This is a genomic window from Mycobacterium zoologicum, from assembly GCF_020181635.2.
Classification (GTDB): Bacteria; Actinomycetota; Actinomycetes; order Mycobacteriales; family Mycobacteriaceae; genus Mycobacterium; species Mycobacterium zoologicum.
The window spans coordinates 225,070-317,829 of sequence record NZ_JAYJJS010000001.1; the positions used below are offsets into that span (position 1 = coordinate 225,070).

The 92,760-nt window shown below is 68.0% G+C and carries 91 protein-coding genes, 2 tRNA genes and 1 pseudogene (1 of these 94 only partly in view); 43 read left to right on the forward strand and 51 right to left on the reverse strand.

The genetic code is table 11. The features are described 5' to 3' along the window. Nucleotides 1-58: the beginning of a 4-hydroxy-3-methylbut-2-enyl diphosphate reductase gene (locus K6T84_RS01105; RefSeq protein ID WP_224864827.1), read on the reverse strand. 965 nt of this gene lie to the left of the window's left edge; the window shows 58 of its 1,023 coding nt (coding positions 1-58); it begins with the start codon at nucleotides 56-58; the stop codon falls past the left edge of the window. A 97-nt stretch (nucleotides 59-155) separates the two neighbouring features. Here K6T84_RS01105 and K6T84_RS01110 point away from each other — a divergent pair, with 97 nt between their 5' ends. Genes K6T84_RS01110 through K6T84_RS01125 form a run of 4 tightly spaced genes read left to right on the forward strand, consistent with a single transcriptional unit; the run spans nucleotide 156 to nucleotide 3,372 of the window. Further along, a complete protein-coding gene (locus K6T84_RS01110; protein ID WP_224864826.1) occupies nucleotides 156-752 on the forward strand; it encodes a lipid droplet-associated protein in 597 nt (198 codons plus the stop codon). Beyond that, nucleotides 749-1,987 carry an exodeoxyribonuclease VII large subunit gene (gene xseA / locus K6T84_RS01115; RefSeq protein ID WP_224864825.1) on the forward strand — a complete coding sequence of 413 codons (1,239 nt, stop codon included), beginning with the start codon at nucleotides 749-751 and terminating at the stop codon, nucleotides 1,985-1,987. The genes K6T84_RS01110 and xseA overlap by 4 nt, the downstream gene beginning before the upstream one ends. Next, a complete protein-coding gene (locus K6T84_RS01120) occupies nucleotides 1,977-2,213 on the forward strand; it encodes an exodeoxyribonuclease VII small subunit (RefSeq protein WP_225401618.1) in 237 nt (78 codons plus the stop codon). Before xseA ends, K6T84_RS01120 begins: the two co-directional genes overlap by 11 nt. 49 nt (nucleotides 2,214-2,262) lie before the next feature. Continuing rightward, complete coding sequence (locus K6T84_RS01125; RefSeq protein ID WP_224864823.1) at nucleotides 2,263-3,372, forward strand: 3-beta-hydroxysteroid dehydrogenase; 1,110 nt, start codon at nucleotides 2,263-2,265, stop codon at nucleotides 3,370-3,372. 4 nt (nucleotides 3,373-3,376) lie between these two features. Here the strand turns inward: K6T84_RS01125 and K6T84_RS01130 are convergent, their stop codons facing one another. The 5 genes from K6T84_RS01130 to K6T84_RS01150 all read right to left on the reverse strand — a co-directional run bounded on the left by K6T84_RS01130 (nucleotide 3,377) and on the right by K6T84_RS01150 (nucleotide 10,727). Beyond that, on the reverse strand, nucleotides 3,377-3,541 hold the full coding sequence (locus K6T84_RS01130; protein WP_224864822.1) for a hypothetical protein: 165 nt from the start codon (nucleotides 3,539-3,541) through the stop codon (nucleotides 3,377-3,379). A 388-nt stretch (nucleotides 3,542-3,929) separates the two neighbouring features. Beyond that, on the reverse strand, nucleotides 3,930-4,439 hold the full coding sequence (locus K6T84_RS01135) for a hypothetical protein (protein WP_224864821.1): 510 nt from the start codon (nucleotides 4,437-4,439) through the stop codon (nucleotides 3,930-3,932). 134 nt (nucleotides 4,440-4,573) lie between these two features. Further along, a complete protein-coding gene (locus K6T84_RS01140) occupies nucleotides 4,574-7,186 on the reverse strand; it encodes a helix-turn-helix transcriptional regulator (protein ID WP_225401616.1) in 2,613 nt (870 codons plus the stop codon). 5 nt (nucleotides 7,187-7,191) lie between these two features. Then, nucleotides 7,192-10,305 carry an ATP-binding protein gene (locus K6T84_RS01145; protein ID WP_225401615.1) on the reverse strand — a complete coding sequence of 1,038 codons (3,114 nt, stop codon included), beginning with the start codon at nucleotides 10,303-10,305 and terminating at the stop codon, nucleotides 7,192-7,194. A gap of 143 nt (nucleotides 10,306-10,448) precedes the next feature. Then, nucleotides 10,449-10,727 (reverse strand): DUF1876 domain-containing protein, encoded by a 279-nt coding sequence (locus K6T84_RS01150; RefSeq protein ID WP_224864818.1) that lies wholly within the window; start codon nucleotides 10,725-10,727, stop codon nucleotides 10,449-10,451. A gap of 63 nt (nucleotides 10,728-10,790) precedes the next feature. On the opposite strand from K6T84_RS01150, the gene K6T84_RS01155 reads away from it, so the two are divergent. Beyond that, on the forward strand, nucleotides 10,791-11,840 hold the full coding sequence (locus K6T84_RS01155) for an NAD-dependent epimerase/dehydratase family protein (protein ID WP_224864817.1): 1,050 nt from the start codon (nucleotides 10,791-10,793) through the stop codon (nucleotides 11,838-11,840). Further along, nucleotides 11,837-12,982 carry an AI-2E family transporter gene (locus K6T84_RS01160; RefSeq protein ID WP_224864816.1) on the forward strand — a complete coding sequence of 382 codons (1,146 nt, stop codon included), beginning with the start codon at nucleotides 11,837-11,839 and terminating at the stop codon, nucleotides 12,980-12,982. Before K6T84_RS01155 ends, K6T84_RS01160 begins: the two co-directional genes overlap by 4 nt. Nucleotides 12,983-12,991: 9 nt before the next feature. Here K6T84_RS01160 and K6T84_RS01165 read toward each other — a convergent pair whose 3' ends face one another. Beyond that, a complete protein-coding gene (locus K6T84_RS01165) occupies nucleotides 12,992-13,633 on the reverse strand; it encodes a DUF4245 domain-containing protein (protein ID WP_224864815.1) in 642 nt (213 codons plus the stop codon). Between the two features lie 64 nt (nucleotides 13,634-13,697). Here K6T84_RS01165 and glpX point away from each other — a divergent pair, with 64 nt between their 5' ends. From glpX to K6T84_RS01180, 3 genes are read left to right on the forward strand one after another with little or no spacing between them, the layout of a single operon-like run. Beyond that, complete coding sequence (gene glpX / locus K6T84_RS01170; RefSeq protein WP_224864814.1) at nucleotides 13,698-14,729, forward strand: class II fructose-bisphosphatase; 1,032 nt, start codon at nucleotides 13,698-13,700, stop codon at nucleotides 14,727-14,729. A gap of 25 nt (nucleotides 14,730-14,754) precedes the next feature. After that, nucleotides 14,755-16,149: a class II fumarate hydratase gene (locus K6T84_RS01175; RefSeq protein ID WP_224864813.1), complete on the forward strand. Its 1,395-nt coding sequence runs from the start codon at nucleotides 14,755-14,757 to the stop codon at nucleotides 16,147-16,149. 10 nt (nucleotides 16,150-16,159) lie between these two features. After that, the gene (locus K6T84_RS01180) at nucleotides 16,160-17,512 is read left to right on the forward strand and encodes an MFS transporter (protein WP_224864812.1); all 1,353 of its coding nucleotides are present in this window, start codon (nucleotides 16,160-16,162) and stop codon (nucleotides 17,510-17,512) included. 186 nt (nucleotides 17,513-17,698) lie between these two features. Here K6T84_RS01180 and K6T84_RS01185 read toward each other — a convergent pair whose 3' ends face one another. After that, nucleotides 17,699-19,723, reverse strand: coding sequence for an alkyl/aryl-sulfatase (locus K6T84_RS01185; protein ID WP_224864810.1), 2,025 nt, complete (start codon nucleotides 19,721-19,723; stop codon nucleotides 17,699-17,701). On the opposite strand from K6T84_RS01185, the gene K6T84_RS01190 reads away from it, so the two are divergent. Next, on the forward strand, nucleotides 19,722-19,856 hold the full coding sequence (locus tag K6T84_RS01190) for a hypothetical protein (RefSeq protein WP_255612437.1): 135 nt from the start codon (nucleotides 19,722-19,724) through the stop codon (nucleotides 19,854-19,856). The genes K6T84_RS01185 and K6T84_RS01190 overlap by 2 nt on opposite strands. Before the next feature lie 3 nt (nucleotides 19,857-19,859). On the opposite strand, the gene K6T84_RS01195 is transcribed toward K6T84_RS01190, so the two are convergent. The 5 genes from K6T84_RS01195 to K6T84_RS01215 all read right to left on the reverse strand — a co-directional run bounded on the left by K6T84_RS01195 (nucleotide 19,860) and on the right by K6T84_RS01215 (nucleotide 25,639). Next, the gene (locus K6T84_RS01195; protein WP_224864809.1) at nucleotides 19,860-20,708 is read right to left on the reverse strand and encodes a polysaccharide deacetylase family protein; all 849 of its coding nucleotides are present in this window, start codon (nucleotides 20,706-20,708) and stop codon (nucleotides 19,860-19,862) included. Between the two features lie 20 nt (nucleotides 20,709-20,728). Further along, nucleotides 20,729-22,036: an RNA 5'-3' helicase PhoH2 gene (gene phoH2, locus K6T84_RS01200; protein WP_225401614.1), complete on the reverse strand. Its 1,308-nt coding sequence runs from the start codon at nucleotides 22,034-22,036 to the stop codon at nucleotides 20,729-20,731. Between the two features lie 196 nt (nucleotides 22,037-22,232). Further along, nucleotides 22,233-23,060 (reverse strand): acyl-ACP desaturase, encoded by an 828-nt coding sequence (locus K6T84_RS01205; protein ID WP_225401613.1) that lies wholly within the window; start codon nucleotides 23,058-23,060, stop codon nucleotides 22,233-22,235. A gap of 69 nt (nucleotides 23,061-23,129) precedes the next feature. Further along, nucleotides 23,130-24,404 carry a serine hydroxymethyltransferase gene (gene glyA / locus K6T84_RS01210; protein ID WP_225401978.1) on the reverse strand — a complete coding sequence of 425 codons (1,275 nt, stop codon included), beginning with the start codon at nucleotides 24,402-24,404 and terminating at the stop codon, nucleotides 23,130-23,132. Nucleotides 24,405-24,436: 32 nt separating this feature from the next. After that, on the reverse strand, nucleotides 24,437-25,639 hold the full coding sequence (locus K6T84_RS01215; RefSeq protein WP_225401612.1) for a DUF885 domain-containing protein: 1,203 nt from the start codon (nucleotides 25,637-25,639) through the stop codon (nucleotides 24,437-24,439). Nucleotides 25,640-25,684: 45 nt separating this feature from the next. On the opposite strand from K6T84_RS01215, the gene coaA reads away from it, so the two are divergent. Beyond that, nucleotides 25,685-26,623, forward strand: a complete 939-nt coding sequence (coaA, locus tag K6T84_RS01220; protein WP_225401611.1) for a type I pantothenate kinase — start codon at nucleotides 25,685-25,687, stop codon at nucleotides 26,621-26,623. Between the two features lies 1 nt (nucleotide 26,624). Here the strand turns inward: coaA and K6T84_RS01225 are convergent, their stop codons facing one another. From K6T84_RS01225 to K6T84_RS01240, 4 genes are all read right to left on the reverse strand, one after another. Further along, a complete protein-coding gene (locus K6T84_RS01225; RefSeq protein ID WP_224864804.1) occupies nucleotides 26,625-27,185 on the reverse strand; it encodes a DUF732 domain-containing protein in 561 nt (186 codons plus the stop codon). Nucleotides 27,186-27,237: 52 nt separating this feature from the next. Then, nucleotides 27,238-27,645: a hypothetical protein gene (locus tag K6T84_RS01230; protein ID WP_225401610.1), complete on the reverse strand. Its 408-nt coding sequence runs from the start codon at nucleotides 27,643-27,645 to the stop codon at nucleotides 27,238-27,240. A gap of 102 nt (nucleotides 27,646-27,747) precedes the next feature. Continuing rightward, nucleotides 27,748-29,115: a hypothetical protein gene (locus tag K6T84_RS01235; RefSeq protein WP_224864802.1), complete on the reverse strand. Its 1,368-nt coding sequence runs from the start codon at nucleotides 29,113-29,115 to the stop codon at nucleotides 27,748-27,750. A 2-nt stretch (nucleotides 29,116-29,117) separates the two neighbouring features. Further along, nucleotides 29,118-29,906: a (2Z,6E)-farnesyl diphosphate synthase gene (locus K6T84_RS01240; protein WP_224864801.1), complete on the reverse strand. Its 789-nt coding sequence runs from the start codon at nucleotides 29,904-29,906 to the stop codon at nucleotides 29,118-29,120. Between the two features lie 71 nt (nucleotides 29,907-29,977). Between K6T84_RS01240 and trhA the strand changes: the two genes are divergently transcribed. Continuing rightward, nucleotides 29,978-30,685 (forward strand): PAQR family membrane homeostasis protein TrhA, encoded by a 708-nt coding sequence (gene trhA, locus K6T84_RS01245; protein WP_224864800.1) that lies wholly within the window; start codon nucleotides 29,978-29,980, stop codon nucleotides 30,683-30,685. On the opposite strand, the gene K6T84_RS01250 is transcribed toward trhA, so the two are convergent. Further along, nucleotides 30,682-31,908, reverse strand: a complete 1,227-nt coding sequence (locus tag K6T84_RS01250; RefSeq protein WP_224864799.1) for a PucR family transcriptional regulator — start codon at nucleotides 31,906-31,908, stop codon at nucleotides 30,682-30,684. The genes trhA and K6T84_RS01250 overlap by 4 nt on opposite strands. A gap of 146 nt (nucleotides 31,909-32,054) precedes the next feature. Here K6T84_RS01250 and K6T84_RS01255 point away from each other — a divergent pair, with 146 nt between their 5' ends. Together K6T84_RS01255 and K6T84_RS01260 are read left to right on the forward strand one after the other, a co-directional pair. Then, nucleotides 32,055-33,968, forward strand: coding sequence for a DUF1214 domain-containing protein (locus tag K6T84_RS01255; RefSeq protein ID WP_224864798.1), 1,914 nt, complete (start codon nucleotides 32,055-32,057; stop codon nucleotides 33,966-33,968). Between the two features lie 5 nt (nucleotides 33,969-33,973). Continuing rightward, on the forward strand, nucleotides 33,974-34,915 hold the full coding sequence (locus tag K6T84_RS01260) for a R2-like ligand-binding oxidase (RefSeq protein ID WP_224864796.1): 942 nt from the start codon (nucleotides 33,974-33,976) through the stop codon (nucleotides 34,913-34,915). Here K6T84_RS01260 and K6T84_RS01265 read toward each other — a convergent pair. Genes K6T84_RS01265 through mca form a run of 4 tightly spaced genes read right to left on the reverse strand, consistent with a single transcriptional unit; the run spans nucleotide 34,902 to nucleotide 38,457 of the window. Continuing rightward, nucleotides 34,902-35,285: a nuclear transport factor 2 family protein gene (locus K6T84_RS01265; RefSeq protein WP_225401609.1), complete on the reverse strand. Its 384-nt coding sequence runs from the start codon at nucleotides 35,283-35,285 to the stop codon at nucleotides 34,902-34,904. The two genes, K6T84_RS01260 and K6T84_RS01265, sit on opposite strands and share 14 nt — an antisense overlap. 10 nt (nucleotides 35,286-35,295) lie before the next feature. Then, nucleotides 35,296-37,299, reverse strand: a complete 2,004-nt coding sequence (locus K6T84_RS01270) for a thioredoxin domain-containing protein (protein WP_225401608.1) — start codon at nucleotides 37,297-37,299, stop codon at nucleotides 35,296-35,298. 34 nt (nucleotides 37,300-37,333) lie between these two features. Continuing rightward, on the reverse strand, nucleotides 37,334-37,588 hold the full coding sequence (locus K6T84_RS01275) for a hypothetical protein (RefSeq protein WP_225401607.1): 255 nt from the start codon (nucleotides 37,586-37,588) through the stop codon (nucleotides 37,334-37,336). Beyond that, the gene (gene mca, locus K6T84_RS01280; protein ID WP_225401606.1) at nucleotides 37,588-38,457 is read right to left on the reverse strand and encodes a mycothiol conjugate amidase Mca; all 870 of its coding nucleotides are present in this window, start codon (nucleotides 38,455-38,457) and stop codon (nucleotides 37,588-37,590) included. Before mca ends, K6T84_RS01275 begins: the two co-directional genes overlap by 1 nt. Before the next feature lie 112 nt (nucleotides 38,458-38,569). On the opposite strand from mca, the gene K6T84_RS01285 reads away from it, so the two are divergent. Beyond that, a complete protein-coding gene (locus tag K6T84_RS01285; RefSeq protein ID WP_224864791.1) occupies nucleotides 38,570-39,004 on the forward strand; it encodes a DUF4307 domain-containing protein in 435 nt (144 codons plus the stop codon). Between the two features lie 137 nt (nucleotides 39,005-39,141). Next, the gene (greA, locus tag K6T84_RS01290) at nucleotides 39,142-39,636 is read left to right on the forward strand and encodes a transcription elongation factor GreA (RefSeq protein WP_224864790.1); all 495 of its coding nucleotides are present in this window, start codon (nucleotides 39,142-39,144) and stop codon (nucleotides 39,634-39,636) included. On the opposite strand, the gene K6T84_RS01295 is transcribed toward greA, so the two are convergent. The 5 genes from K6T84_RS01295 to K6T84_RS01315 form a co-directional block, all read right to left on the reverse strand. After that, entirely contained in the window at nucleotides 39,627-40,793 is a 1,167-nt protein-coding gene (locus tag K6T84_RS01295) for a cystathionine gamma-synthase (RefSeq protein ID WP_224864789.1), read from the reverse strand. The genes greA and K6T84_RS01295 overlap by 10 nt on opposite strands. A 57-nt stretch (nucleotides 40,794-40,850) precedes the next feature. Next, the gene (locus K6T84_RS01300; RefSeq protein WP_224864787.1) at nucleotides 40,851-41,363 is read right to left on the reverse strand and encodes a peptidoglycan recognition protein family protein; all 513 of its coding nucleotides are present in this window, start codon (nucleotides 41,361-41,363) and stop codon (nucleotides 40,851-40,853) included. 296 nt (nucleotides 41,364-41,659) lie between these two features. Beyond that, complete coding sequence (locus K6T84_RS01305; RefSeq protein ID WP_408066035.1) at nucleotides 41,660-42,346, reverse strand: Rv1078 family RDD domain-containing protein; 687 nt, start codon at nucleotides 42,344-42,346, stop codon at nucleotides 41,660-41,662. An 80-nt stretch (nucleotides 42,347-42,426) separates the two neighbouring features. Then, nucleotides 42,427-43,821, reverse strand: a complete 1,395-nt coding sequence (locus K6T84_RS01310; protein ID WP_224864785.1) for a cystathionine beta-synthase — start codon at nucleotides 43,819-43,821, stop codon at nucleotides 42,427-42,429. Nucleotides 43,822-43,856: 35 nt separating this feature from the next. Next, a complete protein-coding gene (locus K6T84_RS01315; protein ID WP_224864784.1) occupies nucleotides 43,857-44,909 on the reverse strand; it encodes an alpha/beta hydrolase in 1,053 nt (350 codons plus the stop codon). A gap of 183 nt (nucleotides 44,910-45,092) precedes the next feature. On the opposite strand from K6T84_RS01315, the gene K6T84_RS01320 reads away from it, so the two are divergent. Continuing rightward, nucleotides 45,093-45,947: an SGNH/GDSL hydrolase family protein gene (locus K6T84_RS01320; protein WP_224864783.1), complete on the forward strand. Its 855-nt coding sequence runs from the start codon at nucleotides 45,093-45,095 to the stop codon at nucleotides 45,945-45,947. A 36-nt stretch (nucleotides 45,948-45,983) separates the two neighbouring features. Beyond that, the gene (locus K6T84_RS01325) at nucleotides 45,984-47,201 is read left to right on the forward strand and encodes an acetyl-CoA C-acetyltransferase (protein ID WP_225401605.1); all 1,218 of its coding nucleotides are present in this window, start codon (nucleotides 45,984-45,986) and stop codon (nucleotides 47,199-47,201) included. Nucleotides 47,202-47,283: 82 nt separating this feature from the next. Here K6T84_RS01325 and K6T84_RS01330 read toward each other — a convergent pair whose 3' ends face one another. Then, a complete protein-coding gene (locus K6T84_RS01330; RefSeq protein WP_224864780.1) occupies nucleotides 47,284-48,141 on the reverse strand; it encodes a Bax inhibitor-1/YccA family protein in 858 nt (285 codons plus the stop codon). 158 nt (nucleotides 48,142-48,299) lie between these two features. On the opposite strand from K6T84_RS01330, the gene K6T84_RS01335 reads away from it, so the two are divergent. The 3 genes from K6T84_RS01335 to K6T84_RS01345 are packed head-to-tail and all read left to right on the forward strand — an operon-like array spanning nucleotide 48,300 to nucleotide 51,779. Then, the gene (locus tag K6T84_RS01335; protein WP_224864779.1) at nucleotides 48,300-49,337 is read left to right on the forward strand and encodes an enoyl-CoA hydratase/isomerase family protein; all 1,038 of its coding nucleotides are present in this window, start codon (nucleotides 48,300-48,302) and stop codon (nucleotides 49,335-49,337) included. Nucleotides 49,338-49,346: 9 nt separating this feature from the next. Then, complete coding sequence (locus K6T84_RS01340) at nucleotides 49,347-50,120, forward strand: enoyl-CoA hydratase (RefSeq protein WP_224864778.1); 774 nt, start codon at nucleotides 49,347-49,349, stop codon at nucleotides 50,118-50,120. Nucleotides 50,121-50,126: 6 nt separating this feature from the next. After that, nucleotides 50,127-51,779 carry an alpha/beta hydrolase gene (locus K6T84_RS01345; protein ID WP_225401604.1) on the forward strand — a complete coding sequence of 551 codons (1,653 nt, stop codon included), beginning with the start codon at nucleotides 50,127-50,129 and terminating at the stop codon, nucleotides 51,777-51,779. Here the strand turns inward: K6T84_RS01345 and K6T84_RS01350 are convergent. Both K6T84_RS01350 and K6T84_RS01355 read right to left on the reverse strand, forming a co-directional pair. Continuing rightward, complete coding sequence (locus K6T84_RS01350) at nucleotides 51,711-52,184, reverse strand: rhodanese-like domain-containing protein (RefSeq protein WP_224864776.1); 474 nt, start codon at nucleotides 52,182-52,184, stop codon at nucleotides 51,711-51,713. The genes K6T84_RS01345 and K6T84_RS01350 overlap by 69 nt on opposite strands. Continuing rightward, entirely contained in the window at nucleotides 52,181-52,723 is a 543-nt protein-coding gene (locus K6T84_RS01355; RefSeq protein WP_224864775.1) for a cysteine dioxygenase, read from the reverse strand. Before K6T84_RS01355 ends, K6T84_RS01350 begins: the two co-directional genes overlap by 4 nt. A gap of 263 nt (nucleotides 52,724-52,986) precedes the next feature. On the opposite strand from K6T84_RS01355, the gene K6T84_RS01360 reads away from it, so the two are divergent. After that, nucleotides 52,987-53,994: a patatin-like phospholipase family protein gene (locus K6T84_RS01360; RefSeq protein WP_225401603.1), complete on the forward strand. Its 1,008-nt coding sequence runs from the start codon at nucleotides 52,987-52,989 to the stop codon at nucleotides 53,992-53,994. On the opposite strand, the gene K6T84_RS01365 is transcribed toward K6T84_RS01360, so the two are convergent. From K6T84_RS01365 to K6T84_RS01400, 8 genes are all read right to left on the reverse strand, one after another. Further along, complete coding sequence (locus tag K6T84_RS01365) at nucleotides 53,991-54,854, reverse strand: patatin-like phospholipase family protein (RefSeq protein ID WP_224864771.1); 864 nt, start codon at nucleotides 54,852-54,854, stop codon at nucleotides 53,991-53,993. The genes K6T84_RS01360 and K6T84_RS01365 overlap by 4 nt on opposite strands. Further along, complete coding sequence (locus tag K6T84_RS01370) at nucleotides 54,845-55,711, reverse strand: class II glutamine amidotransferase (protein WP_225401602.1); 867 nt, start codon at nucleotides 55,709-55,711, stop codon at nucleotides 54,845-54,847. The genes K6T84_RS01365 and K6T84_RS01370 overlap by 10 nt, the downstream gene beginning before the upstream one ends. Nucleotides 55,712-55,718: 7 nt before the next feature. Next, the gene (locus tag K6T84_RS23855) at nucleotides 55,719-55,910 is read right to left on the reverse strand and encodes a hypothetical protein (RefSeq protein WP_408066036.1); all 192 of its coding nucleotides are present in this window, start codon (nucleotides 55,908-55,910) and stop codon (nucleotides 55,719-55,721) included. Nucleotides 55,911-55,926: 16 nt separating this feature from the next. Continuing rightward, nucleotides 55,927-56,985, reverse strand: a complete 1,059-nt coding sequence (locus K6T84_RS01380; RefSeq protein WP_225401601.1) for an NAD(P)H-dependent amine dehydrogenase family protein — start codon at nucleotides 56,983-56,985, stop codon at nucleotides 55,927-55,929. Then, on the reverse strand, nucleotides 56,985-58,616 hold the full coding sequence (locus tag K6T84_RS01385; RefSeq protein WP_225401600.1) for a long-chain fatty acid--CoA ligase: 1,632 nt from the start codon (nucleotides 58,614-58,616) through the stop codon (nucleotides 56,985-56,987). The genes K6T84_RS01380 and K6T84_RS01385 overlap by 1 nt, the downstream gene beginning before the upstream one ends. 52 nt (nucleotides 58,617-58,668) lie before the next feature. Then, nucleotides 58,669-59,724: a YncE family protein gene (locus tag K6T84_RS01390; RefSeq protein ID WP_224864766.1), complete on the reverse strand. Its 1,056-nt coding sequence runs from the start codon at nucleotides 59,722-59,724 to the stop codon at nucleotides 58,669-58,671. A gap of 457 nt (nucleotides 59,725-60,181) precedes the next feature. Further along, nucleotides 60,182-60,255 (reverse strand) — tRNA-Leu (locus K6T84_RS01395). A 64-nt stretch (nucleotides 60,256-60,319) separates the two neighbouring features. Beyond that, on the reverse strand, nucleotides 60,320-60,625 hold the full coding sequence (locus tag K6T84_RS01400) for a DUF732 domain-containing protein (RefSeq protein WP_224864764.1): 306 nt from the start codon (nucleotides 60,623-60,625) through the stop codon (nucleotides 60,320-60,322). Between the two features lie 482 nt (nucleotides 60,626-61,107). On the opposite strand from K6T84_RS01400, the gene K6T84_RS01405 reads away from it, so the two are divergent. From K6T84_RS01405 to K6T84_RS01450, 10 genes are all read left to right on the forward strand, one after another. After that, nucleotides 61,108-61,407 carry a PE family protein gene (locus tag K6T84_RS01405; protein WP_224864762.1) on the forward strand — a complete coding sequence of 100 codons (300 nt, stop codon included), beginning with the start codon at nucleotides 61,108-61,110 and terminating at the stop codon, nucleotides 61,405-61,407. A 9-nt stretch (nucleotides 61,408-61,416) separates the two neighbouring features. Next, a complete protein-coding gene (locus K6T84_RS01410; RefSeq protein WP_225401599.1) occupies nucleotides 61,417-62,655 on the forward strand; it encodes a PPE family protein in 1,239 nt (412 codons plus the stop codon). Nucleotides 62,656-62,663: 8 nt separating this feature from the next. Beyond that, complete coding sequence (locus tag K6T84_RS01415; protein ID WP_225401598.1) at nucleotides 62,664-63,905, forward strand: PPE family protein; 1,242 nt, start codon at nucleotides 62,664-62,666, stop codon at nucleotides 63,903-63,905. A 42-nt stretch (nucleotides 63,906-63,947) separates the two neighbouring features. Further along, nucleotides 63,948-64,244, forward strand: a complete 297-nt coding sequence (locus tag K6T84_RS01420) for a WXG100 family type VII secretion target (protein ID WP_224864759.1) — start codon at nucleotides 63,948-63,950, stop codon at nucleotides 64,242-64,244. Nucleotides 64,245-64,258: 14 nt separating this feature from the next. Then, nucleotides 64,259-64,543, forward strand: a complete 285-nt coding sequence (locus K6T84_RS01425; RefSeq protein WP_224860776.1) for a WXG100 family type VII secretion target — start codon at nucleotides 64,259-64,261, stop codon at nucleotides 64,541-64,543. A 227-nt stretch (nucleotides 64,544-64,770) separates the two neighbouring features. Continuing rightward, nucleotides 64,771-65,613 carry a PE family protein gene (locus tag K6T84_RS01430; protein ID WP_304621327.1) on the forward strand — a complete coding sequence of 281 codons (843 nt, stop codon included), beginning with the start codon at nucleotides 64,771-64,773 and terminating at the stop codon, nucleotides 65,611-65,613. A 40-nt stretch (nucleotides 65,614-65,653) separates the two neighbouring features. Further along, complete coding sequence (locus K6T84_RS01435) at nucleotides 65,654-66,841, forward strand: PPE family protein (protein WP_225401596.1); 1,188 nt, start codon at nucleotides 65,654-65,656, stop codon at nucleotides 66,839-66,841. Nucleotides 66,842-66,869: 28 nt separating this feature from the next. Next, nucleotides 66,870-69,392 (forward strand): ATP-binding protein, encoded by a 2,523-nt coding sequence (locus tag K6T84_RS01440; RefSeq protein WP_225401595.1) that lies wholly within the window; start codon nucleotides 66,870-66,872, stop codon nucleotides 69,390-69,392. Continuing rightward, entirely contained in the window at nucleotides 69,392-70,075 is a 684-nt protein-coding gene (locus K6T84_RS01445) for a response regulator (RefSeq protein ID WP_224864757.1), read from the forward strand. Before K6T84_RS01440 ends, K6T84_RS01445 begins: the two co-directional genes overlap by 1 nt. A gap of 66 nt (nucleotides 70,076-70,141) precedes the next feature. Further along, nucleotides 70,142-70,609 carry a DUF1942 domain-containing protein gene (locus K6T84_RS01450; protein ID WP_224864755.1) on the forward strand — a complete coding sequence of 156 codons (468 nt, stop codon included), beginning with the start codon at nucleotides 70,142-70,144 and terminating at the stop codon, nucleotides 70,607-70,609. A 170-nt stretch (nucleotides 70,610-70,779) separates the two neighbouring features. Here K6T84_RS01450 and K6T84_RS01455 read toward each other — a convergent pair whose 3' ends face one another. The 7 genes and pseudogenes from K6T84_RS01455 to K6T84_RS01485 form a co-directional block, all read right to left on the reverse strand. After that, nucleotides 70,780-71,721, reverse strand: a complete 942-nt coding sequence (locus K6T84_RS01455; RefSeq protein ID WP_225401594.1) for a Ppx/GppA phosphatase family protein — start codon at nucleotides 71,719-71,721, stop codon at nucleotides 70,780-70,782. After that, entirely contained in the window at nucleotides 71,718-72,209 is a 492-nt protein-coding gene (locus K6T84_RS01460; RefSeq protein WP_224864753.1) for a DUF501 domain-containing protein, read from the reverse strand. Before K6T84_RS01460 ends, K6T84_RS01455 begins: the two co-directional genes overlap by 4 nt. After that, nucleotides 72,202-72,840: an FtsB family cell division protein gene (locus tag K6T84_RS01465; protein ID WP_224864752.1), complete on the reverse strand. Its 639-nt coding sequence runs from the start codon at nucleotides 72,838-72,840 to the stop codon at nucleotides 72,202-72,204. The genes K6T84_RS01460 and K6T84_RS01465 overlap by 8 nt, the downstream gene beginning before the upstream one ends. A gap of 18 nt (nucleotides 72,841-72,858) precedes the next feature. Next, the gene (eno, locus tag K6T84_RS01470) at nucleotides 72,859-74,148 is read right to left on the reverse strand and encodes a phosphopyruvate hydratase (RefSeq protein ID WP_224864751.1); all 1,290 of its coding nucleotides are present in this window, start codon (nucleotides 74,146-74,148) and stop codon (nucleotides 72,859-72,861) included. An 84-nt stretch (nucleotides 74,149-74,232) separates the two neighbouring features. Continuing rightward, complete coding sequence (locus tag K6T84_RS01475; protein WP_225401593.1) at nucleotides 74,233-74,967, reverse strand: lytic transglycosylase domain-containing protein; 735 nt, start codon at nucleotides 74,965-74,967, stop codon at nucleotides 74,233-74,235. Between the two features lie 57 nt (nucleotides 74,968-75,024). Continuing rightward, nucleotides 75,025-75,594, reverse strand: a complete 570-nt coding sequence (gene sigC / locus K6T84_RS01480; RefSeq protein WP_224865689.1) for an RNA polymerase sigma factor SigC — start codon at nucleotides 75,592-75,594, stop codon at nucleotides 75,025-75,027. Nucleotides 75,595-75,771: 177 nt separating this feature from the next. Beyond that, nucleotides 75,772-76,416 (reverse strand): annotated as a pseudogene (locus K6T84_RS01485) (DUF2275 domain-containing protein); the annotation flags it as partial. A 102-nt stretch (nucleotides 76,417-76,518) separates the two neighbouring features. Here K6T84_RS01485 and K6T84_RS01490 point away from each other — a divergent pair. The 3 genes from K6T84_RS01490 to K6T84_RS01500 are packed head-to-tail and all read left to right on the forward strand — an operon-like array spanning nucleotide 76,519 to nucleotide 78,741. Continuing rightward, complete coding sequence (locus tag K6T84_RS01490) at nucleotides 76,519-78,045, forward strand: PPE family protein (protein ID WP_225401592.1); 1,527 nt, start codon at nucleotides 76,519-76,521, stop codon at nucleotides 78,043-78,045. Nucleotides 78,046-78,091: 46 nt separating this feature from the next. Further along, a complete protein-coding gene (locus K6T84_RS01495; RefSeq protein WP_224864746.1) occupies nucleotides 78,092-78,361 on the forward strand; it encodes a hypothetical protein in 270 nt (89 codons plus the stop codon). Further along, complete coding sequence (locus K6T84_RS01500; protein ID WP_224864744.1) at nucleotides 78,358-78,741, forward strand: type II toxin-antitoxin system VapC family toxin; 384 nt, start codon at nucleotides 78,358-78,360, stop codon at nucleotides 78,739-78,741. Before K6T84_RS01495 ends, K6T84_RS01500 begins: the two co-directional genes overlap by 4 nt. 18 nt (nucleotides 78,742-78,759) lie before the next feature. Here the strand turns inward: K6T84_RS01500 and K6T84_RS01505 are convergent, their stop codons facing one another. From K6T84_RS01505 to K6T84_RS01515, 3 genes are read right to left on the reverse strand one after another with little or no spacing between them, the layout of a single operon-like run. Continuing rightward, entirely contained in the window at nucleotides 78,760-79,644 is an 885-nt protein-coding gene (locus K6T84_RS01505; protein ID WP_224864743.1) for a nucleoside triphosphate pyrophosphohydrolase, read from the reverse strand. Next, complete coding sequence (mfd, locus tag K6T84_RS01510) at nucleotides 79,641-83,273, reverse strand: transcription-repair coupling factor (RefSeq protein WP_225401591.1); 3,633 nt, start codon at nucleotides 83,271-83,273, stop codon at nucleotides 79,641-79,643. Before mfd ends, K6T84_RS01505 begins: the two co-directional genes overlap by 4 nt. Then, nucleotides 83,270-83,872: a TetR/AcrR family transcriptional regulator gene (locus tag K6T84_RS01515; RefSeq protein WP_225401976.1), complete on the reverse strand. Its 603-nt coding sequence runs from the start codon at nucleotides 83,870-83,872 to the stop codon at nucleotides 83,270-83,272. The genes mfd and K6T84_RS01515 overlap by 4 nt, the downstream gene beginning before the upstream one ends. Before the next feature lie 89 nt (nucleotides 83,873-83,961). On the opposite strand from K6T84_RS01515, the gene K6T84_RS01520 reads away from it, so the two are divergent. The 7 genes from K6T84_RS01520 to K6T84_RS01550 all read left to right on the forward strand — a co-directional run bounded on the left by K6T84_RS01520 (nucleotide 83,962) and on the right by K6T84_RS01550 (nucleotide 88,248). Then, nucleotides 83,962-84,033, forward strand: a tRNA-Gln gene (locus K6T84_RS01520). Nucleotides 84,034-84,052: 19 nt separating this feature from the next. After that, nucleotides 84,053-85,513 (forward strand): bifunctional UDP-N-acetylglucosamine diphosphorylase/glucosamine-1-phosphate N-acetyltransferase GlmU, encoded by a 1,461-nt coding sequence (glmU, locus tag K6T84_RS01525; RefSeq protein ID WP_225401590.1) that lies wholly within the window; start codon nucleotides 84,053-84,055, stop codon nucleotides 85,511-85,513. Between the two features lie 52 nt (nucleotides 85,514-85,565). Further along, nucleotides 85,566-86,552, forward strand: a complete 987-nt coding sequence (locus tag K6T84_RS01530) for a ribose-phosphate diphosphokinase (RefSeq protein ID WP_225401589.1) — start codon at nucleotides 85,566-85,568, stop codon at nucleotides 86,550-86,552. A 1-nt stretch (nucleotide 86,553) separates the two neighbouring features. After that, nucleotides 86,554-86,898 (forward strand): arsenate reductase (glutaredoxin), encoded by a 345-nt coding sequence (gene arsC / locus K6T84_RS01535; RefSeq protein WP_225401588.1) that lies wholly within the window; start codon nucleotides 86,554-86,556, stop codon nucleotides 86,896-86,898. Further along, nucleotides 86,895-87,548 carry an LpqN/LpqT family lipoprotein gene (locus tag K6T84_RS01540; RefSeq protein WP_225401587.1) on the forward strand — a complete coding sequence of 218 codons (654 nt, stop codon included), beginning with the start codon at nucleotides 86,895-86,897 and terminating at the stop codon, nucleotides 87,546-87,548. The genes arsC and K6T84_RS01540 overlap by 4 nt, the downstream gene beginning before the upstream one ends. Nucleotides 87,549-87,607: 59 nt before the next feature. Beyond that, the gene (locus K6T84_RS01545) at nucleotides 87,608-87,970 is read left to right on the forward strand and encodes a heme-binding protein (RefSeq protein ID WP_225401586.1); all 363 of its coding nucleotides are present in this window, start codon (nucleotides 87,608-87,610) and stop codon (nucleotides 87,968-87,970) included. Further along, nucleotides 87,970-88,248 carry a hypothetical protein gene (locus tag K6T84_RS01550; RefSeq protein WP_225401585.1) on the forward strand — a complete coding sequence of 93 codons (279 nt, stop codon included), beginning with the start codon at nucleotides 87,970-87,972 and terminating at the stop codon, nucleotides 88,246-88,248. The genes K6T84_RS01545 and K6T84_RS01550 overlap by 1 nt, the downstream gene beginning before the upstream one ends. Here the strand turns inward: K6T84_RS01550 and K6T84_RS01555 are convergent. After that, the gene (locus K6T84_RS01555) at nucleotides 88,245-89,669 is read right to left on the reverse strand and encodes a DUF1254 domain-containing protein (RefSeq protein WP_225401584.1); all 1,425 of its coding nucleotides are present in this window, start codon (nucleotides 89,667-89,669) and stop codon (nucleotides 88,245-88,247) included. The genes K6T84_RS01550 and K6T84_RS01555 overlap by 4 nt on opposite strands. Before the next feature lie 16 nt (nucleotides 89,670-89,685). Between K6T84_RS01555 and K6T84_RS01560 the strand changes: the two genes are divergently transcribed. Beyond that, complete coding sequence (locus tag K6T84_RS01560; protein WP_225398754.1) at nucleotides 89,686-90,558, forward strand: oxidoreductase; 873 nt, start codon at nucleotides 89,686-89,688, stop codon at nucleotides 90,556-90,558. 28 nt (nucleotides 90,559-90,586) lie between these two features. Here K6T84_RS01560 and K6T84_RS01565 read toward each other — a convergent pair whose 3' ends face one another. Together K6T84_RS01565 and K6T84_RS01570 are read right to left on the reverse strand one after the other, a co-directional pair. Continuing rightward, nucleotides 90,587-91,291 carry a sensor domain-containing protein gene (locus tag K6T84_RS01565; protein WP_225398753.1) on the reverse strand — a complete coding sequence of 235 codons (705 nt, stop codon included), beginning with the start codon at nucleotides 91,289-91,291 and terminating at the stop codon, nucleotides 90,587-90,589. A gap of 189 nt (nucleotides 91,292-91,480) precedes the next feature. Beyond that, on the reverse strand, nucleotides 91,481-92,389 hold the full coding sequence (locus K6T84_RS01570) for a Vgb family protein (RefSeq protein ID WP_225401583.1): 909 nt from the start codon (nucleotides 92,387-92,389) through the stop codon (nucleotides 91,481-91,483). Nucleotides 92,390-92,760: the final 371 nt, after the last annotated feature.

The following is a 92,760-nucleotide window of genomic DNA, read 5'->3' on the forward strand; positions in this document are numbered from 1 at the left end:
CGGCCTGCGCACCAGAACTGGCTGAAGTGTTCGCGGTCTCCACATCGAGGGTCGGCATGGCACCCAGGGTACGGTCTGGCCGCCGAGAACCGCCAGCTCGCGCCGGTCACCGTCAATACTTGGAGATGACCCGCGGGTAAGGCAGGCTGGGGGCCATGTCTACTGCACCGTTCGGAGTCAGGCTTCTGGTAGGCGCGGCGACTGTCGCCGTCGAGGAGACCATCAAGCTGCCACAAACGATCCTGACCTACCCGATGACGCTGGCCAGCCAGGCCGCGCACGCGGTGATGCGCTGGCAGCAGGGCATCGCCGAACTGGTCAACAAGGGCGACAACACCCTGGAGTCGCTGTTCCCGCCCAAGGATGAGCAGCCCGAGTGGGCGACATTCGACGAAGACGAAGACGACGGGGTCGGTGGGGCCGATTCCGAGGCGTTCGACGACGACAATTCCGCACAACGCTCCGAGGGCCGCTTCGCCCTTTACTCGTTCAGTGAGGACGGCAACGACGGGTCTGCCCGGCCTCCGCAGACCGCCTCCCCGACCTCCAGCAAGACCTCGCAGGTCCCCACCCCCGACCTGGTGGACGAACTCGACTACGGCAACCTCACGCTGGCCCAGTTGCGGGCCCGGCTGGCCTCGCTGAGCACCGACGAGCTGGAGACGCTGCTCGACTACGAGGAGGCCACCAAGGCAAGGGCGCCGTTCCAGACGCTGCTGGCCAACAGGATCACCCGCGCCAACTCCAAGTGACCGCGCCGGCGCCGGGCAGCTCACCGGAGAGCCCTTTCCCGGTTCGCGCCGTCGCCACCCGGGTCAAGGGCTGGATCGACCGGCTCGGATCGGTGTGGGTCGAGGGCCAGCTGACCCAGATCAACCTGCGCCCCGGGGTGCGCACCGTGTTCATGGTGCTGCGTGATCCCGCCGCCGACATGTCGCTGACGGTCACCTGCACCCCCGAGATGGTGGCCGCCGCACCGGTCAAGCTCATCGAAGGCACCCAAGTGGTGGTCTGCGGGAAGCCCAACTTCTACACCGCCCGCGGAACGTTCTCGCTGCGGCTCAGCGAGATCCGGGCCGTCGGGATCGGCGAACTGCTGGCCCGCATCGAACGGCTGCGCAAGCTGCTGGACGCCGAGGGCCTGTTCGATCCGCGGCTGAAAAGGCCGCTCCCCTTCCTGCCCGCCACGATCGGCCTGATCACCGGCCGGGCCAGCGCCGCCGAGCATGACGTGACGTCGGTGGCCGGCGCGCGATGGCCGGCTGTGAACTTCGCGGTGCGCAACACCGCCGTGCAAGGGCCGACCGCGGTGGCCCAGATAGTCGAGGCGCTGCGCGAACTGGATGCCGACGCGGGCGTCGAGGTGATCGTGCTGGCCCGGGGCGGGGGCAGCGTGGAGGACCTGTTGCCGTTCTCCGACGAGACCCTGTGCCGGGCGATCGCGGCGTGCCGTACGCCGGTGGTGAGCGCCGTCGGTCACGAACCCGACAACCCGTTGTGCGATCTGGTGGCCGATCTGCGGGCCGCGACCCCCACCGATGCGGCCAAGCGCATCGTCCCGGACGCGGCCGCCGAGCAGGCGCTGGTGGACGACCTGCGCCGGCGCAGCGCCCAGGCGGTGCGCAACTGGGTGATCCGCGAGGACCGGGTGCTGACCCAGTTGCGCGGCCGCCCGGTGCTGGCCGACCCGCTGCGTGCCCTGACCGAGCGCGGGGACGAGGTGCGACGTGCCTTGTCCGCGGTGCGCCGCGACGTCATCCGGCTGATCGATGTGCAGACCGAACGAGTCGGGCACCTGTCGGCGCGGCTGGCTACCCTGGGCCCAGCCGCAACGCTGGCCCGCGGCTACGCCGTCGTGCAGACCGTCGGCGCCACGACGCAGGTGCTGCGGTCGGTCGAGGACGCACCGGCCGGAACCCAGCTGCGGATTCGGGTCACCGACGGCGCGATCACCGCTACCAGTGAAGGACCCAACGATGGCCATTGACGAGCCCACTTCGACGATGCCCATTAGCGAACTGGGCTACGAGCAGTGCCGCGACGAGCTCATCGACGTCGTGCAGCGGCTGGAACAGGGCGGCCTGGACCTCGACGCCTCGCTGGGCCTGTGGGAACGAGGCGAACAGCTGGCCAAGCGCTGCGAAGAGCATCTCGCCGGGGCTCGTCGCCGGGTGCAGGACGCGCTGTCCGCCGGTGACGACGACGCCGGCTGATCGTGACTTCAGCCCGAAGAACTGGAACACGTTCAGTTATGCTCGCCCGATGGGTGATCCAGCAGTGACTACTGAACTCGGTCGGGTATTGGTGACCGGTGGCTCCGGCTTCGTCGGAACCAATTTCGTCAAGACCCTGCTGGAACGCGGCTACCAGGTGCGCTCCTTCGACCGCGCGCCTTCGACGCTGCCCGCGCACCCGCAACTGGAGACCGTAGAGGGTGACATCTGCGACGCCGCCACGGTGGCCCAGGCCGTCGAGGGCATCGACACGGTGTTCCACACCGCGGCGATCATCGACCTGCAGGGCGGCGCGAAGGTCACCGATGAGATCCGCCGGCGCAGCTTCGCGGTCAACGTCGACGGCACGAAGAACCTGGTCCAGGCCGGACAGGCCGCCGGGGTGAAACGGTTCGTCTACACCGCCTCCAACAGCGTGGTGATGGGCGGCAAGGCCATCACGAACGGCGACGAGACCATGGCCTACACCACCAAGTACAACGACCTCTACACCGAGACCAAGGTCGTCGCCGAGAAGTTCGTGCTGGGCGAGAACGGTGTTGCGGGCATGCTGACCTGTGCGATCCGCCCGTCCGGGATCTGGGGCGACGGGGACCAGACCATGTTCCGCAAGCTGTTCGAAAGCGTGGTCGCCGGTCACGTCAAAGTCCTGATCGGCAGCAAGCGCGCCAAGCTCGACAACTCCTACGTGCACAACCTGATTCACGGTTTCATCCTGGCCGCCGAGCACCTGGCTCCCGGCGGCACGTCACCGGGTCAGGCCTACTTCATCAACGACGGTGAACCGATCAACATGTTCGAGTTCGCCCGGCCGGTCATGGAGGCCTGCGGCGAACACTGGCCGAAGATGCGGGTCTCCGGCCGCATGGTGCGCGACGTCATGGTGGCGTGGCAGTGGCTGCATTTCCGGTTCGGCTTGCCCGAGCCGCTGCTGGAACCCGGTGCGGTGGAACGGCTTTACCTGAACAACTACTTCTCGATCGCCAAGGCGCAGCGCGACCTGGGCTACCAGCCGCTGTTCACCACCGCGCAGGCGACGGCCGACTGCATTCCCTACTACGTCAGGCTGTTCGCACAGGTCAAGGCCGAAGCCCATCCGCACCTTGCGACCGTGATCGCCGAGCCGCACCCGGAGTAGCCGGTCACAACCGACCCATCTCCCGGGCCATGGCGGAGTCTCCGAGGATGTCGTTGAGCTGCGGTGGGTAGTGATGCGGCGGGTGCCACGAGTGCGCGGTCGACATCACCTCGTCGGCATGGTGCGAAAACATCGCGTGCACGGCGGCAGCCAGGTGCGCAGAGACCATATGCGGCAAGGGCATAACTGAGACGGACATCATCTGTCTCCTTCCGTGAAGGTGTTACCGACAAATCGTCACGCCTGGGCGGAACGTCGAACCCAGTGGCGAGCCACTGCAATTTGCCCTGCCCAGCCGGATGGTATTGCAGTAGTTCCCACCGATTGCAGTCCGCGTTGCGCTTCTCCGCGTGGCCTCATGGGTTCCCCTGGCCTTCCGCCCAGCGGGCCACCACTTGATGCACTTCCTCGTCCGACCCCCTGCCCATGCGTGGCCGGTCGCGTGCGGAGCGATCCTCATCAGCACGCCGCCAGGGCCGTCGAAGTCTGCGGTACTCATCGTCGCTCTTCTGTCTGCGTCTGGGCCGAGGCGATGATCGTGAAGTCGATCGTGACGGCTATATCCCGAAGTCAGGGACCAGGTTTGAAAGGTCGAGGTCCGGGATGCCGACATCCGGAACGGAGAGGTCGAAGTCCGGCACGGCGGTCGCCAGTGCGCTGGCGGCGTCGTCGGGGAAGATGTCGAAGCCGAAAAGATTTGCGACCCAATCAATAGCGTCTAGCAGCCAGCCAAACGGGTTGGTGAAAAGCGACGCGATGAGTTGAGCAAGCGCCGCGACTCCCGCTATCAGCCCACCGAGGGCCAAGTCCTGGTCCTCGGCAGGTACACCCAAACCGTTCAAGTAGTCGTAGTATTCGTCCGGCACGCCGGCAAGCGCCGTACCGGGGTCCGCGCCGGTCAGTGCATCGACGACAGCACCCACGTCGCTGACCATCAGGTCTCCAGCGGACGACAGCGCAACCGCGGGCGACAAGACGGTCGGTGGTACCGACGCAGGGATCGCGACGAGGCAGGCGCCGATCACCGCCACCGCCATCGGGACGGAGGAACAAGACGTTGTGTTCATGATCATCTCCTGTCATCACGAAAAACGCCGGTTGGCGTACCAGGGATCGTCACCGATATCCGGTGGGCGAGCCTCAGTAGTGGGCTACTGCAATCTCGCCCGGTTTCAACGACAGCACTACTGAGCGGGAGACTTCACGTCCGGCGCCGAGGCCGCAAGGCGGCGAGTTCGTCACGGCTGGAGGTCCCGGTCTTCAGCATGGCCCGGTAGATGTGGCTCTCGACGGTGCGGACCGAAAGCGCCAGGCGCTCGGCGACAGCGCGGTTCGACAGGCCCTCCCCGATCAGCATCATGATCTCGGACTCCCGATCGGTCAGCGGTAAGGGCTCCGCGGCTTGGCGAAGTGCCGGCGTGTCAGCACCTCCGCATTGTTCGGACAGCGCCGAGGCGCGCGCCGCGCATCCCAGCGCGGTTCCTCGCAAGTCCTGACGACGAAACGTCAGCGCAGCCTGGGCGCTGGAATCGATGGCGGCCACGAGGTCGCCGATGCGCTCGAAATCCTCTGAAACCGAGACCAACTCCGCGCCATCGCCCTCGCGGAGTGCGGCGGCGAACCGAGCGACGATACCAACGCGTGGCCCCTCGACGATCGCTTCGAGCTCACGCAACCGCGATCCACCCGAACGGTCCCCGAACTGCGTCGCGGTCTGCAGGCAGAATACTTCGGCAGCGAACTGCCCAGTGGCCCCGGCGCGTTCAGCTGCCGACAATACGACGCTGATCGCCTCGCTGACAGCGCCCTGTCCGGCGGCCACCCAGGCCTGCGCCAGACTCCGCTCATAGTCGAGCGACCGGAATGGACGCTTCAGTCCGGTGAGCACGTCCAGCCCCTCAGCAGCCTCACCGACGGAACCACGCATCGCCAGCGCAGTAATGCGCGGAATCAGATAGCGGTATCCCCAGCCGGTGAGGTGGCCGCTGTCGGAGAAGCTCACCCCAGCCTGGTCCAGCAGGAAACAGGCGGCATCGATACGGCCGGCGCCCAGCGCGGCTCGTCCAGCAACCGCACCGCCGAGCGACTGTGCTACGCCCGGCAGTTCGGCCGCCTGACGACGCACCCGCTCGGCCACCTCAACGGCCTCGGTTATCTGTCCAGCCAGCAGCAGCGCGCTGACGTGCGCGTCCGCGATATTGAACATCATGTGCGGGGCATCCAACGAGCGCGCCGCCACGGTATACCCCGCATCCGCCACCGCCAAGGCTTCGGCCGTGCGTCCCGCATCGGCGGCGATAACCGTGCGCACCCAGGCGATCTCGGCGCCGACGACCGCAGGCAGGTCGTCCAGGGCAAGATTCTCAGCGGCTCGCCTGGCCGCATCCAACTGGTCCGTCGCAAACCAGTACACCGCCAGAAATGCGTCAACATAGTCGCGCGCCGGTGCCGATACCGAGCATGCGGCATCGTCGATGATCTGCCTGGCACGAGCGGGCTCGCCAAGACCCCAGAGCATGTTGCTGGCCCGCAGAAAAGCCAGCCTGGCGTGGTCGACATCGGTCAGGTCCGCTGTTCCGACCTCAGCCAGTACCGCATCGGCCTCCTCGCCACGGCCCAGCCACGACAGTGCATGTGCCCGAATGAAACTCGAATCCGGTCCGGCTCCGGCACGGATGGCCGCCCGACCGAGGCGGTCGGCCAGCACCAGATCCGCCAGCCAGACCGCACCGTGAGCAGCCCTGGCGAACAGGTCGGCGTCGGGCGCGAGATCCGACTCAAAACTCAACGCCGCACGACGCACCAGCGCGGCGATGTCGTCGCGGTCTTCGGATCCCGCGAGTTCTACGGCAACCAACCCACGCAACCGTCGTAGCCGGGTGGGCGCCGCCCGTCTACGCCGGACCTCCCCGTACAGCGGATGCGCAACCCGCACCTGCGTACCGCCGTCGGCGGGGTCGAGAGTTATCAGGCCGCGAGTGTCAGCCTGTTCCACCGCCACCGGATCGGTAATCCGCATCAGAGCCGCCAGTTCTATCGGCTCTCCGACGGCCAGCACATCGAGTACATCGCTGACCGGCCCCGGCAGAGAGCCGATACGGGATTCGATGAGCTCGGTGAGGCTGGGCGGGATGATCGGATCCCCGATCCAGCGCCAGGACCCGCCTCGTTGCACGATTCTGCCGTCGGCGATCTCGTGTTCGACGATGTTGCGTAGATACAGCACGTTGCCACGGGTCAACTTCCACAGTCGTCGAACCGCGTCGGTATCCACCGGGCCGGCCAGGGCCGCCGACATCAGCTCGGAGGTCTCATCAAGTGACAGCGTCTGCAAATCGAGTCGCTCAAACCGTCCCGCTCGCCAAATCTCATGTGCCGCAGCCGGTACATCCTGGTCATCACGGACAGTGAGAATCACCTTCGCCAAGCCGCGTTGGACGATCTGGTTCACCACGAACGCCGACAAGTCATCGATCAGATGCACGTCGTCCACACCGAGCATCGCGGTGCCCGACGGCGCGAACGTCAGAGATTCGATCACCCCTTGCAGCAGCGCAGTGGTGTCGGTGACCCCCGCCGGCGCCCAGGTTGCGAAAGCGCCGAGCGGAACGCTGCGCGCCGAGGAGGTGCAGACCGCCCATCGCGCGTCGTAGCCCTGCGATTCGGCGGCCGCCAGCACATCACGCACGATCCGGCTCTTTCCCACCCCCGCCGCACCCCAAACGACGGCCCCGGAGACATCCGCGGCAGAGAGGGCCGTTTGGAGCGTTCGCATCTCCTCGGAGCGTCCAATCAGGGGCCACGGCAAGCTCATTCCGCTCACATCATCGCCTCCGCCATCGCCAGATGTCGGGCGTATCCGCACACCTCTGCCTTGGCACGGTAACGATTCACGTACTCGCGGTAGGCAGCCGTGTCACTGCGAGCCCTTGCCAGCAGCGCCCTGCCGTAGAGCAACCATGCTTCATGCAGACCCAACTCGGCGACGTTCACCGTCACCGCGAATTCGTCCAATATGGCTTCGGCCTCTTGACGGTCACCGCCCGCGTCACGATCAAGCAGCAATTGCACAAGGCGGATCGCCGCCGGCACGTACCAGATGACAACGCCACTTTCGAACAGCGCCCGAACCACCTCACGCAACAGACCGATCGCACCGTCGAGATCACCCGTTTGCACCTTCTGCAAGGCGATCTGAGTGTCCGCCACCTGCGCGAGGCTGGCGATGAATCGCTGATTCAGCGAGGCTTCTCGAGCCAGCGCCAGCAGTTCCAATCCTTGGACCTGGTCCGGACCGTTGCCGTAGGCGAGAACCAGGCCGCGGGCCAGGCGAGCGGCAGCCAAGGCGAATTCGTCACCTGAGTGCTCCGCCACCTCCAGGATGTCCACACTGTCTTGCGTGACCTCATCGGGCCGGATCGCCCCCTGGGGGATCAGCAGGCATTGGAACATCACCGTGATGGCGCGAGTCGTCGGGTCGAATGCGCGGGCCATCACGACAGCCTCAGCTAGGTCGTCGCCCCACCCCGGACGTCCGAGCAACATGCCGAACACGCCCCGGACCGCGATCGCTGCTGTCAGCGGTGAGCCGAGCAGTAGGTTGCCCTTCTCCGGATCGCCGTCAGCCAAGTCGATGAGGCGCTGCGCCAGCCGGAAACCCGTTGCCGCGTCGCCGGGTTCGAGCTTGGCCCAGAGCGCGGCAAACAACAGTCCAACCGACAGATCGGGGTCACCGATGGATTCAAGCAATTCCACGAATTGCGCGGTAAGCAGCAGGACTTCCTGGTAGCGAGAATGAAATACCATCGTGGTCAGCAGGCCGGCCATCCCGACAGCCAGTGACACCTGGTCCCCGGAGGCTGTACAGAGCTCACGCAGTTCGCCGAAACCGGTATCTTCGACATTCCCGCCGACTCGCCAGACACTGCCGCACAACAGGGTTCGTGGGAAGATCCGCATCGAAGAGCGGTCGGGATGGTTGATCGGCAACCGGTCGGCGACGGTGCGGGCACGTTCCCAACTGACACGCGCAGCACGGATGTCGCGGTGTTGCGACCATGCCCCGGCACGCATGTGCCAGCCGAAAGCGTCGGGTAGGTCCTCAGCGGCCTCAAGATGCTCGGCGATCATCGCCGCGTTCTCATCGAGCGCATCGAATTGCTGCTCGATTGCGGTAGCAAGCCGCCTATGCAGCATGGCTCGCTGCGATTTCAGCTGTGATTCATAGGCCACGATCCGGACCAGCGGGTGATGGAACGCATATTCGGCTTGGGCGGTGAACCCCACCTGATCAATGAACTCCGCGTCGAGCAACGGCGCGATCTGTGCCTCGCCATCGAGCAATGCCAACTGCTCGGCGTCGAACCGCAGCCCGATCACCGCAGCGGCATGCAAAGTCCGTTTGACCGCCGGGTCAAGCCGATCGATGCGGGAGGCGATGGTGGCCTGCACCGTTGCCGGGACGACGAGCTCGGCATCGTCGACCGCACAGGCGTAGCGACCGCGAGACCCGGTCAGCACACCCCGCTCGGCCAGATCGCGCACCATCTCCTCGACGAAAAGCGGATTGCCGGCGGCCCGCTCCGCGACCTGCCCACACAGCGCCGCCACCGAGGGACGGGAGCCGATCAGTTCGCCAGCAAGCATGGCCGTCTGCGACGCGCTGAGCGGCCCGAGGTTGATCGTCTGCGAGCTCACTTTCCGAGTCAGCGCGCCACAATATTCGGGCCGGTAGGTGATCAACACCAGTGATGGGGTTTGCCGGGCCACGCCCAGCAGATCCGCCAGCAACACATCGCTGACCTCATCGATCCAATGCGCATCCTCTACGACATAGACCGCCGGTGTGGTGCGCGCCAGCCAGATCGCTTCGACCAACCGCGTCACCCGGCGCCGCCGGGCGTCGGCGTCAATGGCGGGCAACTCGACCCCGCTCTCGCGGATACCGAGCAGATCCTGCAGCAATAGCAGGTCCTCCGGATCCGCATCGCGCGCGCGCTCCTCGACTCGCTTGCGAGCCGGTTCGTCGTCGAGACCGTCTATCCCAAGTACGTTGCGCAGCAGCGAAGTCGCCGTGTAGAACGGGACCTCGCGCGCGTGGGACTCGCAGTAGGCGGCGAACACCTCGGCCCCGCGGCTCCGCGCCACAGCACTGACCTCGCGGACGATCCGACTTTTACCGATGCCGGGCGGCCCGACCACCCCCACTACGCAACCGGTCCCTGCGATCGATTCCTCCAGGATGCCCCGTAGCGCACCCATCTCCCAGGCCCGTCCCACCAGCGTCGAATCCTGCCTCGGCACATGCCGGCGCTCCGGCGACACCGCCAGAAGTCGACACACGGACACCTGCGCACCAGCACCCTTGAACTGGACTACCACCGGCTCGCCCAGTACGGCGACGTCTTCGACCAAGCGGACGGTCGATTGGCTGAGTACCACTCCGCCCGGCGGCGCCACCGACTCCATTCGTTGCGCCAACCCGACCTGGTCGCCGATCGCGGTGTAGCTAAACGGATCGGATCCGAGGTCACCGGCGACCACCTGGCCGGAGTTCAGCCCCACCCGAAGCTCCAGGCTGACGCCGTCGGCGCGAGCCACTTCCGCCGCCAGCTGTTGTGCCTGCTGCTGGATGTCCAGTGCCGCCAGGCATGCCCGTAACGCGTGGTCCTCCAAAGCCACCGGTACACCGAACACCGCCATAACGGCATCGCCGATGAACTTCTCCACCACCCCGTCGTAGCGCCGCACCACCGCAGCACAGCGGCCGAAGAGCGCGCCCATGATCTCGCGCAACCGCTCCGCACCGACCGCCGCAGCCAGGTCCATCGAATGCACCACATCGGCGAACAACACCGTCACCTGCTTGAACTCGGCCGGTGTTGTGGCAACCGCGATCGGCGAACCGCAGGAGTGGCAGAACTGCGCGTTCACCAGTAGATCCGTGCCGCACTTACGGCACGAAGTTGACGTGCTCATCCCGACGCCACCGATCAGCGAACCTGTCCGATCGGCAAAGAATAGGCTTCTCCGCCGCTACCAGCGAGTCTTATGCCGGATTCGGGCGTTCACCCTCCTCAGCGGTACAGATGCACCGGATGGTGGGTGGACTGCTCGATCTGCATAGAGGCGGTCTCCAGCAACGCGGTGCCCAGGGCGATCAACCCCCGGGCCGCGGCGATCTCCTCGCCGACCATCGGCTGACGGGCATCCTTGGGGTGCCGATAGGCGTCACCCCGCGTGATCATGGTTTCCCCGGTGCCGAAATCCGCGCACACTGTCGCCCGTGTGTGGGTCTCGTCCTCACCGAACTCAATGTCGACATGCCAGTTGGGGTCCAGCTTTGCGTCATACATCGCAATCACCTCCGTAGTGTCTAGGGTGCTCCGCGAAATGCTCGCTGTCACGAAGGAGGTGCCGTGGACACGGTGCTGGTCACCGGCGCGTTCGGGCTAGTGGGATCGGCGACGGTCAGGCGACTGGCGGCCGACGGGCGCTCCGTAGTCGCGACCGATCTCGACACCCCCGCCAACCGCAAAGCCGCGGCCGATCTGCCGGCAGCGGTACAGGTCCACTACGCCGACCTCACCGACGCGGCGGCCGTCGACGACCTGGTCAGCAGCATCAAACCGGCGGCGATCATTCACCTGGCCGCGGTGATCCCGCCGTTCATCTACATGCACCGCGAGCTGGCACGCAAGGTCAACGTCGAGGCTACCGGGCATCTACTGGCCGCGGCAGCTCACCAGCCGGAGCCGCCCCGGTTCGTGCAGGCCTCCAGCATCGCGGTGTACGGGTCGCGAAATCCCCACACCGTCTCGGGCGTGCTGACCGCCGACACCCCGACCAATCCCGCCGATATCTACGGCGACCACAAAGTGCAGGCGGAACAACTGGTGCGCGCCTCGCCGCTGGACTGGGTGATCCTGCGGCTGGGCGGGGTGATGACCCCCGAGCCGGGCTCCTACATGAAGCTCGACAATCTGTACTTCGAGCAACTGCTCCCCTCCGACGGCAGGCTGCAGACCGTCGATGTCCGCGACGTCGCATGCGCGTTCGTCGCGGCCACCACCGCGCCCGTCGTCGGGGAGACCCTGCTGATCGGCGGCGACGACACCCACCGCCAGATCCAGTGCGGCGTCGCGCCGGCCATGGCCGCCGCGATGGGCTTGGTCAACGGCCTGCCCGTCGGGCTACCCGGTAATCCCGACCGCGACGACGACTGGTTCAACACCGACTGGATGGATTCCCGCCGCGCCCAGGACGCGCTGGGCTTCCAGCACCACTCCTGGCCGGACCTCCTGGCGGAAACGGCTGCCAAAGCCGGTGCGAAACGGTACCTGCTGCAGGTGATCGCACCGCTGGCCAAAGTCGTCCTGCGGATGCGAACCCCCTACTACCGCAGCGGCAAGAAGTTCGCCGATCCGTGGCGAACCATCGCCGACAAGTGGGGCGATCCACGCCCGTGAACTCCGACTTCACCCCCACCCAACGCCGCGCCCTGGCGGTCTTCACCGTGATCGCGCTGGCGTTCGGCGCCTTCTTCCTGCGCGGCTATTTCGTGCTGATCGTGGTAGCCGCGGTGGGCGCCTACCTGTTCACTCCGTTGTTCCGCGCCCTGGAGCGGCGGATGCCCACCGGTCTGGCGGCCACCGGCACGCTGTTGGCCGCACTGGTCGCCGTGATCGTCCCGGTCGGCCTGTCGATCTTTCTGGCCGTCGCTCAGATCACCCGCACAGCCGGCGACGTGGCGCAGTGGGTGCAGGCCACCGACCCCACCACACTGGGCGACAAGGCGCTGAAATTCGCCAACGGCCTGCTGGCACGGATTCCGTTCGTGCATGTCGAGCTGACCATGGACTGGGTGCGCGAGGCGATGGTCAATGTGGCGCAGAAGGGCGGGGAGCTGCTGTTGCACGTGCTGCAGGGTGCCGTCGGCGGGGCGGTGGGCGCAATCACCTCGGCGATCATCTTCTTGTACGTGTTCCTCGCACTGCTGACCAACCGCGAGGAACTGCAGACCCTGATCCGCCGGCTCAACCCATTGGGCGCCGAGGTCACCGACCTGTACCTGGCCAAGATGGGTTCGATGGTGCGCGGAACCGTCGGCGGGCAGTTCGTCATCGCGTTCTGCCAAGGCGTCGCCGGGGCCGCCTCGATCTATATCGCCGGGTTCCACCAGGCGTTCTTCGTCTTCGCGATCCTGCTGACCGCGCTGTCGATCATCCCGCTCGGGGGCGGCATCGTGACCATCCCGTTCGGCATCGGCATGGCACTGTTCGGCAACGTCGCCGGCGGGGTGTTCGTGGTGGCGTTCCACCTGATCGTGGTGACCAACATCGACAATTTCCTGCGCCCGATCCTGGTGCCGCGCGACGCCCGGCTCAATTCCGCGCTGATGCTGCTGGCCGTCTTCGCCGGGATCGGCATGTTCGGGTTCTGGGGCGTCGTGATCGGCCCGGTGCTGATGATCATCATCGTGACCACCATCGACGTCTACCTGGCGGTGTATCACGGTGTGCCGCTGGACAGCCCCGACGAGGAGCCCGAAGGGTCCGGGGCGCCCAAGCCGCGCCGGTGGAGCGGACTGCGGCGGGTGTTCTCGCGCTGACGCGTAGCCCTATCGCTGCGCCGGTAGCGGCGCCTGCGACTGCACGGCCGCGGCCAGCACCCGGAAATCATCGGCACTGGCCGCGCCGGTGATCGCCAGCTGCGTCGCCCCGGCCTTCGAGGTCAGGCGGGTTGTCCACACCTGCTTGCCGTCCCCCTCGTAGGCCACCCAGCGGGTGCCGTCGACGTCCTGGGCCCCGGTCGGATGCAGTCCGGGCTGAATGGACGCCACCAACGGAACCTCGTCGGCGTTGCTCTGGGTCAGGCTCACATACATCCCGTTCGGGCTGATGTAGCCCACCCGCGAGGTGACCGCCCGCAGCCGCTGGCCGGTCTCGTCAGCGCGCCCGTCGGTGATGCTTCCGCGGCCCCCGGAGTTGGGCTGCCAGCCCTCGGGCAGGTCGGGCTTGCGCACCGGGAACCCGAACGTCTGCGCGTCGGCGTTCAGGGCGGCGACGGCGTCGTAGGACGGCACCGGCCCGGCCTCCATCCGTCCCGGGCGAAACGAGCAGGTCCCGGCGATACCGGCCAGCACGATGCAGGCCACGACCACCGGCGCGATCGACCAGAACATGTCCCGCCCGTCCTGCAGCAGGCGCGGTTTGGCGGGCCTCGGGGCGGGAGGGGGCGTCGGCGGGGGCTCTGCGGTCACGCTGCCAGTATCCCAGCTCAGTGGTGCTGATCCGGCTCTGGGAGAATCAGCAACCGTGACTGCCATGACGGGACCCCCTCGACGCGAAGCTCCAGACCGCAACCTGGCCTTGGAGCTGGTGCGGGTCACCGAGGCCGGTGCCATGGCATCCGGCCGCTGGGTGGGCCGCGGCGACAAGGAGGGCGGCGACGGCGCCGCCGTCGACGCGATGCGTGAACTGGTGAACTCCGTGTCGATGCGCGGCGTGGTGGTGATCGGCGAGGGCGAGAAGGACCATGCGCCGATGCTCTACAACGGTGAAGAAGTCGGCAACGGCGACGGCCCGGACTGCGACTTCGCCGTCGATCCGGTCGATGGCACCACCCTGATGAGCAAGGGCATGCCCAACGCCATCTCGGTGCTGGCGGTGGCCGAGCGCGGCGCGATGTTCGACCCGTCGGCGGTGTTCTACATGAACAAGATCGCCGTCGGCCCCGAAGCCGCGGACGTGCTGGACATCACCAAGCCGATCGCGGACAACATCGCCGCGGTCGCCAAGGTCAAGGGCCTGACCGCCCGTGACATGACGGTGTGCATCCTGGACCGGCCGCGGCACGCGCAGCTGATCGCCGACGCACGCGCCACCGGGGCGCGAATCCGGCTGATCACCGACGGCGACGTGGCCGGCGCCATCTCGGCCTGTCGGCCCGACTCGGGCACCGACATGCTCGCCGGGATCGGCGGAACCCCGGAGGGCATCATCGCCGCCGCTGCGATCCGCTGTATGGGCGGGGCGATCCAGGCCCAACTGGCGCCTACCGATGACGCCGAGCGGCAGAAAGCCATCGACGCCGGCTACGACCTGGACGCGGTGCTGACCACCGAGGATCTGGTCTCCGGTGAGAACGTCTTCTTCTGCGCCACCGGTGTCACCGACGGCGACCTGCTCAAGGGGGTGCGCTACTACCCCGGCGGCTGCACCACCCAGTCGATCGTGATGCGTTCCAAGTCCGGCACCGTCCGGATGATCGAGGCCTACCACCGGCTGTCGAAGCTCAACGAGTACTCGGCCGTCGACTTCACCGGCGACTCCCACGCCGCCTATCCCCTGCCCTGACCGTCTACCCGAGGACTGCATAGCAATGAGCGAGATCGAATACCGCATCGAACACGACACCATGGGCGAGGTCCGGGTGCCGGTGAATGCGTTGTGGCGCGCCCAGACCCAGCGCGCGGTGGAGAACTTCCCGATCTCCGGGCGTGGCCTGGAGCGCACCCAGATCCGGGCACTGGGCCTGCTCAAGAGCGCCTGCGCGCAGGTGAACGCCGACCTGGGCCTGCTCGCCCCGGAGAAGGCCGCCGCCATCAAGGCCGCCGCCGCCGAGATCGCCGACGGTAAGCACGACGACCAGTTCCCCATCGACGTGTTCCAGACCGGCTCGGGCACCAGCTCGAACATGAACACCAACGAGGTGATCGCCTCGATCGCCGCCGCCAACGGGGTGACGGTACACCCCAATGACGACGTGAACATGTCGCAGTCGTCCAACGACACCTTCCCGACCGCCACCCACATCGCGGCCACCGAAGCCGCTGTGCGCCACCTGATTCCGTCGCTGCAGGTGCTGCATGAGGCGCTGGCCGCCAAGGCTGTCGAATGGCGCACCGTGGTGAAGTCGGGCCGCACCCACCTGATGGACGCCGTGCCGGTGACGCTGGGCCAGGAATTCTCCGGCTACGCCCGCCAGATCGAGGCCGGCATAGAACGAGTGCGCGGGTGCCTTCCCCGCCTGGGTGAACTGGCGATCGGCGGCACCGCCGTCGGCACCGGCCTGAACGCCCCGGATGGCTTCGGCGCCAAGGTGGTTGAGGTGCTGGTCGCCGAGACCGGGATTACCGAGCTGCGGACCGCGGCGAACTCGTTCGAGGCCCAGGCCGCGCGTGACGGCCTGGTCGAGGCGTCCGGTGCGCTGCGCACCATCGCGGTGTCGCTGACCAAGATCGCCAACGACGTCCGTTGGATGGGCTCGGGTCCGCTGACCGGGCTGGCCGAGATTCAGCTGCCGGACCTGCAGCCGGGCAGTTCGATCATGCCGGGCAAGGTCAATCCCGTTCTGCCCGAGGCGGTCACCCAGGTGGCGGCACAGGTTATCGGCAACGACGCGGCGATCGCCTGGGGCGGCGGCAACGGTGCCTTCGAGCTCAACGTCTACATCCCGATGATGGCCCGCAACATGCTGGAGTCCTTCACGCTGCTGAGCAACGTCTCGCGACTGTTCGCCGAGCGCTGCATCGTCGGACTGGTCGCCAACACCGAGCACCTGCGGGAGCTGGCCGAGTCCAGCCCGTCGATCGTGACGCCGCTGAACTCCGCGATCGGCTACGAGGAGGCCGCCGCGGTGGCCAAGCAAGCCCTCAAGGAGCGTAAGACCATTCGCCAGACCGTGATCGACCGCGGCCTGATCGGCGACAAGCTGTCCGAGGCCGAGCTGGACAAGCGCCTCGACGTGCTGGCGATGGCCAAGGTGAAGGACTGAGCCGCAACCGATGAACGCCGAACCCGCTGCGTCTGCGGCGGGCACCTCGGCGATCGCGAAGGTGTCGCGGCGCCTGATCCCGTTCCTGGGGCTGCTCTACTTCGTCAACTACCTCGACCGTGTCAACATCGGCTTCGCCGGGCCCAACGGGATGAACGCCGAGCTCGGCATGACAGCGACGACGTTCGGGTTCGCCTCGGGGATCTTCTTCTTCGGTTACCTGCTGCTGGAGATACCGTCCAACATCGCACTGCACCGCTTCGGCGGCCGGCGCTGGCTGGCCCGCATCATGTTGACCTGGGGAATCGTCAGCACCGCAATCGCTTTCGTTCCGAACGCGCCGACGCTGGTGGCGCTGCGGTTCCTGTTGGGGGTGGCCGAGGCCGGATTCTTCCCGGGCATCATCTTGTACCTGACGTTCTGGTTCCCGCAGCGGCAGCGGTCGCAGGCCGTGTCGCTGTTCATGGTGGCGGTGCCGGTGTCGACGGCAGTCGGCTCCACCCTGTCGTCACTGGTGATCGACTGGGGCCAAGGCATATTCGGGCTGTCCGGCTGGCGGGTGATGTTTGTGGCCGAGGGGCTGCCGGCTGTTGCGCTGGCATTCGCCTGCTGGTTCTACCTGACCGACCGTCCGGCACAGGCGCATTGGCTCAATGACAGCGAACGCCAATGGCTCCAGAGCACCTTGGCCGACGAGCAGGCGGCAGCCGATGGGCATTGGCCGCTGAGCAAGGCGCTGTCTCACCCCAGAATGCTGGCGCTGGCGTTCGTCTACTTCGGAATCGTCTACGGGCTCTACGCCGTCGGGTTCTTCCTGCCGACCATCGTCGCCGGGTTCCAGCAGCAGTACGGCCTACACCTGAGCGTCATCGGGCGCGGCCTGGTGACCGCGATTCCCTGGGCCGTAGCGGCGGTGGTCATGGTGCCCTGGGCGCGCCACGCCGACCGGACCGGCGAACGCGTCTGGCATGTGGCGATCCCGGCGATCGTCGGCGGCGTGTCTATCCCAGCGGCGTTGTACCTGGCCAATCCGTACCTGGCGATGGTCGCGATCACGCTGTCCACGTGCGCGATCATGTGCGCCATGCCGGTCTTCTGGGCGCTGCCGTCGACGTTCCTCACCGGAACAGCGGCGGCCGGCGGCATCGCCCTGATCAACTCCCTGGGCAACATCAGCGGCTTCGGCGGGCCCTACGTCACGGGCTGGCTGGCCGATCTGACCGGCAGCAACAAGGCCGGACTCTGGGTGGTCGGGGCGCTGTCCCTGGCCGCCGCGGGCGTGGTGGTCCTACTCGACATTCAGAAGGGCGGCGGGTCGTCGGGATCGATCTCGTGTGGCACGGTGGGGCACCAGGGGTCGTGATGGGCGGCGCGGTGGACCCAACGCCAGATTCAGGCGTTAACGACCCAGCTGTTCACCCTGACCACCACCAAGGCCGGCCCCGCCGCTGAACCCCAAATCAACAAGCGCGCACGTCTACGTGAGGCAACGAACCGTGCTACGCGCGCATCTTGACATGAGGCAACTTGACGACAGACTCCCCCGGGATCAGGGCGTGACGATGTTGAACCAGAACGGGAAGGTGTCCAGCAGCCCCATGAACTCGTCGAAGGCGCCCCGATTGCCGTCGATGGTGATCTTCTTGGTCGCGATGGCCTCATCCAGGCTGACGTTCTTGAGCTCGATGTCGTCGAGGGTTGCCTTGGTCAAGGTGAGGTCGGCGTCGGCGCCGGCCACCGGCTCGGGCGCGTAGTTCAGCACACCGTTCTCGACCGTCAGTCCGTATTCGGATTTCAGATCGGTGAACTTCATGTTGAGGGTGATCTTCTTGCCCGCCGCCTTCGGCCCGTTGAGGCGCACCGCGAGATAGTCGAACAACTTCTCCGGCGGCATGGCCCGGATGGTGTCCGGGCTGACGGTATCGGTGGCGGCGACGTCCGGCACTCCGTTGCGCAGTTCGTACGCCCCCTGCAGGTACTCCGCACGCCACGGGCCGGACTCGGCCTGGTAGCCGAGTTGCTCATAGCAGTCGGCCAGCAGGTTCTTGCCGGCGACGCTGTCCGGGTTGGCGAAGACGACGTGCTTGAGCACCATTGCGGCCCAACGGTAATTGCCGGAGTCGATATCGCCCTTGACCCTCTTCAACACCGCGTTCTCGCCACCCATGTACTCGATGTATTTGGTGGCGGCGTCGGCCGGTGGCAGGTCGTCCAGGTCCGAGGGATTGCCGTCATACCAGCCCATGTAGCGCTGATACACCGCACGGGAATTGTGCCTGAGCGTGCCGTAGTAGCCGCGGCCCGGCCAGAAGTCGTTCAGTTCGGGGGGCAGTGAGATCTCTTCGGCGATCTCCGAGCCGATCAGGCCCTGGTTCATCAACCGCACCGACTGGTCGTGGGTGTATTTGTACAGATCGCGCTGACGCTTGAAGTAGTCGATGATCTTGGCGTTGCCCCACATCGGCCAGTGGTGGCTCTGGAACTTCACCTCGGTCTGCGCGCCGTAGAGCCGGATGGTCTCGTCGATGAATGCCGCCCAGATCAGCGGGTTGCGCACCTGCGCGCCGCGCAGCGTGAGCAGGTTGTGCATGGTGTTGGTGGTGTTCTCCGCCATCCACATCGCTTTGAACTGCGGGAAGAACGTGTTCATCTCGGTGGGCGCCTCGGTGCCGGGCGTCATCTGGAACACCATCTCGACACCGTCGACGGTCAGTTTCGTTCCGGTCGTGGAGACGATGTCGGTCGGAATGACCAAGGTCGGCTTTCCGGTCGAGATCGTCTGCCCCAGACCGGCGTTCACCCCGCCAGCGGGATCACGGGGCAGCAGGGCACCGTACATGTAGACCGCGCGTCGCGACATCGCGTTGCCGGCGATCACGTTCTCGTCGACGACGTCCTCGACGAAGTTCACCGGCGCGATGACCTTGACCTTGCCGGAGTCGACGTCCTGCTGGGCGATGATCCCGCGCACCCCGCCGTAGTGGTCGGTGTGGGAGTGGCTGTGTACGACGGCGACGATGGGCTTCTCCCCGAGATGCTGATTCACCAGATCCAGCGCGGCCTTGGCCGTCTCGGGCGAGATCAGCGTGTCGAACACGATCCAGCCGGTGTCACCCTGGATGAAGGTGATGTTCGACAGGTCGTAGCCGCGCACCTGGTAGATGCGGTCGACGACCTTGAACAGGCCGTAGTTCATGCACAGCTGCGCGTTGCGCCACAGGCTGGGGTTGACGGTATCGGGTGCCGGCTTGTCGTCGGCGATGAACTTCTTGTAGCTCTCCAGATCCCAGACGACCTTGCCGTCGGCGTCGGTGATGGTCAGGGTGTCGGGACGGGCGACGAGATTGCGCTGGGCATCCTCGAAGTCGCCGCGGTCGTTGAACGGCAGCGAATCGCGCACCTTGTTGTTGGCGGCCTTGGTCGCCTCCGTCGCCGGCTTGACCTTGTTGTCGGTAGTTATCGAGCCACCGACTTGGTTGCCCTCACACGCCGACGTCAGCGCGGAGGCGGCCGCGGCGGTAACGCCGACGGCAGCAAATCGACCGAGAATTGCACGCCTGGTGAAATCAGTCATGCATGCAGATTCTGTCACGCTTCGTCGTCTGGGCGGCCGATATCCGTCGCGCGCGATAGACGACGACTTCCACCTACTGCGGGCGGCGGCGGGTGCCGGCGAGATCGAGGTCGCCGACGATCCCGCTCGATGAGCGTCACGCCCCGTTGTTCGGTCCCCCCGAATTCGCCCCGGGAATGTCGGTGATCGGCAAGTTCGGCATCGGCGGCGGCGACGGTGTCGCCGGCAACGACGGGATGTCCGCGGCCGGGATGTCGTGCAACTCGTTGACCGGCGGGCCGTTGTCCCGGCTGCCGTAGACGCTGCCCGGTGCGCGCGGGCCGAGCAGCTCGCTGACCGTAACCATGTGGTAGCCATTGGCTTTGAGCACCGGCAGGAACTGGTACACCAGGTCGACGGTGGATGAGTAGGTGTCGTGGAACAGCACCACCGATCCGGGCTTGATCTGGGTCATCAGCATGTAGCGGCTGGCGGCGATATCGGCGTCGTTGATCCAGTCGAATGGGATGACATCCCAGAGGACCCCGGCCAGGCCGAATTCGGCCGCCCGGGCGTTCACCGCGTCGTCGGTGAGCCCGCCGGGTGGGCGCCACAGCGTCGGCTTAACCCCTGTGGCCGAGGCGATCGCGTCGTTGGCCTTCGAGAACTGCGCGGGCACATCCCCGGCCGGGATCGTGGTCATGTTCGGGTGTTCCCAGGTGTGGCTGCCGATCTGCATCCCGGCCTCGGCGATCCGCCTCGCGGTAGCCGGGTTGTCCGCCACCTTGTTGCCGATCAGGAAGAACGTCGCGCGGGCCCCGGCATCGTTCAAGATCCCCAGCAGCCGATCGGTATACGGCGACGGGCCGTCGTCGAACGTCAGCGCCACGCACTTGACGACGGCGCAGTCCACCGGTTCGGCCAACGCCTCGTGTACATGGCTGGTGCAGGCGCCGAGCACCGCAACAGCTATCGCCACGACACCTATGCGCGCACGTTCTGCCACCCCGGCAGCCTACCGGGGGCTCAGGGCAGCGACTCTGGGTTGATCTCCTCGAGCATCTCGGTGACCAGCGCGGCGATCGGCGAACGCTCGCTGCGCAGCAGCGTGATGTGGGCGAACAGCGGGTGGCCCTTGAGCTTCTCGATGACCGCGGCGATCCCGTCGTGCCGGCCGACCCGCAGGTTGTCACGCTGGGCGACGTCGTGGGTGAGCACCACCCGCGACCCCGTGCCCAGCCGGGACAGCACGGTCAGCAGCACGTTGCGTTCCAGCGACTGGGCCTCGTCGACGATCACGAACGAGTCGTGCAGGGAGCGGCCCCGAATGTGGGTCAGCGGCAACACTTCCAGCATCCCGCGGGAGAGCACCTCTTCGAGCACCGCCGGGCTGGCCAGACCTTCGAGGGTGTCGAACACCGCCTGGGCCCACGGCCCCATCTTCTCGTTCTCGCTGCCCGGCAGGTAGCCCAGCTCCTGGCCGCCGACGGCATACAGCGGGCGGAACACCACCACCTTGCGCTGGGCGCGCCGTTCCAGCACGGCTTCCAGGCCGGCGCACAGCGCCAGGGCGGACTTGCCGGTGCCGGCCTTACCGCCGAGCGAGACGATGCCCACCGATTCGTCGAGCAACAGGTCCAGTGCCACTCGCTGCTCCGCGGAGCGCCCGCGCAGCCCGAACACCTCCCGGTCGCCGCGGACCAGCTGCACCCGCTTGGCGGCATTGACCCGGCCCAGTGCGTGAGAGGCACCGGCGAGTAACCGGATTCCGGTGTGGCACGGCAGATCCCGTGCAGCGGTCAGGTCGATCTCACCCTCGCCGAACAGGGCGTCGATGTCGTCGACGGACGCCTCGACCTCATCCATCCCGGTCCAGCCGGAGACCACGACGTCCTGGGCGTGGTACTCGTCGGCGGCCAGGCCGAGCGCAGCGGCCTTGACCCGCAGCGGAATGTCCTTGCTCACCAACGTGACTCGTCGTCCCTCTGCGGCCAGGTTGGCGGCGCAGGTCAGGATCCGGGAGTCGTTGCTGTCGGAACGGAATCCGGTCGGCAATACGGCGGGGTCGCTGTGGTTGAGCTCGACGTGCAGCGTACCGCCCTGCGTCCCAACGGGAATGGGCTGATCGAGCCGTCCGTGCTCCAGTCGCATGTCGTCGAAGATGCGCAGCGCCTGGCGCGCGAACCAGCCCAGCTCATGGTGGTGGCGTTTGGCCTCCAACTCGCTGATCACCACCAGAGGAACCACGACTTCGTGTTCGGCGAACCGGGCACAGGCCCACGGGTCCGACAGCAACACGGAGGTGTCGAGCACGTACGTCCGGATTTCAGGCACTTCAGCGCTCCAGCGGGTGCAGGCCCGCGCGACCCCGCGCGAGCAATTCGACGGGGTGAGACAGCACCAAGACCAGGGCCGGTCTGTCGTGTTCACGACCGGTGGTGCCGCCTAGACAGCAGAGCATGTGGCTAGCCATCGAGTGCGACGGTACCCCCGCCGACGCATGCGCGCCCCGCAGGCGCGCCGGAGCAAATCAGCTGATGGCGAAGCCCTTGAGGTCGGGGTTCGCGGCCAGCCCCCACGCGCTGATCCGGTCGGAGACCACCCGTCGCAACTGGTCGGGTCCGAAGATGCCGGCCGCGGCGATCCCGGCCTGCCGGTCGGCATAGGCGTCGATCTCGGCGCCGACGACTTTGACGTCGGCGGCCCGGGCGGCGATGGCGGCCACCGTCTCCTCGGGCACGAAGTCCAGGCAGTGCGTGACCAGGTTCGCGAAGAACTCCTCGTGGCGCTCCTCGTCGGCGGCGATCCGGCCGATCAGCCCCTTGAGCACCGGCTCCTCGGTCTTGTCGGCCAGGTTGCGGCAGAACTCGGCGCAGGCGCGCTCGTAGAACGCCATGAACACCAACGTCTCGACCTGGCTGAAGTGGTCGGCGCGGTAGCCCTTCTGCACGTGCTCCATCCGGACCCGCTCGTTGGCGTTGGGGTCGATGTCGCGGGTCACCATCAGGTACTCCCGCAGCGCGATCGCGTGCAGGTGCTCCTCGGCGGTCCAGCGGCCGATCCAGCGCCCCCACTTGTCTTCGAGGATGAAGTGCTCGACAAGCTCGCGGTGGTAGCCGGCCAGGCTGTCCTTCTCGACGAGCAGGATCTCGCATGCTTCGGCGATCACCTTGGGCAGCGAGACCTGCGACGGGTCCCAATCCGTGCCGCCCAGGAAGGCGAAGTTGCGTCCCTGCTCGAACGGCACGTAGTCGTGCGCGAACCACGGGTCGACGGTGTCGATGTGCCGGACCAGGTTCGCGTCGACCACCGGCTCCAGCTCGCGGATCAGCGCATTCGCAACAGGACGTTCAGCCATGAAAGTTACTGTAACCCGAATTCACACTATCTTGTCAACTCGGGCGCGCCGGGCGTGTCAAACCCTGCCCTAAACGAGCTTCCAGTCCTCCAGGCCGTCATACAGCGGGAAGTCCTGTGCCAGCTTGGTGACCCGGGCCCGCAGCGCCGGTACGTCGGCGGCCGAACCCGCCGCCAGCGCGGTGGCGATGACGTCGGCGACCTCGGTGAACTCCGCGTCGCCGAAGCCACGGGAGGCCAGCGCCGGAGTGCCCACCCGCAGCCCCGAGGTGACCATCGGCGGCCGCGGGTCGTTCGGGACGGCGTTGCGGTTGACGGTGATGCCGACCTCGTGCAGCAGGTCCTCGGCCATCTGGCCGTCCAGCGGCGAGTCCCGCAGGTCGACCAGCACCAGGTGCACGTCGGTGCCACCGCTGACCACCGACACCCCGGCCTTGGCGACGTCGGCGGCAAGCAGCCGGTCGGCGAGGATCTTCGCGCCGGAGAGCACCCGCTGCTGACGCTCGGCGAACTCGGCCGTGCCGGCGATCTTGAGCGCGACGGCCTTGGCGGCGATCACGTGCATCAGCGGGCCGCCCTGCTGGCCCGGGAAGACCGCCGAGTTGATCTGCTTGGCGAACTCCTTCTTGCCGATGATCAGCCCGGAGCGCGGGCCGCCGAGGGTCTTGTGCACGGTGGACGAGACGACCTGGGCGTGCGGCACCGGCGAGGGGTGCAGTCCGGCGGCCACCAGCCCGGCGAAGTGCGCCATGTCCACCCACAACGTGGCGCCGACCTCGGCGGCGATCGAGGCGAACGCTTCGAAGTCCAGGATGCGCGGGTAGGCCGACCAGCCGGCGACGATCACCTTCGGCTTGAACTCCAGTGCCTGCGTGCGCACCACGTCCATGTCGATGCGGTGGCTGACCGCGTCCACGCCGTAGAAGGCGTTCTCGTAGAGCTTGCCGGAGAAGTTCAGCCGCATCCCGTGGGTCAGGTGTCCGCCGTTGGCCAGGTCCAGGCCGAGCAGCCGGTCGCCGGGCTCCATCAGCGCCTGCAGCACCGCGGCGTTGGCTTGGGCCCCGGAGTGCGGCTGCACGTTGGCGAAGTCGGCGCCGAACAGTTCCTTGGCACGGTCGCGGGCGATGTTCTCCACCACGTCGACGTGCTCGCACCCGCCGTAGTAGCGCCGGCCGGGCAGGCCCTCGGCGTATTTGTTGGTCAGCACACTGCCGTGCGCCTGCAGCACCGCCCGCGGCACGAAGTTCTCCGAGGCGATCATCTCCAGGGTGTCGCGCTGACGCCCCAGTTCCTTGCCGAGCAGCTCGGCGATGTCGGGATCGAGCTCGGCAAGCGGCGTCGACATCGTGGAAGTGGGACGGGTTTGGGGTGCGGCAGTCACGCGGGCAAGTCTATCGCCGACGGAATGAGCGGCTCGTCCAGCAGCCGACCGAACCGCTCGGTGAGGCTCACGCCCACCGGCCGGGCGTCCAGCCAGCCGCGCAGCAGCCGGTAGCCCTCCACATAGGTCGAGGTGTAGGCCCGCCACAGCGGCGAGGACAGGAACCGCATGCTCTGCCGGGCCCGGTCGTCGGTGACCAGCAGCCAGCGGCGAAGATACGCGGCCACCTCGTCGGTGTCGCGGTGCTCGTCGTGCAACATCAGTGCCGCGTCCTGGCGCACATCGGCCAGCTCGGCGGCCGCCGCGGACACCGCTTCGGCCCGTTCGCCGTCGAACCGCAGTCCCAGATCGGCGTAGATCTCCGCCGCCCACGCACCCCACCCCGGGCCGACCGCGGCATACAGCGCCAGGTCGGCCAGGCCCTCGGCCATCAGGCACTGCGGGGTGTTGACCAGGAAGATGGTCTGCTCGGCCTGACCGAGCCGCGCCACCAGCCCGGCCTCCTTGCGGCAGTGCTCGGTGTGATGCCCCGGGTAGGACTCGTGGCCGACCAGCCGCGGCAGGTTGGACATCAGCTGCTTGAGGTCGGCGTTGACGGCCACCGTGGATTGATAGTCGCCGCGGTAGTAGTTGAATCCCGACCACGGCTTGTCGGTGACCACCTCGTAGGTGATGGTCTCGGTGTCGGGCAGCGGGAAGTGCTCGCGGACCCGGTCGCGCAGCGCCGAGGAGAACGCGTGGATGCACGCCTCCAGCCGCTCCGGCGGAATCTCGTCCGCCTGACGGTGTGCGGCCATCCGGTCGGCCAGCGGACCCGTTCCGCCCAGGGCTTCGTCGAGCCGGGCGTGCGCGGCCCGGTAACGGTCGGGGTCGCCCTTGACGATGGTCGCCACGTCGAAGTAGTCGCTGACCTCCTCGACGAATCCGACCTGCTGCCCGGCGAACTTGCGCCCGGCGCATGCCAGGGCCCGCAGGTGCGCCCGCAGATAGTCCGCCCGCGCCTGGTCGAGACCGCCGGGCAGTGCCGCTCCCAGCCGCTCGGCCTGGCGGGCCAGTTCGGCCGGGTCGGGTACCGGTTCGTTCTCGACGAGGCGTTGCAGCGCCGGATCTCCGGTGAACGCGTCGACGTAACCCGGCTCGATCCGGTCGAAGCGCAGACCGAGCAGCAGGTATTCACGGATCAAGACGTCGGGCTCCATACCCGATCAGGCTAACGGTCGAGGCGGCTGCAAGACTGTACGGTCATGCGGCGGCTGAGTGAGCCGAGTCCCTACGTGGAGTTCGACCGACGGCAATGGCGGACGCTGCGTATGTCGACGCCGATGCCCCTGAGCGCCGACGAGGTCGTCGCGCTGCGCGGCCTCGGCGAGCAGGTCGACCTGCTCGAGGTCGAAGAGGTCTACCTGCCGCTGGCCCGTCTGTTGCACCTGCAGGTCGCCGCCCGCCAGCAGCTGTTCGCCGCCACCGCGGAGTTCCTCGGCGAGAACGATCTGAGCCCCGACCGGCCGGTGCCGTTCATCATCGGCGTGGCCGGCAGCGTGGCCGTCGGCAAGTCGACGACAGCTCGTGTGCTGCAGGCCCTGCTGGCCCGCTGGGGCCACCATCCGCGGGTGGATCTGGTCACCACCGACGGGTTCCTGTACCCCAACCACGAGTTGGAACGCCGTAACCTGATGCACCGCAAGGGTTTTCCCGACAGCTACAACCGTCGCGCCCTGATGCGCTTCGTGACGTCGGTGAAGTCCGGCGCCGACATGGTGTGTGCGCCGGTGTACTCGCACCTGAGCTACGACATCGTCCCCGGCGCCAAGCAGGTGGTCCGCCACCCCGACATCCTGATCCTCGAGGGCCTCAACGTGCTGCAGACCGGGCCGACGCTGATGATCTCGGACCTGTTCGACTTCTCGCTCTACGTCGACGCCCGGGTGGAGGACATCGAGCACTGGTACGTCTCGCGGTTCCTGGCGATGCGCTCCACCTCGTTCGCCAACCCCGACTCGCACTTCCACCACTATGCGGCGCTGAATGACCAGCAGGCGGTGGCAGCCGCGCGTGACATCTGGCGTTCCATCAACCGGCCGAACCTGATCGAGAACATCCTGCCGACCCGGCCGCGGGCCACCCTGGTGCTGCGCAAGGACGCCGATCACTCCATCAACCGGCTGCGGCTGCGCAAGCTCTGACTTACGGCAGAGTAGCGGTTCCCGGCTGTGGCTGTCCTGGCTGCTGCCCCGGCTGCTGCTCGGGCTGGCCCTGCGCGGGCGGCTCGTTCGGCGGCGGGGGCTCGTTCGGCGGCGGGGGCTCGTTCGGCGGCGGAGGCTCGGCCGGCGGCGGTTCCTGCCCCGGCGGCGGCTCCTGCCCCGGCGGCGGAGTCTGCGGCGGCAGTGGCGGGATCACCTCGTTGGTCGGCGTCGGCTCCACCGGCACGGGTGTGGGTGTCGGCGTCGCGGCCAACGTGTCCGGGCACATCTCCTTCTGCGCGGCGTCCACCACCACCTTGGTGATCCCGTCGGCGACCTTCGTGCCGAACCGATCCCGGGCGGGACGGCCGCGCCGCAGGTTCTGGCAGATGTACCCGCCGAACTGCACCGCGCCCGCCGGCGTCGACAGCCCCGGGCTGTTCTGGTACTTGAAGCCGTGGGACTCGAGGTAGCTCAGGTAGCTCTTGTCGTCGGCCTGCGCCGGCGCTTCGGCGAACATCAGGGTCACGGGAATCAGCGTCATCGCCGCCAGCCGCCACATCATGGCCCAAACTGTAATTGGTGGCGGCCGCGGCGACACGCTGAGCGACCCGCGATCAGCTCAGCCGACGCAGTCCGCGGAACTGCATCCACGCGAAGAACGCCGTGTAGACGGCACTGCCCAGCGTCGCCGCGATCCCGATTCCGGTGAGCGGAAACACACCCGCCTCCACCACCGCAACGGCGGCCACCGTGCACACCAGGTTCGCGGCGATCACACCGATCCCGGCCCGGCGCACCTCCGGAAGCGCGGACAGGAAGTACACCACCGCTCCGTAGAGGACGCAGAACGCGGCCAGGGCGTATTCGTGGGCCGGAGTCAGGCCCTCGATGGCCGCCATCGGGCGGGCGGCGATCACACCGGCCAAACCGATGATTCCGGTGATGACGGCGTCGGCGCGCAGGGCGAAGCGCAGCAGTGAGTCGGTCGCGTCGAACAGGATCGGCGTGGTTATTGCGGTCATGATCAAGCTCCTTGTCCAGGGTCTTCTACTGACACCCCCGACGTTGCTCACAACCCGCTGCCACATCGACGCACGGCACTGCCAAGCGCTGCCAATCGCAGGTCAGAGGCCTGGCGACACCTCGACCCGGCCGCGCAGATCGGCGGCGATCACCCGGGCCCCGGCGTTCTGCCAGTTGTGCAGGGAGCGCTGCGGCACCTCGGTGACCAGCCACTGCCAGGCCTGGCGGGCGGTGGGATCGAGTCCGGCGGCGGTGGCGTTCTGTGCGTAGGCCCGCACCCCCACCACGTACGGGAAGTACAGCGCGTTGTAGTGCCGCCACTGCTCGGTGGTACCGAACTCGCCGCAGTCACGCGGTTTGAGCGCCGAGATCCGGTCGGCCAGCAACGCCTTGAGTTCGTTGGCGCGCTCCAGCGGAGCATCGGGGGCGCCGCGGGCCGCCAGTCGTTCGTCGATCACCGGCAGCGCGGTCAGCGGGCTGGCGACCAGTTTCGACAGATCCCCGTAGTGGCCCAGCGCCCGCCGGGTGAGCCGGACGAAGGCGTCCTCGTCGAGGTCGTCGAGCGGGCCGCTCGAGCGCAGCGCCAGCGCCGCCTCGGTCTCGCGCAGCGCGGCACGGTCGGCGCGCAGCTCCGGGGACCGCCAGAACGCCAGCCGATCGAAGATCCCGGCCAGCCGGTCGATGAACACCTGCGCCTCGATGGCCACCGCGATCATGGTGAACATCAGCACCGTCAGCACGACCTGGGTGCCGGTGTCGCCGCGGGTCAGCACCAACGCGAGCAGGACCTGGCCGCCCAGCAGCGTCGTCATCGCGCCGGAGGCCAGAAACGAGCGCAGCATGTCCAGGCGCAGCGCCTGGCCCTCGTCGAAGGCATCCCACAGCGCCACCGCCAGCCCCAGCAGCAGCACGTCGAAACCGGTGGCGGCCAACGCGATCCCGCTGGGCACCACCCCGAGCGGGATGATCAGGATCGCGTTGGCCAACGCGAAGAACAACGTCGCGACGACCACCACCCCGAGCACCGAACCGGGCTGCGCCGGCCGGATCAGCGCCTTGACCATCGCCCCGACCGTGGACGCCGAGATCACCGCGAACAGCAGCCAGTGCCCGGCCCGCAGTGGTCCATCGACGCTGCCGGCCCAGGCCGCACCGGTCAGCGCCACCGCGGCCACCGCGCCGATCAGCAGCGTCTCACGCCCCCGGCCGCCCCAACGGTCGCAGGGCCGGCCCAACTCCAGCAGCACCGCGAACCAGGCCACCCCGGGCACCACGGCCAGGTAGATCTCCAGCTTGCCGAGTAGCTCCGGCTGCCACACCGCCCGCACCGCGTCGGCGGCGACCACGGCCGCGAAGCCGCACAGCCCGACGGCGGCCAGCACCAGCACCGGCTTGCGGGGGTCCCGGGCCAGCAGGTAGGTCCCGAGCCACCAGCTCAGGGTGAACACCAGGCCCGACAGCACGATCACCGCTACCGCCCGAATCGCCGATGTCGAACGCTGTAGTCGCGCAGCGCGCGCAGGAAGTCGACCCGGCGGAACGCCGGCCAGTGCGCCTCGGTGAACCACATCTCCGAATAGGCGCTCTGCCACAGCAGGAAGCCGGACAGCCGCTGCTCGCCGGAGGTGCGGATCACCAGATCGGGATCGGGCTGACCGGAGGTGTAGAGGTTCTCCGAAATGCCCTCGACGGTCACGGCTTCGACCAGTTCCTCGGCGGTGGCGCCGTTGGCCAGTTCCTTGCCGAGCAGGCCGCGCACGGCGTCGACGATCTCCTGCCGGCCGCCGTAGCCGACGGCGACGTTGACGTGAAACTCACCCGTGCGAGCTGTGCCCTCTACCGCGGCGCGCAACCGTTGGGCAGCCTCGGCGCCGATCAGTTCCAGGTCCCCGACGGTGCGCACGCTCCAGCGGTTGGCCGGTGCGCAGATCTCCTCCACCACATCGGTGATGATCTCGATGAGCGCGGCGAGCTCTTCGCGGTCGCGTTGCAGGTTCTCGGTGGACAGCAGATAGACGGTGGCCATCTCGATGCCGGCGTCGGCGCACCACCGCAGCATCTCGGCGATCTTGGCAGCGCCCATCCGGTAGCCGTAGCTGACGTCGTCGTAGCCGGCGTCGCGGGCCCAGCGCCGGTTGCCGTCGCACAGCACGGCGATATGGCGCGGCAGCGCCGATCGGGAGGCCGCCAGGCCCTGCCGTAGCCGCAATTCGTAGAGCCGGTACAGCGGCTCTTTCAGGCGCGCCGGGATGATCGCCACAAAAACCCAGACTACTGTGATCGGGAGAAGTTGCCGCCAATCGCATCCGGGAATCCGCTTGGGGAAGGTCCATGAGCACCCACGCCGACATCATCGCCGAGCCCAACCCTGAGCTGCCCGACTTCGCTGCGGGGCCGGTGAAACCGAGAGCCCGCGGGTGGATTCACCTGGTCTCGGCGATCGTGGCGGTCATCGCCGGGATCACCCTGATCGCGGTGACCTGGCCGCTGGCCGGCCTCGAAGCCGGATTGGCGACGCTGGCCTACACCATCTCGGTGGTCGGCATGTTCGCCGTCAGCGCAACGTATCACCGGGTGACCTGGAAATCGGTGGCCACCCGGATCCGGATGAAGCGCCTCGATCACGCGATGATCTTCATCTTCATCGCCGGCACCTACACCCCGTTCGCACTGCTGGCGATGGATCACGGCCGCCAGGAACGGCTGGTGATGATGATCGTGTGGGGCGGCGCACTGGCCGGGGTGGTGCTCAAGTTGTGCTGGCCGACCGCCCCGAAATGGGTGGGGGTGCCGCTCTACCTGCTGCTGGGCTGGGTGTCGGCGTTCTTCATCGCCACGATCATGCACAACGCCGGGGTGGCGGCCATGGTGCTGCTGACCGTCGGCGGCGCGCTCTACAGCATCGGGGCGATCATGTACGCGCTGAAGTGGCCGAACCCGTGGCCGGCCACGTTCGGCTACCACGAGTTCTTCCACGCCTGCACCGCGGTGGCGGCGGTCTGTCAGTACATCGCGATCTGGTTCGCGGCGCTGTATTAACGGCTCACGCCACGCCAGTGCAGGACTTCCAGCGCGACCGCGATGTGCACGCCGCCCTTCTCCAATGACTGCGGCAACAACTCGTTGGCGCGGGCGATCCTGCGCAGCACCGTGTTTCGATGGGTGTACAGCAGCTCGGCCGTTCGCGCGGCGTTGCACTGCTCGTAGATGAAGGTCAGGACGGTGCGCTGCAGTTCGGCGTCGGCAGACTCGAAGTCCCCGAGCGTCTGTGTGATGAAGCGGTCCGCTTCGTCCGTGTTCGCGGTGACCAGCGCGATGAGGTAGATGTCGGTGAACTTGGCGAGCCGCTGCGGTGAGCCCAGTCGCGCCATCATGCGCTGGGTGGTGATCGCGTCGAGATGGCTGCTGCGAAACCCCTCGATACCCGCCGCCGTCGGCCCGATGGCCATCCGCACACCTGACCGCTGACCCAGTTCGACGGCAATGTCGCCGAGGTCCGGGGCGTCGACTCCGGGCAGCCATACCCAACGGGTCCGGGCATCGGCCAGCACCGACAACGCCCGCCCTTCGGTGTTGCCCATCAACATTTCGGCGGCGCGATCCAGATCGGACAGATTGACGTTGGATTCGTCGCCCCAGATCACCACCGCGGTGTGGCTCCCCCCGAGTTGGTACCCGAGGCGATCCTCGATGTGCCGCTGGCTGATCGGTGCACCATCGATGACCAGCGCGACGGTCTGCCGTCGCTGGGCGTGTGTTCCGCGGGTCAGGTCATTGCGCTCGATTCGGATCTGGCGACAGACCGCACCGACCGTCTCGTCGATGAAGCCCGCCAGCGAGCGAGCCGACACATCGAGTAGCTCGCGCAGTTCGTCCGGGTCGGACGTCAATTCACATGCGAGTTGCAGCCAGGACTTCCATGTCACATTGTGCGCGACCCGGTAGCCGTCGACGATCGCCGCTTCATCCAACCCGTGACGAACCAGATCACGTGCGGCGGTGAGTGATTCGTCATCGAGGTTGGGCGCTACCGGCGTTGCGGGGTGAGCGACGTTCGCTGCCAGCCAGTGCAGCAGGTTCGAGCGAAGGCTTTGGCGGACCGCCTCGACGATCACCGGATCATCGGCGATGGTGCGCACATAGTCCGAAGCGAGTGTTGCCCGGTGAAGTTCACCCAGCCACGGTTCGAGACCGCTCACGCCCAGCTGGGCGCCTTGGCGCATCAGCTCGCAGACCCGGTCGGATGGCCGCTCCCAGTTCACCGGCGGAGCGTATCCGACAATGGTGCATAGTGCACTAGTGACGCCGGATTTTGGATGGGAAATCGGTGCATCTGCCACTTGTATCACCGGATTGCTTCAAGCCAGCATTAGCGGGAATCAGCCGATCTATCAGCACCTGGAGCAAGATGACACACCAGCAGTCCGCCTCGAAAGTCACCCGTCCGGCGTCGCCGGGACGCGCTCGTGCGGCGGCCACGGCGGCCGGCGCGCTGGTGGTCGCCTTGACGGCGTCCCCCGCGGCGTCAGCGACGCCGCCGGCGGTCAAGGCGCCGTCGATCCTGCTGACGACGGGATCAACGAGCCCGTTCCAGGCCCTGCTGGACCAGATCGTCGCGGGGCAGAACACCGTCATCGCCACGAACAGCCAGTACCCGTTCGTCACCGATTTCGACAAGACCCTGCTGCCCGGGTACGCGCAGATGTCGGCGATGAACCAGCTGGTCCTCGGACTCTCGCAGTACAACCTCGACCACAGCTACTCGCAGAACTCCACGTCGGTGATCCCCTATCAGTGGAACGCCCCGGGCGCCGAGCCCTACAACTTCTTGAACAGCCCGAACCCGGACGAGCAGTACCACCTGCTGCCCGTCGGGGACAAGACCGAGGTGGTCACCGTGCACCCCGGACCGGGCACCGAGGAAGTGACCTTCACGATGATGACCGGCAACGGCATGACCAAGGAGACCGACTGGCACTCGGTCACCGCCTTCAACCTGTCGGAGTTCCACGCCAACCCCGACGGCAGCTACACCATCTACGTGGGCCCCGACGCGCCCACCGGCGCCAACTGGATCGACACCGACGGCTACGGCTCGGTGCTGATCCGCGACACCCTCGGTGACTGGGGTCTGCCGCACACCGCGGTCTCGGTCGCGCTGGAGGACCAGCCCGCGTTCACGTTGCCGGTGCTCTCCGATGACGACATCTCCGCGCTGCTGGGCCAGGCCGGCGACAACCTGGTGGACAACAACTCCAGCTTCACCCTGCTGGGCCTGCAGTACGTCTTCGACACCATCCCGATGGATTCGGTGAAGCCCTGGGCCACGACCACCAACGCCATCCCGGGCGGGCCGCTGCTGCCCGGTCAGATCACCAGCTTCGTGCACTTCCAGGTCTCGGACGGCGAGGCGATGGTCGTCAAGGTGCCCAACATCGACGCCACCTACACCGGCGCCCAGATCGCCAACGCCTGGACGGGCACCTCGGCGTACGCGACCGTCACCGGCAGCCTCAACAACACCCAGGCGTTCCACGACTCCGACGGCTACACCTACTACGTGCTGAGCGACCAGAACCCGGGTGTCGCCAACTGGATCAACACCTCCGGCCTGCAGGACGGGCTGCTTGCGCTGCGCATCCAGGGCCTCAACGGTGACATCCCGGCCAATGCGCAGATCCTCGGAACCGTGCCGGTCGGCGAGGTCGGCACCCTGCTGCCGTCGGACTACCCGACCGTCAGCGCCGCCGAGTACGCCGCGGAGATCCAGCAGCGGATCTTCCAGTACGACTACGCCATGGACCAGACGCACAACCCCATCGGCTGGGTGACGACCAACCTGGAGTTCGATCAGATCAAGGCCGCGGTCGGCGACGAGCAGTTCGAGAAGATCTTCGGTGGCCAGCAGGACGTGCCCTCGGTGCTGGACCGGATGACGGACGCTACGTGGATGCCCAACCTGGGCAGCGTCATCAACGCCTTCATGGCCGACCCGAGCGGTGCCACGGCGGCGCTCGTCGAGAACCTGCCCTTGGCGCTCAAGGACATCGAGCTGCCCATGGTGCTGGCGGCCCTGCGGCTGGAGATGGGCCTCCCCGACGCCTTCACTCAGATGTGGACCGACCCGGCCACCAGCATCACCGCGGGCTTCCTCAACGCGCGCGACGACCTGGCGACCTCGATCCTGAATTCCGACGGCCACCCGGCGCTCACCGCCGGTGATTTCACCTCCGTCAGTGACCAGATGACCGAGCTCTACCAGGCCGCGCAGCAGATGCTGTCAGCCGGCATGAGCTACCTGTTCGACGGCGGCGTCGCATGACCGGGGTGAGCCGAACCGCTTACGGTTCGCTGGCCGGCGGTGGACTCAATTGGCACAGTTTGCCTTTGAAGCTGTTCGCCGGTGGCAACGCGAAATCCTGGAACCCCGCCGACATCGACTTCTCCCGCGATCGGCAGGATTGGGAGTCGCTGTCGGAGCGGGAGCGTGACCTCGCCACCCGACTCTGCGCGATCTTCATCGCCGGCGAGGAAGCCGTCACCAGCGATATCCAGCCGTTCATGGCGGCGATGCGCGCCGAAGGCAGGCTCGGTGACGAGATGTATCTGACCCAGTTCGCATTCGAGGAGGCCAAGCACGTTCAAGTGTTCCGGCTGTGGCTCGACGCGGTCGGGATCACCGAAGATCTGCAGAGCCTGCTGGACCCGATGCCGTCGTACTTGCGGATCTTCAACACCGAACTGCCGCAATCACTGAACGCGCTGCTGGCCGACCCGTCGCCGGCCGCGCAGATCCGGGCCTCGGTGACCTACAACCACGTGGTCGAAGGCACCTTGGCGCTCACCGGCTACCAGGCCTGGAAGCGGGTCTGCGCCCACCGCGGCATCCTGCCCGGAATGATGGAGCTGATCGGCCACATCGGCGACGACGAGCGCCGGCACATGGCGTGGGGCACCTTCACCTGCCGGCGCCACGTGGCCGCCGACGACGCCAACTGGGCGGTGTTCGAGGCGCGCCTGAACGAGCTGGTGCCGGTGGCGGTGCGCGTCGTCGACGAGGTCTTCGGGCTCTACGGCGACGACGTCCCGTTCGGGCTGACCACGGCAGAGTTCGCCGGCTACGCGATGGACAAGGGAATGCGCCGCCTGGGCACCATCGAAAGCGCCCGCGGGCGTCCGCTGGAAGAGATCGACGTGGACTACACGCCGCTGGCGCTGGAGGACCGCTTCGCCGACGAGGACGCCAAAGTGCTGGCTACAGCTGGGTGATGTTCTCCGCCGACCAGTAGGCCTTCATCCCCGCGATCTTGCCGTCGCCGTCGAACACCATCACGTCGATCGGTTCGATGCGCATCCGGTGGTCGCCATTGGTGATGGTCAGCGCGAAATGGAACGCCGCCTCGTTGCCGGCGACCCGCAGCGTCACCAACTCGGCCTTGCGGTCCAGCCCGGTGATGGCCGAGTAGAAGTTGCGGATGGCCTGGTGGCCGATGTGCACCTCACCGCCGACCGGGTCCTCCAGGGTGGCGTCGGTGGCATACAGCCCGACCAGCGCGTCGGCGTCGCCGCCGCCCACCAGCTCGATGTAGCGGTGGACGGTCTCGGTGATGGCCTGGGCTCGCTCGGGTGCGCTCGTCATGTGGCGCAGGTTACACGGAAGACCGCATCGCGGGCACTTCAAGGGCCGCTGCCAACTCGGCCGTGCCGGTCACCGGCAGGTCGCACACGGTGCCCCGGCAGACGTAGGCGGCGTCGGCGCCGCCCACGCGGTCGCGCCCGATCAGCAGCTCCGAGGAGCCGGCCGCGCCGCCGACGACGATCGCCCCGCCGGGCGCCAGTTGCCGGGCCTGCGTCAGCAGGGTCGAGTCGGGGCGCTCGCAGGCCACCGCCACCTGCAGCGGCCCCCGCACGTAGGTCTCGGCGACCGCCAGCCAGTGCCCAGCCGCCCGGGGCGAGCGGGCCAGCAGCCCTGAATGCGCCGCCAACGCCTGCTCCGCCGCCTGTCGGTAGCGTTCGCCCCGCGGCGCATCGGCCAGATGCGCGGCGGTCAGCAGCGCCTCGGTGATCAGCGCCGCCCCCGACGGGGTGGCACCATCGGCCGGTTCGGCGGGGCGCATCACCAGCGCCTCGGCGTCATCGGCGCTGTCGAACCAGCGGCCGGGATGCGCCGGGTCGGCGAAGTGCTCCAGGGCGGTGTCCAGCAGGCCGGTGGCGGCTTGCAGGGTCTGCGGGTCGCCGGTGAGCTGATGGACGCTGAGCAGGCCGGTGGCCAGCGCGCCGTAGTCCTCCAGGATGGCCGCGCTGTCGCCGACGCGGCCGCCCAGGCTGGCCCGGCGCAGCCGACCGTCCACCAGGTGCAGGTCGACCACCGCCGTTGCGCAGCCCTGCGCCGCACCGAGAAGGCTCCAATCCCCCAGCGCCACAGCGGCTTCGGTCAGGGCGGTGATCGCCATCCCGTTCCAGGCGGTGACGACTTTGTCGTCGCGGGCGGGCTGGGGCCGGCTGCGTCGGGCGACCAGCAACCGCTGCCTGATCCGCTCGAATCGCTGTTGATCGGACGGGTCGACCGGCAGTTGCAGGACAGAGGCACCCGCTTCAAAAGTGCCACCTGGGGTGACCCCGAAAACGTCTGCCGCCCAAGCGCCGTCGTCCTCGCCCAGCAGATCCTGCAACTGCTGGCGGGTCCAGACATAGGTCAAGCCCTCCCGGCCGTCGGCGTCGGCGTCCAGCGACGAGACGAACATGCCGCCGTCGCAGAGGTCATCGAGCAGAAACCGCGCGGTCTGGTCGGCGATGCGGATCGCCAGCGGATCACCGGTGCGGCGGGCCCAGTGCGCATAGCCCCGCAGCAGCAAGGCGTTGTCATACAGCATCTTCTCGAAATGCGGTACCACCCAGGCAGTGTCGACACTGTAGCGGGCGAATCCACCGGCCAGCTGATCGTAGATTCCGCCCCGGGCCATCGCCCGCCCGACGCGGGCCACCGCGTCCAGCGCGCCGCCGCCGGTGCGTTCGTGGTGTCGCAGCAGGGTTTCCAGCAGCGCCGACGGCGGGAACTTCGGCGCACCGCCGAAACCGCCGTGCTCGAGGTCCTGATCCGCCAGCACCGCCGCCACCGCGGCGTCGCACAGCGCAGTGTCCACCGGCACCCCGTCCCCGAGCACGCCGGTGGCCATCGAGCGCAACTCGTCGGCGATGTGCTGCGAGGTGTCCAGCACTTCGTCACGACGCTCCCGCCAGGTCTTGGTCACCGCCGAAAGCAGTTCCAGGAAAGCGGGTTTCGGGTAGTAAGTGCCACAGAAGAACGGCCGGCCGTCGGGAGTCAGGAAGCAGGTCATCGGCCAGCCGCCGCGGCCGGTGAGCGCGATGGTGGCGTTCATGTAGATCGCGTCGATGTCCGGGCGTTCCTCGCGGTCGACCTTGATACACACGAAATCGGCGTTCATCGCTTCGGCGACCTCGGGGTCCTCGAAAGATCCGTGGCCCATGACATGGCACCAGTGACAGGCTGCGTAACCGACCGAGAGCAGGATCGGCACGTCGCGCCGCGCGGCTTCGGCCAGCGCCTGCGGTGTCCACTCCTGCCAGTCCACCGGGTTGTCGGCATGCTGACGCAGATACGGACTGGTGGACTGTGCAAGGCGGTTGACCACACCACCTACGTTAATCCAGGTGCGGACGGCCTATTCAGCCTTGCGCTTTGTCGCCCTCACCGACGGTCCCGTCGTCGGCGGCCTGGTCGGCGGCCGGGTCCTCGCGGTCGAACGACTCCGGCAGCTTCTTGAGCTGTGTGTTCATCGACCGCACCAACCCGAAGGTGCCCAACAGCAGCAACACGATCACCAACAGTCCCAACGGACTGGCCTTGCCGAAGTCCGGCCCGGTGTTGCGGGGCACGTCGTCGGCCAACAGCAACAGCGTGGTCAGTGCAGCGTGAGTCATCAGTTGTCCTCGATCCCGGCGAACAGGTCGGTCTCGGGCAGGCTAACCGGCACCCGGGACCGGGCCAGCTCGAATTCCTCGGTGGGCCACAGTCGTTGCTGCCATTCGATCGGGGCGGCGAAGAAATCACCGTTCGGATCGATCTGAGTGGCGTGCGCGCGCAGCGCGTCGTCGCGCTGGGAGAAGTAGGCGGAGCACTCGATGCGGCTGGTCACCCGGTCGGCGAACACGTCATGGTCGGGCTGCCAATGCTTCAGCCACCTGGCGAACGGGCCGACCTCGCCGCGCTTGGCGAATTCGTCCTGCAGCATCTGCATTCGTTGCCGCAGGAATCCGTGGTTGTAGTACAGCTTGGCGACCGGCCACGCCTCACCGGCCTCCGGGAAGCGGCGGTAGTCACCGGCGGCCTCGAAGGCTGCCACCGAAACCTGGTGGCAGCGAATGTGATCGGGGTGCGGGTATCCGCCGTTCTCGTCGTAGGTGGTCATCACGTGCGGGCGGAACTCCCGGATCACGCGCACCAGGGCCTCGGTGGGCACCTCCAGTGGCTCCAGCGCGAAGCAGCCATCCGGCAACGGGGGCAGCGGGTCCCCCTGGGGCAGCCCGGAGTCGACGAACCCCAGCCAGTGATGTTCGACGCCGAGGATCTCGGCGGCCTTGGCCATCTCGCCGCGACGAACCTCGGCGATGCGCCCGTGCACGTCCGGCAGGTCCATCGCCGGGTTGAGGATGTCGCCGCGCTCCCCGCCGGTCAGCGTCACCACCATCACCCGGTGCCCGGCGTCGGCGTAGCGGGCCAGGGTCGCGGCCCCCTTGCTGGACTCGTCGTCGGGGTGGGCGTGCACCGCCATCAACCGCAGTCCGCTCATCTGCACGTTCCCCTATTGCCCCTATAGTTCTGGTTGGTTTCCGGCCCCCATCGTTCCACCACGCGCGGCGGGCGCGGCAACCGATCCCGACGACCATGGGGCGCACCGCACGATGACCGACTCCACGACCGACCCGACGCCGGCCCGTTACGGGGATTCCCGAGGCAGTGCCCTGCCCCGGCGGCTGCTGGCGATCACCCTCGGCGTGCTGGCGGTCGCGACCGCTGCCGCGCTGGCCGTGCTGGGCTACCAGCGGCTGACCGCCGCCGAGGTCAAGGGCGACATGTACGGCTACCGGGTGCTCGACGACCACACGGTGTCGGTGACGATCAACGTGACCAGGACCGATCCGTCACGCCCGGTGGACTGCATCGTGCGGGTCCGGGCGGCCGACGGCAGCGAGGCCGGCCGGCGTGAGCTGCTGATCGGGCCGTCGGAGTCGGCGACCGTCCAGGTGACGACGACCGTCGCGTCGTCCCAGCCCCCGGTCATGGGCGATGTCTACGGTTGCGGGACCGATGTACCAGGTTATTTACAGTCACCCTGACGGTGCGGTGGTACCGTGTACCGATACACGGTTCCGGATGGGACCGTGTATTGCTGCATTAACGACTGCATTATTTACAAGCGTCGACCCCCGCTGACTGAGATCGCCGGGTCCGACGACACGAGGAGCACAGTGAGATGACGGACACCCAGGTGACCTGGTTGACGCAGGAGTCACACGACCGGCTCAAGGCCGAACTCGACCAGCTGATCGCAAACCGTCCGGTGATCGCCGCGGAGATCAACGACCGCCGCGAAGAAGGCGACCTGCGGGAGAACGGCGGCTATCACGCCGCACGCGAGGAGCAGGGCCAGCAGGAGGCCCGCATCCGGCAACTACAGGAGCTGCTGAACAACGCCAAGGTCGGCGAGGCCCCGACGCAGTCCGGGGTGGCCCTGCCGGGTTCTGTGGTCAAGGTCTTCTACGACGGCGACAAATCGGACACCGAGACCTTCCTGATCGCCACCCGCCAGGAAGGCATCAGCGAAGACAAGCTCGAGGTGTACTCACCGAACTCGCCGCTGGGCCACGCCCTGCTCGGCGCCAAGGTGGACGAGGAGCGCAGCTACACGGTGCCCAGCGGCAAGACCGTCAAGGTGACCCTGGTCAGCGCGGAGCCCTATCACTCCTGAGCTTGACTCAGCGCCTGCTCCAGATCGGCGAGCAGGTCCCCGATGTCCTCGATACCGACCGACAGCCGCACCAGGTCGTCGGGGACTTCCAGTTGTGAGCCGGCCGTCGACGCGTGCGTCATGGCGCCTGGGTGTTCGATCAGCGACTCGACCCCGCCCAGCGACTCGGCCAGGATGAAGATCCGGGTCGCCGCGCAGAGTTGTTGTGCCGCGGCCCGACCGCCGCGCATGCGCACCGACACCATGCCACCGAAGCCGCTCATCTGTGCCGCGGCGACGTCGTGTCCGGCGTGCCCGGGCAGACCCGGGTAGAGCACGCTGGCCACCGCGGGGTGCCCGTTGAGGAAATCGGCGACCGCCGCGGCGTTTTCGCTGTGCCGCTGCATCCGCAGCACCAGCGTCTTGAGGCCCCGCATGGTCAGATAGGCGTCGAAGGGACCCGGGACGGCGCCGGCCCCGTTCTGCAGGAACGCGAAGGCGGCGTCGAGTTCCTCGTCGTCGGTGACCAATGCGCCACCCACCACATCGGAGTGCCCGCCGATGTATTTGGTGGTCGAGTGCAGCACCACGTCGGCACCCAGGGTCAGTGGCTGCTGCAGGGCGGGTGAGGCGAAAGTGTTGTCCACCAATATCTTTACGTCTTTTTCGTGCCCGATGGCTGCTATGCCTGCGATGTCGGCGATCGACAGCAGCGGGTTGGTGGGGGTCTCCACCCAGATCAGCCGGGTGGTGTCGGTGAGCGCGGCGCGCACCGCGGCCAGATCCGACAGCGGCACCGGCGTGTGCGTCACACCCCAGTGGGCGAACACCTTGTCGATCAGCCGGAAGGTGCCGCCGTAGGCGTCGTCCGGGATGATCAGGTGATCACCCGGACGCAGCATCGCCCGCAGCGCACAGTCGGTGGCGGCCATCCCGGAGGAGAACGCCCGCCCGTAACGGCCCCGTTCGACCGCGGCCAGGGCGGCTTCCAGGGCGGCGCGGGTCGGGTTGCCGGTGCGGGCGTACTCGAAGCCGCTGCGCAGTCCGCCGACGCCGTCCTGGGCGAAGGTGCTGCTGGCATAGATCGGCGCGTTGACCGCCCCGGTCGCGGGGTCGGGGCGGTATCCGGCGTGGATCGCGGTGGTGGCCAGGCCCATGGGTTTGCGGTGCTCAGTCATCGCTGACCAGCCTAGGCCACCAGCCACCAGGCCACGTCAGATGATTTGCTGCTGACGTCAGCGACGCCCCGCCTCGATGTCGGCCACGATCGCGGCCGCTTCCGGGCCACATGTCACGTGCAGATCCACCGGGCCGTCGGCGATGAATCCGTCGATGCGACGCTTGAGGTCGCCCGAGGTTACATGCGCGTACAGGCTCTCCCCGGGACAGGTGGTGCCATCGCTGACATCGCGATGCCCGGCCAGCGTGTCGGTCGCAATGGCGAACCGCTGAGCCGCCCAGGCGAACACCAGTGCCGCTGCGTTGAGCTGAGCATCCGACACGGGTTCCTTGTCGAAGTCGCCCTCGCACACGACCAGGAAATGACCGGTCGGGTCGTAGCCTGTTGCGGTGTCCCCCACGATCTCTGGGCTGCGCAGCTGGTAGATGTTCCCGTTTCGGTCGACGCCGATGTGGTAGGCGATGTCGATCCACCCGTGCGAATCCTGGTGGTAGCGCTGGTGTTGCCGCAGGCGGGCAGGTGCGTCGCTGTTGTCGCCGAGAACCACTTCAGTGTGGTGGACCGTCATGCGATTGGGAGTGTGCGGCACCCCCGGTCCCCGGGGCGGCCTGGCTCCCCAAGCGTCACGGCACAGCAGCGGAGCCGACGCACCGACGCGCGGGGGCGGCGCGATCGACTCGGGCGCGGGCGCCGAAATCGGCTGTGGTGCAGTAGGAATCGGCTCTGGTGCAGCCGGGCTCGCCGATGCCGGCGGGTCCGCCCGACGCGCACACCCGCTGAGCTCCGCGGCCGCGCCCACACCCGCAGCGCCCGCCAGCCAGATCAATCGCCGACGGGTCAACCCGGCGCCGCCGGCCCCGCAGCTCATTGAATGGGCAGGCAGACCGTCGTCATGATCTTGTCGGCCAGCGTCTGACGTTTGGCGTCCCACAACGGGAACAGGTACCCGATGAAGAACGTGATGCTGTCGACGATGTGGGCCAGCTGGCGCACCACGGACATGCCGAACCCGATCGGCAGCCCGGTCTGCTCGGAGACCACCTTGAACTTCAGCACCGACTTGCCGATGCTCGAGCCGGTGGTCCCCTGCCGGTAGCCGTAGTTCCAGATCACGTAGGCCATCGCCGCCACCCAACCCACGAACATCAGCAGCACGCCGACGCTCGACGGCGTGACCGTGCACGCCACACCCGAGGACGTAGTGATGCATTCCTTCTCGGCCATACCGCTGGCGATCATCGACGGGATTCCGTAAACGACCATCACCGGGAGGGTGTCGATCAGGTACGCCCCGAAACGGGTGAGCCACGACGTGTAGGCCTGCTGGGGAAGCTGGCCCACCGGGTTCCCGACCGGCGGCGAGTAGTAGCCCGGAGCGGGCGGCGGGAAGTTACCGGCCGGCGGCGGCGGGTAGTACCCACCGGGGGGCGGGGGGTAATTGCCCGGCGGCGGCGGGAAGTTGCCCGGCGGGGGCGGGTAGTTGCCCTGCTGCGGGTAGTCGCCGGGCATCGGCGGCGGGTATTCACCGGGGGGAGGCGGAAGGTTGGTCATGGACACCCTCTCTTGAATGAACCTGGCGTGCGATCACCGAATCGGCAAAACGCTAACGCAGCAGGCCTGCCGCCGCGAGGTTATCGGCGGCGTGGCCCGTCCGACAAGAAACCCAGCAGGTCGTGGCGGGTGATCACACCTACCGGCTTGCCGTCCTCGACGACCATCACCGCGTCGACCTCGGCCAGGGTATTCGCGGCGACGCCGACCACCTCGCCGGAGCCGATCAGCGGCAGCGGCGGGCCCATGTGCTGCGACACCGCGTCGGCGAGCTTGGCCCGGCCCTCGAACACCGCTGAGAGCAGGTCGCGTTCGGACACGCTGCCGGCCACCTCGCCGGCCATCACCGGCGGCTCGGCGCCGACGACGGGCATCTGCGACACCCCGTACTCGCGCAGGATGCCTATGGCGTCGCGCAGCGTCTCCGACGGGTGGGTGTGCACCAGGTCCGGCAGCACCCCGGACTTGGCGCGCAGCACGTCGGCGACGGTGGGCTGCACGGTCGAGCCGTCCAGCCGGGAACGCAGGAACCCGTAGGACGACATCCACGCGTCGTTGAACAGCTTCGACATGTAGCCGCGGCCGCCGTCGGGCAGCAGGACAACCACGAGCGCGTCGGGCCCGGCCTTGACGGCCGCCTCCACCGCGGCCACCACGGCCATCCCGCAGGAGCCGCCGACCAGCAGCGCCTCTTCGCGGGCCAGGCGCCGGGTCATCTCGAACGAGTCGGCGTCGGACACGGCGATGATCTCGTCGGGAATGCTCGGGTCGTAGGCAGCCGGCCAGAAGTCCTCACCGACGCCTTCCACCAGGTAGGGCCGGCCGGTGCCACCGGAGTAGACCGAGCCCTCCGGGTCCGCGCCGACGATCTGGACTCGGCCTTCCGACACCTCCTTGAGGTAGCGGCCGGTGCCGGTGATGGTGCCGCCGGTGCCGATGCCCGCCACGAAGTGTGTGACCTGGCCGTCGGTGTCGGCCCAGATCTCCGGACCGGTGGTCTCATAGTGACTGTCCGGCCCGGCGGGGTTGGAGTACTGGTCGGGCTTCCAGGCGCCGTCGATCTCGGTGACCAGCCGGTTGGAGACGCTGTAGTAGCTGGCCGGGTCGTCCGGCGACACGGCGGTCGGGCACACCACGACTTCGGCGCCGTAGGCCCGCAACACGTTCTGCTTGTCCTCGCTGACCTTGTCCGGGCAAACGAACACGCACTTGTAGCCGCGGCGCTGCGCGACCAGCGCCAGCCCGACACCGGTGTTGCCCGAGGTGGGTTCGACGATGGTGCCGCCGGGTTTGAGTGCGCCACTGGCCTCGGCCGCGTCGATCATCTTCACCGCGATGCGGTCCTTGGAACTCGCACCGGGGTTGAGGTATTCGACCTTGGCCACCACCCGGCCCGCCCCGGGCGGGACGATCGAACTCAGCTCGACCAGGGGGGTGTTGCCGATCAGATCAGAGATGTGGCGCGCTATCCGCATGCCTGCCATGGTGTCAGGTTGTTCGCCCTCCCGGGTCAACCGGTGGCGTCCCGGATGTATTCGCCGATCTGGCGCAGCGAGCGGGTGGCCTCGGGAACCAGCGGCGCGGTGAGCTGGAAGACGTGGATCTGGCCGGGCCACACTCGAACCTCCACCGGAACACCGGCCGCCGCAAGAACTTTGGCCCCGAGCCGGGCGTCGTGCAGCAACACCTCCGAACCGGAGACGTGGATCAGGGTGCGCGGCAAACCGGGCCGGACGTGCTGGAGCGGTTCGAGGACGTCGCTGCCGTGGACGCGGTCCCGCCCGGCGGCGGCATGGATGAGCTCGACGAACGCGTCGAACGCCTGGGGCGGGAACATCGCACCGGTGTGGATGTTCGGGTGTGCCTTCTTGGCCTCCTTGGCGATCTCCAGCAGCGGCGACAACGCCACGATCGCAGCCGGTGACTCCTCGTCGTCCTCGTCGAGCAGGCGCTCGGCCAGCGCGAGCGACAGGTAGCCGCCGGCGGAGTCGCCGGCCAGCACGATCTGGTCCGGCGCGTATCCCTGCCGGCGCAACCAGCGATACGCGTCGTAGCAGTCGTCGATCGCGTCTGCGATGGAGTACTTGGGGATCATCCGGTACTCCACCACCAGCACGGGTGAGTCGGCGTACTTCGACAGCTTGGTAACGAGCCGGCCGTGGGTGTTGGCCCCGCAGGTCACAAAGGCGCCGCCGTGCATGTAGAGCACCACTCGACGAGTGCCGTCGGCCGGGAGCACGCCAGCGGCCCGCACCATCTGAGCCGTGCAATGCGGCAGCCGGATGGTGACGCGTTCGGTGCCCGGCGCCGGTAGCACCACCTTGGCGGCGAAGTCGAGCAACCCGAACGGCCAAGGCATGCCCGGGAGGTAGCTGCCGACCGAGAGCACCGGCCGGATCGTGAGCCGTGCCGCCAGCCACGCGAGCCGTCCTTCGATGCTGGGCGAGTCCTCGACGATCTCGACGGGCCGACCGTCATGACGGGGGTAGCGGTGACGTCGCAACCCGGCCCGCAGACCGGTGTAGGCATGTGACGAGCTGGGTATCAAGCTGGGTGCGGTCATGATTCACACTCCCCTCAGCCGGCCCCGGGCCGGCACAGCCAACGCGGTTCAAACTATCGTCACACGCGATAATTTTTGAGGAAATCTTAGAATTCGTTCCGATGCATCTTCGGGTCCACATCGTGACCTCTTTTGTTTGCTGTGCACAGGTATCGCGGGGGTTCGCTCCCTAAGATCACCGACATGGCTATGCGGGTACCTCGACGGTCGGCGATCACGCTGGCCGCGGCCGGCGCATTCGCCTCCAGCGGCGGCCTCTACCTCGGTGTACGCAATCTGCTGGCCGGCCAGGCCGATCGAGCGCGCAAGACCATCCCCAAGGCCTGGGACTCACCGCCCCGCGCCGACGGTGTCTACAGCCCCGGCGAATCCGATGTTCGGCCCTTTGCACACGACGCGAACGTCGATCTGCACCTGATGGTCTTCGGTGACTCGACCGCGACCGGCTACGGCTGTCGTTCCGCGGCAGAGGTGCCCGGCGCGCTGATCGCCAAGGCCCTGGCCCTCCAGACGGGCAAGCGAGTTCGGTTGAGCACCAAGGCGATCGTGGGCGCCACATCCAAAGGACTGGCCGGCCAGGTCGACGCGATGTTCGTCGCCGGCCCGCCGCCGGACGTGGCCGTGATCATGATCGGCGCCAACGACGTCACCGCGCTCAACAGCATCGCCGGCTCGGTACACCGGCTGTGGTCCGCGGTGAAGAGGCTGCGCGCCGGCGGCGCCGTGGTGGTGGTCGGCACCTGCCCGAAATTCGGCGCGATCAGCGTCATCCCGCGACCGCTGCGCTGGGTGGCGCATCTACGGGCATGCCAGCTGGCCCGCGCCCAGACCCAGGCCGTCAAGGCCGCCGGCGGCCTCGCGGTCCCGTTCGCCGACTTCCACGCGCCGGAGTTCCATCACAGCCCCGAGCTGCTGTTCGCCGCGGATCAGTACCACCCGTCGGCGGCCGGGTACGCGCTGGCAGCGGGCCAGATGATCCCGGCGCTCTGCGCGGTGCTGGGCGAACCCGATTCACCGATGGTGGCGCAGTCGGGCTAGATTTCCTTGAAGTACCCGACCTCAAGGAGTCTTCAAGTGCCCGAAGCTGTCATCGTCTCAACTGCGCGTTCGCCGATCGGCCGGGCCGGCAAGGGTTCCCTGGTCACGATCCGGCCCGACGACCTGGCCGCCCAGATGGTGCGCGCCGCCCTGGACAAGGTGCCCGAGCTGAACCCGCACCAGATCGACGACCTGATGATGGGCTGCGGCCAGCCCGGTGGTGCGTCCGGCTACAACATCGGGCGCGTCGTGTCGGTCCTGCTCGGCTACGACTTCCTGCCGGGCACCACGGTTAACCGGTACTGCTCGTCGTCACTGCAGACCACCCGGATGGCGTTCCACGCGATCAAGGCCGGCGAAGGCGACGCGTTCATCTCCGCCGGTGTGGAGACCGTCTCGCAGTTCGGTATCGGTGCCGCCGACGGCGCCCCTAACAGCAAGAACTCGCTGTTCAACGACGCCATGGCCCGGTCCGAGGCCGCCGCGGCCGGTGCAGAAGAGTGGCATGACCCGCGCGCCGACAACCTGCTGCCCGACGTCTACATCGCCATGGGCCAGACCGCCGAGAACGTGGTGCTGCACACCGGGATCAGCCGCGAGGACCAGGACCACTGGGGTGTGCGCAGCCAGAACCGTGCCGAGGAGGCCATCAAGAGCGGCTTCTTCGCCCGCGAGATCTCCCCGGTGACGCTGCCCGACGGCACCGTGGTGAGCACCGACGACGGCCCGCGCGCCGGCACCACCTACGAGAAGATCAGCCAGCTCAAGCCGGTGTTCCGTCCCAACGGCACGATCACCGCCGGCAACGCCTGCCCGCTGAACGACGGTGCGGCCGCGGTGATCATCACCAGCGACACCAAGGCCAAGCAGCTGGGCCTCAAGCCGCTGGCGCGGATCGTGTCCACCGCGGTGTCGGGCCTGTCGCCGGAGATCATGGGCCTGGGGCCGATCGAGGCCGTCAAGAAGGCACTGGCGAACGCCAAGATGTCGGTCTCCGACATCGACCTGTTCGAGATCAACGAGGCCTTCGCCGTGCAGGTGCTGGGCTCCGCGCGCGAGCTCGGTATCGACGAGGACAAGCTGAACGTCTCCGGCGGGGCGATCGCGCTGGGCCACCCCTTCGGTATGACCGGCGCCCGGATCACCGCCACCCTGCTCAACAACCTGGCCACCCACGACAAGCAGTTCGGGGTGGAGACCATGTGTGTGGGCGGCGGCCAGGGCATGGCCATGGTCGTGGAGCGGCTCTCCTAAGTTTTTTCCCGTTGATGCGATGAAGGGGCGGGGCCTCCGCTCCTTCATCGCATCAACGGGGAAAACGGGGAAAGCTAGCGGGTCACTCGTTCTGGAAGTAGCTGAGCAGCCGCAGGATCTCCAGGTACAGCCAGACCAGGGTCACGGTCAGTCCCAGGGCGATACCCCAGGCGGCCTTCTCCGGCGCGCCGGCCCGGATCAGCTGGTCGGCGGCGTCGAAGTCGATCAGGAAGCTGAACGCGGCGATGCCGATGCAGACCAGCGAGAAAATGATCGACAGCGTGCCGCCGCTGCGCAGGCCCAGACCCTCACCTCCACCGACGCCGAACAGCGACAGCACCAGGTTGCCGATCATCAGGGCCAGCACACCGAACATTCCGGCCACCAGCATCCGGGTGAACTTCGGGGTGACGCGGATGGCGCCGGTCTTGTAGACCACGAGCATGCCGCCGAACACCCCGAGGGTGCCCATCACGGCCTGGCCGATCATCGAGCCGGCGTTGCCGGTTCCCACAGTGAAGGCGGTCAGCACCCAGGAGATGGCGCCGAGGAACATGCCCTCCAGCGCCGCGTAGCTGAGCACCAGCGCCTTGCTGTCCTGCCTACGGGTGAACATGGCCACCATCACCAGGGCCAAGCCGCCGAATGCGCCGATGAAGGTCAGCGGACCGGCCAGCGCCTGATTGGCCGACACCATGAAGAAGGAGATAACCGCAGCGACGCTGAGCACCCCCAGGGTGATGCCGGTCTTGGTGACGACGTCATCGATGGTCAGTGGACGGCTGTCAACCCGCTGGTAGGAAGTCTCCGGACTCTGCAGGCCGGGGTAGCCCTGGTGCATCTGCTGCTGGGCTGTGGCGGCTCCGAATCCGGTGCCGAACTGTGCGTAGCCGCCCTGCTTGGGCAGCGAACGAAATACCGGGTTGCTGGTTTCCCGCACCGTTCCGTTCCTCTCTTAGGTGCTGTGACGCGAAGGGTTGCGAACACTGGATCAACGCTCGGCGGCCCACCGTAGTTCCCAACGGTCGTCAGGCCGCTCTGCCGCCAAACCATACCCGCGCACAATGAACGGCGGCTAGGTATCTACATTGCGAAGGCGTGACTGACGAATCTGACGGGATCTTGACTGAGGTCCGTAACGGGGTCGGCCTGCTGACCCTGGATCGCCCCAAAGCCATCAACTCGCTGAACACCCCGATGGTGACCGCGATGACCGCGACGCTGACGGCCTGGGCCGAGGACCCGGCGGTGCGCGCGGTGGTGCTGGCCGGAGCCGGCGAGCGTGGACTGTGCGCGGGCGGAGACGTGGTCGCGATCTACCACAGCGCCAAAGCCGACGGCGCCGACGCCCGACGCTTCTGGTACGACGAATACCTCCTCAACGCGGCGATCGGCCGGTTCCCCAAGCCGTATGTCGCGTTGATGGACGGCATCGTGATGGGCGGCGGCGTGGGGGTGGGGGCGCACGCCAACACCCGGGTGGTCACCGACACCACGAAGATGGCGATGCCCGAGGTGGGTATCGGCTTCATTCCCGACGTCGGCGGTACCTATCTCCTGTCGCGGGCCCCGGGCCAACTCGGCCTGCACGCGGCGCTGACCGGGGCCCCGTTCTCCGGCGCAGATGCCATCGAATTGGGTTTCGCCGACCACTTCGTCGCCCACGACGCGCTGGCCGCCTTCACCGACGCGATCATCGCCGACGGGCTGCCCGAGGCGCTGGCCGCCCACGCAACCACCCCACCGCCGAGCCCGCTTGCCGCCCAACGCGACTGGATCGACGAGTGCTACGCCCACGACAGTGTCGCGCAGATCGTGGCCGCGCTCGCCGGACATGCCAGCCCCGAGGCCAACGCCGCCGCCGAACTGATCGGCACCCGCTCCCCGATCGCCTGCGCGGTGACCCTGGAATCGGTGCGCCGAGCGGCGAAGCTGGCCACCCTGGAAGACGTTCTGGTCCAAGAGTTCCGGGTGTCGGTGGCCTCGCTGCGCACCCACGACCTGGTGGAGGGCATTCGCGCCCAGCTGGTCGACAAGGACCGCAACCCGCAGTGGTCGCCGGCCACCCTGGCCGAGGTGACCGCCGCCGACATCGAGACCTACTTCGCGCCAGCCGACCCCGATCTCACCTTCTAAGGAGAACCCATGAGCTACGAAACCATCCTGGTCGAGCGCGACGGCCGCGTCGGCACCATCACCCTGAACCGGCCCCAGGCGCTCAATGCACTCAACAGCCAGGTGATGAACGAAGTCACCACCGCCGCAGCCGAACTCGATGCCGACCCCGGTATCGGCGCGATCATCATCACCGGCAACGCCAAGGCGTTCGCCGCCGGCGCCGACATCAAGGAGATGGCCGATCTGTCCTTCGCCGAGGTGTTCGCCGCCGACTTCTTCGCCGCCTGGTCGAAGCTGGCCGCGGTGCGCACCCCGACCATCGCCGCGGTGGCCGGGTTCGCCCTCGGCGGCGGCTGCGAGCTGGCGATGATGTGCGATCTGCTGATCGCCGCCGACAGCGCGAAGTTCGGCCAGCCGGAGATCAAGCTCGGCGTGCTGCCCGGCATGGGCGGTTCCCAGCGGCTGACCCGGGCCATCGGCAAGGCCAAGGCGATGGATCTGATCCTGACCGGGCGCACCATCGACGCCGCCGAAGCCGAACGCTCCGGCTTGGTTTCGCGGGTGGTGCCGGCCGATGACCTGCTCGCCGAGGCCGGCAAGGTCGCCGCCACCATCGCGGGAATGAGCCTGTCTGCGGCGCGGATGGCCAAGGAAGCCGTCAACCGGGCCTTCGAATCCACCCTGGCCGAGGGCCTGCTCTACGAGCGCCGGCTGTTCCACTCGGCGTTCGCCACCGACGACCAGACCGAGGGTATGGCAGCCTTCACCGAGAAGCGACCGCCCAACTTCACTCACCGCTAAGTCGCCATGCCGGCCGAGAAGCCCTGGTGGATTCGGCATTACACCTTCACCGGCACTGCCGTCGGACTGGTGTTCGTCTGGTTGTCGATGACACCATCGCTACTCCCCCGCGGGCCGCTGTTCCAGGGGCTGGTCAGCGGCGCGTCGGGGGCCGCCGGATACGGGGTCGGCGTCCTGGCGGTGTGGCTGGTGCGCTACATGCGCTCCAAGAAGACCAGTCCGCCGGCACCGCGCTGGGCCTGGCTGGTGCTGATTGCGGTCGCCGCCGTCATCCACCTGGTGATGATCGTCCGGTTCCACAACTGGCAGTGGGAAGTCCGCGCGTTGATGGGCGTCCCACAGCTGTCCTGGTACTGCTTCCCGCTGGCAGCCGGGCTGGCCGTGCTGGTCCTGTTCGTGTTGGTGGAACTGGGCCAACTGTTCCGCGCCGCGGTCCGGGCCTCAGTGCGGCAACTGAACCGTGTTGCCCCGCGACGGGTTTCGGTGGTAGTGACGGTGACACTGTTGGTGAGCCTGACCATCGCGCTGCTCAACGGGGTGGTGGTGAAGTTCACCATGCGCGCGCTGAACAACACCTTCGCCAACGTCAACAGCGAGATGGATCCCGACCGGGCGGCGCCGACCACCCGACTGCGTTCCGGCGGACCGGAATCGCTGGACTCCTGGGAGTCGCTGGGGCATCAGGGCCGGGTCTTCGTGGCCGGCGGGCCGACCGTCGCGCAACTCAGCGACTTCAACGGCACGCCTGCCACCGAGCCGATCCGCGCCTACGCCGGGCTGAATTCGGCCGACGGGATCAAGGCGACCGCGGAGTTGGCCGCGGCCGAGTTGGCGCGCACCGGCGGGCTGAACCGCGCCGTCGTCGCGGTGGCCACCACCACGGGTACCGGTTGGATCAACGAGGCCGAGGCATCGGCCCTGGAGTACATGTTCAACGGCGACACCGCGATCGTGAGCATGCAGTATTCGTTCCTACCCAGTTGGCTTTCGTTCCTGGTGGACAAGGAGAATGCGCGCCAAGCCGGGCAGGCTTTGTTCGAGGCCGTCGACAAACAGGTACGTGCATTGCCGGAGTCCAGGCGACCCAAGCTGGTGGTGTTCGGCGAGAGCCTGGGGTCCTTCGGCGGCGAGGCGCCGTTCATGAGCCTCAACAACGTGCTGGCCCGCACCGACGGCGCATTGTTCTCCGGACCGACGTTCCAGAACACCATCTGGAAGGACCTGACCGTCAACCGCGATCCCGGTTCTCCGCAGTGGCTTCCGATCTACGACGACGGCCGCAATGTCCGGTTCGCCTCCCGCGCCTCCGACCTGGCCCGCCCGGATACACAGTGGGGCACACCGGATTCTCCAAGGGTGGTGTACCTGCAGCACGCCTCCGATCCGATCGCCTGGTGGAATCCGGACCTGTTGTTCCACAGACCGGACTGGCTGGCCGAGCCGCGCGGGTATGACGTTCTGCCGCAGGTGCATTGGAAGCCGATCGTGACCTTCCTACAGGTCTCGGCCGACATGGCGGTGGCCGTCGACGTGCCCGACGGCCACGGTCACCACTACGTCGCCGATGTGGCCGACGCGTGGGCGGCGATATTACATCCAGCGGCGTGGACTGCGGAGAAGACCGAACGGCTGCGCCCGCTGCTGTACTCCAATGCCTAACTGGTCCAAACCGTTTGGCGCAACCAGGTCACCGGCTGCGGCCAACGCCTGGTAACCGCCGATCACGTCGGTGGCGCGGTGCAGCCCCAGGTCGACCAACGCGGCGGCGGCCAGGCTGGAGGTGTATCCCTGCGAGCACAGAATCACCCACTGCACGTCGTCGTCGACGGCCTGCGGCAACCGGGCCTCGCTGGTCGGGTCGCAGCGCCACTCCAGCACGTTGCGTTCGATGATCAGGGCGCCGGGCACCTGGCCCTCCTGGGCCCGCTGGGCGGCCGGGCGGATGTCGACCAGGTATGCGCCGTCGAGCAGTGCCGCGGGCACCTGGGCGGCATCGAGCCGGTGCAGCCGGGCCCGTGCCGCTTCGAGCAGCCCGTCGATTCGACTGGCGGTCAGTACAGTCATGATGCCTCCGGGTGTTCGGTGAGCTCGGTTCGGTTGCGACGCAGGGTGTTCTGCGAAGTGACGTCGTAGTAGGACATCTCGACCAGCGGCGGCGAGTAGGCGTGCACGCTCAGGGTGGGGGCCGCCACCCCAGAAGACGACGTCGGCGCCCAGACCACGTCGTGCACCCAGCCGCGGGAGAAGGCGGCCTGATCGCCCTCCTCGAGCCGACGCTGGTTCAACTGCCGCCCGTCCCAATGAAATTCGTCCAGCGATCCGGACAACACGGTCAGCGCGCCACGCGAATCACCGTGGTCGTGCAGTTCGGTGGCGTGCCCGGGCACCCAGCTGATCAGCCAGATGTCGAGCAGCGCGTCACCGTGCAGGCGGGTGAACCAGCGACCGTCGGCGGGTAGCCCCGAAGCCGGCAGCAGGCGGTCGTAACGGCCGTCGAGCACCGCCTCGGCGGCCAGGTCGGTGGTCTTCAGAAGGTCACGAAGGCTCAGCGAGCGCGACCGGTGGGCCGGGCGCCGCAAAGCAATGGGATCAGCGATGGTCATGGTGAGACTCCAGAACAGGTGGATCGGGAAAGGGGTCGGCGGCAGCGCTCAGCTGCGGCAACAACGCCCTTGGAATCCCACATGCTCGCTCACGTCGACGACGGTACGCGGGCGCGACGGCGGCGAGCCAGACCCGGGTCCGGAGAAATCAGTCACGTATCAGGCCGGATCGCGCACCATGACCTGGCTATTTAGGCACGACTCAGGTTTGCGATCACGGTGACCGAAAAACCGGAATCGGCGCGACCCGCAGAATGGATGCCATGACGTCTTCATCTGCGCCGCGGGTCTCGGTGGTGTTGGGTAGCGGCGGCGCGCGCGGATACGCCCACATCGGGGTGATCACCGAACTTCGGGCGCGCGGCTATGAGATCGCTGGAATATCCGGGTCGTCGATGGGCGCACTCGTCGGCGGTCTGCAGGCGGCCGGGCGGCTCGACGAGTTCGCCGACTGGGCCAAGTCGCTGACCCAGGGCGCGGTGCTGCGCCTGCTGGACCCGTCGTTCACCGCGTCCGGCGTGCTGCGGGCCGGGAAGATCCTCGACGTGGTCCGCGACATCCTGGGCGACATCGACATCGAGCGGCTGCCGATCCCCTACACCGCCGTCGCGACCGATCTGATCGCCGGCCGGTCGGTGTGGCTGCAGCGCGGGCCGGTCGACACCGCGATCCGCGCCTCGATCGCCATACCCGGGATGATCGCGCCGCACGTGGTCGACGGGCGACTGCTCGCCGACGGTGGAATCCTCGATCCGCTGCCCTTGGCGCCGTTGAGCGCGGTCAACGCCGATCTGACCGTGGCGGTGAGCCTCAACGGCGGCGACCCGACGGCCGGCGGCCCGGCGGCGGAGGATTCCGAACGCGGCGCGCCGGCCGGGCGCCTGAATCGTATGTTGCGCAGCACGTCGGCGCTGTTGGACACCAGTGGGGCGCGGTCCCTGCTGGACCGGCCGACGGCACGGGCGATCCTGGACCGCTTCAGCAGCGGTGAATCCGATACCGAACCCGACGACGACGACGCCGAGGAGGCCCGGCCCGAGGAGCCGGAGGCACCCAAGCTGGGCAGCTTCGAGGTGATGAACCGCACCATCGACATCGCCCAGTCGGCGCTGACCCGCCATCAGCTGGCGGCCTACCCGCCGGACCTGCTCATCGAGGTACCGCGCACCGCCTGCCGCAGCCTGGATTTCCATCGCGCCGCGGAATTGATCGACGTGGGCCGTGAGCTCACCGCAAGGGCTTTGGAGAAAGCGGGCGCGAAACCCGTTTAACCCGATAGGAATTCGGCGACATCGGCCGCATTTCGGCGGCCCTGCTCGCGTCCGGCCCGCGCCGACGGCACCCGGCACGCCGGATCCAGCGGGTTGGTGCCGAACGCCCGCACCGCGGCGGCGTCGGCGAACAACGTCATGGTGCGCCCACCGAACGCCGCGATCTCGGCGGCCGCGCCCGGACCGAACGGCGTCGGCGAACCCTCCCCCGACGGCACCAGCACCACGGCCGCATCACAGTCGTCGGCGACGTCGAGGTTGATCGCGCTGCGCATCCCACCGTCCATATAGCGCCGGCCGTCGATCACCACCGGCGGCCAGACGCCCGGGACGGCGCAGCTGGCCGCGACCGCGTCGACGAGTTCCACGCCCGAGTCCGGATCGAAGACCCGCAGCACACCGGTGTCGATGTCGATGGCGGTGATCCGCAGGCAGCGATCCGGCCACTGATGCGACGGTAGCCTGCGCTCGATCACCTTGCGTCGCACCGCGACCGGAACCGTCTCGGCGGCCAGCGCCACCGCGCCGATGCGCTGCATCTTCTGCACGGCAGTGGTATTCGGTCTGGTCATGGCGGCCAGGAACATTTCAGCGAGCTCCGGGCCGCCCACCCCGGGATCGAGCTCGGGTGAGCTGTCACCGACCTGGCGGGCATACAACTCGTCAACGCTTGTGCCACTGCCGATCTGTGCGCTCACCGCCGAGCCGGCCGAGGTACCGACCAGTACGTCTGAGGCCAGCAGTGCCGCCGCGGTAGCCGGCGACTCGTCGGCGATGCCGCGGAGCACGCCGGTCTCCCACGCGATGCCGGCCACTCCCCCGCCGGCCAGCACCAGGGCGCGCTTGGACGTCACAACCATGGATGTTGAGCCTCCTCGGCGACAGCGGTCAGTTCCTCCCGGCGCAATTGGCGGGCAGGTGGGTCGGGAAAGGCCAGTTCGGTGGCGATCGTCAACCCGGCGTCGACGTGGACCAGTTCGCCTGGCGCGATCAGCCGCCAGCACGGGTCGGCGTCCATGGGTTCGGTGGCGAACACCACCGCGGGGCGGCCGTGCAGCTGCTCGGCGTGCGCCCGGATCCGCCGGGTGGACAGATCCAAGCCGACGGGTGCCGCCCCGTCGCGGCGGTCCAGCACGTACAGCTCGTGGGTTTCGGGATAGCGCAGCGCCCACATGTCGGTGGCGGTGCTCAGCAGGATGTTGAGCGCGTAGATCGGTACGTTGGCCGCCAGCCAGCCGACGGCGTCGCGCAGCCCCGCTCCCACGTCACCGTCGCGCTCCCGGATCTCGGCGGTGATCAGTGCGAAGGCTCGCTCGGAATCCGTTTGTCCCGCAACCAGATCAGTGGATCCGAGCTCGGCGAGTCGGTCATCGATGACGTCGAGGCCGCGCAGCACCCCGTTGTGCGCGAAGATCCGGTTGTCCTCAAGGAACGGGTGGGTGTTGACGACGTCGAGGGCGCCGGTGGTGGCGTAACGCACGTGGGCGATGAACGTGGTGCCGGTCAATTCGTGTGCTTCGGTGGCGAATTCGGTGTCATGCCAGGCCGCGATCGGCTGTTTGTGCAGCTGCGGACTGCCGTCGCGGTCGAACACCCCCAGCCCGGTGCCATCGGGGTTGCGCCGGCTCTGTTTGGCGAGGTTGTCCGGCGCGTCGAGCAGCCAGAAGGTGGCGGTGACGACGTCGGTTCCGGCGTGCAGCCCGAAAAGTCGGCACATACCGGCGTCAGTTCTCCAGCAGGTCGGCCAATTGAGGCAACGCCCGGCGGGCGTAGCCCTTCCACAGCCTGCCGAACACCGGCATCACGGGTGTGGCCAGCGGCGACCTCGGGTGGATGGTCCACCGGGTCTGGCCGGCCGTCTGCCACGCCCCGGCCTGACCACGCACCTCTGGGGACTGCTCTACTACGAAGGCCATCAGTCGAGGGTAGCGGTCACCGCGCCAGGTGCGGGGCGGCCCGGCCGGTGATCAGCGGCAGGTCGAAGAAACTCGCGATGCCCGGCGGGGCGGCACACGTCGCCGGGACGGCGTTGACGCAGTGCGCCGCGGTCGCCACGATGCCCGGGTTGCTGAGCAGGCCGTCCTCGACGGTCTCGGGTTGCCAGCCTTTGACGGTGACGAAGGTGTCCGGGTTGCCGCGCACCTCCATCTCGTAGCGTTCCCGTGCGGGTCCGAAAGACCATGGCGGGTCGAGGTTCTCCTCGCCCATCAGCCAGTTCACCGTGATCCGCACAACCGGGGTGTCACCGACCATTGCCTCCCAGTGGAAGCGGCGTGCCGCGACCTGGCCGGGCTCGATGACGCCGATCGGGGAGTCGATCGGCGCGGTGGCCACCGCCACTTCCTGCGACGGTCGGATCTGCTCGTCGGCGGCAAAACCCATCCGGTCCACGCACAGTCGAGCCGCCTGGATGAACCCGCTGTTGAGCATCTTCTGCATGGGTCCGGTCAACGCCTGCTCCGGCGTGCCGCCGAAACCCATCACGTGACGCAGCACGTCGGGTGCGCCGTAGGTACGCAGGTCCGAGAACTCTTCGCAGCGAACGAATGTGACGCCGGTCGACATCACCGACAACAGCAGCGGGAACAACTCGCTGACGGCGCCGGGTGCGATGCCGGCACCGTGCAGTGTCGCATTGCCGGCCTTGGCCGCCTCTTCCAGCGGCGCGGCTGCCCGTTCGCTGGGATAGACCCAGCCGACCGGGGTGACGACGTTCTTGCCGGAGCGCAGCAGGGCGGCAACCTCATCCGCGTTGCCCATCAGCGGGGCGTAGATCACCGCGTCGGCGTCCAGCGCCAGGATCTCCTCGACGCTGTCGGTGGCCGTCACCCCTACCGGTGCGGTGCCGATGATCTCCCCGACGTCCTTGCCGCTCTTGGCTTTCGAGTGCACCCAGCAGCCGGCCAGTTCCAGGTCGGGATGCTCGAGAACCCCCTTGATCGCTGCAATGCCGACTCCGCCGGTCGCCCATTGGATGACGCGTAAACCCATCAGTTGTGCTCCTCACTCACCTGGTATCGGTTCTCGGCGTACCGAGCCCGGATGGTCTTCTTGTCGTACTTGCCGACGCTGGTGCGGGGAATGGTGTCGACGAAGGTCCAGCGCTCCGGTAGCCACCATCGGGCGACCTTGTCGGACAGGAACGTTCGCAGTTCAGCGGCGCTCACCGATCCGCCTTCGCGGGCCACGACGACGGCCAGGGGGCGTTCCTGCCAGCGCTCGTCGGGCACTCCGACGACGGCGGCCTCGACCACGTCGGGGTGGCCGATCAACTCGTTCTCCAACTCGACCGAGGAGATCCACTCACCGCCGGACTTGATCACGTCCTTGGCCCGGTCGGTCAGGGTGATGAATCCCCGGGTGTCGATGCTGCCCACGTCACCGGTGCGCAGCCAGCCCGAGGAGAACTTGGACTCGTCTTCGCCGCGGTAGTAGCCGCCGGTGATCCACGGACCGCGTACCTCCAACTCGCCGATCGCCGCACCGTCGTTGGGCAGCACTTGATCCGCGTCGTCGACGATGCGGGCCTGCACACCGCAGACCGGCTGACCCTGGGTACCGCGCAGCGTCCAGTGCTCTTCGGCCGGGGTGCCCGGCGGCGGCCAGGCCATGGTGGCCAGTGGGGAGGTCTCGGTCATGCCCCACAGTTGACACACCTGCACGCCGTAACGTTCCTCGAAGGCCTGCATCAGCGACACCGGGACGGCCGAGCCGCCGCACGCGACCTTCCGCAGCGACGAGATGTCATGGCCGGGTTCACGATCCAGGTAGTGCATGACGTCGTTCCAGATCGTCGGCACCGCGCCGGCCAGCGTCGGCCGCAGCTTCTCGATGAGGGCGACCAACGACGGTGCATTGAGGTGCCGGTCGGGCATGGCCAGATCCGCGCCGGCCATCAGCGCCGAGTACGGCAGCCCCCACGCGTTGGCGTGAAACATCGGCACGATCGGCAGCACGCAGTCAGCCGAGCCGACTCCGATGCCGTTGGTGGTGCAGCCGGCCATCGTGTGCAGGTAACTGGACCGGTGGCTGTACACCACGCCCTTGGGGTTTCCGGTGGTTCCGCTGGTGTAACACATTGCGGCGGCAGAGTTCTCGTCGATAAGGGGCCAGTCGAACTCTGGCGACTCGGCGGCCAGGACGTCGGCGTAGCGCAGCACGGTCTTGCCGGACTCCTCCAGCGGCGCGGCGTCGCCGTCGCCGACCACGATCACCGTGTGCACGGTGTCGAGTTGGCTCAACACCGGTGCCAGCAGGCCGATCAGTGATGCGTCGACCAGGATCACCCGGTCCTCGGCCTCGTTGGCGACGAACACGATCTGCTCGGCGAACAACCGGATGTTGAGGGTGTGCAGCACCGCGCCCATCGACGGGATCGCCAGGTAGGCGACCAGATGCTCGGTGTTGTTCCACATGAACGTGGCCACCCGCTGGTCGCCGGTGATGCCCAGCCGGCGCAGCGCGTTGGCCAACTGGGCCGCCTGCGCGCCGACCTCACGGTAGGTGGTGGCCCGAAAACCATCGTCGGTCATGGTTGTCACGGTGCGGGCACCGTGGACCCCGGTGGCGTGCGCAAGGATGGCGCCGATGGTCAACGGCCAGTTCTGCATGGTGCTTTGCATCGACATATTCGATCATGCCGACGCCGGCCGTGGGGCCGCGCCTTACCAGGAGCTACACCGCGGGTTCGAGCAACAGCATCCGGCTGACGGCGTCGTCGAGGGCGAGCTGCTCGTGCAGCGACGCCGACGGTGCCGGCAGGTCGGCCAGTGAGGCGACGGTCACCGCGCCGTCGAAGTCGGCGATGTAGAGCCGACTGCCGTCGGGGCTCTCCACCGCGCACGACGGTGCGGTGGCCGCGTTCAGGGTGCCCAGAGTCTCGCTGGTGCGGGCGCAGATGGCCACGATCCCGGCGGCGGTCACCAGGTAGACCCGGGCGCCGTCGCGGCTCACGATCAGCTGGATCAGCTGCGCGTCGACGACCAGGCCGGCGCCGGCGGCGTGGGTGCGGGCATCGACGACGTGCACCGTTCCGCGCCCGTCGGAACCACAGGTCGCTACGAACAGCAGCGACCCGTCCGGGCTGACGGCGACGTCGATGATGGTCACGCCGACCCTGATGACGTCGATGACGTTGAGGTTGCGGTCGAGCACGGTGACGGCGTCGCCGGAGGGATGACGCACGGCGGCATACAGTCGCTGGCCGTCCGGGCTGATCCGCAGGCACGCCGAGTCGGCGACCCGGCTGCCGGACACGGACACCGCACCCAGCGGGCGCATGGCCTCATCCAGCGCAAGCACCTCGACGCCGGCCGGGCCGGTACGGGTGACGTAGACGCGCTGGCCCATCGGGTCGGCGACCAGGTGGCCGATGCCCAGCTCGACCGGGTAGCACCCGATGACCTCGGCTGCATCGGTGTCAATAGCCAGCACAGCGTCCAGCGCCATGGTCGAGGCGGTGGCGTAGGCCCGGGCGGTACCCGCGGGGCCGGCGGCGATCGAGAAGGGTTCGTCGGTGCGGAACACGGTGCTCACAACGGTGCCGCTGGCGGTGTCGATGATGGAGATGGTGTCGTCGCCGTAGTTGGTGGTCATCAACCGGGCGCCGTCCGCGCTCACCGCCATGCCGCCGATCGGACCGCGTTTCACCGCTACGGTGTCGACGATGCGGGCGCCAGGGTTGGCCGGTCCAGTAGCCGCCACGTCGTCCACATCGCTCCCATCGATCACTGTTCGTATCGTCTTCGTATCGTCACTACATGCTTCGCGGGCGAGCTGGTGCGGTCAGGTGACGACGGGCTACCCAGGCGAGGCGTTCGGTCGATCTTAGCGGTGAATTCCAGGTAACCCGAAAATGTCGTAATTATTGTGAGCGAGGTCGCACGGTGAACTCGGGTACCGCGCCGCGCGCCGCGGACCAAGGCTCGTTCAGCAACCTTGGCCAGGGTTGTTGTGCTGCTCGGACGTCATATCCAGCTAATTTGTGATTTGAGTCGCAATTAATAATTCAATAAGACGTCAGAAATTCTCTTCATGCGAATTCGACGGACCTCGTCACAGACTCTTGCAAAAGTTCCGGCGGGCGAGTAGAAGGGTCGCGGCGCTGCCGCTCCGGGCCCCGCGAGGCTGTAGTTGGCGTGCTCACCACTCGCACTTCTTCGCGCTGACAACAGGCTCGCGAACGCCGTGCCCCCAGTCGGACTCGAACCGACACTGGGCGGATTTTAAGTCCGCTGCCTCTGCCAATTGGGCTATGGGGGCTCGCGGCGAATCTAACGCGACGGCCTCGCCAGCGCCCTACCGGCACTCCGAGAAGAGGTAGAAATCAGGCGTGCTCGGGGCAGTAGTTCTGCGCGGCGATCCGGGCGAATTCCGCGGCGCGCTGCAGCGAGAAACCCGGGTTGGTGGTCTGCACCGCCACCACGGTGTCCATCGGAGTGAGGCCGGCGTCCATCAGCTGACACACCGAGTGCCCGGCCGAGATGGCCACCTGGTCGGAGCCTCGGTGACTCAAGCCGGCCCCGGACAGCTGGGTGAGAAAGGCAGCGTCGCTGCCGACCGGCTCTGCGTTCGCCGGGGCCGCCAGGCCGACTACGGCGGCGAAGCCCGCCAGCAGCAGAAACCGATTCATAGCTCGTAGTGTGCTGAGTGTTCGTTAAATGCGTGTTACACGCGGTTTACTCCGCCAAATCCAGATGTTAAATCCGTGTTACACAGCCCTCACAGCCCCGAGACGAGCGGCAGGCACGACGGGTTGACACGGACCAAATGCGTTGTCCATCAACACGATTGACAATCAACCGGGTCGGACCGAAATGGCCGCACCCGCGCCCAGCGCACCGGTGTGAGCTGGGCCACCGTCGCCGCAACGCCAAAGCCGTTCGGCGAACACCCGATACCGTCACGCACGGCTTTTACCTCCCCGCCCTCGTCCGGCCTCCGGCGCGCGACATCGTGACCCCTCACACACCGCGGACACACCGCGGCCGGGGTGCATGTAAAGAGTTCCAACACCGCGGTTAAGAAGCGGTTAACGAGCTTTCACAATCACCCAGTCGTACGCAAGTGTGGTGCCAGAAGCCAATTCGTCACCTGGCTTGTAAGGAGATTTCCATGTCTTTCGTGACCACGCAGCCCGAGGCGCTGGCGACCGCCGCCGGCAACCTGCAGTCGATCGGTGCGGCGCTCAACGCCCAGAGTGCCGCGGCGTCCGCCCCGACCACCGGCGTCGTTCCCGCGGCCGCCGACGAGGTCTCGGCGCTGACCGCCGCACAGTTCGCCGCGCACGCCAGCCTTTACCAGACGGTGGCCGCGCAGGCTGCGGCCATTCACGAGATGTTCGTGGCCACGCTCAAGGGCAGCTCCGAGTCGTACGCGGCCACCGAGGCCGCGAACGCGGCGGCGGCGGGTTAGGCGGACATCATGTGGGATTACGGAGCCCTGCCCCCCGAGATCAACTCCGGGCGCATGTACACCGGACCGGGTTCGACGCCGATGATGACGGCCGCCGCGGCCTGGCGCGGACTGGCCGCCGAACTGACCGCGGCCGCCCACTCCTACGAGACTGTGATCTCCGAGCTGTCCGGTGACGAATGGCTCGGTCCGGCATCGACATCGATGGCCACGGCCGCGGCCCCCTACATCGCCTGGATGAACTCCACCGCCGCGCTGGCCGAACAGGCCGCTGTCCAGGCCACATCCGCCGCCGCCGCGTTCGAGACGGCGCGGGCGGCCACGGTGCCCCCGGCCGCGGTCACGACCAACCGGGTGCAGCAGGCGGCGCTGGTGGCCACGAACATCCTGGGCCTCAACACCCCAGCGATCGCGGCGCTCGAAGCCAACTACGCGCAGATGTGGGCGCAGGACGCCGCAGCCATGTACGGCTATGCCAGCGGCTCGGCCGCCGCATCGCAGGTCACCCCGTTCAAGGAACCGGCCCAGAACACCAACCCGGCCGGGCTGGCCAACCAGGGGGCCACGGTCGCCCAGGCCGGTGGCAGCAGCACCGCCAACACCACCGCGCAGACGGCGCAGATGATCTCGGCGCTGCCGAACGCCCTGCAGAGCATGGCCTCGCCGGCAGCATCAACGGACTGGATGACACCGATCATCGAGTTCCTCTACAACGACCCGACAAACGGCTTCGCGTACATGTTCGGCACCCCGCTGTACAGCCTGTTCAACACCGCCGGCACCGGCGCGGCCTTCATCCCCTCCGCGCTGCTGCCAAGCCTGATCGGTTTCATGAGCGGCGGTGGCTTCAACGCCGCCACCGGCAGCGCACTCGGCAGTGGTCTGGGAGCCGCGTTGAGCCCCGGTGGTGCCCTCGGTGCCCTCGGCGCGCTCGGCGGTGGCATTTCCAGCGGTGTCAGCAGCGCATTCGGGGTCAGTGCGGTCACCCCCGCCGTCACCGCCACCATGGGTAAGGCCTCACTGGTCGGGACGTCGTTCTCGGCTCCCGGCGGCTGGGCGGCGGCCACGCCCGGCTCTGCGGCGCTGACCAGCGGGCCCGGCGGCTGGGCGGTCCCCTCGGAGACCCACAACAACATGGCCTCCATGCCCCCGCCGGTGCCGACCGGCATGGGGCGACAAGGCATGAACTACGGCACGCCGCGCTACGGGTTCCGGCCCAAATTCATGCCCAAGCCGATGGTGGTCTAGGAGCAACGATGATCGACTACTCATTGCTGTCGCCGGAGATCAACTCCGGGCGCCTGTACTCCGGTCCCGGCTCCACTCCGATGATGACCGTCGCCTCCGCCTGGCGCGGACTGGCCTCGGAGATCTCCTCGGCTCTGACGTCGTGTGAAACGACGATCACCCAGCTCGTCGACGAACAGTGGATGGGCCCGGCATCGGCCTCGATGACCGCCGCCACCAAGCCGTATCTGGCGTGGATGGCAGACACGGCGGCCAAGGCCGAGGAGGCGGCCACCCGGGCCACCGCCGCAGCCGCGGCGTTCGAGGCCGCCCACGCCGCCACCCCTCCTCCGGCAGCGATCGCCGCCAATCGCGCCCAGCAGAAGCAACTGGTGGCCACCAACGTCGTCGGCCAGAACTCGGCCGCGATCATGGCCAGCGACGCACAGTACTTCCAGATGTGGGCCCAGGCCACCAACGTCATGTACAGCTACGCGGCGTCCTCGGCCGAGGCCACCAAGGTCACGCCGTTCACCGAGCCCAACCAGCCCACGAATCCGGACGGCACGGCCAACCAGGCCGCCGCGGTCAGTCAGGCCAACAGCACCGCCGCCGGCAACACCGCGCAGGTGGCACAGGCGATTTCATCGGTGCCGAACACGCTGCAGACGCTGACCACGCCGGGCACCGCCGACGCCGGGCTGCCCCCGTCCACGTGGTCCGGGCTGCTCGAAGCCATCGGCCGCAACGCGTCGATCAATGGTGTTGTGTCGCTGGCGACCTACCCGCTCAACGGCCTGATGAGCTTCACCGGAACCTCGGCGGCGTTCACCCCGGCCAGTTTGATTCCGACCATGACCACGTTCTTCTCCGGTGGTGGTTTCAACGCCCTCGGCGGTGGTGCGGCAGGCGCCGGGATCGGTGCCCTGCTGGCCCCGGGTGGTCCGCTGAGCAGCTTGGGTGCGCTGGGCGGCGCATCGGCGTTCGCCGCGAGCGCCCCGACCGTGACGGCCGGCGTGGGTCAGGCCACCCTGGTCGGCGAGCTGTCCGCGCCGGCGACCTGGGCCGCGGCCGCTCCCGCCGCCGATGCCGTCGAGACGGCCAGCGCCTTGCAGGCCAACAGCTGGACGGCCGCCCCCGAAGAAGTGCAGTCGATGGCGGCCATGCCCGGCGGGATGCCGATGGGTGCCGAACGGGGCGGTTTCGGTCTGGGCACCCCCCGCTACGGCTTCAAACCGACCGTCATGGCGCGGCCGGTAGTGGCCGGATAAACCCTTACCGCGCAACGGAACCGCAGAAAAGGAGAGACACCGATGGCTACACGTTTTATGACGGACCCGGACGCGATGCGGGCGATGGCGGGTCGGTTCGATGTGCACGCCCAGACCGTTGAGGATGAGGCGCGTCGGATGTGGGCCTCGTCGACGAACATCTCGGGTGCGGGTTGGGGTGGTCTGGCGGAGCGGACCTCGATGGACACCATGGGTCAGATGCAGACTGCGTTTCGCAACATCGTGACGATGCTGCACGGTGTGCGCGATGGTCTGATCCGCGACGCCAACCACTACGAGAGCCAGGAAGCTGCGTCGCAGCAGATCCTGGGCAGCTAGGGAGGATTAGGAAGATGTCGATCAACTACCAGTTCGGTGATGTCAACGCTCACGGCGCCTTGATCCGTGCCCAGGCGGCTTCGTTGGAGGCTGAGCACCAGGCGATCGTGCACGATGTGCTGGCCGCGGGTGATTTCTGGGGTGGTTCGGGTTCGGTGGCGTGCCAGGAGTTCGTGTCCCAGTTGGGTCGCAACTTCGCGGTGATCTACGAGCAGGCCAATGCTCATGGTCAGAAGGTGCAGACCGCCGGCAACAACATGGCCAACACCGACGCCTCGGTGGGCTCCAGCTGGGCCTGACCCGCCCGGCCCGACAAGCAAAAGACCGGCGCAGCGGAGGGGGTTGCGCCGGTTTTTTCTGCCTACAGCACCCCGAGCACCCGACGGCTGAAAGCAAACCGTCAAAAATCCGAGAAAGCCCGTAAAGAACTCGTTAACGACCGATCACCTCAAGTAGTCGGGCGGAAACAGTGGAGTCCGTGACCGAGCCCAGCTGGGGGCCGGCTCGTATCCCACCAGGAGTCGTCATGTCCTTCGTGACCACCCATCCCGAGGCGATGGCGGCGACCGCCACCAACCTGCAAGCGATCGGTTCGGCGATGACCGCGCAGAGCGCCGCGGCGGCCGCACCCACCACGGGTATCGCACCGGCGGGCGCCGACGATGTCTCGCTCCTGCAGGCGACCCAGTTCTCCGCCTACGGTCAGCTGTACCAGCAGATCAGCGCCCAGGCTGCGGTGATTCAGGAGATGTTCGTCAACACCCTGCGCACCAGCGCGGACTCCTACGGCAGCACCGAGACCGCCAACTCAGCCGCCGCCGACTCGTCGGCGGCCGGGGGCCTGCTGGGCGCACTCACCGGGACGTCGGCCGCCGACCCGACCTACGGGCTGGGCGGGATCGCCAGCAACAGCGCTGTCTTGGCCGCCATGCAGGGTGGCACCATCGGCTCGGCCGCCTCGGAATTCACCGGGTTGGGCAAGGGCTACATCACCGCCCCGTCGGGAGTGGTGCACCACGTCGCACCCGAAGCCCTGGCCTTTCCTTCCGCAAATCTCGCCAGCGAAGCCACCCCTGCGAGCGCGGCAGCTGGCGCGCCGGTGCCGATGGGCGCGGGCCAGGCGGCGGCACCGACCCCCGGTGCGCCGGTGCCACCGAACTGGGCCGGCCAGACCGCCCCGGCGCAGGCAGCACCGGCTCAGGCCACACCGGCTTCGTTGTCCGGTACCGGTACGGCCGCCGCCGCACGGGGCGCCTCGATGGGCGCGGTTCCCGCTGCGATGCCCGGATCCTCAAGCGAGCAGGGCAGCCGCGGCCGGCTGCGATACGGCATCAAACCGAAGGTGATGCCGCGCCCACCGGTGGGCTGACGGCAGACACCTCGACTACCAGCGATCGGAATTGACGAACATGGATTTTGGCGCCTTACCCCCGGAAATCAACTCCGGTCGCATGTACGCCGGTGCCGGTGCGGCACCGATGATGGCGGCCGCTGCGGCGTGGAACAGTCTCGGCGCGGAACTTTCGACAACCGCGACGTCCTACCAATCGGCGATCGCGGCACTGACCGGCGAGGAGTGGCAGGGACCGGCCTCGGCGTCGATGGCCGCAGCGGTGACGCCGTACGTGAACTGGCTCAACACCACCGCGGCCGCCGCCGAGTACGCAGCCACCCAGGCCATGGCCTCGGCCGCCGCGTTCGAGGCGACGTTCGCGATGATGGTGCCGCCCCCGGCGATCGCCGCCAACCGGGCGCAGCTGGCCGCACTGGTCGCGTCGAACATCCTGGGCGTCAATACCGCGGCGATCGCCGCCACCGAAGCGCTCTACGCCGAGATGTGGGCACAAGACGCCATCGCCATGTACGGCTATGCCGCCTCCTCGGCGAGCGCCGGAACACTGCAGCCACTGTCCTCTCCCAATCCGATCACCAACCCAGTCGGCACGGCTGGTCAGGCGGCCGCGGTCGGCCAGGCAACGACCGGCAGCACCCAGTCCGGGTTGAATCAGCTGGTCTCCGGGCTGCCCAACGCCCTGCAGACCATGTCGTCGCCGTTGAGCGCCGCAGCCTCGCCCAGCCAGGCCGGTGACTTCCTATCGAATTTCATCGACTCGACGCAGAACATCGGTATCTGGAACGCAATTCAGACCTACAGCACCTACGGGGTGACCGCCGGGTCCTGGCATCTGTTCGCGGGCATCGCCAGCGCCATCGCCATCGCCAACCCCGGGGTGGGGGGTGCCGCCGGGGTGATGCTGATGGACTCGGTCGATGCCGCCCCGGGCGGCGCGGCGGTCACCGGCCCGGCACCCGCCGGTCGCGCACCGGTCCTGGCCGGCATGGCCCAAGCCGCGCCGGTCGGTGGACTCTCGGTGCCGTCGACCTGGCCGGGGGCGCTGCCCGGCGAGACCGGTACGGCGCCGTTGATCACCTCCGAGTGGATCCCGGGGTCGGTCGAGGAAGGACAGTCCGTGTCGGCGGTTCCCGCTGGAATCGGTGCTGCCGGGGCGGCCGCCGGACGCAGCGGCCGAGGCCTCGGCGACCCGCGCTACGGGTTCAAACCCACCGTGATGGTGCGGCCTGTCGTTGCTGGCTGATGCCCTCGGTTGCCGCGATGATGGTCTGGTGAGTCTGGTGAGACAAGCCGGGCGGCCTGGAGAACCACGGGGAGAACTGCGCATCTACCTCGGAGCCTCGCCCGGGGTCGGCAAGACCTACGCGATGCTCGGTGAAGCGCACCGCCGCACCGAGCGCGGCACCGATGTCGTTGCGGCCGCGGTCGAGACCCACGGCCGCGACAAGACCGCGGAGCTGTTGGCTGGCATCGAGATCGTCGGCGAGCCCGGTGGGGAGCTCGATGTCGACGCGGTACTGACCCGCCACCCCGAAGTGGTCCTGATCGACGATCTCGCCCACACCAACCCCGCGGGCAGCCGTAATCCCAAACGCTGGCAGGACATCGAGGAATTGCTTGCCGCCGGGATGACGGTGATCTCCACCGTCAACGTAGAGCAGCTGGAGAGTCTGAGCGACGTCGTCGCCAAGATCACCGGGACCACCCAGCACGACACCGTCCCCGACGCGGTCGTGCGCCACGCGACGCAGATCGAACTCATCGACGTCGCACCAGAGGCTTTGCGCCGCAGGCTGTCCCACGGAAACGTCTATCCGCCAGAGAAGGTCGACGCGGCGCTGTCCAACTATTTCCGTGGCGAGACGCTGACGGCGCTGCGGGAATTGGCGCTGCTGTGGCTGGCCGGCCAGGTCGATGCGGCATTGACCAAATACCGCGCCGACAAGAAGATCACCCAGACCTGGGAGGCGCGAGAACGCATTGTCGCGGCGGTGACCGGCGGCCCGGAGTCCGAGACGCTGGTGCGCCGGGCCTCCCGCATCGCGTCCAAAGCCGGCGGCGAACTGATGGTGCTGCACGTCCTGGGGGACGACGCGCGTTCCGGTGCGACCGCACCGTGGGTCGGCAAGATCCGCCAACTGGCGATCAGCTTGGGCGCTTCGCTGCACACCGTGATCGGTGACGACGTGCCGACCGCGCTGCTGGACTTCTCGCGTGACGTCAACGCCACCCAGTTGGTGATCGGTACGTCGCGCCGCTCCCGCTGGGCCCGCATCCTCGACGAGGGTGTCGGTGCCGCGGTGGTGCAGCAGTCCGGCGACATCGACGTCCACATCGTCACCTACGAGGACGCCAAGCCGAGTTTCCGGGGAATCTCGATCTCGCCGCGCGAACGACGTGCGGCTTCCTGGCTGGCCGCCGTCATCGTGCCGTGCCTGATGTGCGTGATCATTGTGAGCTGGTTGGACCGCTACTTCGACGCCGGTCAGAGCGCGCTGTTCTTCGTAGGTGTGCTGGTGGTGGCCCTGCTCGGCGGTATCGCTCCGGCCGTGCTCTCGGCGTTGCTGTCCGGGGTGCTACTGAACTACTTCGTGCTCGCTCCGCGGCGCGACTTCACCATCGCCGAACACGACGTGGCCGTGACCGAAGTCGTCCTGCTGTTGGTGGCCGTCGCGGTGGCGGCCCTGGTCGACGGCGCGGCCAAACGAGCTCGGGAAGCCGGTCGCGCGTCCCGCGAAGCAGAGTTGATGACGCTGTTCGCCGGTTCGGTGCTGCGCGGCGCGGACCTGGACACTCTGCTGGAGCGGGTGCGCGAAACCTACGCGCAGCGGGCGGTGAGCCTGGTCCGCGTCCCGAACAGCACCGCGACGCCTGAAGTCGTCGCCTCGGTCGGCGATAATCCCTGCACCACAGTAGATCTCGCGGACACCTCGATCGATGTCGGCGACGACGAATTCTGGATGCTGATGGCCGGCCGGCAGTTGGCCTCCCGTGACCGCCGGGTGCTGTCGGTGGTGGCCCGGCAGGCCGCCGGACTGGTACGCCAGGAAGAACTGGCCGCCGAGGCCGGCCGAGCCGACGCGGTGATGCGGACCGACGAGCTGCGCCGTTCGCTGTTGTCGGCGGTCAGCCACGACCTGCGCACCCCGCTGGCGGCAGCCAAGGCGGCAGTGTCGAGTCTGCGCGCCGACGACGTGGACTTCTCCCCCGGCGACACCGCCGAACTGCTTGCCACCGTTGAAGAATCGGTCGATCAACTCACCGGCCTGGTGGGCAATCTGCTCGACTCCTCGCGGCTGGCCGCGGGTGTCATCCGGCCGGAGTTGACCAAGGTGTACCTGGAGGAGGTGGTGCAGCGCGCCTTGATCGGAATCAGCAAGCGCAGCAACATCTTCGGCCACGGCCGCGGGCTCGACCAGGTGAAGGTCGAAGTGGGCCCGACGGTGGCGATGGCCGATGTCGGGTTGCTGGAACGCGTGCTGGCCAACGTGATCGACAACGCGTTGCGCTACGCCCCAGACAGCATGGTGCGGGTGACGGCCGGCCGAGTCGGCGACCGGGTCCTGATCAACGTCGCCGACGACGGCCGCGGGTTGCCCCGTGGCGGCGAGGCGCACGTGTTCGATCCGTTCCAGCGCCTCGGCGACCGCGACAACACCAGCGGCGTCGGCCTCGGACTTTCGGTGGCACGAGGATTCACCGAGGCGATGGGCGGCACCATATCAGCGACCGAGACACCGGGAGGCGGGTTGACCATGGTGGTGGACCTGGCCGCACCGGCGGGAGACATCTGATGAGCACACGAGTCCTGGTAGTCGACGACGAGCCGCAGATCCTGCGCGCGCTGAAGATCAACCTCTCGGTGCGCGGCTACGAAGTCGTCACCGCGGCGACCGGAGCCGGCGCCCTGCGCGCCGCTGCCGAGCAGCGTCCCGATGTGGTGATCCTCGATCTGGGGCTGCCTGACATCTCCGGCATCGAGGTGCTGGCCGGGCTGCGCGGCTGGCTGACGGTCCCGGTGATCGTGCTGTCCGCCCGCACCGACTCGGCCGACAAGGTGGAGGCGCTCGACGCCGGTGCCGACGACTACGTGACCAAGCCGTTCGGCATGGACGAATTCCTGGCACGGCTGCGCGCCGCCGCACGACGCAACGCCGCAACCGCGGAAATCGACCAGCCAATAGTGGAAACCGCTTCGTTCACCGTGGATCTGGCGGCCAAGAAGGTCACCAAGGACGGCGGTGAAGTCCACCTGACTCCCACGGAGTGGGGCATGTTGGAGATGCTGGTCCGAAACCGGGGGAAGCTGGTCGGCCGCGACGAGTTGCTCACGCAGGTATGGGGCCCGGCATACGCAAAGGAAACCCAATACCTTCGGGTCTATCTGGCGCAGTTGCGCCGCAAACTCGAGAACGATCCCTCGAACCCCAAACACCTGCTCACCGAGGCCGGGATGGGCTATCGATTCGAAGTGTGAAGCTTTGATGTTTTGAAATCCGCCGGCGCGGATATGCCTGAGGGACCTAGCGGAAGGAGCTTTACCGTGATGTTCTCTCAGATTGCGAAGAAGACGGCAGTAGTCGGAGCCGGCCTCACGACGGCCGGAATGCTGGCGGTGGCGCCCGCCTCCGCGGACCCACAGGTGGTCGGATTCGGGCAGACCCAAGAGATTCAGAGCCCCGGTGGGGCCATCGACTACACCGTCTCGGACCTGCAACCCAGCGGGCACAACGACGGCATCTGGTACTCGGACGTGACCGCCGAGGCAGTAAGCGGTTCGCCCACTCCAAACATCGCCAACTTCAATGCGCGTGCCGTCAACAGTTCAACGTTCGCGGTGATGAAGGGCAATGAGGTCGACGGCCTGCCCAACGGGCCGATCGCCGCGGGCAGCGAGACCAGCGGACGACTCTACTTCGACGTCAAGAACGGCACCGCACCGGACAGCGTCGTCTACCGCGACGCCGCTGGCGTCGACAAGGTCGTCTGGAAGAGCCGACAGCCCGCTTGAGTCACGTCGCCGGGGGCGCGGCCAGATCCACCACCATGGTGAGGCCGCCGCCCGGAGTCTCGGTGGCGTGCAGCGTCGGGCGCATAGCGCAGGGCGTTGTCCAGCAGGTTGGCCGACCGGGTCCGACCTGAAGTTAGACCCTTTACGCCTTTACGGCCGGCCGGCAATCGCTAGGCGATCGACAGCACAATGCCGTCCAGGATGTCGTGTTCGCTGACCACCAACTCCGCGATTCCGGCGCGCTGCGCCAAGATGCGGGCCAGTTCCTGGACCACGATCGCGCCACCGCCGATGACGTCGACGCGGCCGGGGTGCATCGGGCCCAGGGCGGCCCGTTCGGCGCGACTCATACCGATCAACTGATCACAGACCGCCGTCAGGTCGGCGAAGGCGACCCGCGACAGATGTATTGCGGCCGAGTCGTATTCGGCTAGACCATGAGCCAAGGCTGACAGCGTGGTCATGGTGCCCGCCACCCCCACCCAGGTTCGGGCGTGCTGAACCGGCACCGCCTGCACCGCCTCCCCGAGCAGCTCGCGGGCCACGTCGCGGGCAGCGCAGACCTCTTCGGCCGTCGGCGGGTCGGAGTGCAGGCAGCGTTCGGTCAGCCGGACACAGCCGATGTTGGCCGAGTAACTCGCGGACACCCCGCTGTCCGGATCACCCAGCACCACCTCGGTGGAACCACCCCCGAGGTCGACGACCACGAACGGCCCGTCGGCACTGTCCAATTCGCCCACCGCGCCGCGGAAGGACAACTCGGCTTCCTCCTGGCCGGTGATCACCTCGGCAACCGCCCCCGCAACGGCACGTCCGAGCACCTGTGCCGTCATGTCGAAGAACACGTCACGGTTGGCTGCGTCGCGGGTGGCCGACGTCGCCACCATACGCACCCGCGAAACATCGTGTGCGACCAGCAGATCGGCATAGTCGCCCAACGCCACCCGGGTGCGTTCCAGCGCCCGGGCACCGAACCGCCCGGTGGCGTCGACGCCCTCGCCCAACCGCACCACGCGCATCTCACGGTGCACGTCCCGCAGCCGGCCGTCGACGAAGTCGGCGATCAGCAGGCGGATCGAGTTGGTGCCGCAGTCGATTCCGGCGACCCTCATAGCCACTGCTCCGGGACCAGGACACGGGCCATCGCCGGTTCGGCGGCCAGGATCGCCAACGCCTCGTCCCCGAACGGATTGACCCCGCGCCCCTTGGCCAGCGAGTGCGCGATCAGCACGTGCAGGCACTTGACCCGGTCGGGCATCCCACCTCCGGTGAACGTGGTCTCCAGCGATTCGATGGCGTCCCGCTCGGCCAGATACGACTCGTGAGCCGCCCGGTATCCGGCGGCCAACTCCGGGTCGACGTGCAGTCGTTCGGTCATCTCGGCCATCAGCCCCGAGGACTCCAGTCGGCTCGCCGCGGCGGTCAGCATCGGGTGGGTCAGGTAATACAGCGTCGGAAACGGTGTTCCGTCAGGAAGTTTCGGTGCCGTCTTCACCACGGCGGGCTCTCCGTCGGGGCACCGGTAGCAGATCTCCAGGACACCGCGGGGCTCGCGGCCCAGTTGACGGCGCACCGCGTCCAGGTCGGCGGCATCAACCACCGGGCACCGCCGGGACGGGTGCGAGCGGAGGCTCGATGGGCGCGGGTGGCTGATGCGGCGCGTCGGCGATGGTGTGCCACAGCGACGTGTACCAGGGGTCGTCGGTGGGCCCGGTGACCGCCACGATGCCCGGCTCCCCCGGCACGTCGGCGCCCGGGGGCAGTTGAACCTGATACGGGATCTCACCGGGCATCACGAAGCCCAAGCGCTGGCGGGCCTGCGCTCGGATGTGTGCCGGGTCGTCCATGTTCGCCTTCTGCTGTTTGAGGTCGGAGATCTGTTGGTGCAGCGTGTTTTCCAGCTGGGACTGTTGCTTCATCTCGGCGTGCTGGGCGAAGAAGGTCCGGACCGGTCCGGCGACGGTCAGGGTGAGCACGCACATCACCGCGGCCAGGATGACGGCCCGGCGTGCGGTGAATCCGACCCGCAGCTCGGCGCGTTCATCGGCGGCCGCGGCGGCGGACCGTTTGACCGGCGCCGCAGGTGATTCCGGCTGCGCTGTCCGTGAGTTGGCCGGTGCCCGCCGCACCGCGGGTGTGCGGCGCGGGTGGGCACGGCCGGTCTCGCCGGCCCGACCCGGCCGTGACGTCGCGGCGCGCCGCTTGGCGTCGGGCCGTTTCGGATCGGACATGCCAGCGCCCTCTGGTGGCTACTTGCTCTCCGGCGCGTAGCGCGGGAAGGCCAGTTCACCGGCGTAGCGGGCGGCGTCGCCGAGCTCTTCCTCGATCCGCAGCAGCTGGTTGTACTTGGCCACCCGTTCGCTGCGGGCCGGTGCACCGGTCTTGATCTGGCCGCTGCTGACGGCCACCGCGAGGTCGGCGATGGTGGTGTCCTCGGTCTCGCCGCTGCGGTGACTCATCATGGTGCGGTAGCCGCTGTTGTGGGCCAGGGTGACCGCATCCAGGGTCTCGGTCAGTGTGCCGATCTGGTTGACCTTGACCAACAGCGCGTTCGCGGCGCCCCGCTCGATGCCGTCTTCGAGGCGCTCGGGGTTGGTGACGAACAGGTCGTCACCGACGAGCTGGACGCGGTCGCCGATCGCCGACGTCAGCGCGACCCAGCCGTCCCAGTCGTCCTCGGAGAGCGGGTCTTCGATGGACACCAGCGGGTAGGCGTCGAGCAGCGACGCGTAGAACTCCGCGAGTTGGGCGGCGGTGCGGTTCTGCTTCTCGAACGCGTAACCGGTTCCCTCGGTGTAGAACTCGGTGGCCGCGACGTCCAGCGCCAGCGCCACGTCGGTGCCCAGCTTGAAGCCGGTGGTCTCGATCGCCGTGCTGATCAGGTCCAGCGCCGCGGTGGTGCCGGCCACGTCGGGCGCGAATCCGCCTTCGTCACCGAGCCCGGTGGACAGACCCTGCTTCTTGAGCACCGACTTCAGCGCGTGGTAGACCTCGGCCCCCCAGCGCAGCGCCTCGGCGAAGTTGGGGGCGCCGATCGGGGCGACCATGAACTCCTGGACGTCGACGCCGGTGTCGGCGTGGGCACCGCCGTTGAGGATGTTCATCATCGGCACCGGCAGGATGTGGGCGTTGGGGCCGCCGAGGTAGCGGTACAACGGCAGCGCCGCGGAGTCGGCGGCCGCCTTGGCCACCGCCAGCGATACCCCGAGCATGGCGTTGGCACCCAGCCGGGACTTGTCCGGGGTGCCGTCGAGGTCCACCAGCGCCTGGTCCACGAGTCGCTGGTCGTCAGCACTGATCCCGATGACCACCGGCGCGATCTGGTCCAGGACCGCGGTGACCGCCTTCTGCACGCCCTTGCCGCCGTAGCGGGTGCCGCCGTCACGGAGTTCCACGGCCTCGTGCTCGCCCGTGGACGCACCGGAAGGCACCGCGGCCCGGGCGAACGTGCCGTCCTCCAGAGCGACCTCGACCTCGACCGTGGGGTTGCCGCGGGAATCGAGGATCTCGCGGGCGCCGACCTGCTGGATGATGGGCACAGACTTCTCCTAGAGCTGGGGATTGAACGTCGTTCTCCTAGGGGAGCCTAAACCGTGGCCGGTACCAGCCACGTCACCCACATCTCACAAGGGCCGGCCGGCCGCGTAGGAGGCAGCCCAGTCCCGCACCGCGCGGGCATATATCTCCGACTCGTTATAGGCCATCAATGCCGTCATCCAGCCCTTCGGGGTGGCCAGGTCCTTGCCTCGCCAGCACAGGTAGCCGGCGGCCGACAGTGCGGCGTCGTCGATGTTGTCCGGGCTCACGATGCCGTCGTTGTTGGCGTCGACGCCGTAGAGCCGCCAGGTCTCCGGGATGAACTGCATGGGGCCCATCGCACGGACCACGCCGTCGTCGTCGGCCAGGTCAGGCTGCACCTCCTCGACGATGTGCAGATTGCCCCCGGAGCCGTCCAGGCGGACGCCGCGGATCTTGGGCCGCACGTCGCCGTTGCGCGCCACCGAAGCGTGGTTGTAGCGGCCGTGATGGCTCTCGATCTGGCCGATGGCCGCCAGCGTGGTCCAGCCCAGGTGGCAGTTGGGGTTCTCCACCTCCGCGACGCGCGCCGCGTAGGCGTAGGCCTCCAGTGCGGTGACCGGGATGTCGAGCATCGGCGCCCGCTCAGCGGCCCAGTGGTACAGCTGGTCGGCGGGCCGGCCGTCCTCCAGGCGGGTGTTCACCGCCGGAACCGGGTCACCCGGTGGTGGTGGCACGCCCTGCGGGATGGGGTTACCGAGCTGCCAGCTGCAACTGGATGCCAACAGCACCGCCGTCGCGCCCACGACGGCAGTCGTGCGCAGCCAACGAACCGCGGACACTGTTCTCCCCAACCTCGAATGTATTGCTTGGTGTCCATAGTTCCACGGACAACAGAATTAGCCGGTCAGGCCGTCACGCTCCGGATCGGCGAGCAACGCGCCGCGAGCGCGCGCCACCCGGGACCGGATGGTGCCCACCGGGCAGCCGCAGACCGCCGCGGCATCGGAATAGGACAGGCCGAACAGTTGGGTCAGCAACAGTGCCTCACGCTGGTCGGCGGACAGACCCGCGATCAACGTGGTGACTTCGACGACGTCCTCGAAACCGCGCGCCGGGCGATCCCGCTCCAGCAGCAACTCCGGGTCGGCACCGTGCGCCCTGCGCGGACGTGACCGCAGGTAGCGGATGTGGTCTGCGACCACCCGGCGTGCAATGGCCAACAGCCAAGTCCGGGCGCTGGAACGTCCGGCGAACCGCGAGATCGCACCGATGGCCCGCAGGAAAGTCTCCTGCGTCAGATCGTCGGCGCTGCCCGCATCGAACAGGTAGGCCACGAACCGCCAGACGTCGTGCTGGGTGGCCTTGATGAACGCCTCCAGCGCACGGGCGTCACCGGCGGCTGCGGCCAGCGCGAGCGCGGTGACAACGTCGTCAGCGTCGTTGTCGCCCCGTTCCGCTCCCGCCATGAAAAACCACCCTAGACCAGGTTCTTCCACGCCTCTACGACGCATGGTCGTAGGGCCATCCGCGCGGTTCACCGAACGCAGGTGACGGCCTTTTCCACCGGACCAGCCGCGGCGGGATTCACCCTTGGCTGCCGCGGGGCCGGCATCGTCGGTGAGCGAGCCAGAGGCGTGGCCGCCGGTACGCTCGCGGGCCACCAGCAACGCGAACACCAGACCGAGCAGGACCGGCAGATGACTGGCGATGCGTTCCGGGGTCACCTGGCCGTGGTAGGCGTCGATCGCCACATAACCGGTCAGGGCCAGGGCATACACCCCGGCGATGGCCGCAACACCGATCGCCATCGCAGGCCAGATACCGGCGGCGATCATCGCGCCGCCCAGCGCCAACAACCATGAGGTGGACTCGTGCAGCAAATGCGCACCGGTGGCCGCGCCGTGCCCGTGCGCCGACACCATGCCGAAATCGACACCGGCGATCTGCGCCAGCGCCGTCAGCACCTGCACCACCCCGACCGCGATCAGCGACAGCCGGCGATAGCCCCAGTGCCGGGGTGCGGTGATCCGGTTGGTGACCGATGTCACCCCGGCGGCCGCCAGGATCTGTGCGGCCAGGTCAGGTCCGGCCTCGGAGTGGGCCCCGGTTTCGATCTCGGTCAGTCGGCGGGCCTGGGCGGCAGCACCCACCAGCCAGCGTCGGCAGCTACGGCATGATGCCAGGTGCGCGTCGACCTGCTGCGCCGGCAATGCCTGCTGCTCGCCGTCGAGCAACGACGACAATGTTTCGCGCACCACCTCGCACCGCATGCCGACATCGTCGCGCATCCGGCGGACATACACAAAGGTCACCCGGCCAGGGAACCAAACCGCACATCCGCGCGACCACTTCGGTGTCGGGGAAAACACACGATCGAGCAGGAGACATCCATGAGTGCACCAGTCTGGTTGGCATCGCCGCCGGAGGTGCACTCTGCGCTGCTCAGCGCGGGCCCGGGCCCGGGGCCGCTACTGGAATCGGCTTCGGCGTACTCGGTGATGAGCGCCGAATACGCCGAAGTGGCCGCCGAGCTCGACGCGGTACTGGCCGGTGTGCAGGCCGGTGCCTGGCAGGGCCCCAGCGCCGAGCAGTACCTGGCCGCGCACAGCCCGTATCTGACGTGGCTGACCGAGAGCGCCGCCAAGAGCACCGCGGCAGCCGGCCTGCACCAGACCGCAGCCGCGGCCTACACCACCGCACTGGCCGGCATGCCCACACTGGCCGAGCTGGCCGCCAACCATGCGATTCACGCGACGCTGGTGGCAACTAATTTCTTCGGCATCAACGCCATTCCGATCGCATTGAACGAGGCCGACTACGTCCGGATGTGGGTCCAGGCCGCCACCGTGATGACGACGTACCAGGGCGTGACGGGAACGGCGCTGGCCTCGGTTCCGGTGGCCACACCCGCACCGTCGATCGTGACCCCGGGAGCTGCTGACGCCACCACCAGCTGGGACCAGCAGATCGCCGACCTGCTCACGCAGTTCAACATGGGCTTTGCCGACCCGGTCGCCAAGTGGCTGTGGGCGCAGTTGGGTGTCGACGCGTATCCGATCCAGGCGTTTCCCTTTGCCAGCGCTGTCGGCCAGATGCTGGCACAGATCCCGGGAATGTCTCCGGTCATCGCCAGCGCCCTGGGCTGGAGCGTGTTCCACACGCTGATGCTGTTGTGGCCGATGGGGCAGATCGCCGTGCAGATGGCGATCCCGATCATGATGGCCGCGGCGCCCGGCCTGCTCGCTGCCACCGCCGGACTCGGCGCGCTCGGCGCGCTCGGCGCGGTGGGCGGCGTCGACCGGGTGGTGGAGCCGACCGCACCGATGCCCGTGACCGGCAGCGTCGGCGCCCCGGTCACCTCAGGTGCGGTCGTCCCAGCCGGGGCGGAAGCCTGCGCCTGCGCCGACCCGATCTCCTCGGCCGGCCCGACCGCTCCCGGCGCCGTCAGCGCGGGGATGCCGGCCGGCGGCGTCGGCGGCGGTCCGGGCGTCGGTTTCGGGCCGACGTCGTGCCTGTATCTGGTGAGCAGCGCGTCGTCGTCGGCGCGGCAGTCCGCCGGCAGCCGGCGCTCCCGCAGCGCCGAGGAGGACGCGGCGGAGAGTCAGTCGGCCCCCGGCTCGGCCGCGACGGAGTCGCAGGCCCAGAAACGCCGGCGGCGCCGACGGGCCGCGCAACACGGCTTCGGCGACGAATACATGGACATGAACATCGGGGTGACCCCGGAGTGGGATGGGCCTTCGGGCGCGGTCGGCTCTTCGGATTCCGGTGCCGGTCCGCTGGGCTTCGCCGGCACAGTCCCCGACAACGGCCGGCGGGCCGCGGGAGTCGCCGTGCTCACCGGCGACGGGATCGACGCCGAGCCGCGGGTGCCGATGCTGCCGGGCGGCTGGGGCGAGGTTGGATTCGGGCAGAGCTAGCCTTTCGCTGGTGTCACACCTGCAAGCGTGGTGTTACACTTTCGCCATGCCGACCGAGCACCGGCGTCACGCCATCACCGAGACCGACGACATCAGCACGGCGTTGGAGTTCGCGCGCCGCGCATGGCCCGAACTTGCGGCTAAACCCGGCGCACTGTTGCGTCAACTCATCCTGGTCGGCCGAAACACCCTCGAGCACGAACACGCCGCGACCGATCGCGAACGACAGCAAACGATCGATGAAACCAGTGGCGCACTCACCGGAATCTTCGGCCCGAACTACCTCAAGGAACTGCGCGAGGACTGGGACGAGTGATCGTTCTCGACGCCAGCGTGCTGATCGGCCATTTCGAGGCGTCCGACGCCCACCACACCGCGGCGACTGCACTGCTCAAGGCTCATTTTGCCGCGCGATTCACGGCAAGCGTCATCACCCTCGCCGAGGTATACACCGGCGCCGCACGAGCCGGGAAGGCCGATGAGCTCAGCCGGGCGCTGGCACGGTTGCGAATCGAAGGAGTGGATCTGCCACCCGACGCCGCCCGCCGCCTCGGGGAACTGCGCGCAATCACCAAACTGAAGATGCCGGACTGCTGCGTCATCTACACCGCCGAGCATAACGATGCGATGATCGCCACCTTCGACGAACAGCTCGCCGATCGCGCAGCGGCTCTCGGGTTAACGATCGCGACCTGACTGACGACCGGGGTAGGACTACGGCAGCGGCCAGTGGGCGCGCCACTGCTGCTCACCGAGCTCCCCGGCGATCGCCTTCTCCACCACACGGACGGTGTCCATCAGATCCAAAACCGTTGTGCGCAAATCATTTTCCGCATCAGAATCGGCGGTGACGGTCACGCTGGTGACGGCGCTGGGGATCAGATCCGCCGGAACGCCGGCGCGGGCGAGGCGCTGCAACACCTTGCTCGCCAACGCCAACGCCGGCTGAGCGGTCGGAAGGTCGTCCATGATCGAGTCCCTGGCCTTGACCTCCAAGGCTTTTCGGTCATGCCACTGCGCCACCTGGTCCTCGCGCGAGATCTCCTCACCGGCCAGCACCGCGGGCACCCGGTGGGCCAGCTTGCGCAACAGGGCCTCGGCGACGTCGTCGATGCCGAACGGATGGTCAAGAGCCTCTTCGGCGATGCGGGCGTGGAACAGCACCTGCAGCAGCACATCGCCGAGTTCGTCACGCAGGTCATCGGCGTCACCGCCGCGCACCGCGTCGAACAGCTCGTAGGTCTCCTCCAGCAGGAACTTCCGCAGCGAGTCGTGGGTCTGTTCGCCCTCCCACGGGCCGTCCGCGCGCAACCGGTCCATGATCGCGACCGCGTCGATCAGCCGCTCCCCCGCCGGTGCCTCGGGTGCCGCGATCAGCGCCTCGCCGGCCGCCAGGCGAGCCACGACGGCGGGATGGTTGCGGTCCGAGGACAGCAGCACCGCCGCCTCGGCGCCGGACAGCACCGACTGGGCGGCCGGCAGCGACCACGGCACCGCGATCGGCAGTTCCTCGGTGTAGACGATGTCGCCGCATAGCAGCGCGCACGCTTCCACCGGGATCAGCGTCGGCCGGCGGGGGTCGACCAGGACGACGGTCATCGGGCCGTCACGTCGACATGGCCTGCGGGCTTGCCGTCGAGAGCATTGACCAGGTCGGCCACCATCTGCACCAGCTCGATATCGCGGATGCGCGGCGAGCCGACAGGCGCTCCCGCCCCTCCAGAACGGGGTATCGGGACCTGCACGGTGGCGGTGGTGGCGCGGTAGCTCGCGGACGGGTGCAGCCGCTTGAGCCGGATCTGCGCGGAGTCCGGCAGCGTCATCGGCGACAGCCGCAGCGTCGTCGCCGACGCCCCCGAAACCTCGGTGATCCCTACCGCCCGGCACAGCAGCCGCAGCCGGGCCACCGCGACCAGCCGGACCGCCGGTTCGGGCAGCGGACCATAGCGGTCGTTCAGTTCCTCGACAACCGCGGCGATCTCGCCGTCACCGGTGGCGGCGGCCAGCCGGCGGTAGCCCTCCAGCCGCAGCCGGTCGGAGTTGATGTACTCCGGCGGCAGGTGGGCGTCGACCGGCAGGTCGATCCGGACGTCGCGGACCTCTTCGGTGGTGATGGTCTCGCCTTCAGCAAGGTTGAACGCCGAGCGGTAGGCCTCGACGGCCTCACCCACCAGCCGCACGTACAGGTCGAAGCCCACCCCGGCCACGTGCCCGGACTGCTCCACCCCGAGCACGTTGCCGGCGCCGCGGATCTCCAGGTCCTTCATCGCCACCGCCATGCCGGCACCCAACTCGTTGTTCTGGGCGATGGTGGCCAGCCGGTCGTGGGCGGTCTCGGTCAGCGGCGCGTCCCGCGGATACAGGAAGTAGGCGTAGCCGCGTTCCCGGCTGCGTCCCACCCGGCCCCGAAGCTGGTGCAGCTGGGAGAGCCCGAAGGTGTCGGCGCGCTCGACGATCAGGGTGTTGGCGTTGGAGATGTCCAGGCCGGTCTCGATGATCGTGGTGCACACCAGGATGTCGTACTCCCGGTTCCAGAAGCCCGCCACGGTGGTCTCGAGCATCTCCTCGGGCATCTGGCCGTGCGCTACGACCACCCGGGCCTCGGGCACCAGCGCCCGCACCCGGGCGGCGGCGGCGTCGATGGAGCTGACCCGGTTGTGCACGTAGAAGACCTGCCCGTCGCGCAGCAGCTCCCGGCGCAGTGCGGCCGCGATCTGCTTGTCGTCCTGGCCGCCGACGTAGGTCAGCACGGGATAGCGGTCTTCGGGCGGGGTGAGGATCGTCGACATCTCCCGGATGCCGGCCAGGCTCATCTCCAGGGTCCGCGGGATCGGCGTGGCACTCATGGTCAGCACGTCGACGTGGGTGCGCAGCGCCTTGATGTGTTCCTTGTGTTCGACGCCGAATCGCTGCTCCTCGTCGACGATCACCAGGCCGAGGTCCTTCCACGCCACCCCGGTCTGCAGCAGCCGGTGGGTGCCGATCACCACGTCGACGGAGCCGTCGGCCAGCCCGGCGATCACCGCCTTGGACTCGGCCGGGTCGGTGAAGCGGGAAAGGCCCTTGACGGTGACCGGGAATCCGGCCATCCGGGTACTGAACGTCTGCAGGTGCTGATCGGCCAGCAGAGTGGTGGGCACCAGCACCGCGACCTGCTTGCCGTCCTGCACGGCTTTGAACGCCGCGCGCACCGCGATCTCGGTCTTGCCGTAGCCGACGTCGCCGCAGATCACCCGGTCCATCGGGACCGGCTTTTCCATGTCGGACTTGACCTCGCCGATCGCGGTGAGCTGGTCCACGGTCTCGGTGAACCCGAACGCGTCCTCCATCTCGGCCTGCCACGGGGTGTCCGGGCCGAACGCGTGCCCCGGCGCGGCCTGACGTTTGGCGTAGAGCGCAACGAGTTCGTCGGCGATCTCACGAACCGCCTTGCGCGCCTTGGTCTTGGTCTGGCTCCAGTCGCTGCCACCGAGTCTGCTCAGCGCCGGGGCCTGGCCGCCGACGTAGCGGGACAGCTGATCCAGCGAATCCATCGGCACGTACAGCTTGTCGGTACCGTTCGCGCCGCGCTTGCCCGATGCGTATTCCAGTACCAGATATTCGCGCCGCGCCCCACCGACGGTGCGCTCGGTCATCTCGACGAACTTGCCGATGCCGTGCTGGTCGTGCACCACCAAGTCGCCGGCCGTCAGTGCCAGCGGGTCGACGGCGTTGCGGCGCTTGGCCGCCAGTCGTTTGCCCTCCGGGCCGGCGACCCGGTTGCCGGTCAGGTCGGTCTCGGTGACCACCACCAGATTGGCGCCGGGGATGACCAGGCCGTCGTGCAGCGGCCCGGCCAGCACCCCGACCACCCCGGGCTGTGGCGCCGCGCCCGGCTCCAACAGGGTTGCGGCGGTGTCGGATTCGCCCAACTGCTCCACGATCCGCCGCGCGGTGCCGACGCCGGGGGCCACGATCGCTGCGCAGCCGCCGGTGACGGTGTGTGCCCGCAGCATGGCGAAGATCGCCTCAACTCCGGCGATATTTCCCTGCACTCCGCGCGCCGACGGCGACGCCCGCACGTCGAGTTCGGTCGCGTCCGGGTCGGGCAGCTGGCTCAGCGTCCACCACGGATGCCCAGCCGCCAATGCCGCCGCGCGCACCTCTTGCAGCTCGCGGAATCCCGAGCCGTTCAGCTGCTCGATGTCGATCGGGGCGTCCCCGCCGATGGCCGCGACCGACCAGGACGCCTCCAAGAACTCGCGGCCGGTCTTGATCAGGTCGACCGCACGGGCGCGAACCTTCTCCGGGTCGCAGACCAGCACCGGGGTGCCGGCGCCGAGCTGATCGGTCAACAGCGCCTGCGGGCCGGGCCGCAGCACCGGGCCGAGTGCCTCCATGCCGTCGACCGGGATGCCCTCGGCGAGCTTGGCCAGCATGTCGCCGACCCCGCCTGTCACAGCGTTGCCGGTGGACGGGTGCGCCCCGGCGAGCTGCGCGGCCCGGTCGCGGACATCCTCGGTGAGCAGCAGCTCCCGGCACGGCACCGCGACCACGGCACCGGCCTCGATCTCGGGGATGGAACGCTGGTCGGCCACCGAGAACGGCCGTATCTCGGTGACCTCGTCGCCCCAGAACTCGACGCGCACCGGGTGTTCGGCGGTGGGCGGGAAGACGTCGAGGATTCCGCCGCGCACCGCGAACTCGCCGCGCCTGCCCACCAGGTCGACCCGGGTGTAGGCCAGCTCGACCAGCCGGGCGATCACCGCCTCGAAGGGCGTCTCGTCGCCGACGGCCAGGATCACCGGCTCGATGGCGTCGAGCTGCGGGGTCATCGGCTGCAACAACGACCGCGCGGTGGTCACCACCACCTGCAGAGGCGGGCCCAGCCGAGCGTCGTCGGGATGGGCCAGCCGTCGCAGCAGCAGCATCCGGGCGCCGACGGTGTCGACACCCGGGGACAGCCGTTCGTGCGGCAGCGTCTCCCAGGACGGGAACAGCGCCACCGTGTCGCCGTAGGCACCGCGCAGCTCGGCAGCCAGGTCGTCGGCGTCGTGCCCGGTGGCGGTGACCACCAGCAGCGGGCTGTGGCGGGCCAGCGCCGCCGCCACGAACGGCCGGGCCGCGGCCGGGCCCACCAGGTTCAGTTCGGCGGGCCGCTGCCCGGCGCGGTCGATGAGTTCGGCGAACGCCGGCGCCGTCAGCGCCAGTTCGACGAGCCCGGCGATCGGGGTGACGGGATGGCTCATACGTCGTGCAGAGTCGGGTCGGACTCCAGGTGCGTCAACCCGTTCCAGCAGAGGTTCACCAGATGCGCGGCCACCACTTCCTTCTTGGGCTCACGCACGTCCAGCCACCACTGGGCCGTCATCGACACCGAACCGACCAGCGCCTGGGCGTACAGCGGCGCGGTCTCCGGGTCCAGGCCGCGCTTGGCGAAGTCACCGGCCAGAATCGACGACACCTGGCCGATCGCGTCGTTTAGCAGGGTGGAATAGGTGCCGGAACTGATCGAGGCCGGGGAGTCGCGGATCAGGATCCGGAATCCGTCGGTGTGCTCGTCGACGTAGGTCAGCAGCGCCAACGCGACGCGCTCGACCCGCAGCCGGGACTGGTTGTTGGTCGACTTGGTCAGCGAGGTGGTGATGCCGTCCAGCAACGCCGACATCTCCCGGTCGACCACCACGGCGTAGAGCCCTTCCTTGCCGCCGAAATGCTCGTACACCACGGGTTTGGACACGTTGGCGCGCTGCGCGATCTCCTCGATGGAGGTGCCCTCGTACCCGCGCTCGGCGAACAGCGTGCGGGCAACGTCGATGAGTTGGTGCCGACGCTCGCTGCCGGTCATCCGGGCTCGAGGCGCCCGGCCATCCTTGTCCAGACCAGCCACGCCGAACAGCGTAGTCGTTTCGACTAGAGTCACTCCCCGAGCATCGATCCGTCGTGGTGTAATCGGCAGCACCTCTGATTTTGGTTCAGATAGTTCAGGTTCGAGTCCTGGCGACGGAGCACACGGAGAAGAGATCGGGTGACAGGCCAACACGAGACCGCGGTCGTGATTCTGGCGGCCGGCGCCGGAACCCGGATGGTCTCGGACACACCCAAGGTGCTGCACGCCCTCGGCGGGCGTTCCATGCTGTCGCACTGCGTGCGCGCCGCCGCCGGGATCAGCCCCAGCCACCTGGTGGTCGTGCTGGGCCACGCCCACGAACAGATCGCCGGGCCGGTGGCGGAGCTGGCCCAGGCCTTGGACTGCCGCATCGACATCGCCCTGCAGGAGCAGCAGTTCGGCACCGGGCACGCGGTGGTGTGCGGCCTGTCGGCGCTGCCCGACGACTTCGACGGCACCGTCGTGGTGACCTCGGGCGACATCCCGCTGCTGGACACCACCACGCTGGAGGCGCTGGTCGACACCCACCGCACCGCCCCGGCCGCGGTCACCGTGCTGACAACCACGCTGGCCGACCCGACGGGCTACGGACGCATCCTGCACACCCAGGACGGTGAGGTGACCGCGATCGTCGAGCAGGCCGACGCCACCGCCTCGCAGCGCGAGATCCGCGAGGTCAACGCCGGCGTGTACGCCTTCGACATCGCCCCGCTGCGCTCCGCGTTGAGCCGTCTCGGCTCGGACAACGCCCAGCATGAGCTGTACCTGACCGACGTGATCGGCATCGTCCGCGGCGACGGCCAGGTGGTGCACGCCCGCCACGTCGACGATTCGGCGCTGGTGGCCGGCGTCAACGACCGGGTGCAGCTGGCCGAGCTGGCCGCCGTGCTCAACCGCCGCCTGGTGGCCGCCCACCAGCGGGCCGGAGTCACGATCGTCGACCCCACCAGCACCTGGATCGACGTGGACGTGCGCATCGGGCGTGACACCACCGTCGCGCCGGGAACCCAGCTGCTGGGCGACACCGCGATCGGCGCGCACTGCCAGATCGGACCGGACAGCACCCTGACCGACGTCACCGTGGGTGACGGCGCCTCGGTGATCCGCAGCCACGCCACCTCGTCGTCGGTCGGAGGGGGTGCCACGGTCGGGCCGTTCAGCTACCTGCGTCCGGGCACCGCGCTCGGCGCCGACGGCAAGCTGGGCGCGTTCGTCGAGACCAAGAACTCCACCATCGGCACCGGCACCAAGGTTCCGCACCTGACCTACGTCGGTGACGCCGACATCGGCGAACACTCCAACATCGGCGCGTCCAGCGTGTTCGTCAACTACGACGGCCAGACCAAGCGACGAACCACCATCGGCTCACACGTGCGCACCGGGTCCGACACCATGTTCGTCGCGCCGGTCACCATCGGCGACGGGGCCTACACCGGCGCCGGGACGGTGGTACGCGACGACGTGCCGCCGGGTGCGCTGGCGATCTCGGCCGGCCCGCAGCGCAACATCGAGAACTGGGTGCAGCGCAAGCGGCCGGGCAGCGCCGCCGCACAGGCTGCCTCCCAGGCGACCGGAGATCAACCAGACTCCGTACCATGAGGCCCGAGTTAACTCGACCATTTTCCGAGATCTCCAACAGCGAGGGCAGCACGTGAGCCACGAGTGGACAGACAACCGCAAGAACCTGATGCTCTTCTCAGGTCGCGCGCATCCTGAGCTGGCCGAGCAGGTCGCCAAGGAGCTGGACGTCGCGGTCACCGCGCAGACCGCGCGCGACTTTGCCAACGGCGAGATCTTCGTGCGCTTCGACGAGTCGGTGCGCGGCTGCGACGCCTTCGTGCTGCAGTCCCACTCCGCGCCGCTGAACCAGTGGCTGATGGAACAGCTGATCATGATCGACGCCCTCAAGCGGGGCAGCGCCAAGCGGATCACCGCCATCCTGCCGTTCTACCCCTACGCCCGCCAGGACAAGAAGCACCGCGGCCGCGAACCCATTTCGGCTCGCCTGGTCGCCGACCTGCTCAAGACCGCCGGTGCCGACCGGATCGTGACGGTTGATCTGCACACCGATCAGATCCAGGGTTTCTTCGACGGCCCGGTCGACCACATGCGCGCCCAGCCGCTGCTGTGCGGCTACATCCGCGACAACTACCTCAACAACGGCAAGGACGTCGTGGTGGTCTCGCCCGACTCCGGCCGGGTGCGGGTCGCCGAGAAGTGGGCCGACTCGCTGGGCGGCGTGCCGCTGGCATTCATCCACAAGACCCGTGATCCGCGGGTGCCCAACCAGGTCAAGGCCAATCGGGTGGTCGGCGAGGTGCAGGGGAAGACCTGCGTGATCACCGACGACATGATCGACACCGGCGGCACCATCGCCGGAGCGGTGGGCCTGCTGCGTGAGGCCGGTGCCATCGACGTGGTGATCGCCGCCACCCACGGCGTGCTCTCCGCACCGGCTTCGGAGCGCCTGGCCGCCTGCGGCGCCAGCGAGGTGATCGTCACCAACACCCTGCCGATCACCCAGGACAAGCAGTTCCCCCAGCTGACGGTGCTCTCGATCGCCCCGCTGCTGGCCAGCACGATCCGCGCCGTATTCGAAAACGGTTCGGTCACCGGACTTTTCGACGGGGATGCCTGACATGACAGACGGAACCATCTACCACAACCCGCGCTGCTCCACTTCGCGCAAGACGCTGGACCTGTTGCGCGACAACGGTATCGAGCCGACCGTCATCGAATACCTGAAGACGCCGCCGTCGCGCGACGAACTGGCGAAGATGATCAGCGATGCCGGGATCGGGGTGCGCGACGCGGTCCGCACCGGCGAGGCGGTCTACGCCGAGTTGAACCTGGCCGACGCCTCCGACGACGAGTTGCTCGACGCGATGGCCGCGAACCCGATCCTCATCCAGCGCCCGTTCGTGGTGACGGCGAACGGCACCCGGCTGGGCCGCCCGATTGACGCGGTCCGCGAGATCCTGTGACCCGACTGGCCCGGGTGGCGGTGGCCGGGTTCGTGCTGGCCGGCGCGGTTTCCGGGTGCGGCTCCAAAACTCCTGACTACCAGTCGATTTGGAGCAACGGTTCCACCACCGTGACCACGTCGCAGGAAGCTCAGGCACCGGTGACGGTGGGACGCTACCTGGAGGACCAGGGGGTGGCCGCCGAAGCGGTGGACCCCAAGGACCTGACCGACCTGACCGTGACGATGCCGACACCCCCGGGCTGGACCAAGAAGCAGAGCAAGATGCTGCCGGCGACCACACAGGTCATCGGCAAGGGCGACAAACTGCCCCGGGCGATCCTCAACGTGGTCAAGCTCACCGGGAACTTCGACGGCCACGAAGCCATCAAACACGGCGTCGCCGACGCGCAACTCTCCAAGAACTTCCGGCTGCTGGATGCCTCCAACGAGGACTTCAACGGTTTCCCGTCGTCGATGGTCCAGGGCACCTACGACCTGGACGGACAGCGGCTGCACAGCTGGTTTCGGATGGTGATCGCCACGGGGTCGGCACCGGCCGAGCAGCGTTACCTGGTGCAGCTGTCGGTCACCGCGACCGCAGACGACGCTCCCGGACAGGCCGCCGCCGTCGACGCGATCACGAAGGGCTTCACCGTCGCGGCCAAGTGACCCCCCTTGGGCGGTCCGGCTTGTTACAGTGCGACGCACCCGCTGAAGGGAGTTCCGCGATGATCCTCGCCCACCGTTCACACCTGCTTCTGGCCGGTCTGTCCATCGCCGCCACCGCCCTGTGGGCGCCGGCCGTGGCGGTCGCCGACCCGGCACCCGGCTGTACCGCCGCCGATTTCGCCAACATCGCCGCGAGCGTCGCCGCGCAGACCTCCGGGTACCTCTATGCGCACCCCGACCTCAACGCCTTCTACACCGACCTGCACAACCAGCCCGACGACCAGGTGCCCAACGCGGTACGCACATACTTCGACGCCAACCCGCAGGCCCACACCGACCTGCTGGGAATCCGCCAGCCGCTCACCGACTTCCGCGCCCGCTGCGGAGTGACCCAGCCCGACCAGCCCCTGCTGGGGCACTGATGTCACGCCGGATCTGGGCCGCTGCCGCGTTGACGTTGGCCACCGCGCCCGGGGCCGTGGTCGTGTTCACCCCGGCCGGCACCGCCGAGGCCAACGGCTGCGTGGGCGTGGGCCGGCGCGTCTACGTCAGCGGATGCACCGACGCGGTCGCACCGCCACCGAGTTACTACGCCCCGCTGCCCGAGGACGTGCCCCCGCCGCCGCCTCCACCACCGCCGCCGGTCAACACCTGCGTGGGCTACAACGGGCGCTGGGTGCACGCCAACAACTGCAACTAACTCTTGACGGCTTTCGGCGGTGTCCAGGCTCCGCCCAGTGCCTCTTCCTTGGGCCAGTAGAGCCGCAGGATCATCTGGAACGGGCCAACGGGGGCCGGCAGCCAGTTGGCTTCCCTGTCCGCACCCGGGGACTCTTTCTGCACGTAGACGGTGATGCCGCCGTCGGGGTCGCGGATCAGGTCGTCGAGCATCGGTGAGTTGATCAGGTACCGATTGATCGGGTTGGCCACCAGCAGGCTCTGCGGCATCTGGTACATGGTCAGCGACCAGAACGCGTTGACCGGCGGCAGCTGCCCGGGCGCGAACCGCAGGGTGTAGCTGCCGGACCCGTCGAGCGGGGCACCGGCGGAGTCCACCGCGATCACCGGGTAGATGGCTTCGGCCGCGGTGTTGCCGTAGATCCCCAGCACCGCTCCGGCCATTCGGTAGAGGTAGTTGCCGGCCAGGAATTCCCGGTTGCCGAACAGCTGCGCCGACGTCACCTGCCCGGTGTCGAGCCTGTCCTTCTTGAAGGCGTCGAATTCCGCCCAGGCGTCAGCCATCCCGGCCTCCACCGCCGCTCGGGTCTCGGGGCTCAGCTTGTCGGCGTCGAAGTCACCGTCAGCTCCGATACCGATGGAGGCGAACCGGGCCCGCTGGCCCTCCTCCCCCGGCAGCACCGGCGCGTACTTCAGGACGAAGCTCAAGATCTCGAAGAACTTCGGTGAGGTCTTCTGCGTCTCGACCGTCAGCGGCGCGATGAAATCCACCGGCGGGGCGCTGATCGCGGGCTGGTTGAGGAACGCCGAGAGCGGTTCGACGGTGTAGCCGTTCTGGATCGCCTTGACGTTGTCGATGTCTTCGGCACCGAACAGCTGGGTCCGGTAGATGACCGACCCGAACTCGGTGTCAGACCGGATCACCTCGTCGATGCCCTCCGGCTTGTCGCCGCTCCAGCCGGGCCCGGCCAGCAGATACCTGCCGCCGTCGTTGCCGGTGGCCCGGCTTCCCAGGTAGGCGTAGTCGGCGGTGTAGGCGTCGACGAACTGCAGCGAGTAGTAGCGGCCCTCCTCGATCTGCGGCACCGTCAGCACCAGCGGCTCGGCCCGCAGGTCGGTGCCGAGCATGGTGTAGGGCGTGTCCGAGTTGGGGGTCTGCACCGCGGTGTCCTCGGGCGTGTACACCCGCGCCGAGCTGTGCGTCTGGTCCCACCCACCCTTGTACTCCGGATTGTTGGAGTCCACGAAGTAGGCGTGCTGGATCCGGTAGTTGTCGACCATCGGGAAGCCGTAGATGTAGGCCTCTTTGGCGATCTGGCGCACGTCGTCGGTCGCGGAGCCGGTGGACGTCGGGGCGCCCGGTTGAGCCGACTGCCGGTCGCCGCAGCCACCGAGCGCCGCCAGCAGCACCACGATCAATCCCAGAGCGCTCCATAGCTTCACGCATAGAGTGTCAGCCATGAGTTCCTGGACCGCCACCGATCTGCCGTCGTTCGCCGGCCGCTCCGTCATCGTCACCGGCGCAAACAGCGGGCTGGGTGCTGTCACCGCACGCGAGTTGGCCCGCGTCGGCGCGCACGTCACCCTCGCCGTCCGCGACACCGCCAAGGGGCTCACCGCCGCGGCCGGCATGCCCGGTGAAGTGACCGTGCGCGCCCTGGATCTGGCGGACCTGTCCTCGGTGCGCCGGTTCGCCGACGAGACGGCACAGGTCGACGTGCTGATCAACAACGCCGGGATCATGGCGGTGCCGTTCGCCACCACGGCCGACGGTTTCGAAAGCCAGATCGGCACCAACCACCTGGGGCATTTCGCGCTGACCAACCTGCTGCTGCCCAAGCTCACCGACCGGGTCGTGACGGTGTCGTCGTTGATGCACCGGATGGGCTACGTGAGCCTGAAAGACCTGAACTGGCAGTCGCGCCGGTATTCGGCGTGGCTGGCCTACGGCCAGTCCAAACTGGCCAATCTGCTGTTCACCAGCGAACTGCAGCGCCGGCTGGTCAACGCGGGCTCACCCGTGCGTGCCCTGGCCGCCCATCCGGGCTATTCGAACACCAACCTGCAGGGCCACACCGGCAATCGCCTCGGCGACGTGCTGATGCGCACCATCGGCAACGGACTGCTGGCCACCAGCGCCGACTTCGGGGCCCGCCAGAGCCTGTACGCGGCGTCGCAGGACCTGTCCGGCAACACCTTCGTCGGGCCGCGGTTCGCGGTCGTCGGCCGCAGCGGGCCGGTGGGCCGCAGTCTGCTGGCCAAGCGCGGCTCCACGGCCGCGGGGCTGTGGAGGTTGTCCGAGCAGCTCACCGGGGTGCAGTTTCCGGGGTAAGGCCTTTGCTCACCGCCGCAGCGGCGACCTACTTCGCGACGCGCGCGGCGATCTGGTCGCCGAGCCGGCGGCCCTGGTCGGTGATCTGCTGAGCGCAGGCGGTGACGTCGACGACGACGTTGGCCTCCGCCCGCAGCGCACGCTGGCAGGTCCACCTGACGTCTTGGCGGCTCTCGGCGATCGAGATCGTCGGCGGCACCCCGACAACGCCGGCCAGGCGCCAGGTCATGGGAGGTTGCTCCGCCTTGACGGTCACCACTTCCTGGTCCGCACACAGCCGCCACAGCGCCGCGGAGTTGGCCACGAACGCCTCGGCCCGCCCGGCATCGGGGAAGGACGCCACCGACTGAACGAAGTAGTGCTCCATGTTTTCAGCAGAGTCCCGCGCCTCGTTCCAGCGCAGGCCGGTGTAGCCGCTGTCGGTGTAGGTCAGCTCCTGTGCGGCGACGAGCGCTCCCAGGCAACCGGCCTTCGACAGGCCTCCCGGGTTCGTCATCGCCTCGGTCGAGACATCCCCGGCGGTCATCTGCGCGCCCATCACCGAGCTGATCTGGCTGTTGTCGAGCAGCAGCGCGGCAAGCTTCTCACCCTTGATCAGTCGCGGCGACGCCGCGAACCACCACAGCCCAGCGACGGCGAGCACGACGGCTGCCGCAGCCGCCCCGATCGTGATCCACCGCTTGGCGGGGCTTGCCTTGCCGTCCAATCCTGCAGTCAGTGCGCGTCTACTCAACCTGCCACCGCCTTCTCACCAGCGAGAAATCCACCGTTTCGGTTCCACGTACCGCCAGCCGGCGGCGGGCGTCGGTTCAATATAGTGCAGCCGCCACGAAGGCAGGCCCGTTCCCGCCGCCACTCATCCACCGAATCGCTGACGCCCACCGCCTTTGCGACCATGTGGCTCGGGTGATTCCGAACCTCGTTACGGCGCCTGCCACCCAAATACCGCCTGCGTGGCATTGACGGTGTTCGTGCCGGTGCTCGCCGCCACCCAGATTGCGCCGGTCAACGGTGATACCGCGATGCCGTGCGGGATTCCGTTGTGAACGATGCCGCCCGGCGTGGCATCCCAGCTGCCCACTGACTGGTTGGTGGTCGGGTCGATGACCGTCACCGTGCCCGCAGCGTTGGCGCTCGTGACGTAGATCGCGCCCGCGTTCGGCGTACCTGTCGGCGCAATCGCCACGCCAAAGGCCGCTGGCACGCCGGTGATGGTCTTGACGACCGCACCGGTGTCCGGGTTGATCACCGAGACCTGGCCCGAGGCGTTGCCGGCGACGTAGAGATACCCCGAGTACGCCCCGGTCGACTGAACCGCGATCCCCTCAATTCCGTTGCCCGCACCCACCGAGATCGTGCTGGTCACCGTGTTGCTGACGGGGTTGATCACCGACACCGTGTTGCTGCCCTCGTTGGTGACATAGACCATCCCGTTATTGGGGTCCACCGCAACGAACTGCGGTGTCACGCCGATTCCGGTGATCGCCGTCACGCTTGAATCTGACGGGTCATACACGTGCACCTGTCCGGTCGAAACAACGTAGACCTGCCCGTCGTTGCCGACCGCCACGCCCATCTGTGAACCGCCCGGGATGCTCACCGTGTGAACGGCGAAAGTAACCGGGTCGATCACCTTCAGACCACCGGCCACGGTGGTCACGTAGGCGTGCCCATCGGCACTGACCGCGACGTACTGCGGCGTAGGTGTTCCGCCCAGGTTGATGTCGGCGACGGTCGCACCAGTCGACGGATTGATGACCGTCACATCGTTGTGACCACCAATAAGCTGCGTGGAATTGACCACATAGACGTAGCCCGTGTTCGGATCCACCGCCACACCTTGAGGCGTGTGGAATCCGATGAGCGGCGAGTTCGCCACCTGTGAGCCTGGCACCGTCGCCGGCCGCAGCCCCGCCGGTCCGGTCGGCCCGGTCGGCCCGGTCGGTCCGGTCGCGCCAGTCGCCCCGGTAGCACCCGTGTCACCCGTAGCCCCGGTGTCACCCGTCGGACCCGTAGCCCCGGTCGAACCAGTCGCACCGGTGGCACCCGTAGCCCCGGTAGCACCCGTGGCACCAGTCGCCCCGGTGTCACCCGTAGCGCCGGTGTCACCCGTAGCGCCGGTAGCACCCGTGGCACCCGTCGCACCGGTCGCACCGGTCGCGCCCGTCGCACCGGTCGCGCCCGTGTCACCAGTCGCGCCCG

Excerpts from the sequence above, each read along its gene's own strand:
- glpX (WP_224864814.1), top strand. The coding sequence starts at position 13,698 with ATGACGGGACCCCCTCGACGCGAAGCTCCAGACCGCAACCTGGCCTTG.
- greA (WP_224864790.1), top strand. The coding sequence starts at position 39,142 with ATGACGGACACCCAGGTGACCTGGTTGACGCAGGAGTCACACGACCGG.
- K6T84_RS01345 (WP_225401604.1), top strand. The coding sequence starts at position 50,127 with ATGCCGGCCGAGAAGCCCTGGTGGATTCGGCATTACACCTTCACCGGC.
- K6T84_RS01285 (WP_224864791.1), top strand. The coding sequence starts at position 38,570 with ATGACCGACTCCACGACCGACCCGACGCCGGCCCGTTACGGGGATTCC.
- K6T84_RS01300 (WP_224864787.1), bottom strand. The coding sequence starts at position 41,363 with ATGACGGTCCACCACACTGAAGTGGTTCTCGGCGACAACAGCGACGCA.
- K6T84_RS01380 (WP_225401601.1), bottom strand. The coding sequence starts at position 56,985 with ATGGGTTTACGCGTCATCCAATGGGCGACCGGCGGAGTCGGCATTGCA.
- K6T84_RS01515 (WP_225401976.1), bottom strand. The coding sequence starts at position 83,872 with ATGACCGGCAGCGAGCGTCGGCACCAACTCATCGACGTTGCCCGCACG.
- K6T84_RS01425 (WP_224860776.1), top strand. The coding sequence starts at position 64,259 with ATGTCGATCAACTACCAGTTCGGTGATGTCAACGCTCACGGCGCCTTG.
- K6T84_RS01225 (WP_224864804.1), bottom strand. The coding sequence starts at position 27,185 with ATGATGTGGCGGCTGGCGGCGATGACGCTGATTCCCGTGACCCTGATG.
- K6T84_RS01495 (WP_224864746.1), top strand. The coding sequence starts at position 78,092 with ATGCCGACCGAGCACCGGCGTCACGCCATCACCGAGACCGACGACATC.
- K6T84_RS01350 (WP_224864776.1), bottom strand. The coding sequence starts at position 52,184 with ATGACTGTACTGACCGCCAGTCGAATCGACGGGCTGCTCGAAGCGGCA.
- K6T84_RS01385 (WP_225401600.1), bottom strand. The coding sequence starts at position 58,616 with ATGCAAAGCACCATGCAGAACTGGCCGTTGACCATCGGCGCCATCCTT.
- K6T84_RS01265 (WP_225401609.1), bottom strand. The coding sequence starts at position 35,285 with ATGACGAGCGCACCCGAGCGAGCCCAGGCCATCACCGAGACCGTCCAC.
- K6T84_RS01255 (WP_224864798.1), top strand. The coding sequence starts at position 32,055 with ATGACACACCAGCAGTCCGCCTCGAAAGTCACCCGTCCGGCGTCGCCG.
- K6T84_RS01370 (WP_225401602.1), bottom strand. The coding sequence starts at position 55,711 with ATGTGCCGACTTTTCGGGCTGCACGCCGGAACCGACGTCGTCACCGCC.
- K6T84_RS01355 (WP_224864775.1), bottom strand. The coding sequence starts at position 52,723 with ATGACCATCGCTGATCCCATTGCTTTGCGGCGCCCGGCCCACCGGTCG.
- K6T84_RS01360 (WP_225401603.1), top strand. The coding sequence starts at position 52,987 with ATGACGTCTTCATCTGCGCCGCGGGTCTCGGTGGTGTTGGGTAGCGGC.
- K6T84_RS01560 (WP_225398754.1), top strand. The coding sequence starts at position 89,686 with ATGAGTTCCTGGACCGCCACCGATCTGCCGTCGTTCGCCGGCCGCTCC.
- K6T84_RS01135 (WP_224864821.1), bottom strand. The coding sequence starts at position 4,439 with ATGAACACAACGTCTTGTTCCTCCGTCCCGATGGCGGTGGCGGTGATC.
- K6T84_RS01205 (WP_225401613.1), bottom strand. The coding sequence starts at position 23,060 with ATGGCTGAACGTCCTGTTGCGAATGCGCTGATCCGCGAGCTGGAGCCG.
- K6T84_RS01150 (WP_224864818.1), bottom strand. The coding sequence starts at position 10,727 with ATGTATGACGCAAAGCTGGACCCCAACTGGCATGTCGACATTGAGTTC.
- K6T84_RS01320 (WP_224864783.1), top strand. The coding sequence starts at position 45,093 with ATGGCTATGCGGGTACCTCGACGGTCGGCGATCACGCTGGCCGCGGCC.
- K6T84_RS01435 (WP_225401596.1), top strand. The coding sequence starts at position 65,654 with ATGGATTTTGGCGCCTTACCCCCGGAAATCAACTCCGGTCGCATGTAC.
- K6T84_RS23855 (WP_408066036.1), bottom strand. The coding sequence starts at position 55,910 with ATGGCCTTCGTAGTAGAGCAGTCCCCAGAGGTGCGTGGTCAGGCCGGG.
- mfd (WP_225401591.1), bottom strand. The coding sequence starts at position 83,273 with ATGAGCCATCCCGTCACCCCGATCGCCGGGCTCGTCGAACTGGCGCTG.
- K6T84_RS01140 (WP_225401616.1), bottom strand. The coding sequence starts at position 7,186 with ATGAGCTTGCCGTGGCCCCTGATTGGACGCTCCGAGGAGATGCGAACG.
- K6T84_RS01400 (WP_224864764.1), bottom strand. The coding sequence starts at position 60,625 with ATGAATCGGTTTCTGCTGCTGGCGGGCTTCGCCGCCGTAGTCGGCCTG.
- K6T84_RS01550 (WP_225401585.1), top strand. The coding sequence starts at position 87,970 with ATGTCACGCCGGATCTGGGCCGCTGCCGCGTTGACGTTGGCCACCGCG.
- arsC (WP_225401588.1), top strand. The coding sequence starts at position 86,554 with ATGACAGACGGAACCATCTACCACAACCCGCGCTGCTCCACTTCGCGC.
- K6T84_RS01410 (WP_225401599.1), top strand. The coding sequence starts at position 61,417 with ATGTGGGATTACGGAGCCCTGCCCCCCGAGATCAACTCCGGGCGCATG.
- K6T84_RS01175 (WP_224864813.1), top strand. The coding sequence starts at position 14,755 with ATGAGCGAGATCGAATACCGCATCGAACACGACACCATGGGCGAGGTC.
- K6T84_RS01315 (WP_224864784.1), bottom strand. The coding sequence starts at position 44,909 with ATGACCGCACCCAGCTTGATACCCAGCTCGTCACATGCCTACACCGGT.
- K6T84_RS01420 (WP_224864759.1), top strand. The coding sequence starts at position 63,948 with ATGGCTACACGTTTTATGACGGACCCGGACGCGATGCGGGCGATGGCG.
- K6T84_RS01295 (WP_224864789.1), bottom strand. The coding sequence starts at position 40,793 with ATGACTGAGCACCGCAAACCCATGGGCCTGGCCACCACCGCGATCCAC.
- K6T84_RS01340 (WP_224864778.1), top strand. The coding sequence starts at position 49,347 with ATGAGCTACGAAACCATCCTGGTCGAGCGCGACGGCCGCGTCGGCACC.
- K6T84_RS01125 (WP_224864823.1), top strand. The coding sequence starts at position 2,263 with ATGGGTGATCCAGCAGTGACTACTGAACTCGGTCGGGTATTGGTGACC.
- K6T84_RS01180 (WP_224864812.1), top strand. The coding sequence starts at position 16,160 with ATGAACGCCGAACCCGCTGCGTCTGCGGCGGGCACCTCGGCGATCGCG.
- K6T84_RS01185 (WP_224864810.1), bottom strand. The coding sequence starts at position 19,723 with ATGACTGATTTCACCAGGCGTGCAATTCTCGGTCGATTTGCTGCCGTC.
- K6T84_RS01190 (WP_255612437.1), top strand. The coding sequence starts at position 19,722 with ATGCATGCAGATTCTGTCACGCTTCGTCGTCTGGGCGGCCGATATCCG.
- K6T84_RS01365 (WP_224864771.1), bottom strand. The coding sequence starts at position 54,854 with ATGGTTGTGACGTCCAAGCGCGCCCTGGTGCTGGCCGGCGGGGGAGTG.
- K6T84_RS01110 (WP_224864826.1), top strand. The coding sequence starts at position 156 with ATGTCTACTGCACCGTTCGGAGTCAGGCTTCTGGTAGGCGCGGCGACT.
- mca (WP_225401606.1), bottom strand. The coding sequence starts at position 38,457 with ATGAGCGGACTGCGGTTGATGGCGGTGCACGCCCACCCCGACGACGAG.
- K6T84_RS01465 (WP_224864752.1), bottom strand. The coding sequence starts at position 72,840 with ATGTCCGATCCGAAACGGCCCGACGCCAAGCGGCGCGCCGCGACGTCA.
- K6T84_RS01230 (WP_225401610.1), bottom strand. The coding sequence starts at position 27,645 with ATGACCGCAATAACCACGCCGATCCTGTTCGACGCGACCGACTCACTG.
- K6T84_RS01120 (WP_225401618.1), top strand. The coding sequence starts at position 1,977 with ATGGCCATTGACGAGCCCACTTCGACGATGCCCATTAGCGAACTGGGC.
- K6T84_RS01505 (WP_224864743.1), bottom strand. The coding sequence starts at position 79,644 with ATGACCGTCGTCCTGGTCGACCCCCGCCGGCCGACGCTGATCCCGGTG.
- K6T84_RS01430 (WP_304621327.1), top strand. The coding sequence starts at position 64,771 with ATGTCCTTCGTGACCACCCATCCCGAGGCGATGGCGGCGACCGCCACC.
- K6T84_RS01455 (WP_225401594.1), bottom strand. The coding sequence starts at position 71,721 with ATGAGGGTCGCCGGAATCGACTGCGGCACCAACTCGATCCGCCTGCTG.
- coaA (WP_225401611.1), top strand. The coding sequence starts at position 25,685 with ATGCGGCGGCTGAGTGAGCCGAGTCCCTACGTGGAGTTCGACCGACGG.
- K6T84_RS01305 (WP_408066035.1), bottom strand. The coding sequence starts at position 42,346 with ATGACCAACCTTCCGCCTCCCCCCGGTGAATACCCGCCGCCGATGCCC.
- K6T84_RS01130 (WP_224864822.1), bottom strand. The coding sequence starts at position 3,541 with ATGGTCTCTGCGCACCTGGCTGCCGCCGTGCACGCGATGTTTTCGCAC.
- K6T84_RS01490 (WP_225401592.1), top strand. The coding sequence starts at position 76,519 with ATGAGTGCACCAGTCTGGTTGGCATCGCCGCCGGAGGTGCACTCTGCG.
- sigC (WP_224865689.1), bottom strand. The coding sequence starts at position 75,594 with ATGGCGGGAGCGGAACGGGGCGACAACGACGCTGACGACGTTGTCACC.
- K6T84_RS01275 (WP_225401607.1), bottom strand. The coding sequence starts at position 37,588 with ATGACTCACGCTGCACTGACCACGCTGTTGCTGTTGGCCGACGACGTG.
- K6T84_RS01215 (WP_225401612.1), bottom strand. The coding sequence starts at position 25,639 with ATGGAGCCCGACGTCTTGATCCGTGAATACCTGCTGCTCGGTCTGCGC.
- K6T84_RS01415 (WP_225401598.1), top strand. The coding sequence starts at position 62,664 with ATGATCGACTACTCATTGCTGTCGCCGGAGATCAACTCCGGGCGCCTG.
- K6T84_RS01545 (WP_225401586.1), top strand. The coding sequence starts at position 87,608 with ATGATCCTCGCCCACCGTTCACACCTGCTTCTGGCCGGTCTGTCCATC.
- K6T84_RS01310 (WP_224864785.1), bottom strand. The coding sequence starts at position 43,821 with ATGCGGATAGCGCGCCACATCTCTGATCTGATCGGCAACACCCCCCTG.
- K6T84_RS01405 (WP_224864762.1), top strand. The coding sequence starts at position 61,108 with ATGTCTTTCGTGACCACGCAGCCCGAGGCGCTGGCGACCGCCGCCGGC.
- K6T84_RS01445 (WP_224864757.1), top strand. The coding sequence starts at position 69,392 with ATGAGCACACGAGTCCTGGTAGTCGACGACGAGCCGCAGATCCTGCGC.
- glyA (WP_225401978.1), bottom strand. The coding sequence starts at position 24,404 with ATGTCGACGCCGCTTGCCGAGCTCGATCCCGACATCGCCGAGCTGCTC.
- trhA (WP_224864800.1), top strand. The coding sequence starts at position 29,978 with ATGAGCACCCACGCCGACATCATCGCCGAGCCCAACCCTGAGCTGCCC.